At 43.3% G+C, this 106,962-nt stretch carries 102 protein-coding genes and 5 tRNA genes; 59 read left to right on the top strand and 48 right to left on the bottom strand.

Features of this window, described 5'->3' with window-relative positions:
- Positions 1-1,020 (bottom strand): hypothetical protein (locus tag EO130_RS08490; protein WP_206513140.1); only part of this gene is annotated, 1,020 nt, incomplete at its 3' end.
- Between the two features lie 214 nt (positions 1,021-1,234).
- On the opposite strand from EO130_RS08490, the gene EO130_RS08485 reads away from it, so the two are divergent.
- From EO130_RS08485 to EO130_RS08460, 6 genes are all read left to right on the top strand, one after another.
- The gene (locus EO130_RS08485) at positions 1,235-1,975 is read left to right on the top strand and encodes a carboxypeptidase-like regulatory domain-containing protein (protein ID WP_127141084.1); all 741 of its coding nucleotides are present in this window, start codon (positions 1,235-1,237) and stop codon (positions 1,973-1,975) included.
- A complete protein-coding gene (locus tag EO130_RS08480) occupies positions 1,972-2,781 on the top strand; it encodes a carboxypeptidase-like regulatory domain-containing protein (protein WP_127141083.1) in 810 nt (269 codons plus the stop codon). Before EO130_RS08485 ends, EO130_RS08480 begins: the two co-directional genes overlap by 4 nt.
- 199 nt (positions 2,782-2,980) lie before the next feature.
- On the top strand, positions 2,981-3,454 hold the full coding sequence (locus EO130_RS08475) for a DUF6702 family protein (RefSeq protein ID WP_241244325.1): 474 nt from the start codon (positions 2,981-2,983) through the stop codon (positions 3,452-3,454).
- Between the two features lie 60 nt (positions 3,455-3,514).
- Positions 3,515-5,830: a M1 family metallopeptidase gene (locus EO130_RS08470; protein ID WP_127141081.1), complete on the top strand. Its 2,316-nt coding sequence runs from the start codon at positions 3,515-3,517 to the stop codon at positions 5,828-5,830.
- A gap of 83 nt (positions 5,831-5,913) precedes the next feature.
- A complete protein-coding gene (locus EO130_RS08465; RefSeq protein ID WP_127141080.1) occupies positions 5,914-6,186 on the top strand; it encodes a Sec-independent protein translocase subunit TatA/TatB in 273 nt (90 codons plus the stop codon).
- Positions 6,187-6,192: 6 nt separating this feature from the next.
- On the top strand, positions 6,193-6,765 hold the full coding sequence (locus EO130_RS08460; protein ID WP_127141079.1) for a phosphatase PAP2 family protein: 573 nt from the start codon (positions 6,193-6,195) through the stop codon (positions 6,763-6,765).
- Here the strand turns inward: EO130_RS08460 and EO130_RS08455 are convergent.
- Entirely contained in the window at positions 6,731-7,372 is a 642-nt protein-coding gene (locus EO130_RS08455; protein WP_127141078.1) for an O-methyltransferase, read from the bottom strand. The genes EO130_RS08460 and EO130_RS08455 overlap by 35 nt on opposite strands.
- A gap of 65 nt (positions 7,373-7,437) precedes the next feature.
- On the opposite strand from EO130_RS08455, the gene EO130_RS08450 reads away from it, so the two are divergent.
- The 3 genes from EO130_RS08450 to EO130_RS08440 are packed head-to-tail and all read left to right on the top strand — an operon-like array spanning position 7,438 to position 10,416.
- A complete protein-coding gene (locus tag EO130_RS08450; protein ID WP_127141077.1) occupies positions 7,438-7,902 on the top strand; it encodes a GNAT family N-acetyltransferase in 465 nt (154 codons plus the stop codon).
- A gap of 57 nt (positions 7,903-7,959) precedes the next feature.
- Positions 7,960-9,228 carry a kynureninase gene (gene kynU, locus EO130_RS08445; protein ID WP_127141076.1) on the top strand — a complete coding sequence of 423 codons (1,269 nt, stop codon included), beginning with the start codon at positions 7,960-7,962 and terminating at the stop codon, positions 9,226-9,228.
- Between the two features lie 39 nt (positions 9,229-9,267).
- Entirely contained in the window at positions 9,268-10,416 is a 1,149-nt protein-coding gene (locus tag EO130_RS08440; RefSeq protein ID WP_127141075.1) for an MFS transporter, read from the top strand.
- Between the two features lie 33 nt (positions 10,417-10,449).
- Here the strand turns inward: EO130_RS08440 and EO130_RS08435 are convergent, their stop codons facing one another.
- The 3 genes from EO130_RS08435 to EO130_RS08425 all read right to left on the bottom strand — a co-directional run bounded on the left by EO130_RS08435 (position 10,450) and on the right by EO130_RS08425 (position 14,010).
- Positions 10,450-12,657: a S41 family peptidase gene (locus tag EO130_RS08435; RefSeq protein WP_127141074.1), complete on the bottom strand. Its 2,208-nt coding sequence runs from the start codon at positions 12,655-12,657 to the stop codon at positions 10,450-10,452.
- Positions 12,658-12,844: 187 nt separating this feature from the next.
- The gene (locus tag EO130_RS08430; protein ID WP_127141073.1) at positions 12,845-13,240 is read right to left on the bottom strand and encodes a VOC family protein; all 396 of its coding nucleotides are present in this window, start codon (positions 13,238-13,240) and stop codon (positions 12,845-12,847) included.
- 80 nt (positions 13,241-13,320) lie between these two features.
- Positions 13,321-14,010: a hypothetical protein gene (locus tag EO130_RS08425; RefSeq protein ID WP_127141072.1), complete on the bottom strand. Its 690-nt coding sequence runs from the start codon at positions 14,008-14,010 to the stop codon at positions 13,321-13,323.
- An 85-nt stretch (positions 14,011-14,095) separates the two neighbouring features.
- Between EO130_RS08425 and EO130_RS08420 the strand changes: the two genes are divergently transcribed.
- The 4 genes from EO130_RS08420 (at position 14,096) to EO130_RS08405 (ending at position 16,402) form a co-directional block, all read left to right on the top strand.
- Complete coding sequence (locus EO130_RS08420) at positions 14,096-14,725, top strand: RNA polymerase sigma factor (protein ID WP_241244324.1); 630 nt, start codon at positions 14,096-14,098, stop codon at positions 14,723-14,725.
- Entirely contained in the window at positions 14,726-14,914 is a 189-nt protein-coding gene (locus EO130_RS08415; RefSeq protein ID WP_127141070.1) for a hypothetical protein, read from the top strand.
- 35 nt (positions 14,915-14,949) lie between these two features.
- Positions 14,950-15,777: a mechanosensitive ion channel family protein gene (locus EO130_RS08410; protein ID WP_127141069.1), complete on the top strand. Its 828-nt coding sequence runs from the start codon at positions 14,950-14,952 to the stop codon at positions 15,775-15,777.
- A 76-nt stretch (positions 15,778-15,853) separates the two neighbouring features.
- Positions 15,854-16,402, top strand: a complete 549-nt coding sequence (locus EO130_RS08405; RefSeq protein WP_127141068.1) for a ClpP family protease — start codon at positions 15,854-15,856, stop codon at positions 16,400-16,402.
- A 140-nt stretch (positions 16,403-16,542) separates the two neighbouring features.
- Here the strand turns inward: EO130_RS08405 and EO130_RS08400 are convergent, their stop codons facing one another.
- Genes EO130_RS08400 through EO130_RS08390 form a run of 3 tightly spaced genes read right to left on the bottom strand, consistent with a single transcriptional unit; the run spans position 16,543 to position 19,522 of the window.
- Positions 16,543-18,075 carry a cryptochrome/photolyase family protein gene (locus EO130_RS08400; RefSeq protein WP_127141067.1) on the bottom strand — a complete coding sequence of 511 codons (1,533 nt, stop codon included), beginning with the start codon at positions 18,073-18,075 and terminating at the stop codon, positions 16,543-16,545.
- 3 nt (positions 18,076-18,078) lie between these two features.
- On the bottom strand, positions 18,079-19,377 hold the full coding sequence (locus tag EO130_RS08395) for a DASH family cryptochrome (protein ID WP_127141066.1): 1,299 nt from the start codon (positions 19,375-19,377) through the stop codon (positions 18,079-18,081).
- Positions 19,367-19,522, bottom strand: coding sequence for a DUF2256 domain-containing protein (locus tag EO130_RS08390; RefSeq protein WP_206513139.1), 156 nt, complete (start codon positions 19,520-19,522; stop codon positions 19,367-19,369). The genes EO130_RS08395 and EO130_RS08390 overlap by 11 nt, the downstream gene beginning before the upstream one ends.
- Positions 19,523-19,655: 133 nt before the next feature.
- Between EO130_RS08390 and EO130_RS08385 the strand changes: the two genes are divergently transcribed.
- Positions 19,656-21,002, top strand: coding sequence for an FAD-dependent oxidoreductase (locus tag EO130_RS08385; protein ID WP_127141064.1), 1,347 nt, complete (start codon positions 19,656-19,658; stop codon positions 21,000-21,002).
- 117 nt (positions 21,003-21,119) lie between these two features.
- Here the strand turns inward: EO130_RS08385 and EO130_RS08380 are convergent, their stop codons facing one another.
- On the bottom strand, positions 21,120-21,899 hold the full coding sequence (locus EO130_RS08380) for a zinc ribbon domain-containing protein (protein WP_127141063.1): 780 nt from the start codon (positions 21,897-21,899) through the stop codon (positions 21,120-21,122).
- A gap of 5 nt (positions 21,900-21,904) precedes the next feature.
- The gene (locus EO130_RS08375; RefSeq protein ID WP_127141062.1) at positions 21,905-22,999 is read right to left on the bottom strand and encodes a Nif3-like dinuclear metal center hexameric protein; all 1,095 of its coding nucleotides are present in this window, start codon (positions 22,997-22,999) and stop codon (positions 21,905-21,907) included.
- 48 nt (positions 23,000-23,047) lie between these two features.
- Between EO130_RS08375 and lpxK the strand changes: the two genes are divergently transcribed.
- Positions 23,048-24,046 carry a tetraacyldisaccharide 4'-kinase gene (gene lpxK / locus EO130_RS08370; RefSeq protein WP_127141061.1) on the top strand — a complete coding sequence of 333 codons (999 nt, stop codon included), beginning with the start codon at positions 23,048-23,050 and terminating at the stop codon, positions 24,044-24,046.
- On the opposite strand, the gene EO130_RS08365 is transcribed toward lpxK, so the two are convergent.
- The 9 genes from EO130_RS08365 to EO130_RS08325 all read right to left on the bottom strand — a co-directional run bounded on the left by EO130_RS08365 (position 24,043) and on the right by EO130_RS08325 (position 32,845).
- Complete coding sequence (locus tag EO130_RS08365; protein ID WP_127141060.1) at positions 24,043-26,265, bottom strand: tetratricopeptide repeat-containing hybrid sensor histidine kinase/response regulator; 2,223 nt, start codon at positions 26,263-26,265, stop codon at positions 24,043-24,045. The genes lpxK and EO130_RS08365 overlap by 4 nt on opposite strands.
- Entirely contained in the window at positions 26,262-27,272 is a 1,011-nt protein-coding gene (gap, locus tag EO130_RS08360; RefSeq protein ID WP_127141059.1) for a type I glyceraldehyde-3-phosphate dehydrogenase, read from the bottom strand. Before gap ends, EO130_RS08365 begins: the two co-directional genes overlap by 4 nt.
- A gap of 24 nt (positions 27,273-27,296) precedes the next feature.
- Positions 27,297-28,172 carry a lipoyl synthase gene (gene lipA / locus EO130_RS08355; RefSeq protein ID WP_127141058.1) on the bottom strand — a complete coding sequence of 292 codons (876 nt, stop codon included), beginning with the start codon at positions 28,170-28,172 and terminating at the stop codon, positions 27,297-27,299.
- A 62-nt stretch (positions 28,173-28,234) separates the two neighbouring features.
- A complete protein-coding gene (locus EO130_RS08350) occupies positions 28,235-28,795 on the bottom strand; it encodes an RNA polymerase sigma factor (RefSeq protein ID WP_127141057.1) in 561 nt (186 codons plus the stop codon).
- Positions 28,796-28,828: 33 nt separating this feature from the next.
- On the bottom strand, positions 28,829-29,038 hold the full coding sequence (locus EO130_RS08345; RefSeq protein WP_127141056.1) for a membrane or secreted protein: 210 nt from the start codon (positions 29,036-29,038) through the stop codon (positions 28,829-28,831).
- A 74-nt stretch (positions 29,039-29,112) separates the two neighbouring features.
- Complete coding sequence (locus EO130_RS08340) at positions 29,113-29,874, bottom strand: anti-sigma factor (RefSeq protein WP_127141055.1); 762 nt, start codon at positions 29,872-29,874, stop codon at positions 29,113-29,115.
- A complete protein-coding gene (locus EO130_RS08335) occupies positions 29,871-30,437 on the bottom strand; it encodes an RNA polymerase sigma factor (protein WP_127141054.1) in 567 nt (188 codons plus the stop codon). The genes EO130_RS08340 and EO130_RS08335 overlap by 4 nt, the downstream gene beginning before the upstream one ends.
- A gap of 201 nt (positions 30,438-30,638) precedes the next feature.
- Complete coding sequence (gene murB / locus EO130_RS08330) at positions 30,639-31,655, bottom strand: UDP-N-acetylmuramate dehydrogenase (RefSeq protein WP_127141053.1); 1,017 nt, start codon at positions 31,653-31,655, stop codon at positions 30,639-30,641.
- A complete protein-coding gene (locus tag EO130_RS08325) occupies positions 31,652-32,845 on the bottom strand; it encodes a pyridoxal phosphate-dependent aminotransferase (protein ID WP_127141052.1) in 1,194 nt (397 codons plus the stop codon). Before EO130_RS08325 ends, murB begins: the two co-directional genes overlap by 4 nt.
- 147 nt (positions 32,846-32,992) lie before the next feature.
- Here EO130_RS08325 and EO130_RS08320 point away from each other — a divergent pair, with 147 nt between their 5' ends.
- Positions 32,993-34,336, top strand: coding sequence for an aspartyl protease family protein (locus tag EO130_RS08320; protein WP_127141051.1), 1,344 nt, complete (start codon positions 32,993-32,995; stop codon positions 34,334-34,336).
- Between the two features lie 58 nt (positions 34,337-34,394).
- Here the strand turns inward: EO130_RS08320 and EO130_RS08315 are convergent, their stop codons facing one another.
- Positions 34,395-34,781 carry a DUF1573 domain-containing protein gene (locus EO130_RS08315; protein ID WP_127141050.1) on the bottom strand — a complete coding sequence of 129 codons (387 nt, stop codon included), beginning with the start codon at positions 34,779-34,781 and terminating at the stop codon, positions 34,395-34,397.
- Positions 34,782-34,979: 198 nt separating this feature from the next.
- On the opposite strand from EO130_RS08315, the gene EO130_RS08310 reads away from it, so the two are divergent.
- The 5 genes from EO130_RS08310 to EO130_RS08290 all read left to right on the top strand — a co-directional run bounded on the left by EO130_RS08310 (position 34,980) and on the right by EO130_RS08290 (position 42,316).
- Entirely contained in the window at positions 34,980-37,610 is a 2,631-nt protein-coding gene (locus tag EO130_RS08310) for a valine--tRNA ligase (protein WP_127141049.1), read from the top strand.
- A 100-nt stretch (positions 37,611-37,710) separates the two neighbouring features.
- On the top strand, positions 37,711-39,099 hold the full coding sequence (locus tag EO130_RS08305) for a Gfo/Idh/MocA family protein (protein ID WP_127141048.1): 1,389 nt from the start codon (positions 37,711-37,713) through the stop codon (positions 39,097-39,099).
- A 12-nt stretch (positions 39,100-39,111) separates the two neighbouring features.
- Positions 39,112-40,167 carry a GHMP family kinase ATP-binding protein gene (locus EO130_RS08300; RefSeq protein WP_127141047.1) on the top strand — a complete coding sequence of 352 codons (1,056 nt, stop codon included), beginning with the start codon at positions 39,112-39,114 and terminating at the stop codon, positions 40,165-40,167.
- Positions 40,168-40,995: a sugar phosphate nucleotidyltransferase gene (locus tag EO130_RS08295; RefSeq protein WP_127141046.1), complete on the top strand. Its 828-nt coding sequence runs from the start codon at positions 40,168-40,170 to the stop codon at positions 40,993-40,995.
- Positions 40,996-41,047: 52 nt separating this feature from the next.
- Positions 41,048-42,316, top strand: coding sequence for a sterol desaturase family protein (locus EO130_RS08290; RefSeq protein WP_127141045.1), 1,269 nt, complete (start codon positions 41,048-41,050; stop codon positions 42,314-42,316).
- On the opposite strand, the gene EO130_RS08285 is transcribed toward EO130_RS08290, so the two are convergent.
- From EO130_RS08285 to rsfS, 6 genes are all read right to left on the bottom strand, one after another.
- A complete protein-coding gene (locus EO130_RS08285) occupies positions 42,313-42,576 on the bottom strand; it encodes an acyl-CoA-binding protein (protein ID WP_127141044.1) in 264 nt (87 codons plus the stop codon). The two genes, EO130_RS08290 and EO130_RS08285, sit on opposite strands and share 4 nt — an antisense overlap.
- Complete coding sequence (locus tag EO130_RS08280; protein ID WP_127141043.1) at positions 42,569-43,234, bottom strand: phosphatidylserine decarboxylase family protein; 666 nt, start codon at positions 43,232-43,234, stop codon at positions 42,569-42,571. The genes EO130_RS08285 and EO130_RS08280 overlap by 8 nt, the downstream gene beginning before the upstream one ends.
- A complete protein-coding gene (locus tag EO130_RS08275) occupies positions 43,224-44,027 on the bottom strand; it encodes a phosphatidate cytidylyltransferase (protein ID WP_127141042.1) in 804 nt (267 codons plus the stop codon). The genes EO130_RS08280 and EO130_RS08275 overlap by 11 nt, the downstream gene beginning before the upstream one ends.
- A gap of 4 nt (positions 44,028-44,031) precedes the next feature.
- The gene (locus tag EO130_RS08270; protein WP_127141041.1) at positions 44,032-44,640 is read right to left on the bottom strand and encodes an LUD domain-containing protein; all 609 of its coding nucleotides are present in this window, start codon (positions 44,638-44,640) and stop codon (positions 44,032-44,034) included.
- Positions 44,641-44,705: 65 nt separating this feature from the next.
- Positions 44,706-46,655: an ATP-dependent zinc metalloprotease FtsH gene (gene ftsH, locus EO130_RS08265; RefSeq protein ID WP_127141040.1), complete on the bottom strand. Its 1,950-nt coding sequence runs from the start codon at positions 46,653-46,655 to the stop codon at positions 44,706-44,708.
- Positions 46,656-46,661: 6 nt separating this feature from the next.
- On the bottom strand, positions 46,662-47,039 hold the full coding sequence (gene rsfS, locus EO130_RS08260; protein ID WP_127141039.1) for a ribosome silencing factor: 378 nt from the start codon (positions 47,037-47,039) through the stop codon (positions 46,662-46,664).
- Positions 47,040-47,122: 83 nt separating this feature from the next.
- Here rsfS and EO130_RS08255 point away from each other — a divergent pair, with 83 nt between their 5' ends.
- Positions 47,123-47,866, top strand: coding sequence for a biotin--[acetyl-CoA-carboxylase] ligase (locus tag EO130_RS08255; RefSeq protein ID WP_127141038.1), 744 nt, complete (start codon positions 47,123-47,125; stop codon positions 47,864-47,866).
- Here the strand turns inward: EO130_RS08255 and EO130_RS08250 are convergent.
- On the bottom strand, positions 47,860-48,258 hold the full coding sequence (locus tag EO130_RS08250) for an SRPBCC family protein (protein WP_127141037.1): 399 nt from the start codon (positions 48,256-48,258) through the stop codon (positions 47,860-47,862). The two genes, EO130_RS08255 and EO130_RS08250, sit on opposite strands and share 7 nt — an antisense overlap.
- Before the next feature lie 7 nt (positions 48,259-48,265).
- Entirely contained in the window at positions 48,266-48,907 is a 642-nt protein-coding gene (pyrE, locus tag EO130_RS08245) for an orotate phosphoribosyltransferase (RefSeq protein ID WP_127141036.1), read from the bottom strand.
- A 7-nt stretch (positions 48,908-48,914) separates the two neighbouring features.
- Between pyrE and EO130_RS08240 the strand changes: the two genes are divergently transcribed.
- Positions 48,915-49,514, top strand: coding sequence for an NUDIX hydrolase (locus EO130_RS08240; RefSeq protein ID WP_127141035.1), 600 nt, complete (start codon positions 48,915-48,917; stop codon positions 49,512-49,514).
- Here EO130_RS08240 and EO130_RS08235 read toward each other — a convergent pair.
- The 5 genes from EO130_RS08235 to EO130_RS08215 form a co-directional block, all read right to left on the bottom strand.
- Entirely contained in the window at positions 49,480-51,279 is a 1,800-nt protein-coding gene (locus EO130_RS08235; protein WP_127141034.1) for a M14 family metallopeptidase, read from the bottom strand. The genes EO130_RS08240 and EO130_RS08235 overlap by 35 nt on opposite strands.
- Positions 51,280-51,348: 69 nt before the next feature.
- Positions 51,349-51,762 carry a response regulator gene (locus EO130_RS08230; RefSeq protein WP_127141033.1) on the bottom strand — a complete coding sequence of 138 codons (414 nt, stop codon included), beginning with the start codon at positions 51,760-51,762 and terminating at the stop codon, positions 51,349-51,351.
- The gene (locus tag EO130_RS08225; RefSeq protein WP_127141032.1) at positions 51,749-53,575 is read right to left on the bottom strand and encodes a PAS domain-containing sensor histidine kinase; all 1,827 of its coding nucleotides are present in this window, start codon (positions 53,573-53,575) and stop codon (positions 51,749-51,751) included. Before EO130_RS08225 ends, EO130_RS08230 begins: the two co-directional genes overlap by 14 nt.
- Before the next feature lie 193 nt (positions 53,576-53,768).
- Complete coding sequence (coaD, locus tag EO130_RS08220; RefSeq protein WP_127141031.1) at positions 53,769-54,227, bottom strand: pantetheine-phosphate adenylyltransferase; 459 nt, start codon at positions 54,225-54,227, stop codon at positions 53,769-53,771.
- A gap of 33 nt (positions 54,228-54,260) precedes the next feature.
- Positions 54,261-55,235, bottom strand: coding sequence for a D-alanine--D-alanine ligase (locus tag EO130_RS08215; protein ID WP_127141030.1), 975 nt, complete (start codon positions 55,233-55,235; stop codon positions 54,261-54,263).
- A 79-nt stretch (positions 55,236-55,314) separates the two neighbouring features.
- On the opposite strand from EO130_RS08215, the gene EO130_RS08210 reads away from it, so the two are divergent.
- The 5 genes from EO130_RS08210 to EO130_RS08190 all read left to right on the top strand — a co-directional run bounded on the left by EO130_RS08210 (position 55,315) and on the right by EO130_RS08190 (position 61,214).
- The gene (locus EO130_RS08210) at positions 55,315-55,902 is read left to right on the top strand and encodes a PASTA domain-containing protein (protein ID WP_127141029.1); all 588 of its coding nucleotides are present in this window, start codon (positions 55,315-55,317) and stop codon (positions 55,900-55,902) included.
- A gap of 2 nt (positions 55,903-55,904) precedes the next feature.
- Positions 55,905-56,936 (top strand): RluA family pseudouridine synthase, encoded by a 1,032-nt coding sequence (locus EO130_RS08205; RefSeq protein WP_127141028.1) that lies wholly within the window; start codon positions 55,905-55,907, stop codon positions 56,934-56,936.
- An 87-nt stretch (positions 56,937-57,023) separates the two neighbouring features.
- Positions 57,024-57,785: a peroxide stress protein YaaA gene (yaaA, locus tag EO130_RS08200; protein ID WP_127141027.1), complete on the top strand. Its 762-nt coding sequence runs from the start codon at positions 57,024-57,026 to the stop codon at positions 57,783-57,785.
- A 171-nt stretch (positions 57,786-57,956) separates the two neighbouring features.
- On the top strand, positions 57,957-60,503 hold the full coding sequence (locus EO130_RS08195) for a phosphoenolpyruvate carboxylase (RefSeq protein ID WP_127141026.1): 2,547 nt from the start codon (positions 57,957-57,959) through the stop codon (positions 60,501-60,503).
- 12 nt (positions 60,504-60,515) lie between these two features.
- Positions 60,516-61,214: a uracil-DNA glycosylase family protein gene (locus EO130_RS08190; protein WP_127141025.1), complete on the top strand. Its 699-nt coding sequence runs from the start codon at positions 60,516-60,518 to the stop codon at positions 61,212-61,214.
- Here EO130_RS08190 and EO130_RS08185 read toward each other — a convergent pair.
- The 13 genes from EO130_RS08185 to EO130_RS08125 all read right to left on the bottom strand — a co-directional run bounded on the left by EO130_RS08185 (position 61,211) and on the right by EO130_RS08125 (position 72,419).
- A complete protein-coding gene (locus EO130_RS08185; protein WP_127141024.1) occupies positions 61,211-62,707 on the bottom strand; it encodes a M20/M25/M40 family metallo-hydrolase in 1,497 nt (498 codons plus the stop codon). The genes EO130_RS08190 and EO130_RS08185 overlap by 4 nt on opposite strands.
- A 31-nt stretch (positions 62,708-62,738) precedes the next feature.
- Positions 62,739-63,500: a tryptophan synthase subunit alpha gene (gene trpA / locus EO130_RS08180; RefSeq protein WP_127141023.1), complete on the bottom strand. Its 762-nt coding sequence runs from the start codon at positions 63,498-63,500 to the stop codon at positions 62,739-62,741.
- A gap of 221 nt (positions 63,501-63,721) precedes the next feature.
- Positions 63,722-64,024, bottom strand: coding sequence for a GIY-YIG nuclease family protein (locus EO130_RS08175; protein ID WP_127141022.1), 303 nt, complete (start codon positions 64,022-64,024; stop codon positions 63,722-63,724).
- A gap of 163 nt (positions 64,025-64,187) precedes the next feature.
- A complete protein-coding gene (trpB, locus tag EO130_RS08170) occupies positions 64,188-65,372 on the bottom strand; it encodes a tryptophan synthase subunit beta (RefSeq protein WP_127141021.1) in 1,185 nt (394 codons plus the stop codon).
- Entirely contained in the window at positions 65,369-66,085 is a 717-nt protein-coding gene (locus tag EO130_RS08165; protein ID WP_127141020.1) for a phosphoribosylanthranilate isomerase, read from the bottom strand. Before EO130_RS08165 ends, trpB begins: the two co-directional genes overlap by 4 nt.
- A gap of 105 nt (positions 66,086-66,190) precedes the next feature.
- Entirely contained in the window at positions 66,191-66,976 is a 786-nt protein-coding gene (gene trpC, locus EO130_RS08160) for an indole-3-glycerol phosphate synthase TrpC (RefSeq protein ID WP_127141019.1), read from the bottom strand.
- 2 nt (positions 66,977-66,978) lie between these two features.
- Positions 66,979-67,389 carry a four helix bundle protein gene (locus EO130_RS08155; protein ID WP_206513138.1) on the bottom strand — a complete coding sequence of 137 codons (411 nt, stop codon included), beginning with the start codon at positions 67,387-67,389 and terminating at the stop codon, positions 66,979-66,981.
- 59 nt (positions 67,390-67,448) lie between these two features.
- On the bottom strand, positions 67,449-68,441 hold the full coding sequence (gene trpD, locus EO130_RS08150) for an anthranilate phosphoribosyltransferase (RefSeq protein ID WP_127141018.1): 993 nt from the start codon (positions 68,439-68,441) through the stop codon (positions 67,449-67,451).
- An 83-nt stretch (positions 68,442-68,524) separates the two neighbouring features.
- Positions 68,525-69,091 carry an anthranilate synthase component II gene (locus EO130_RS08145; RefSeq protein ID WP_127141017.1) on the bottom strand — a complete coding sequence of 189 codons (567 nt, stop codon included), beginning with the start codon at positions 69,089-69,091 and terminating at the stop codon, positions 68,525-68,527.
- A gap of 2 nt (positions 69,092-69,093) precedes the next feature.
- Positions 69,094-70,491, bottom strand: a complete 1,398-nt coding sequence (locus tag EO130_RS08140; protein WP_127141016.1) for an anthranilate synthase component I family protein — start codon at positions 70,489-70,491, stop codon at positions 69,094-69,096.
- 239 nt (positions 70,492-70,730) lie between these two features.
- On the bottom strand, positions 70,731-71,300 hold the full coding sequence (locus tag EO130_RS08135) for a YceI family protein (protein ID WP_127141015.1): 570 nt from the start codon (positions 71,298-71,300) through the stop codon (positions 70,731-70,733).
- A gap of 34 nt (positions 71,301-71,334) precedes the next feature.
- Positions 71,335-71,967 (bottom strand): NAD(P)H-dependent oxidoreductase, encoded by a 633-nt coding sequence (locus EO130_RS08130; protein ID WP_127141014.1) that lies wholly within the window; start codon positions 71,965-71,967, stop codon positions 71,335-71,337.
- Positions 71,968-71,972: 5 nt separating this feature from the next.
- Positions 71,973-72,419, bottom strand: coding sequence for a MarR family winged helix-turn-helix transcriptional regulator (locus EO130_RS08125; protein ID WP_127141013.1), 447 nt, complete (start codon positions 72,417-72,419; stop codon positions 71,973-71,975).
- Positions 72,420-72,552: 133 nt separating this feature from the next.
- Between EO130_RS08125 and EO130_RS08120 the strand changes: the two genes are divergently transcribed.
- From EO130_RS08120 to EO130_RS07990, 27 genes are all read left to right on the top strand, one after another.
- Positions 72,553-73,098, top strand: a complete 546-nt coding sequence (locus EO130_RS08120) for a TlpA disulfide reductase family protein (protein WP_127141012.1) — start codon at positions 72,553-72,555, stop codon at positions 73,096-73,098.
- Positions 73,099-73,104: 6 nt separating this feature from the next.
- Positions 73,105-73,737, top strand: a complete 633-nt coding sequence (locus EO130_RS08115) for a thioredoxin family protein (RefSeq protein ID WP_127141011.1) — start codon at positions 73,105-73,107, stop codon at positions 73,735-73,737.
- 82 nt (positions 73,738-73,819) lie between these two features.
- Entirely contained in the window at positions 73,820-74,131 is a 312-nt protein-coding gene (locus tag EO130_RS08110) for a rhodanese-like domain-containing protein (protein ID WP_127141010.1), read from the top strand.
- Between the two features lie 21 nt (positions 74,132-74,152).
- Complete coding sequence (locus EO130_RS08105) at positions 74,153-75,433, top strand: DUF2851 family protein (RefSeq protein ID WP_127141009.1); 1,281 nt, start codon at positions 74,153-74,155, stop codon at positions 75,431-75,433.
- An 8-nt stretch (positions 75,434-75,441) separates the two neighbouring features.
- Positions 75,442-75,669 carry a PspC domain-containing protein gene (locus EO130_RS08100; protein WP_127141008.1) on the top strand — a complete coding sequence of 76 codons (228 nt, stop codon included), beginning with the start codon at positions 75,442-75,444 and terminating at the stop codon, positions 75,667-75,669.
- 2 nt (positions 75,670-75,671) lie between these two features.
- Positions 75,672-76,679 carry a potassium channel family protein gene (locus EO130_RS08095; RefSeq protein ID WP_127141007.1) on the top strand — a complete coding sequence of 336 codons (1,008 nt, stop codon included), beginning with the start codon at positions 75,672-75,674 and terminating at the stop codon, positions 76,677-76,679.
- An 85-nt stretch (positions 76,680-76,764) separates the two neighbouring features.
- On the top strand, positions 76,765-78,828 hold the full coding sequence (locus EO130_RS08090; protein ID WP_127141006.1) for an amino acid carrier protein: 2,064 nt from the start codon (positions 76,765-76,767) through the stop codon (positions 78,826-78,828).
- A 21-nt stretch (positions 78,829-78,849) separates the two neighbouring features.
- Positions 78,850-79,704, top strand: a complete 855-nt coding sequence (locus EO130_RS08085) for a ComEA family DNA-binding protein (protein WP_127141005.1) — start codon at positions 78,850-78,852, stop codon at positions 79,702-79,704.
- A 10-nt stretch (positions 79,705-79,714) separates the two neighbouring features.
- Positions 79,715-80,884: an acyl-CoA dehydrogenase family protein gene (locus tag EO130_RS08080; protein ID WP_127141004.1), complete on the top strand. Its 1,170-nt coding sequence runs from the start codon at positions 79,715-79,717 to the stop codon at positions 80,882-80,884.
- Between the two features lie 93 nt (positions 80,885-80,977).
- Positions 80,978-81,172, top strand: a complete 195-nt coding sequence (gene rpsU, locus EO130_RS08075) for a 30S ribosomal protein S21 (protein WP_090299076.1) — start codon at positions 80,978-80,980, stop codon at positions 81,170-81,172.
- A 98-nt stretch (positions 81,173-81,270) separates the two neighbouring features.
- Positions 81,271-82,161: a tyrosine-type recombinase/integrase gene (locus EO130_RS08070; protein WP_127141003.1), complete on the top strand. Its 891-nt coding sequence runs from the start codon at positions 81,271-81,273 to the stop codon at positions 82,159-82,161.
- Between the two features lie 54 nt (positions 82,162-82,215).
- Complete coding sequence (gene hpf / locus EO130_RS08065; RefSeq protein WP_127141002.1) at positions 82,216-82,518, top strand: ribosome hibernation-promoting factor, HPF/YfiA family; 303 nt, start codon at positions 82,216-82,218, stop codon at positions 82,516-82,518.
- Positions 82,519-82,619: 101 nt separating this feature from the next.
- Positions 82,620-82,693, top strand: a tRNA-Thr gene (locus EO130_RS08060).
- A 22-nt stretch (positions 82,694-82,715) separates the two neighbouring features.
- Positions 82,716-82,798 (top strand) — tRNA-Tyr (locus EO130_RS08055).
- A gap of 80 nt (positions 82,799-82,878) precedes the next feature.
- A tRNA-Gly gene (locus tag EO130_RS08050) sits at positions 82,879-82,951 on the top strand.
- 90 nt (positions 82,952-83,041) lie between these two features.
- Positions 83,042-83,113 (top strand) — tRNA-Thr (locus tag EO130_RS08045).
- 48 nt (positions 83,114-83,161) lie between these two features.
- The gene (gene tuf / locus EO130_RS08040; protein ID WP_127141001.1) at positions 83,162-84,349 is read left to right on the top strand and encodes an elongation factor Tu; all 1,188 of its coding nucleotides are present in this window, start codon (positions 83,162-83,164) and stop codon (positions 84,347-84,349) included.
- 72 nt (positions 84,350-84,421) lie between these two features.
- A tRNA-Trp gene (locus EO130_RS08035) sits at positions 84,422-84,494 on the top strand.
- Between the two features lie 171 nt (positions 84,495-84,665).
- Complete coding sequence (secE, locus tag EO130_RS08030) at positions 84,666-84,854, top strand: preprotein translocase subunit SecE (RefSeq protein ID WP_127141000.1); 189 nt, start codon at positions 84,666-84,668, stop codon at positions 84,852-84,854.
- A 12-nt stretch (positions 84,855-84,866) separates the two neighbouring features.
- Complete coding sequence (gene nusG, locus EO130_RS08025) at positions 84,867-85,418, top strand: transcription termination/antitermination protein NusG (protein WP_127140999.1); 552 nt, start codon at positions 84,867-84,869, stop codon at positions 85,416-85,418.
- 67 nt (positions 85,419-85,485) lie between these two features.
- Positions 85,486-85,923 carry a 50S ribosomal protein L11 gene (gene rplK / locus EO130_RS08020; RefSeq protein WP_127140998.1) on the top strand — a complete coding sequence of 146 codons (438 nt, stop codon included), beginning with the start codon at positions 85,486-85,488 and terminating at the stop codon, positions 85,921-85,923.
- 20 nt (positions 85,924-85,943) lie between these two features.
- The gene (gene rplA / locus EO130_RS08015) at positions 85,944-86,636 is read left to right on the top strand and encodes a 50S ribosomal protein L1 (RefSeq protein ID WP_127140997.1); all 693 of its coding nucleotides are present in this window, start codon (positions 85,944-85,946) and stop codon (positions 86,634-86,636) included.
- Positions 86,637-86,660: 24 nt separating this feature from the next.
- Positions 86,661-87,179, top strand: coding sequence for a 50S ribosomal protein L10 (gene rplJ, locus EO130_RS08010; RefSeq protein ID WP_127140996.1), 519 nt, complete (start codon positions 86,661-86,663; stop codon positions 87,177-87,179).
- A 55-nt stretch (positions 87,180-87,234) separates the two neighbouring features.
- Complete coding sequence (gene rplL, locus EO130_RS08005) at positions 87,235-87,615, top strand: 50S ribosomal protein L7/L12 (protein WP_127140995.1); 381 nt, start codon at positions 87,235-87,237, stop codon at positions 87,613-87,615.
- A gap of 128 nt (positions 87,616-87,743) precedes the next feature.
- A complete protein-coding gene (gene rpoB / locus EO130_RS08000; RefSeq protein ID WP_127140994.1) occupies positions 87,744-91,553 on the top strand; it encodes a DNA-directed RNA polymerase subunit beta in 3,810 nt (1,269 codons plus the stop codon).
- Between the two features lie 40 nt (positions 91,554-91,593).
- Entirely contained in the window at positions 91,594-95,892 is a 4,299-nt protein-coding gene (rpoC, locus tag EO130_RS07995) for a DNA-directed RNA polymerase subunit beta' (RefSeq protein WP_127140993.1), read from the top strand.
- Positions 95,893-95,941: 49 nt separating this feature from the next.
- Positions 95,942-96,253 carry a DUF3467 domain-containing protein gene (locus EO130_RS07990; RefSeq protein ID WP_127140992.1) on the top strand — a complete coding sequence of 104 codons (312 nt, stop codon included), beginning with the start codon at positions 95,942-95,944 and terminating at the stop codon, positions 96,251-96,253.
- A 25-nt stretch (positions 96,254-96,278) separates the two neighbouring features.
- On the opposite strand, the gene EO130_RS07985 is transcribed toward EO130_RS07990, so the two are convergent.
- Positions 96,279-96,710 carry a hypothetical protein gene (locus tag EO130_RS07985; RefSeq protein WP_127140991.1) on the bottom strand — a complete coding sequence of 144 codons (432 nt, stop codon included), beginning with the start codon at positions 96,708-96,710 and terminating at the stop codon, positions 96,279-96,281.
- A 110-nt stretch (positions 96,711-96,820) separates the two neighbouring features.
- Positions 96,821-98,410 (bottom strand): peptide chain release factor 3, encoded by a 1,590-nt coding sequence (locus tag EO130_RS07980; protein ID WP_127140990.1) that lies wholly within the window; start codon positions 98,408-98,410, stop codon positions 96,821-96,823.
- 396 nt (positions 98,411-98,806) lie between these two features.
- On the opposite strand from EO130_RS07980, the gene EO130_RS07975 reads away from it, so the two are divergent.
- The 4 genes from EO130_RS07975 to EO130_RS07960 all read left to right on the top strand — a co-directional run.
- On the top strand, positions 98,807-102,598 hold the full coding sequence (locus EO130_RS07975; protein ID WP_127140989.1) for a T9SS type B sorting domain-containing protein: 3,792 nt from the start codon (positions 98,807-98,809) through the stop codon (positions 102,596-102,598).
- Between the two features lie 13 nt (positions 102,599-102,611).
- Complete coding sequence (locus EO130_RS07970) at positions 102,612-103,559, top strand: PorP/SprF family type IX secretion system membrane protein (RefSeq protein WP_127140988.1); 948 nt, start codon at positions 102,612-102,614, stop codon at positions 103,557-103,559.
- Between the two features lie 11 nt (positions 103,560-103,570).
- Positions 103,571-105,520, top strand: coding sequence for an OmpA family protein (locus EO130_RS15690; RefSeq protein WP_127140987.1), 1,950 nt, complete (start codon positions 103,571-103,573; stop codon positions 105,518-105,520).
- A 358-nt stretch (positions 105,521-105,878) separates the two neighbouring features.
- A partial coding sequence (locus EO130_RS07960; RefSeq protein ID WP_164732907.1) for a hypothetical protein occupies positions 105,879-106,962 on the top strand: 1,084 nt, incomplete at its 3' end.

The following is a 106,962-nucleotide window of genomic DNA, read 5'->3' as shown; positions in this document are numbered from 1 at the left end:
GGTTTCGGTCCCATCCGCGGCATTGTTTGTTATTTCGTTGTCCACATAAAACTTTGTAGCGGCATCTTGGACATCTGTAGGATTGCTGACATTAATAATCCTATTGTTACCTAAATCAACATCCGCAGCAGCCGGCCCAAATCCACTCAAAGGGATATTCGCTTTGTAAAGTTTGGCGTTGGTCACTGCGCCATTAAGGATTTTTGCGGTGGTCACCGCATCATCCGAAATATCTTCTGTCAGTAGGGTACCATCTAAAATTTCATCCGTGGTCACTGCATCGGTCGCAATCTCAAAAGCGGTGATTCCACCTTCGGCCACATCTAAAGTTAGTGGGTCTGCTTGACTTCCAGTACCATTTAAAAGAAGAGTGGCATCGGTAGGACCAACCACCTCATTCCCCACAATACTGTCCAGCTGTGTGTTCAGCAGGTCCGTACGGTTGACAAAGTTCCATGCGGTTCCATTGTACATCAACAGGTCCCCTGTGCTGGTGGCATCGGCCAAATTTCGTAGTCCTACAGACTTTTCGGCCAATTTGTTGTTGGTCACGGATTCGTTTTGCAGTTTGGTGGAACCATTAATGGAGGTGTCCACAATGTTTGCTCCTGTAATTCGGTTGACCTCAAAGTTGTAATTGGTGCTCCCGTCCGGGTTGATGGACTCCAAAATGGCAATGGTGTTGTCCCTTGCATTGGGATTTACCTGTTGCAAGGAATCTGCACGGGTGCTCACCGTAAATGAATTGTCCAATTCTTCACAAATATTGATCCATTCCGTTCCGTTGTAATAGTGCAAACACCCCTGGTCCGTATTGTAGACCACAGCACCGGGCAGCGGTGAAATACCGCTCATTTGGGCATCGGTAACCCGGGTAATGACCAAAACACGATTGGAGCTTTGAAGTTCTAGAATGGAAGCAGGGTCCAGGTTTTGCGGATTGTCACCGATTTTTACCTGCGCGTTCAGCGAATTGATCACCAATAGGCCAATGATCAAGTAGACAATTGAAGTTTTCACAGTGTTAGTTCTTTGAGGATTTTACCAAACGTAAAAAGCAAAACTAAACTTATGTTCGAATTTTGATGAGAAATACCGTCAAAACACGCAATTCACGGGTGAATGGAAAGTGCTTAACTATATTTGCCACCGTAGAATTAACAAAAGTTTAGAACCACTAAATTTTTTATATGGGTATCAAGGTTTTTCTTTAACTTGTAGTAAACACGTATACATGAAAAATACATTTTTGATATTGTTCTCTTTGCTGGTAAGCGGTTGGTCCTTGGCACAGGATTCCCGAACTATGCTAAGGGGAAAGGTGCTGTACCGGAGTTCCAATGTGCCCAATGAGAACGTTATCAATTCCACCAGCGGCCGTGCCACCATTACCAATGACAATGGTGAGTTCATGATTGAGGTGAAGGAAGGTGACCAGTTGGTATTTACCGCCATCAACTATCAGTTAAAAGTGGTGGATGTGACACCGGAAATATTGGCCAATAACCGTTTGGTGGTCGAAGTGGACGAAAAGGTGCAGGAACTGGATGAGGTCATCGTTACCCCCGAAAATCAGGAGCGTTTTCTAGAGGTCAAGAACGAAGATTTTAAACAATTTGAATATGAAATTGACCGTGGCACAGAGGTAGAGAATGTCGCCAATTCGAGGATTACCCGAGGGATGAGGGACGGTATCAATTTCGTGAACATTTTTAAGGCACTTTTCAAATCACAGGATGCCAGCGGACAGGAAAGGACGCCCTTAAAAGTAAGCGAGGTACTCCGCCAAGTGTACGACGATGAATTTTTTGTGGTAGACCTTCGACTTCCGCAGGATAAAATCAACGCCTTTTTGTTGTACTGCGACGATAAGGTACCATCGCAAACACTCCTTAAAAAGGAGAACGAATTTCAGTTGATCGATTTTCTAGTGACCCAGAGCAAAGAATATCTGGCAACCTTGAACGAAGAATGAGGAACTGCTTGCTTGCGGTATTGTTTTTTGGATTCCAATGGGTCTTGGCCCAATCTGGTGAAGAAAAGCTATTGCAGGGAAGAGTAGTCAGCGAAGATAAGGACGTGGTAGGGGTTGTGGTCCAAAATCTGGGCACCCAAAATGCCGTAATTACCGATTTGGACGGGAATTTTGCCATTGAGGTGCGGGTAAACGATACCTTGGTGTTCTCTGCCGTGCACTTTCTTAGGAAAATACTGCCCGTAACCGATGCCCTTTACAATTCCAACTTTGTGGAAGTTCCCATGCAGGAGTTTGTGAATCAATTGAAAGAAGTGGTGGTGACCCCTTATAATCTGACAGGCGACCTGACAAAGGACATAGACCGGGTCGTATTGGAAAAAGATGTGACTGCCGAAGCATTGAACCTGCCCAATGCCCATCGACGGATTCCAACCCAAAGCGAGCGGAAACTCCAAGAAGCATCGGCCATGAGCGTAACGGCCGGAGGCGGACTTGGCGGTGCTGGAGGCGCCATGAGCCTCAACCCGATTATCAATGCCATCACGGGGCGGACAAAAATGCTCAAAAATCGTGTAAAAATTGATAGGATTTACGCGCAGACCCAACAAGTACAAGGTTTTTATGGAGATTCCCTGTTTTTGACCACCTTGAAAATACCTATGGAACGTATTGATGATTTCATGTATTTCTGCGAGGTGGATGAAGCCTTTCAGGATGCGATTGCTTCTGAGGACAAACTACGAATTTTTGACATCATGATACGGAAAAGCAGAGCGTATCGAGAGAACAATGATTTGGATTGATACCTTAGGAGTTAGGAGTTAGGAGTTAGGAGTCAAATTTCTATTCTCTAGGATCTTAATTCTATATTCTATGATCTAAATGAATTTGGCAAGTAAATTGCGTTAGCTATCATAAAACCGTAACATTGTTATCCATTTTAAAGATCATAACGCGATGCGTACATTGAACAAAGCAAAAATATTTCTTTTACCCCTGACGATGCTCCTGTTGGTATCTTTTACAGTAGCACATAAATTCTACGTCAGCGTTACCAATATTAACTATTCCGAGGATGATGCCGCCTTTCAGATTACAAGCCGGATATTTATTGATGATTTGGACAGACTGCTCAATGAGCGCTATGGAATTGAAGCTAAATTGGCGACACCGAATGAATCCAAAATAGCAGATGAGTATATCGAGAAATATTTCAGGACAAAATTTCTGATCGAACTCGACGGGAAACCTGCCAATTATACTTTTCTAGGAAAACGCTACGACACCGATGTCGTAATCTGTTACTTGGAGATTCCTAAGGTAAACTTACCAGAAATCAAAACCATGTCCGTACAAAACGAAATTCTGACCGATCTTTTCGATGAGCAGAAGAACATTGTACATATCAAATGGAGGGACAACAAAAAAAGTTTTGTCCTCATCAGGGAAAACAATAAAGGAATGTTAAACTTATAACCTAGTCTTAACAATTGGTTAAAATTAGTTATTTTTCACCGTTATAAAATTAGATAGAAAATGAACAAATTTAAGTATTGCTTAGCTTCCGTGTTGTTCCTTTTTGGGGCCGTGGTCATGGCTCAGGAGGAGGGCGAAGTAAAACAGGAACGGGAGCCCGGTCACTACAACCAAAGTAAATTCAAACAATTGTACGAGGAGTTTTCCACTCCCAACACCTATCGGTCCGCCTCAGGGGCGCCAGGTCCCGATTACTATCAACAGCAGGCGGATTATGTAATGGATATCCAACTGGACGACAAGAACGCAAGGATCAGTGGAGAAGAGACCATTACCTATCATAACAATTCACCTGACGACCTAGAGTTTCTTTGGGTGCAATTGGACCAAAATGTACGGGCCAAGGATTCCAAATCGCCTATGCGCGACGGGAACGGCGTGAACATTGCCTACACAGCGGATAACTTTGCACAAACCTACATCAGCGAACCATTCGATGGAGGTTTTAACATTGAATCCGTAACCGATGCCAATGGAAGGCCGTTGTCGTACACCATCAACCAGACCATGATGCGTGTGAACATTCCGCAGGCTTTAAAAAGCGGAGAGAAGGTTTCATTTTCCATCAAATGGTGGTACAACATTCCCGACCATACCGTGAACAGGGCACGTTCGGGTTATGAGTATTTCCCAAAGGATGGCAACCGTGCGTATGTAATTGCCCAATTCTTCCCAAGAATGGCAGTTTATAACGATGTTGAAGGATGGCAGAACCACCAGTTCTGGGGTAGCGGCGAGTTCGCTTTGCCTTTCGGTAACTACGAGGTGAGTATCACTGTACCTGCAGACCACGTGTTGGATGCTACTGGTGAACTTCAGAACCGTGACGAAGTTTTCTCCAAAGAAATGATGAAGCGTTACAAGCAAGCTACAAAATCGTATGATAAACCTGTGATCATTGTAACTCAGGAAGAGGCTGAAGCTGCTGAAAAAGGCTTTTCTACCGATACCAAAACATGGAAATTTAAGGCGACCAATGTTAGGGACTACGCATTTGCAACCTCCAGAAAATTTATCTGGGACATGCAGGCTGTCAAAATAGGCAACAAAGATGTGATGGCAGTATCGCTTTATCCCAAGGAAGGAAATCCACTTTGGGAAGAGCAGTCCACCAAAGCAGTGGTACAGACCCTAAAAACATATTCAAAGCACACTTTTGATTATCCCTACCATAAAGCAATCTCCGTTCATGCGAAGAACCAAGGTATGGAATACCCAATGATTTGCTGGAACTATGGTCGTCCCAACGAAGATGGGACCTATTCCGATAGGGTAAAATATGGTATGATCAGTGTGATTATCCACGAAGTGGGACACAACTTCTTCCCGATGATCGTCAATTCCGATGAGCGTCAGTGGGGCTGGATGGATGAAGGATTGGATACTTTTATGCAGTATTTGACCGAGCAAGAGTTTGGTGAAAATCATCCAGATGTCATCGCTCCAAACGAGAAATATCCATCCCGTAGAGGAGAGCCCTCCAAGATTGTTCCTTACATGGCAGGAGACCAAAGCTATATTTCTCCCATCATGTCAAATCCAGAGAACGTGTACCAGCTTGGTCCAAATGCCTATGCTAAACCAGCCACGGCCCTTAACATTCTTAGGGAAACCGTAATGGGCAAGGAATTGTTTGACCATGCTTTTAAAACCTACGCACAGCGTTGGATGTTCAAGCACCCAACTCCAGAGGATTTCTTCCGCACCATGGAAGATGCATCAGCAGTGGATTTGGATTGGTTCTGGAGAGGATGGTTCTACACCACCGATTATGTGGACATAGGTGTGAAGGACGTTAAAAAATACTACGTATCCAACAAGCCTACCAAGGAAATGGAGAAATACATGGCCGACAGAAACCTAACGGAAGCCGATTTACCACCCTTGGTGTACTTGGCTGAAGAGGATAGCGAGGACTTCGCTCTCGAATTGAAAGGAAAGTCGCCCACAGAGACTTCCCAAAACCTGAAGTCGTTTATGATGGACAATATGACCGAAGCCGAAAGGTCTCAGGTGAAAGAGCCAAAGTATTTCTACGAAATTACTTTTGACAAGCCAGGAGGTATCCCAATGCCATTGATCGTGGAGTATACCTATGCAGATGGTACCACCGAGAGTGTTACCTACCCGCCAGAAATCTGGAGAAAGAACGATGCTGAGGTGAAAAGAGTAATGGCCACCCAAAAGGAATTGGTCGGAATCGTGGTAGACCCTAAATTGGAGACAGCCGATATCGATACCACCAACAATGCTTGGCCTAAGAAAGAAGAGAAGTCTGACTTTGATAAGTTCAAGGAGAACATCAAAGGAAAATAAGACACCAAAAAACTATGTTAAGAGCCCCGTGATTTCACGGGGCTTTTTTTATTTTGAACCTAAGATCTGATTATATTTGTGCCATGCAATTTTTATTCATCAGCGGAGCCGAGATATTTTTCATCCTATTTGTAGTGGTGATGGTGTTTGGTGCGGATAAAATCCCTGGAATAGCCAGGGGGCTCGGCAAAGGAATGCGCCAACTCAAGGATGCCACCGACGACATTAAGCGCGAAATCCAAAAGAGCGCCGACGTGGATACCGATTTTACCAAGAACATTAGGAAGGAAATTGACGATGTCAAGAAGAATGTGGACGAAGTTTCCGGTTCCATCAAACGAGATCTCAATAAATAAATATTCATGTGGGAAAGACTGCTCAAATGGGATAGGGACACCTTTGTTTATCTCAATGGGCTAGGTATAGAACAATATGATGTTTTCTGGTCCACGGTCACCCAGTTTACCACTTGGATTCCCCTTTTTCTATTGTTTATAGCGCTATTTTTTTTGAAGTTTCCCAAAAGGGAAGCACTTTATCGGTTCCTTACGGTTTTGGGCCTCGCCGTTTTTATTGCACTGATAACCCATATCACCAAAATTTCGGTCGCAAGGTTGCGACCAAACAATACGGAAGAGATCAATACCCTAATCCGAATACTAAAAACACCGACGGATTATAGTTTTTTCTCCGGCCACGCCTCCAGTTCCTTTTCGATTACCATGTTGGTGTTCCTCTTTCTGAGGCAGCGAGTAAAATGGGCGATTTTGTTTTTTATCTGGCCACTCCTCTTTGCGGTGAGTCGAATTTACGTTGGGGTACACTTTCCCATCGATATTTTAGTGGGAATGGTCGTGGGATTATTGTCCGGCTGGCTGTTTTACGCCTTATACGAACGTTTTATAGCACCCGGCTCAAGGTTAGTCCATCCCTAATGGGCAAAAGAACCGTCTCCACCCTTGTATCTTCTTTCAGTTTTTGGTTGTATGCCAGTAATGCTTCCGTGGCCTTGTCCGATTTTTGTAACGGTTCCACCACCTTGCCCGACCACAGGACGTTATCCGAAAGAATTATGCTCCCCGGTCTAGTTTTTTGAATGACCGCTTCAAAATAGGCATCATAGTTGACCTTTTGTGCATCAATGAAAACAAGGTCGAAGGTTTGGTGCAAGTTGGGCACAATGTCCAGCGCATCTCCGATATGTTGTTTGATTTGTGAACCAAATCCACTCTTATCAAAAAACCTGCGCTGCATGGGCTGGAGTTCCTCATTGACTTCAATAGTATGCAATTCCCCATCTTTTTGAAGGCCTTCCGCCAAACAAAGTGCCGAATAACCTGTGTAGGTCCCAATCTCCAAAATGTATTTCGGGTTGATGATTTTGGATAACATGCTCAATACCCTACCCTGAAAATGCCCTGTGATCATTCTGGGCTGGATTACCTTTAAATGGGTTTCACGGGTGAGTTCCTGCAACAATTCCGGTTCGTCCTCCGAATGGTTGGCAATATAGGTTTCCAATATGGGCGATAGGAAATGCATGTGATATTTTTCGCAAAAATAGGGAAAACAACTACATTGGTATACCTATTAAACAAAACAACTTCATGACATTACCAAAGGTAACGGTTCGGGCGGCGAGCTTGGACGATCTCCCCGTACTGCTCAATTTTGAACAGGAAATCATTAAGGCGGAACGCCCCTTTGATGTAACCATAAAAAGCGGAACCATAAGTTACTACGATATCGGTGATATGATTCAAGATACCGAATCCCATGTGGTGGTGGCCGAAGCTGAGGGGAAAATCATAGCATCGGGCTACGCCATACCTAAACAGGCTAGACACTATCTAAATCATGAATGGTATGCCTATTTGGGTTTTATGTATACCGATGTTGCCTATCGCGGCATGGGAATCAATGGCCAAATCGTGGAAGAGCTCAAACAATGGTCATATGCAAAAGGTTTTCAAGAGATACGTTTAACGGTTTATAATGACAATGTTTCGGCTATTCATGCCTACGAAAAGGTGGGTTTTAAAAAGCACATCATAGAAATGCGATTGGAATGACTTTCTTTTCATGACATTACCCCCACAAGTTGTATTTTTGGGACAAACCAAAAGAAAATGACGTTCCAAAATACGCTTGAATTCGCGAAACAATTAGATGCTTCCGATGCATTGGCCCCTTACAGAAATGAATTCCACTATCCCCAAGTCAATGGAAAGGATGTGATTTATTTTACAGGGAATTCCCTTGGACTGCAACCCAAGCGGACACAAAGATTTGTCGACGAAGTGATGAAGGATTGGCGGGAACTGGCAGTGGAAGGTCATTTTTATGCAGATAAGCCTTGGTGGGATTATCACGAGCGGCTTGCGGAAGGATTGGGCAAGGTGGTAGGTGCGCAGCCCAAGGAGATTTCGGTGATGAACACCCTTACGGTAAACCTTCATTTGTTGATGGTCTCCTTTTATCGGCCCACCGCAAAGCGATTCAAGATAATTTGCGAAGAGAAAGCCTTTCCTTCCGACCAATACATGCTTCAAAGTCAGGTGCGTTTTCATGGATTGGACCCAAAAGAAACCATAGTCGAGGTTAAAAAGCGGGAAGGAGAACATGCTTGGCGGACGGAGGATATCATCCAAAAAATCCAAGAGGTGGGCGATGAGCTGGCCTTGGTGTTGATGGGTGGTGTGAATTATTACAATGGCCAGGTATTGGATATGGAGGCAATCACCAAGGCAGGAAAGGATGTTGGCGCCTTTGTAGGCTGGGATTTGGCTCATGGTGTGGGAAATATCAAATTGCATTTGCATGATTGGGGTGCCGATTTTGCCGCATGGTGCAGCTACAAGTATATGAACAGCGGGCCTGGGAACGCATCAGGTATTTTTATTCATGAAAGACACCTGGGCAAGGAGGATATTCCCCGTTTTGAAGGCTGGTGGGGCAACAAAAAGGAAACCCGTTTTTTGATGAAGCCAGAGTTTGATCCCATTGAAAGTGCCGATGCCTGGCAGTTGAGCAATCCGCCGATACTCTCTGTAGCCCCATATTTGGCCTCTTTGGAACTTTTTGATGAGGTAGGGATGGATGCCCTTATCGAAAAGCAAAAGACCATTGTAGCCTATTTGGAGTTTGTGCTCCACGAAATCGATAAGGAAGTGGACAGCACCTTTGAGATCATTACGCCCCATGATAGGGGTTGTCAGCTTTCAGTGTTTTTGCATGGTGAGGGCAGGTCCCTTTTTGATTATTTGATGAAGAACGGTGTCATCACGGATTGGAGGGAGCCCAATGTGATTCGATTGGCACCTGCACCATTTTATTGCTCCTACGAAGATATGTACCGTTTTGGACAGATATTAAAAGCGGGCATACAGCATAAATAAGATGTAGCACTACATGAATCCAACCAACCAAGACCATTTATGAAGTCCTTAAAACTGATTTTGTCCAATCCAAGATATTTTGGAACGGCCTGGGTGTTTACCAGTATCAATATTTGGTTCGGTACATGGGCCATTTACATTCCCACTGTCAAAGAAAAACTGGGCATTGACAAGGCAGATTTGGGCATCGCCCTGTTTTGTTTGTCGCTTGGGGTTTTTACGATCATTCCCATGGCATCCAAGTTGATCAACCGTATCGGGGTTGGGCGGGCCTCGTGGATTGGTGTCATCTTTGTGTCCACCACCGCCATGCTGCCACTAATGGCCCCTAATTATTATCTTTTGATGGCGGCGTTGTACCTATTTGGGGCGGGCAACGGTTTTATTGATATTGCCATAAACACCCTTGTCACCGAAATCGAGAAAGAGGATAAGCAAAACTTCATGTCTGCGGCCCACGGCTTTTTTAGTTTGGGAGGTATTTTGGTAGGCTTGGGCAGTTTTTTGATTCCGGTGATAGGAAGTCCGGTGTTGCACATGGGTATTACGGTGGTATTGGTATTTATCATCAACCTATATTTTAGAAAGCATTACATCCACATTGTAGCGGCGCCAGTGGAAAAGGAACCGTTCAGCTTCAAACTTTTTAAACCTTTGTTGTTATTGGGGATTATTGGTTTTGTTTCCTTCGGAAGTGAAGGCGCTATTATTGATTGGAGTGGACTTTATCTCAAGGAAATGACTATGGCCCCAGAATTGCTTATTGGTGCGGGCTTTTTGGCTTTTTCCACTACCATGACGCTTGGTAGGTTTTTGGGTGATGGCATCAGTGCACGGATTGGCTCCATAAAGCTGGTGGGGTTGGGTGCCCTCATTGCGGCCTGTGGCTATTTTTTGGTGCTGACCCAACAAACCACATGGTCAATTATAGGTTTTGCCCTAAACGGATTGGGATTTTCGGTGATTGTACCCGAATTGTTCCGCATCGGAGGCAATGTAAAGGGTGTAGATTCCTCCCAAGGTGTGGCCTTTATCGCTGGTTTTGGGTATATCGGGTTTTTGTTGGGCCCTGTAATTCTTGGGTTTATAGCCGAAAGTGCCTCCTTAAACTATAGTTTTATTTTGCTATTGTGTATGGCCCTTATAGTTTTTGGGATTACGTTTTTCCTCAGGAGAAGGGGGAATTAACAATTCAATTAGTTCAACATTTATCAACTTTTTCTAGCGTTTGCTAATTATTTCAATCGCTTTTTCGAGCAATTCGTCTTTCCCTGCCCTTATTCCTTCAATAGTTGGATGCACCTCAATATCGGGGACAATGCCTACTCTTTGTGTCTCTTTTCCATCGGGGTAATATACGCCAATGCCCGAAATCATCGTTCTCATCCCACCAGGCAGATATATCATGGATACATTTCCGTCAGCGCCTGCTGTTGTACTGCCAATTATTGTCGTGTTGTCTCCTGCTCTAAATGCCATCGATGTATATTCGGCTTGACTTTGTGTAAGTTCATTCACCAACACCACTAATTTTCCTTCGTATGTGTATCCTTTACTGGGTATTTTTAGTTCTTCTCCAAACGTGAATTCACCAGGATTATTAATATTCCCATTAGTGAACTTTACAAAAGGTGTGAGGGAAGAGACAAAATAAGAACCCAAGGAGAATGGAACAAATGTTGAAGGGTAGTTCCTGATGTCAATAATTATACCTTTGGTGTCTTTGAACTGCTTTTTGATTTTGGATATATCCTCTTCCTTGATAGTTTGTAGTGTTACATAGCCAATGTTATTGTCCAATATTTTAAAGGACTTGAAATCCTCCCTTCTATACCAACTATAAATATCAAGACTATCTTTTGGATATAGTTTTAGTGACTTGGACCTTGGGATATTATCCTTCGAATCTACAACAATTTCGATTTCATTTAAATTCGATCGCAAGAGGTCGGGGGAAATATCCCTCAGCATGGTAGGCTGGTTTGAAGCTGGATAATACGGTGCTCTTTCTTTCACTATTTCAGCAACAGTCCTATCATTGATTTTGGTGATTATGTCTCCAATCTCTAGCCCGACCTTATCTATATGTTCTTCATTATAAAAGTCGGTTACCACCAATTTGTTTTCAATAAAACGAACATGTACAGGAGGATAATTTAATCCTTTCCATTCATTTATTTTGCCGGCACCTTCCCAGAGGTTGGCATGGGTATCCTGAATTTCGCCGATGAGCCGTATTGCGGCCAATTCATATTCCAATTCATCTTCAGCATTCAAGAAAACTGGGATGTATTCAGCTAGTACATCGTTCCAATCTTTTTCCGTTAAATGTTTGTAAGGAAAAAAATAATGAATCATGTTCCAAAATCGATATAGCGAAAGTAGTCTGTACCCATCATCGGGAAAAGGCATTAGGTAATACGCTTCTTCATTTTTGAAATTTGGGTTGCCGATGCCTGGTGCCATGCCAATGTAATAATGCTTTCCTTGAGAACGGTTATTATAGACATGTAGCAATTTTTCTTTAAGTCGGTCATCTTCATTCTCAATCCATCTATGGTCGGGGCGAATTACCGCATCTTCACGGGTGGGTTTGCAGTCGGAACATTTTTTTAAATCGCCCAAAGAAGCGATCCATTCAATCAAATGATTGTTTCTTTCCACATCACTTTTGGATTGCAGGTAATTTGGTAAAAATCTAAAGAGTTCATAATCCCAATTATAATTTCCTTTGGCTATTTCCGGATGATGGTATTTTAGAAACCCCCAAACCTTGCCCAACAATTTCAGGTTTTCAATGTCTTTAGCAGATATATTGGATAAATCCAACAATGACCCGGAATCGAATTCTTTATCCAATTCTGCCTTTGTTGGTTTCCTTTTGATCTCTTCAAGGGTTTGTATGTTTTTGTCATCGATTGTTACTGTAAAATCGTCATACCAAGCTTCACCGGTACCTACAAGTATACCTGCAACATAAATCATTTCCGCCCCTTCAGGATAGTTGAGGTTTATGGTATACTTTTTCCAGTCGTTGGTTCCTGTAATGTTTTTGTCTTGCATATTGTCAAACGCAAAGGAAGAACCATTGCCATCAACCCTCAATAACAACCCCGCAAAACCACCTTGCACGTTTTTAGTTTTCATGTACCCCTCGAGTTTGATGCTCTTGCCCTCATATTTAGCGGGTATTTTGTAAGCAATACTTCCAAATTCTCCATTTTCAAGGGATGTGATTTTTCCAGCCTTGGTCCCAGAGTAAGCTAGGGTGTCAATGGATAATTTATGGTCGCCCCATTGGAACCAACCATCCGATAGCTTGGTTTCTCCTTTATGATTTTCAAAATCTAGATTGAATTTTTTATCATTTTGGGCATTGCAACCTATAGTAGCCAGGAGGATTAAAACCAAAAGTAGTTGTTGTTTCATTACAGGCTTTTTAGTAAATGGATTAAGATAAAATTTATGTTTTCGGATGTTGTACGAGATTTTTTTTGGGGGGGGGAGAGCTACTTGATTTGTAGCTGACTAAAAATATAAAAACAGAAATAAGGTGATGGTAAGGTTATCAGTAATTTAAGGATGAACTAAGTTAGGAAGACTTCTTATGGTATTTTTATAGCTCTTGTACCAATTGAATGTAATTTCCACAAGTATCATTAAGAATGGCATATTTTACATTTCCCGCTACGGTTGGCTTAATTGTAAACTCTACCCCAAGCTTGGTCAATCGCTCATACTCGGTATCCACATTATGCACATCAAACTGGGTCCATGGGATGCCTGCTTCCTTAAGCGCCTCTTGGTATACTTTTGATGGCTCAAAATGATTGGGAGCTGGCTCTAATAAAAGTTCAGGTCCATCTTGCCAATCTTTGGAGACTAAGGTGAGCCATCGATTGCCACCTCCTAAAGGTTCATCTTTCTTTTTGATAAAGCCTAGTTTTTCTGAGTAAAACTTCAACGCTTTTTCTTGGTCCCGAACAGGGATGCTTATGAGTGTTACTTTCATCTTTTTGTCTTTTTGGACTGATTATGGTTGTTGGGGTTCCTCGAAAAAAATATAATTACCCATAAAAGAAATTTCCCGCCTTATTCCTTACTCACCAAAAACCCAGTAAAATAAAGGCTGGTACCTCCATCGGGTCGGTTGTGCTGTTGTGCCAACTGTAGGCCTTCCATCTCTACATAATCTTCCCAAGTGGATACCAAATTGGGCTCCTCTTGGTTGGATTTGCGATAGGCCCACTCCCGAAGGATGTAATCATCCTTAAAGTAGAAATCATATGCATCGCCAGGGGTGTAGCCACCTTCATTGGCATACACAATGGTAAGCTTTTGCATGGGTTCTTGGCTAATGGGAGCCGTAGCCTCCTCTGTATGTTCAAACGCGTAATTATTGGCGTCCCACATGAGGTTAAAGGGAGCCATGAGCCAGTACCGGTCATTAATGAAACCTCCATTCGTCTTTAGGGCTATACTGTCCATCGCATTCCGGTCGTACCGCAAGGTGTCCGTACCCGAAATGGCCGTTACCATATTGGTTTTGGGTTCCCAATCCCAGCTGCGCTCAAAGTGCATGGAATCCCTGTCCACATTAAAGGTAAAAGTGATTCTCTCCACATCTTTCCAATGCTCAAAACCATGGGCCTCGGCAATTCGTTCGGGAACGGTTTTCTCAGTTTCCGTGGTTTCAGCCGTAGGTTCGGTTTTGTTCGGTTCAGTTTTACAAGCGGTAAAAAATAAAAAGGAAAGCAGTCCGGCGATGTAATAGGTCTTCATGTCTGGTTTTTAACCAAATATACTAGGAAAATCCGTTAATTTGCGCCCCATTTTAAAAAGCTCGGTCAAATAAATCGTTTTTGGAGTGACTTTTTTAAAAAACCTGTTTCTCATACTTATAAGTAACCCCGACAAAACGTTTTTGGAAAAGGAAGACTTATACGTGCATCTTTCTGATGAGGAATTGGTGAAACAGATTGTTGCGGACAACGACCCTATGCTTTTTGGGAAGTTGTACGACCGCTATGTGAAAATGGTCTATAACAAATGTTACGGATTCGCAAAATCTGCGGATGAAGCGGAGGACCTGACCCAAGATGTCTTCCTCCAGCTATTTATCAAACTTCGAAGCTTCAAGGGCAAATCGAAGTTTTCTACTTGGCTCTACTCTTTTACCTATAATTTTTGTGTGAATTATGTCAACCGGAACAAACAACTGAAAATAAGGGATAAATCCGTTCAGGTGGAAACTTCCGAACATAAACTTACCGAAGAAGTACCCGATGAGAGCTTGTTTGAAATGAAGGCGGACAAACTCAAAAAAGCATTGGAGCTGATTGCAGCTGAGGACAAGTCGCTACTGCTGTTAAAATACCAAGATGGGGCTAGCATCAAAGATCTGGTCTCCTTACTGGAGATTGGGGAAAGCGCGGTGAAAATGCGCATTAAAAGAGCGAAGGAACGACTAGTGGAAATCTATAATACCTTGGAATAGATGGCAAAGAAACACAAAAACCCATTTAAGGAACTGGAGGCCTCCTTGCACGAGGCTCCTCCCGAAATGAAGCAAAGGGTCATGAACGACATTGCGGCCGCAAAGTTGATCATGGACATGGCTTCGCTCTTCTCCATCAATTTGGGGGGTGCTTTGCGCAAACTATTCAGAACCTTGGGAGATAATTGATCAACGTAACCGAACACTATAAATAAACATCAACTATGGAGACTATTAACGAATGGAAGAATTTGACCCTTGATTCACTATCCGGAATGGGCAAAGAGATGGCATTGGCCTTTCCCAAAATCTTGGGAGCCTTGGTCATTTTGTGCCTGGGTTGGATCGTCATCAAAATTGTATTGTTCCTTTTAAAGAAAATCCTAAAACTGGCCAAAGTTGATCTGCTCAACGATAGGATCAATGGAATGGATGTGGCCAGCAAGGGTGAATTTAATGTAGACGTTATAAAAATCATCTTGGGATTTGTACGATGGTTTCTGATCTTGGTCTTTTTGATCGTGGCTGCGGATATTTTGGACTGGAAGATCATTTCACAGGAAATAGGCAACCTTTTACACTACTTACCTCGTTTCTTTAGCGCACTGGCCTTGTTGATGCTCGGATTCTATATTGGAAACTTTGTGAAGAAGACCATAAAGCGATTGTTCGATTCACTCGAATTCGGGGGGTCCAACATCGTGAGCAACCTGTTTTTTTACGTGATTGTCATTTTTATGTCCATCACAGCATTGAACCAAGCAGGGGTCGACACTACCATCATCACCAATAACATTACCCTGATCATGGGTTCGTTCCTCTTGGCCTTTGCCTTAGGGGTAGGGCTGGGCTCCCGCGAGATTGTAGCCGATATCCTAAGGGCATTTTATACACGTAAGACGTATGTAGTGGGCGATAGGATCGTGATCAATGGGGACGAGGGGACCATCAAGGCCATTGAGAACAATAGCCTCACCTTGGAGACCAATACTGGAAAATTTATTATTCCGATCAAGGATGTGGTTTCCCAAAAAGTGGAGATAAAATCATAATCGGGGCATTGTGGCGAACAAGTGCCTCAACTTCCTTGGAATTTGATTATTTTTGAAGTCTTACAATAGCTATAAAATGAGTTCAAAAAAAGGAAAAGTTCAGGAATTGATCCAAGAAAAACTGTTAGAGGACCGCAAAGTGTTCCTTTGGGGCCAAGTAGATGACGACTCTGCCAAGCATGTCATAGATAGGTTGCTCTACTTGGATATGTTGAACCATAAGGAAATCCAATTGATCATCAACAGCCCAGGGGGGTATGTCACCTCTGGTTTTGCTATCTACGATACCATCAAGCAGATCAAAAGTCCGGTATCTACGGTATGCTCCGGTTTGGCGGCGTCCATGGGTTCCATACTCTTATCGGTAGGGGAAAAGGGGAGAAGGTTTATCCAACCCCATGCCCGTGTAATGATTCACCAACCCAGTGGTGGCGCAAGGGGACAAGCGTCCAATATCGAAATCCAAGCCAGGGAAATCATAAAAACCAAGGAATTGGGCGCCAAGATTCTTTCGGAAAACTGTGGCCAGCCCTTTGAAAAGGTGATGAGGGATTTTGATCGTGATTACTGGATGAGTGCCGAAGAGTCCGTTGAGTATGGCATTGTGGATGAAATCCTGAAATAGGTCAACGCGATAGTTCCAAAAAAGTGAAAAGTCCTTCGCAACTCGTTGTGAAGGACTTTTTATATATAGGCGCCGAAGCGGAATATTTTTAAAGATATACGGAAACGTAGCCGAAAGTGGATTTTAAAGGATCGTTAAAATCAAAAACTGTCTGGATTCGCTATCACTTCTTGCGCCCTTTCCCTTAGTTCCTTCAACTCGTCACTGCTCTTTTTGTCCAGCAAGCTCAACATCATCGACATGCGTTGGTTGTTTTTGAAAAATTCCTTTTTCTCATCCAAAAAATTCCAATACAGTGCATTGAACGGGCACGATTTTTCTCCTGTCTTTTTAGTATGGCTGTAGTGGCAATCCTTACAATAATTGCCCATTTTGTTGATATAGTTGGCACTGCTCACATAAGGCTTTGTCGCCACAATGCCTCCATCGGCAAATTGGCTCATACCCCTAGTATTGGTAATCTCCACCCATTCCAGGGCATCAATGTACACTCCCAAATACCAGGCATCTACTTGATCGGGGTGTATTTGGGTCAACAACGCATAATTGCCTATCACCATTAATCTTTGAATGTGATGGGCGTAGGCATCGTCCAAACTTTGCGAAATTGACTTTTGCAGGCAGTTCATTTTGGTCTTGCCCGTCCAGAAAAAATCCGGTAGTGGATTATGGTTATCCAATTCGTTCAATTGGGCATATTGGGGCATTTCTTTCCAGTATATCCCTCTCATATACTCGCGCCAGCCCAAAATCTGACGCACAAACCCTTCCACTTGCGATATATGGATATCACCTTGGTGTTCATGGTAATGGTCCACAACGGCATCCACTACCTCTTTTGGTGAGAGCATTTTGCTGTTCATGGCAAAGGATAATCGGGAATGGAACAAGTACTTTTGTTGGGTATGCAAGGCATCTTGATAGTCTCCGAAGTACGTCAGCAAATCAGAACAGAAAAAATCCAATAGCTTTTTACATTCTTGGTAGGTAGTAGGCCAGGGAAATTTTTTAGGGTCAATATTACCAAAGGTCACTACCTCGGCCTTTTTGATTTCCTCTACGATATCGCTTACATCCTTGTCAAAAGAAAGTTCTTTGGGTATACTGGGCGAACCATCCCATTTTTTGCGGTTGCTCTGGTCAAAATTCCATTTTCCGCCTTCGGGCTGGTCGTTTTCCATCAAAACATGGTGTTTTTTCCGCATCATACGATAAAAACTTTCCATGATCAATTGTTTTTTTCCTTTGAAGTGATTTTTTAGTTCATCCCGTGAGGTATAAAAATGTTCGGTGTCAAATGCTTCACTGGAAATGGAAATATGCTCACAAATATCCTTCAACTGCTCATCCAATCGATATTCATCCGGCAACTGGTACTCCAATTTTTCAATGTCCCGATCTTTGATTACTTGGTCGATGAGGTCGGGCAAGTTTTGGGGATTGTTTTTGTCGGCTATGGTAAAATAGATGACTTGGTGTCCCTCATTTTCCAGAGCACTGGCAAAATTGCGCATGGCACTAAAAAAACCGACCACTTTTTGGATATGGTGTTTTACGTAATCGGTTTCCTGACGCATTTCTGCCATCAGGTATAGGTTATCATTACTCGTTTCGTTGAACCAACTATGGGAAAGGTTGAGTTGATCGCCAAGGATCAGTCTAAGTTTTTTCATGGATCAAAATAAAGAGGGTTGTAGCCAGAGCCTTTGGAATTTTCCGTTGGGGTCGTACATTTCCGCCTGTCTTTTAGTGTTGAACGTTCGATTTCTAGGGTCGTTTCCCACACCACTGTTGTACATCCAGTTGCCCCAATTGCTGTGTACGTCATAATCGATGAGCATCGCTTCAAAATAGGAAGCACCAATGCGCCAGTCCTGCTGTAAGTGTTTGGACCAGTAGCTGGCCACGTTTTGACGGCCACGGTTGCTCATCCAACCCGTTTCCTTCAGTTCTATCATATTGGCGTTTACAAAATCATCATCCGTTTGCCCGTTGATCCAATCGTGTGTGGCCGCCTTGTTGTGGTGCCAATCGTATTCATCTCCGAGGATACCGTCAATTTTAAAGATCTGATTGCCATGTTTTAGGGAAACATATTTAAAGTAATCCCGCCAAATCAACTCAAAAATCAACCAATAGGTGTCTTGATTTTTTTTGACTTCTTTTTCAAAACGCTTGACTTCCCAATATATCGTCCGAGCGGAAATACTGCCATTGGCTAACCATGGGGAAAACTTGGAACTGTAATCGGTACCTACCAATCCATTTCTGGTCTTTTTATAATAGGCTAGCTTGTTGGTGTCCCAAAAATAATGCTGTAAGCGTTGAAGCGCCTCAGCTTCACCGCCTCCAAAAGGAAATGCAGACCTTGGGTCCATTTCAAAATCAGTGAAGCCCAGTTCCTCCAATGTTGGAAGTTGGGATGGATCATCGACCCTATTTTCAACTGGAAAGGATTGCGGAACTTCGAAACACGGCCTAACATCAACATGTTTTTCGCACTTTTTACGGAAAACCGTAAATACCTGCGGAATCTTGTCATAGGATTCAAAAGGAATATCCTCTGGCTGAAACAAAAATTGGTCAAAGGTTTCATGAAACTCGATATTTTCCGGAACCTTGCGCTTTACGTTTGCTAAGACAGTGGCTTCTTCCGACGTCCATTCCTTTTGCAGATAAATGGTATCGATTTGGAAACGTTCCACCAACTCTGGAATACCGTGCTCTGGTTTGTCTTGGTAAACGAGTAAAGTAATGTTTAGGTCTTCCAGTTTCTTTTGAAGCTGATTCACCGTTTCCAAAAGAAATTTTGCCCGAAACCGCTCCGTCTTTTTAAAACCAAATGGACCGATTTTATACTGTCTAGGGTCAAAAAAGTAGACCGCTATCAATCTATCGGCTTTTGATGCTAAACTAAGGGCTTCGTTGTCCGATACCCGTAAATTATTTCCAAACCAAATAAGGCTAGTTTTCATGCTTGTTTTTGTTTTTTCTGCAACGTTCGCTGCAGTACACCACTTGGTCCCAGTCTTTTTCCCATTTTTTTCTCCAAGTAAAGGGACGCCGGCAAACGGGACACGTTTTAGTGGGAAGGTGCTGTTTCTTATGTGCCAAAATCATTATTTGTTTAACAAAAATAATTAAAAATTAAACAAAACTAGATTCAAAGCGGGTGAAGGTTGAAATCGCCCGACTGTACCGACCAAAATGTTTATTTTTACACCTTTAATCAGAATTCGCCCCTTGGGCATTTATGGCACAGACTCCAAAAAATATAGCCATCATCGGTTCCGGATTGGTGGGTTCCCTATTGGCAATTTATCTACGAAGAATCGGTCACAAGGTAACCGTATTTGACAGAAGACCGGATATTAGAACCATCAAGTTCTCCGGCAGGTCCATAAACCTTGCCATGAGCAATAGGGGATGGCGTTCCTTGGATGAGGTTGGCATTGGTGAGCGCATCAAGGAAATAGCTATTCCTTTGGATAAAAGGGCGATGCACGTCAATGATAAACCTGTTTATTTTCAAAAATACGGAAAGGAGGGGGAAGCCATTTGGTCCATTTCCAGAGGGATATTAAACAAGCGGATGATCGACCTGGCAGAAGAGGCTGGTACCCTGTTCCGGTTTAATGAAAAAGTATGGGATGTTGATTTGCCCGAGGCCAAGATTTTTACCGGGGAATCCGAAAAAAGTGAATGGAAGGAGTACAGTTTTGACCTGATTTTTGGTTGTGACGGGGCCTTCTCCCGTGTACGTCATAAAATGCAACGTAGAAGCCGTTACAATTATTCCCAGGAATTTATTGATGTGGGCTACAAAGAGCTTACTATTCCTGCCAATGCCGACGGTACCCACAAATTGGACAAAAATTCTTTCCATATCTGGCCACGAGGCGAGTTTATGCTCATCGCTATGCCCAATATCGACGGAAGCTTTACCTGTACGCTTTTCTTACCATTTGAGGGCGATGTCTCGTTTGAAAGCCTGAAAACAGAAGATGAGGCCAAGGAATTCTTCAAGACCTATTTTCCCAATGTGCGAAAGGTCATAGAAGATTTGACCAAAGACTTTTTCAATAACCCTACCAGTGCCATGGTCACCATGAAGTGCTACCCATGGACCTATTGGGACAAAGTGGCCCTAGTAGGTGATTCTGCCCACGCCATTGTGCCGTTTTATGGGCAAGGTATGAATGCAGGGTTTGAGGATATTTATGTGCTCGACCAACTCATGCGGCAATATGGGGATGATTGGGAAACCATCTTCTCAACATATCAAGAGGAGCGAAAACCGAATGCCGATGCCATTGCAGAATTGAGTTATCGAAATTTTGTAGAAATGAGCAGCAAAACGGCGGACCCCAAATTTCTACTGCAAAAGAAAATCGAAAAACACTTTGCGGCAAAACATCCAGGTAAATGGATCCCGGTATATAGCCGCGTGACGTTTTCGGACAGGCCCTATGCTGAGGCTTTGGCCATTGGGGACCGACAGGAGGAAATTATGCAGCAGGTGATGCAAATGCCCGACATCGAGACCAAATGGGATTCCAAAGAGGTTGAAGACAAAATCTTGGCGCTTATCAAGGAATGATTATAAATGTCAACTTCACCAGATATAGGTTGCTACATCAACTATTTCTTCGAAATAATACGGTACAAAAAAACCACCCGATCGGGTGGTTTTTTTATTTTGTGGTTAAAAGCAAGTTTAGATTTTGGAAAAAAGCTTTTCCATTCGTTCTTGCTCTTCTTCAGCCAAGAGCGGGTCGACCAAAATTCGGCCACTGTGCTCATCGGTGATGATTTTTTTACGCGATGCAATCTCTACCTGAACCTGAGGGGGAATGGTAAAAAAGGAACCTCCTGAAGCCCCACGTTCCACAGGAACTACGGCCAAACCGTTTTTCACGTTCTGACGGATTCTTTTGTAGGCTTGTATCAAACGATCTTCGATTTTGTCCTCGAACTCCTCGGATTTCTTCAATAGCGCCTTTTCCTCTTTTTCAGTTTCAGCAAGAATGGCATCCAACTCACCTTTTTTGTGTTTTAGGTGGCCTTCGCGCTCCGATAATTTTTCCTTGGTGGCAGCGATGACTTCCTTTTTCTGCTCAATCTGTGCCTTGAATTCCTTAATGTTCTTCTCAGCTAGTTGAATCTCCAATTCCTGGAACTCCACCTCCTTGGTCAACGAATTGAATTCGCGGCTGTTCCTCACGTTCTTTTGCTGCTCGCTGTATTTTTTGATCAGTGCTTTGGACTCGTCAATCAGGTTTTTCTTGGCAGTGATTTCGTAGTTGATGGTCTCAACATCCGTTTTCAATTTGTCCATTCTGGTCTTTAGACCAAGAACTTCGTCTTCCAAGTCCTGTACTTCCAAAGGCAATTCGCCTCTAACGTTGCGGATTTCATCCACTCTGGAATCAATGAGCTGTAGGTCGTACAATGCTCTCAACTTGTCTTCCACAGTGCTTTCTTTCTTGTTCGCCATATATGTTATAAATACTTGATGGGATTCGTTATACTCTCCGATAAAGAGACTGCAAAATTAGGAATTTTTTTCGTAAGATAATCAACCAATAAATCTTTTGTAAACTGCTCAGTTTCAAAGTGCCCCATATCGGCAATTACCAATTGGTTTTCGGCTTGGTAAAAATCATGGTATTTCATGTCCGCCGAGATAAAAATATCCGCTCCAGCCTTCTTGGCCGCTCCAATGGCAAATGCTCCACTTCCTCCCAAAACGGCCACTTTGCGCACCTTTTTGCCCAACAGTTGGGAATGTCTTACCACCTTTGCGTTTAACCGCTCTTTGGCCTGGAGCAAAAAATCCCTTTCTTCCATTTCCGCATCCAAAGTGCCTATCATGCCCATCCCCAAATCTTGATTGGTATTCTCCAAAGTCACTATCTCATACGCCACTTCTTCGTACGGATGGGCTTCAAGAAGGGCTTTTAGGATGGATTTCTCCCGTTCAAAGGAATAAATGACATTGATTTGCGTCTCTTTTTCAAAATGGACTTCGCCCACTTTTCCAATCGTTGGGTTGGCTCCACTTTCTGCTTTGAAGCTGCCCGTGCCCTCCAAACTAAAACTGCAGTTGCTGTATTTGCCGATTTCTCCTGCACCTGCTGTGAAGAGTGCCATTTTGATGTTTTCTGCATCGGCAATAGGTGCGTACGTCGTTAATTTCTTGATACTCTTGGCTCTCGGAATCAAAATTTGTGGATTTTGAATGCCCAAAACTTCGCAGATTTTTGCATTTACCCCCATTTTACTATTATCTAGGGCCGTATGCATACTGTAAATCGCAATGTTGTTGGCAATAGCCTTCAATACTACACGCTCCACATAGCTGCTGCCCGTCAATTTTTTGAGCCCTTTAAAAATGATAGGATGGAAACTAATAATGAGGTTGCATTTTTTTGCAACGGCTTCATCGACCACATTTTCCAAGGTATCCAGGGTCACCAAAGCTCCTTTGACTTCCATATTTGGGTCTCCAACGAGAAGCCCTACGTTGTCAAAATCTTCGGCATGTGCCAGTGGGGCCAGTTCTTCGAGCACTTTTGCGATGTCGTTAACGGTCATTTTAAAATTGTTAAGTGGCCTAAAGATAAAATATTATATTTTCGTCCAATGCTTCAATTGCTTCGGAAAATAGCGTTCCCGATTTCGTTGGTATATGCCGCGGTGGTTTACCTGAGAAACTTTTTGTTCGATATGGGAATTTTATCCTCCAAGTCATACAGAACGCCAACGATTTGCGTAGGGAATTTGAGTGTGGGGGGTACGGGAAAAACGCCTATGACTGAATATGTATTGAGATTGCTGTCCAATCATCGTGTGGCCGTGCTCAGCCGGGGATATAAGCGAAAGTCAACAGGGTTTCATTTGGCTGGACCAAAAAGTACCGTCTTTGATCTTGGTGATGAGCCTTACCAAATCCATCAAAAATTTCCCGAAGTTGCCATAGCGGTCGATGCCGATAGGCGCAATGGCATTGAACAGTTGGAGAATTTGGTCCAACCCGAGATTATTGTGTTGGACGATGCGTTCCAACATCGCAAGGTTCAACCGACGTTCTCCATTTTGCTCACGACATACCAACAGCCTTATGTTGATGATTGGTATTTGCCCACCGGGAATCTAAGGGATGGCAAGAAAGAAGCGAAACGTGCCGATGTCATTGTGGTGACCAAATGTCCTGATGGTATGGCAAATAGTGATAAAAACCGGCTTATTGCAAAACTGAATCCGAAAGGGCATCAAAAAGTGTTATTTGCAACTTTTAAATATCGAGATTTTGTGTTCGATGTCCGGGAGGGTAGAATTCCATTGTCCAGACTAAAGAAAGAAAAGTTTGCTTTGGTTACAGGTATCGCCTCCCCAGGGCCTTTGGTTCAATTTTTGAAATCATTGGGATTGGATTTTGAGCACTTTGAATTTGGTGACCATCACCACTTTACCGACAAGGAGATTGAGCGCTTCAGTAATAGGGGTTTGATTTTGACCACGGAAAAGGATTTTGTGCGCCTGCAAGGAAAAGTCGAAAACCTATTTTACTTGGGGGTGGCCCATAGTTTTTCTGCCGAGGATGAAGCTTTTTTAACCGATGCAGTCCGCGCTTTGCTTTAAACGGAACCTTCCATCTTGCTTTTAAAGATATTCTCCCCGATTTTTTGATAGAACACTTCGGGCTTAAAGGGCTTGGTGACCACATCATTACATCCCGCCTCATAAAAGCTGTCCAAGCTATCGTCCAAGGAAATCGCGGTCAAGGCAATGATGGGGATGTTTTTATCGAACTTGCGTATTTGTCTGGTGGCCTCTTCACCACTAATGCCGGGCATGTGAATGTCCATCAGTATGGCATCGTAGGTATTGCTTTTGGCCAAATCGATGGCTTCGTTACCGTTGTTGGCGATATCGCAGGTAATTTCTTTTTTGGTCAACATTTTTTTGGTGATTACCTGATTGATCTTATTGTCTTCCACGACCAACACATGCAATCCCTTAAATTGGAACTCCTCTACATTCAATTCGAAAGGAATTTCCTCTCCTTCCTTAGTTTCGTAGTCCAAATCCAGTTCGAAATAGAAAGAGCTCCCATGGCCCAATTCACTTTCCAATTGGATGGTAGTTCCAAATAGTCCCAGCAGACTTTTAACAATGGTCAGTCCAAGACCAGTACCCCCATATTCCCTGTTGATCTGGATTGAGCCTTGTTCAAAACTTTCAAAGATATTTTTTTGCTGGTCTTCCGAAATACCAATTCCGTTATCGCGAACTTCAAAATATAATTTTACTTGGTCCTCATCTTTCTTCAACATTTTGGCAATGACCTCGACCTTACCGTTTTTGGTAAACTTCAAGGCGTTTCCAACGAGGTTCATGAAAATCTGTGAGAGCTTTATGGGGTCACCCATCAACTTTTTCGGAATGGTGGGATCATAATCCAAAATAAGCTCTGTCTTCTTTTCATTGGCGTTCTGTTGCAGCGATTCCACAACATCGTCAAGCACTTTGTGCAATTTGAACTCGATGTTTAGGGGCTCCAACTTCTCGGCATCAATTTTATTGATCTGCAAGATATCGTTGATGAAGTTCAAAAGATATTCACCGGAAAACTTAAGTGACTTCAAATGTTCTTTTTGATGTTCGGAGGGGTTTTCCTCCAATAAAAGATGCGTGAGCCCTGTTACTGCATAGAGTGGGGTTCTAAGTTCGTGCGTTACGGTGGACAAGAAGTTGGTCTTGGCTTCCATGGCCGAAACAGCGGCGTCCCTTGCCAACTCCAATTCCTTGTTTTTGGTGTAGAGCAAGTCGTTGGTTTTAAGCTTGATCTGGTTGTTTCGAAAAAGTGAAACGGCCAAAAGGGAAATTATGGTCAAGAAGGCAGAAGTCAGTATCGCGGTTATCTCGGACCTGTTCTTCGATTCGCTAAGCTCTTCGTTTTTGGCCTGTAGTTTATTGAGTTCGGTCATTTGGTGGTCGAACCGCACTTTATCGGCCGTATCGGCATCCAGTTTTGCCTTCTCAATATTGAATACGGAGTCCTTTAATTTCGCCAATGCCTTGGTATAGACCAGGGACTCTCCATAATTGCCCTTTTCTTCGTAAATGTTGGACAATTGTTCGTAGGCAACTTTGATTTCTTTGGAGTACCCGTGTTTTTGTGCAAGTTCCAAAGCAGCTTTGGAATGGATGATTCCTTCCTCCAAATCGTCCAGAACCACACTGATTTTGGCAAGTTCCAAGTTGGCCATAGTGGCCAAAAATGCGCGTTCTTCGTCATCGGAGTTTACGATAAGAGCGTGCAGGTTTTTTATGGCATCTTCATATTTTTCAATGTTGGAATAGATGCGTGCTTCCAATAATAAAATATTGTTGGTAAGGTTTCTGTTGTTGCTCAGCTTTCTGGATTTCTCCAATTGTTTTAAGGCTTGAAAATTGTTGCCTTCACCAAAGCGAAGTGCTGCGTCCAAATACAAATGAAAGGCCTCACCGTAGGAATAGGAGGTATCTTTTAGCAGAATGCTGGCCCTATCCCAATAAAAAATGGCTGTTTCTGCATCTCCCTCTTCCAAAAAAAGTCGGGCATATTGGTGGTAGGTGTCTAGCAACAACTTGGAGTCTTCGTTACTTTCGGCAATATTGGCAGCTTCGCTGAGGGTTTCCAGTGCTTTTTCTACATTGTTTTCGTGACGATACTTCATAAAATCGTCAAAAATGGTTTTTACACCGGATGCTGAGTTGCCTATGCTTTGGCCATAAAAGGTTTGCGTGCAAAGACAAATGCACAACAGTAGCAGCGAAGTAATGCCGTTCCTTTTGTTAGCCAAGGTTGAAATCAAACGTAGTTTTTCTTTATGAGTAAATCTATTAAATCAATAATTCTGGAACAATATCCAGTCTCGTTATCGTACCATCCAATGATCTTTACCATTTTACCGATCACTGAAGTCATCAAAGAATCAAACGTACAAGAGTGACAACTATTGTTTATATCGATAGAAACAATAGGGTCTTCGGTATAGTTGAGTATGCCTTTTAGGGTACTTTCCGCTTGCTCTTTAAAGGTAGCATTTATTTCTTCAATTGAGGTTTCTCGGACCACATTAAACGTGATATCGGTCAGGGAACCGTTCGGAACGGGAACCCTTATGCCGCATCCGCCTATCACATCTGACAGTTCGGGGAAAATGCTGGTAAGCGCTTTTGCGGCTCCTGTGGTGGTGGGAATTATGGATTGCGCTGCCGCCCTGGAACGTCTCAGGTCTCGGTGAGGGCTGTCGTGCAAACTTTGGTCCGATGTATAGGAATGGACTGTGGTAATGTATGCCTGTTCTATACCACATAGCTCATTGATGACCTTGATCATGGGTGCAGCATTGTTGGTAGTGCAAGAGGCGTTGGAAATGATGTCGTCGTTGGGGGCTATAATTTTTTCGTTTACGCCCAATACCACCATTTTAATGGCATCGTCCATTGGCGGCACAGAAAGAATCACTTTTTTGGCCCCATTATGCAGGTGTCCTTCGAGATCTTCACGCGTCTTGAATTTCCCAGTGGATTCCACCACAATGTCCACACCGTGTGTTTTCCAGTCGATTTCCTTTGGGTGAGAGTAGTTGAGTACAGGAATTTCCCGCCCATCTATCAAAATAGAGTTGTCTTTGTGCGTTACTGTGGTGTTGAGCATCCCATGGATGCTGTCATATTTGAGCAAATGTGCCAAGGTCTCGGCGTTCGCCAAGTCGTTAATGGCCACTACATGTATGTTTGGATGTTGCCGCAGGAGCCTAAACAGGGTTCTCCCTATGCGCCCAAAGCCATTTATTCCAACCGTAATGTTTTTCATAAGCGGGGGAGGGGGGTGATTGGGCTAGTGGATGTGCTTGTGCGCTTTGTAAGAGGATCGAACCAAGGCTCCACTCTCTACATGCCTAAAGCCCATTTCCAAGCCTATTTCCTCATATTTTTTGAACTGTTCCGGTAAAATAAACTGCTTAACGGGCAGGTGTTTTTTGGAAGGTTGCAGGTATTGTCCAATGGTCACAACATCTACATTGGCTTTCCGTAAATCTTCCAGGGTAGCGATTACTTCATGTTCTTCTTCGCCAAGCCCCAGCATAATTCCCGACTTGGTCCTGTTGGCACCATTTTTCTTTAGATAATCCAGTACCTCCAAGCTTCTTTCGTATTTCGCCTGAATCCTGACTTCGCGAGTCAATCTTTTAACAGTTTCCATATTGTGCGAAATCACTTCTGGGGCTACCGTTAAGATACGGTCCAAATGGGTGGATATCCCTTGAAAATCTGGGATAAGGGTTTCCATAGTGGTATCGGGATTCATTCGTCGTACCGCCTTTACTGTCTCCGCCCAGATAATGGAACCCATGTCCTTAAGGTCATCACGATCTACAGAGGTGAGCACGGCATGTTTGATTTGCATGATTTTTATGGAGCGGGCCACTTTTTCAGGTTCGGCCCAATCCACTGTTTCGGGACGACCCGTTTTTACGCCGCAAAAGCCGCAAGATCGGGTACAGATGTTGCCCAAAATCATAAAGGTGGCCGTTCCCTCTCCCCAACATTCTCCCATGTTTGGGCAGCTACCGGAGGTACAGATGGTGTGCAAATTGTACTTATCCACAAGGCCCCTAAGCTGGGTGTACTTTTTGCCCGTAGGCAATTTGACCCTAAGCCATTTTGGTTTTCCTTTGGGTGGATGAACGTTTTCTGCTACGCTTGTGCTCATACAACTAATTTTGGTTTACAAAGATACGAAACTGGAGAGGAAACTTTATGCTTGTGAGGGGGTCACTTTTTTTTGATGATTTCGGCCAATAGCTTTTTGGCCCGAAGGAGTTTTACTTTCACATTGTTCACTGGTTCATTGAGTTCTTTGGCAATATCGGCATAACTCATTTCATGAAAGTATCTAAGGTTAATGACCTCTTGATAGTGCGGTTTCAATTTTTTGATGTCCCTCAGCAGATTGGCCAAGTTCTGTTCGGTGATCAGTCGGTCTTCAACGGATGGAGTTTCGTCCAAGACTTTTTTAACTTCATCGCCACGGGATTCCATTTCATCCATCAAACTTCTCTTGCGTTTGCGGAGCAGGTCCACATGGAGGTTTTTGGAAATCGTGATGAGCCATGTCTTAAATTCAAAGTTCTCATCGTAGGTGTCGATCTTATCAAAAGCTCTGGAAAAGGTGCGGATGGTGATGTCCTCGGCATCGTTCTCATTTTTGGTTCGAAGAACTTGAAAACCGTATACATCGTTCCAAAAAGTATCTACCAGGGTGCTAAAGGCAATTTGGTTTCCTTCTTTTGCCTTTTGGATAATCTCCTGAATGGAATCGTCGGTTTTTTCCAAAAAATGAATCTTGTGTGTCTGTCAGGAATGGGATTATTGGGTCTGAGTCACGGTATCTTTCTTGCAGTCCTGCTCTTCAGGAAGTTTTCCGCAAAATCCACATGCTTCTCCGTCCTTGTTCAAAAAAGGACTCTGGCTTGCGCAGGTTCCGGCAAATTCTCCATTCTTTTTGCCCCAAATCTTAATGGCAATACCTGCAAATGCAAGTGCTAAAAGTCCAATGGTAACCAATACTAACTTCATAATCCAACTTTTGCACAAAGGTACAAAATAGCTAGTTAAGACAAGCGCATTTAGGGTTTCTTTAGACCTGTGGCTTAGTTGTATTTGATGTTGGCCACGATGTTGTCCACTGATGGGGTAGTGTTGCCACCTTCCGGCTCAATGGTGATGTAGCCTACCGCATTATCAGCGTAGGGTAGGGCGAGGAGCTTGTCCTTTTCATCAAAATTTTTGATTACTCCTAGGTTCACCAATTCTCCATTCACCTCTGCCCACATTTGGAAGCACTTGTTCTCTGGAAGCTCTGGAACGTTGCTCACGTTGATGTAGGATAGCTTTTTTACTGGATTGATGTACGCTATGGCCTTTAATTCCTTGGCCTCGCGCTCGCCTTTTACCGCATATTTTTTGGTAGCGGGATTGTTGAGGACTATAAATTGGTTCCTCATATCGGCCAATTGGTCCTTCATGTTGTTTTCCAAATACTTGATTTGATTGGTAACCATGGTGTTTTCCTCTTGCAAGCTCTTGTTCTGGTTCCAGAAGAAGATGGAGGACCCTGCTAAAATCATGATGGCGATACTTGCTGCCGCAGCATAGCGCCAGAACCTTTTACTGACCATGGTTTCTTTCCTGGCACTTGCCAGGATGATTTCCCTTAGGCCTTCCGGAGTTTTTCGCGCATACATGTTGGCAAAAGTTTCCAGGTTTTTCTGAAGCTCATCGTAGGTTTCCCTAACTTCAGGATACATGGCAATATAGCGTTCCGTCTTTTGGGTTTCTTCCTTGGTGGTGTCGCCCAAAAGGTATTTCTCCAAAGTGTCGGATTCCAAAAATAATTTTACTTTCTCCTTCATGACAATAGATTTGAGATAAAGAGCAAGGACATGGTGGTGCCGTAAATTTTTCCAAGTTCCCTAAGCCCGATTTTTAATCTGGACTTTATGGTACCGAGAGGGATATCCAATTCATCACTTGCCTCCTGCTGCGTCATTCCCTCAAAAAATAGGGCCTCTAAAACAATTCTGTACTTATCTTCAATTTTATCCAAGTTTTCTTGGATGTCCAGATGTTCGGGGTTAATGGCCTTCACTCCAACATTATATACGTCCGAAACGTCGATTTGGATTTCCTTGTCGGATTTATTGTTGACGCTTCGCAGTTTATCGATGGCCGTATTGCGAACAATGCGAAACAACCATGTAAAAAGCTTTGCTTTGGAGGCATCATAAGTATCTGCCTTTTTCCAAATTTTGATAAAACTTTCCTGAAGAACATCTTGGGCCAGATCCTCATCCTTTACCACTTTAAAGGCGACACCAAACAAGGTATTCCCATAATTTTCGTAAAGTAGGGAAATCGCCTTGTCGTCTTTCTCGGCAAGGAGCGAAACAATATGTCTCTCGATCAGTGTGCTCATTTATGGTGGTTTTGGCAATTTTTTTGAACGCCCAAAATCTAAAATAGGATTTATCTCGTATATAAGACAAAGCTACGACGGAAAAAGCGTTTTTTGTCTCGTAGGATTTTGGAAACACAAAGGGTAACAGCCCTTTTCGATATACATAAGTTTGGTTAGTTTGGTTTGGTATAACCCTCGTTATTGTCTTCAATGCGAGGGTTATTTTATGATATTGACCTCTGGTTGTATCTTTATTTTGAACTGCTTGTGTACTTCTTCCTGAATTTTTTTGCTCAGATCAAGAATTTCCTGTCCGGTAGCGTTACCATGGTTTACCAGCACTAACGCCTGTTTGTCGTGCACACCCGCATCGCCGAACCGTTTTCCCTTAAAACCACACTGTTCTACAAGCCAGCCAGCAGGTATCTTGAATTCTTTGTCATCGACCTCATAGAAAGGTGCTTCAGGATGTTTTTTGATGAATCGGTCAAAAGTTTTTTTTGAAATGACCGGGTTTTTAAAAAAGCTCCCGCTATTCCCAATTTCCTTAGGGTCGGGCAGTTTGCTCCTGCGGATGGCGATCACTGCTTCCGAAATATCCTGAATGGTCGGGTGAACAATGCCCTTTTCCTTTAACTCGTTCTCGATGGAGCCATATCCTGTATGGAGCACATGGTCTTTTTTGGTCAACTTTAGTACTACCGAGGTGATAATATATTTGTCCTTAGCCTCGTTTTTGAAAATAGAATCCCTGTATCCAAAGGCGCAGGCTTCGTTGTCAAAGCCTTCCAGTTCGCCTGTTTTCACGTCCATGGCAGCACAGCTCACAAATACATCCTTGAGTTCAACACCGTAGGCACCGATATTCTGAATGGGCGCTGTTCCTACATTACCGGGAATCAAGGAAAGGTTTTCCAATCCGCCATAACCCCTTTCCAGGCTCCATAGCACCAGTTCGTGCCAATTTTCGCCGGCCATCACTTTAACCTCTACGCTCTGTTCATCCTCCTCTACAACAGTGATCCCCTTGAGGCCAATATGCATGACCAAGGCATCGATATCCTTGGTGAGCAGCATATTGCTCCCACCACTAATGATGAATTTTTTGGGATAGGCCTTTAGCTCCAATACTTTTTGTAGCTGCACCAGACCCGTGATCTCAACAAAGAACCGAGCATTAACGTCAATACCAAAGGTATTGTAGCTTTTTAAGGATATGTTTTCCTGTATGTTCACTGTTTGTTATACTCAGTTAAGGCCTTGCCCAAAATTTGCACGGCCTTTACAAGTTGCTCTTTTTCGAGCACATAGGCAATTCTAATTTGGTTTTTTCCAAGGCCCGGTGTAGCATAAAAGCCTGCTGCAGGTGCCACCATAACGGTGTTTCCATTCACTTCAAAACTTTCCAGCAACCATTGGGCAAAGTGGTCGGCATCCTCAATAGGTAGTTCGGCCACACAGTAAAAGGCACCTTGGGGAGTGGCCACTTTTACCCCTTCCAATTTGTTGAGCTCGGTAATCAATAGATTTCTTCGGGAAACATACTCATCAATGACCTCCTCGAAATAGGATGGTGGTGTTTCCAATGCGGCCTCACTTGCAATCTGTGCAAAGGTTGGTGGGGATAAACGGGCCTGTGCAAATTTCATCGCTGTGTCGATTACCGCTTTGTTTTTCGAAATCAAACATCCGATTCGTGCCCCGCACATGCTGTATCTTTTGGAAACGGAGTCCACCACAATGGCATGTTGCTCTAGTCCCTCTACCTGGAGAATGGAGTAGTGTTCCCTTCCGTCATAGGTAAATTCGCGGTACACTTCATCAGCTACCAAAAAGAGGTCATGTTTTTTCACCAGTTCTGCCAGTTGATGAATTTCTTCCCTGCTGTATAGGTATCCCGTAGGATTCCCTGGATTACAGATAAGGATGGCCTTGGTTTTTGGGGTGATGAGCTCCTCGAACCTTGAAATAGGAGGAAGTGCAAAATTATTATCGATGGAAGAGGCTATCGGTCTAACATTTACCCCAGCTGCCGTTGCAAAACCGTTATAATTGGCATAAAAGGGTTCGGGGATGATGATTTCGTCATCATTGTCCATTATGGTACCCATGGCAAAGGACAAGGCTTCGGAACCCCCAGTGGTCACAATAATATCTTCGGAATCCACAAAAATGTCCTGTTTGGCATAGTAGCCTGCAATTTTTTTACGATAAGCCTCCGACCCCTGCGTCATGCTGTACTCAAGCACTTCAATCGTATGGTTTCTTACGGCATCGAGCGCCACTTTAGGTGTTTTGATATCGGGTTGTCCAATGTTGAGGTGAATAACATGGGTTCCCCTTTTTTTGGCAGCCTCGGCATAAGGCACCAATTTACGGATGGGCGATGCGGGCATTTGTGTCCCTTTGTTCGAAATACTAGGCATGTACTAAAGTTTTCGCAAAAATGAGAAAACCTAGTATCGAAAACAACAAGTTTGAAGATAAATTCCTTGCATACTAAAATGTTAAATTATAGCAAGTTATGAGGCTTTATTTGTATATTTCTTAAGGGAGATGCAAAGATGTTGCTTATGTGGAAGAGAATAGCCTTGATTTTTACGCTTCTTTTATTTGTGCCGAATATGATTTTGGCACAGGGGTTTACTTTGCCCAGCGACAAAAAGCATCAAAAAATCAGGTTTGAGCTTATCAATAACCTCATTATTATCCCGGTGGAGATCAACGGGGTCGAACTTACTTTCATTTTGGATTCAGGGGTCAGCAAGCCCATCCTCTTTAACCTGTCCCAATCCGATTCCGTTCCCATCAATAATGTATCGGAAGTGACCATACGAGGTCTTGGTGATGGCGAACCGATGAAGGCACTAAGTTCCAAAGGAAACTCCTTTACCTTAGGCGATGCCAAAAACTATTCACAGGATTTATATGTGGTGATGGATAGGGGTATCGATTTTTCTACTAGTTTGGGAATACCGGTGCACGGCATTATGGGATATGATCTTTTTAGGGACTTTATTGTTGAGGTTAATTACAATAGCAAGAAGCTAAAACTGCATAACCCTGAACTTTACACCTACAAGGAACGTCGCAACAGGCAAACCATACCTTTAACGGTAGAACGTCGAAAAGCCTATGTGGAAGGAACCGTCCTGATGAAGGACACGGCCAATATTCCAGTGAAATTATTGGTGGATACAGGAAGTAGTGATGCCTTATGGCTATTTCCTGAGCCTGAAAAAGGTTTGGAAATCCCCGAGAAAAACTATGAAGATCACTTGGGGAGGGGCCTTAGTGGCGATATTTATGGAAAACGAAGTAAAATCGATGGTGTTCAGATAGGTGACTTCAAGTTGGATGAAGCCAAGGTAGCCTTTCCATATCGTGAATCCTTTCAAGGACTGGATAGTCTGGGCGATCTTAACGGAAGTTTGGGCGGCGAAGTGCTCAAACGGTTCAATATGGTATTCGATTATGCCAGAGGTCTGGTCACCCTTAAAAAGAACGGAAACTTTAATGAACCTTTCCAGTATAATTTGGCTGGGATAGACTTACAGCATAATGGGCTTCGGTACATAGCAGAGCGTATTGCCGATGCCAATGGATTGGTAAAAGAAGATCAAGCCGATAGCTTCGGAAACGTCCAAATCCTGTTGGAAAACAAAACTAGACTGAGTTTGGTCCCCGAAATTGTGGTCTCTGGTATCCGTGCCGGAAGTCCCGCAGCAGAAGCCGGACTACGTGAAGGAGATGTGATACTGGCCGTAAATGGAAAGCGGGTGCATCAATATAAGCTTCAGGAAATCCTTAAAATGATCAATGAAAAGGAAGGGAAGCGTATAAAAGTTCTCATTGAGCGATACAATCAGGACTTGTTGTTCACCTTTGTCCTGAAAAAGATGTTCGACGATGATTAGAAACAAAAAGCCCCGAACTTAATGGTTCGGGACTTTTAATATATCATTTCTAGATTATTTACTTCGCTCCAGGGTTTTTTACATTCCCCTTGATCTTCAACACTTTTGTTGGAGTGTCGGCGTTGGAGGTCACAGTAATGGCCTTACGAATGGGCCCAACCCTATTGGTGTCATATTTTACCTCAATTTGACCAGTTTTTCCAGGCATAATGGGCTCTTCCGGCTTTTTGGGAATAGTACATCCACAGCTAGATCTAACATTGCTGATTACCAATGGGACATCACCAGTGTTGGTAAATTCAAAAACACGGACACCGTCACTACCTCTTTCGATTTCTCCGTAATCAATGGTCTCGCTCTTAAATTCGATTTTAGCAGTCTCTTGAGCATATACCCCTAAGGATAAGAGCCCTACAAACAGCATGAGTACAGTTTTTTTCATCATTTTTGGTTTTTGGGTGAACTTCAAATGTAGATGTTTTGATACCTGCATCCAAAATTCTTTTGTTATAGAATAACGTTACTTATTTTTGTTTCGTATTTCTGGATTGGCCCTCATCCGAAGAATAGCGTAAAATTAACATTTAGCTTTCCCTTCAAAAAAACCAATCACAGTCCAAATAAACAAAAACTATACCGAAACATGGAGATTCCATCAAAATATGACCCAAAACGGGTGGAAGAGCACTGGTATGCCTACTGGTCGGAGCACAAGTATTTTAGCTCCAAACCCGACGATAGGGAGCCTTACACCATCGTAATACCGCCGCCCAATGTGACTGGCGTGCTTCACATGGGGCATATGCTCAACAATACCATTCAAGATGTTTTGATCCGAAGGGCAAGACTCTTGGGAAAAAATGCCTGTTGGGTTCCGGGAATGGACCATGCGTCCATTGCCACAGAAGCCAAGGTGGTTGCCAAATTAAAGGCTGATGGTGTCGATAAGTCAAAATTGTCCCGCGATGAATTCCTGGAGCACGCTTGGGACTGGACCAACGAGTACGGAGGGGTCATTTTGCAACAGTTGAAAAAATTGGGCTGTTCCTGTGATTGGGATCGCACCAAATTCACTATGGATGACGATATGTCAGCCTCTGTCATCAAGGTTTTTGTTGATTTATATAATAAAGGTTTGATTTACAGGGGTTACCGAATGGTGAACTGGGATCCCGAAGCCAAGACTACCCTATCGGATGAGGAGGTCATTTATGAAGAACGACAAGGCAACCTGTATTATTTGTCCTATGCCATTGAAGGTTCCGATGAAAAAGTGACCATTGCCACCACCCGTCCGGAAACCATTTTGGGAGATACGGCCATCTGCATCAATCCCAATGATGAACGGTATCGCCATTTAAGGGGCAAAAAAGCCATTGTACCGATTTGCGACCGAGTCATACCTATCATTGAGGACGAATATGTGGACGTTGAGTTTGGGACCGGATGTCTCAAGGTTACTCCGGCGCATGACGAAAACGATAAAAATCTTGGAGACAAGCACAATTTAGAGGTTATCGACATCTTTAACGAAGATGCTACGCTAAATTCCTTTGGGCTTCATTATGAGGGTAAGGACCGTTTTGAGGTACGAAAGGAGATTGTGAAAGAGCTACAGGAAAAGGGATATTTGGTGAAGACTGAACAGCATACCAACAAAGTGGGTACTTCCGAACGGACCAAAGCTGTAATCGAGCCCCGATTGTCCGATCAGTGGTTCCTAAAGATGGAAAATTTGGCCAAACCTGCCTTGGAAGGTGTTTTGGAAACCAAGGATGTAAAACTATACCCATCAAAGTTCGATAATACCTATCGCCACTGGATGGAGAACATTCGGGATTGGAATATTTCACGACAGCTATGGTGGGGTCAGCAGATTCCTGCCTATTACTACGGTGATGGGAAAGAGGATTTTGTAGTGGCCGAAACCCCGGAAGAAGCACTTAAACTGGCACAGGAAAAAACTGCGGACCTTGGACTTCGAACTTCAGACTTGAGACAGGACCCCGATGTTTTGGATACCTGGTTCTCTTCTTGGTTGTGGCCCATCAGTGTGTTTGGCGGAATTTTGGAGCCTGACAATGACGAGGTAAATTATTATTATCCCACTAGTGACCTGGTTACCGGGCCCGACATTTTGTTCTTTTGGGTGGCCAGAATGATCATGGCTGGTTATGAATACAGAGGAAAGCGGCCTTTTGAAAATGTATACCTCACGGGATTGGTTCGCGATAAGCAACGTCGGAAAATGTCCAAATCCTTGGGCAATTCGCCCGATGCGCTCAAATTGATTGACGATTTTGGTGCCGATGGAGTCCGCGTGGGACTTTTATTGAGTTCCGCCGCAGGCAACGACCTGTTGTTCGATGAAGCCCTTTGTCAGCAAGGAGCCAACTTTGCCAATAAAATTTGGAACGCCTTTCGTTTGGTAAGAGGGTGGGAGACAGCCGATATTGCTCAGCCGGAAGCAGCAGCTAAAGGAATTGAATGGTACAAGGCCAAATTCAATCAGACCTTGGTCGAAATTGAAGATCATTTCTCTAAATACCGTATTTCTGATGCCTTGATGGCCATTTACAAATTGGTTTGGGACGATTTCTGCTCGTGGTTGTTGGAGATTGTGAAACCTGACTATAAAAAACCGATTGACCAGAAAACATACAATGAAGTATTGGGTCTTTTTGAGGAAAACCTAAAATTGTTGCACCCCTTTATGCCATTTTTGACCGAGGAGGTTTGGCAGCATATTGCCGAACGTAGCCCCGAGGAGGCACTTATTGTTTCCCAATGGCCCAAAGTACAAGAGGTGGATACTGCTCTGATAGCCGATTTCGATTTCGCATCAGAGGTCATTTCCGGTATTCGAACCATCAGGAAAGAGAAAAACATTCCGCAGAAAGATGCGTTGGAGCTTTTTATGTTGAATGCCGAAGGCATAAGTTCCCAAATGGATGCCATCATATTGAAATTGGGTAACCTCTCCAAAATGGAAACCATTGATTCCAGTTTGGATGGCGCTTTGACGTTTCGGGTGAAAAGTAACGAGTACTTTATTCCCATCAGCGGGGCCATCGATGTAGAGGCGGAAATTGCCAAGATTACGGAGGAGCTGAACTATACCAAAGGATTTTTGAAATCCGTTGAAAAAAAGTTGGGGAATGAGCGCTTCGTGAACAATGCTCCTGAGCAGGTGGTGGCTATGGAACGCAAAAAGGCGGCCGATGCCGAGGCCAAGATCGAGACCTTGGAAAAGAGCCTTGCCAGTTTAAAGTAAATTAGATTTTCATACCATGATATTGAAAAGGGAAGTGAGCTTCCCTTTTCTTTTTATTTTTCATACTTTGGACGAACAATAACCATCGTCTTTTGTTCGTATGAAAAACCTCGATAGACGAAGTTTTATCCAAAAAACTTCACTCTCTGCTGCTGCAGTAGCCATCGTTCCAACATATTTAAAGGCCAACCAGGAACGCCCCTTATCATCAACCTATATGGGCGGATTTGCTGCACCTCAATTGGAAAAGGTCCGTGCCGCTTTCATTGGTGTAGGTGCCAGAGGGGGAACCCATGCCAAGTTCTTTGCCGCTTTGGAAGGTACCGAAGTGGTTGCCATTTGTGATATATATGAGGATTTGGTAAAGGAAAAGACACTATGGGTAAAAGAGGCAGCTGGAGAGAATCGGCACAAAAACATTAAACAATACTGGGGCGACGAAGATGAATGGCGAACTATGCTCAAGGAAGTACAACCGGATATTGTCTTTATTGCAACCAACTGGGCCAACCATGCGCCTATGGCGATTGGTGCCATGGAACACGGGGCCCATGCCTTTGTAGAAGTACCTATCGCCACTACGATACAAGAAATGTGGGATATTGTGGATGCGAGCGAACGCACCCAAAAACACTGCATGATGTTGGAAAACGTCAATTACAGTCGGGATGAATTAATGTTCCTCAATATGTGCAGACAAGGAGTGATCGGTGAGATCTTACATGGGGAAGCGGCGTACATTCACGAATTGCGCTGGCAGATGGAAGAGCAGGAGCGAGGTACGGGCTCATGGCGGACCTACCACTATGCCAAACGAAATGGAAATCTATATCCGACCCATGGTCTGGGACCAGTGGCCCAATATATGAACCTGGCAAGACATGACGATACCTTTGGTAGTTTGGTTTCTTTTTCTACACCATCAAGGGGACGTGAATTATATGCCGAGAAAAATTATCCAGCCGACCATAAATGGAACCAACTCGATTTTAAAGGCGGGGATTTAAATACGTCCATTATTAAAACAGCCATGGGAAAAACCATCATGGTACAGTGGGACGAAACCAGCCCAAGACCTTATTCTCGATTGAACTTGGTGCAAGGAACAAAAGGAGTCCTGGCCGGCTTCCCGACCCGCGTCGCATTAGAAGGTGGAGTCGAGGGACTTACCGAAGATCATCACTCCTGGGTGCAAGGCGAGCAGCTGGAAAAATTATATGAGAAATATGATCACCCTTTATATAAAAGATTGAACGAAGCTGCCAAGGGAAGTGGGCATGGCGGTATGGACGGCATCATGGTATACCGAATCGTGGAGTGTCTCCAAAAAGGACTTCCTCTGGACCAAAATGTATACGAAGGCTGTTTGTGGAGTGCAGTTTCCCCATTGAGTGAACGCTCCGTGGCCAGCGGCGGTGCGCCACAGCCCTTTCCCGATTTTACCAGAGGCAATTGGAAAGAAACCGCTCCTTTAGAAATTATTAGTTAATAGAGCAGATTGATGATTGACATAAAAGTTCCGGCCCGAATCTGTTTTTACGGCGACCATCAAGATTATTTGGGCCTGCCCGTTATTGCGGGAACCATCGACCGTTACATCCATATAAAAGGAGTGCCCAATTCCTCCAAAGCGTATCGTTTCAAGTTGCTTGATCTAAATCAGGAGGTATCTGTTTCCTTACTAGATGATTTAAAACAGGTCACATCGGGAGATTACTTTAGATCGGTGATGGCCATTCTAAAAGAGAAGGGCTTCTCTTTTGCGCAAGGTTACGATATAGAAATTACCGGAAATGTACCGCTGAACGCCGGTTTATCAAGCTCTTCAGCTTTAGTGGTAGCATGGATACGTTTTTTGCTAGAGGCAGAAGGTAAAGGTGATGAGGTCAGTGATCATCAAATTGGGAGATGGGCCTATGAGGCCGAGGTGCTGTTCTTTGATCAGCCTGGGGGACTCATGGACCAGTACACCATTGCTCAAAAAGGACTTATCTATATCGATACCGAAACAGGCGAAAGTACGAGATTGAAGGCCGATTTAGGAAAACTGCTTGTGGCGGAATCCGGGGTGCCCAAAAAGACATTGGAGGTACTTAAAAATGCCCGTGTGTATGCTCAAAAGACGGTAGATACCGTTATAAAGGTTCATCCAGCGTTTGAATTGGAATATGCCACCTTGGAGGATTATGAAAAATATGTGGATTTGGTACCTGGGGAACTTCAAGGATATTGGTATGCTACCATACACAACTATCACATTACACTGGAAGCAAAAAAGGAGCTGCTCAAACCAAATCCAAATGTCCCATTTTTGGGAGATTTGATGAACCGGCATCAGCGCATCCTTCAAGATGAAATCAAAAACACCCCTTTGGCAATGGCACAAATGATGGAGGCTGCGCGTGAAGCGGGTGCTATTGGGGCCAAAACCATTGGCTCGGGAGGTGGGGGCTGTATGGTAGCCATGGTAACGGACGATGTGGAGGAAAATGTTAAACAGGCATTTTTGGACAAAGGTGCCAAAGCGGTCTATGCTGTAAAACTAACACATGGATAAATGGAGCACACGAGTTTGATCATCATGGTAGGAGGTGCATCCTCACGTATGAAACGAAGTTTGCAAGCAAGGGAAGAAGATATCATGGATCAAATTCCACACAAGAGTCTTATTCCAGTCGGTAAGCAAGGACGTCCATTTTTGTATTACTTGGTTAAAAATGCGGTAGAAGCTGGGTATACGAAACTGTATCTTATCACAAGCCCTGAAAACGTGGCTTTTCAACAATTAAAGGACCAAGGTATGTTTCCGGAAGATTTGGAGGTCCATTTGGCTGTACAACAGGTTCCCGAAGAACGCGAGAAGCCCTTGGGTACGGCGGATGCACTTCAACAGTGTTTGGACCAATACCCTGAATTACAGCGAACCACTTTTACCGTCTGTAATGGCGATAACCTCTATTCCGTTGGTGCCCTCAAAGATTTGAGGGAGGAGCGAACGGTTCCCCATGCCCTCATTAGTTATGGTAGTTCCGGTTTCGATTATACCGAGGAGCGCATCGCGAAGTTTGCCGTTATGGATATTTCTTCGGATGGATTCTTACAGCAAATCATTGAAAAGCCAAAGGCGGAGGAGGTACCACAATATAAAGATGCTGCTGGGGAGCTGCGGGTAAGCATGAACATTTTTAGTTTTTTTGGAGCCGGTATCTATCCGTATTTAAAAAATTGTCCCATTGACCCGGTTCGAGATGAAAAGGAACTCCCCAAAGCCGTTGCAATGTTGGTGGCCGAACAACCAGAAAGTGTACTATGTATCCCCCGTTCCGAACATATTCCCGATCTCACCGACGCGAACGATATTCAATTATTTAAAAATTTGGATTAACTTAAGGGCAGCAAATCCCATGCTTGCATCGGGTAACGTTTAAATTTTTCAAATGGAATCGTATGCAAAGGCATTGTTATATGCCACGCCATTTTTCATCGGTCTTGTACTTATCGAAATTTTGTATGGCCGATTTGTAAAGGATCAAAAGCACAACCTCATGGATACCGTGAGCAGTCTTAGCTCAGGTTTAACCAATGTGGTAAAGGATTCATTGGGCCTTGTGCTCATTTTGGTGAGTTATCCTTTTATATTGGAGCATTTGGCGCTCATTGAGATCAAAGCTACATGGTTGGTTTGGGTAGTTGCTTTTATCGCCTTGGATTTTGCCGGCTATTGGAACCATAGGTTAAGCCATCACATCAATTTGTTCTGGAACCAGCATGTGATACACCACAGCAGTGAGGAGTTTAATTTGGCCTGTGCACTGCGCCAGCCCATTTCCAATTTATTGGGGTACTATGCTCTTTTGTTGATTCCCGCTGCCCTGTTGGGCGTTCCCAATCAGGTGATTGCCATATTGGCCCCAATACATCTGTTTGCACAGTTTTGGTACCATACCCAGCACATTGGTAAAATGGGGATTTTGGAGTATGTAATCGTTACGCCATCCCAACACCGGGTACACCATGCCATCAATCCGGAGTATATCGATAAAAACCTAGGACAAATTTTCTGTGTCTGGGACCGTATGTTTGGCACTTTTCAAGAGGAGTTGGATGACGTGCCTCCGCAATATGGGGTCCTTAAACCGGCGAACACTTGGAATCCCATCATTATCAATTTTCAACATTTGTGGCGATTGATACAGGACGCATGGCGCACCCGGAGTTATTGGGATAAACTTCGAATATGGTTCATGCCCACGGGCTGGCGTCCACAGGACGTGAAGGAAAAATACCCCGTAGAGGTGATTCACGATGTGTACAATTTTAGGAAATACAGTCCGGAAGCTTCCTATTGGCTCAAGGGATACGCACTTTTTCAGTTGATCATAACCACAGGGCTAATGCTTTTTATGTTCTACAGCTATTCGGAAATCGGTTTTGATGGTTTGCTACTGTTTGGAGCGTTCATTTTTGTTGGGATATATGGCTATACCACCTTGATGGACCGAAAATCGTATGCTGTTTGGATTGAGGTAGCTCGTGGGATTGCTGGACTGGCGCTCATTTATTTTTCGAACGATTGGTTCGGCATCGATGCGTATTTATCCATCGGAAGCTATTTGGTCGCCCTCTATTTTTTGATTACCATTTTCGGCGGTGTGTACTTTACTTATGTGGAGAAGTCCTTTGCGGCCGCAGACTTGGCTTCCTAAAGATTTTTTAGCTCTTTATCCACTAGTTCCACATACTTTTCCATGGCTTCTTCCACACTGATGCTCTTGGCCTGAAAGAGTGCATTCGCCTTAAAGGCATTGATTAGTGGGGTCCGGCTTCCTGGATTTTCAAAGTTTTTGTTGGCAATCTTAAAGTAGGCATAGAGTTTTAATAAGAGGTCCGCGGGAAGCGGGTCCGTATAGTCGTTAACAAAGTTAACGGCATCCTCAAATCGTTTATGTAGCTCCTTGTTAGTCATCCAATGGTCTTACGGATGCAATGCAGGTGCGTGCCCCAACTACTTTTTGATTCAGTTTTACGGTGATGTCGCAGTCAAGCGGCAACAGCAGATCTACCCGTGAGCCAAACTTGATAAAACCAGCATCTTCTCCCTGTGTTACCTGCTCACCCTCTTCGGCATAGTTCACGATTCTCCGCGCCATGGCGCCTGCAATCTGTCGATATCCGATTTCTCCAAATTTTGGGGTATGAAGTATAATGGTAGTACGTTCGTTGTCGGTACTTGATTTTGGGTGCCAGGCCACTAAGTATTTCCCAGGGTGGTATTTGGAGTACGTTACCGTGCCGCTAGCTGGATATCGCGTTACGTGCACATTGGTCGGGGACATGAAAATGGAGACCTGCTTTCGTTTTCCCTTGAAATACTCTGGTTCGTCGACTTCTTCAATCACCACAACCTTCCCATCCACTGGGGACAATATTTCATCAAAGTTAGGGGTCACCAATCTTTTTGGATTCCTGAAAAATTGCAAAATGGCCACCAAAAGTAACAATGCCGCAATCTGGACCGTCATCCGGGCCCATTCCAAATCCATAGTGTATTGGGCGGCCAATATGATGGCCACCACTATAAAAAAAGTGAATATGATTATTTTTTGACCCTCTTTATGAAACATAGGAGAAAATATTTAAAATCAAATATGCAAAAGGTGCGGCAAACACCAAACTGTCCAGTCGGTCCCAAATTCCACCATGTCCCGGGAGGATAGCGCCGCTGTCCTTTACTCCGGCCATACGTTTAAACTTCGATTCCAATAGGTCGCCCAAACTTCCTGCCACTACGATCAAGCATGCCATTGCCATCCACTCGACTATCGAAAGCCTTGTTTCGTACCACGATAAAAAATAGGCGGCAACAAGTGCAAAAATAAGACCTCCGACAGAACCTTCAATAGTTTTTTTTGGGGAAACTGCAGGAAAAAGTTTGGTACGTCCCAAAGTTCGTCCCACTAGATAGGCAAAAGTATCGTTGACCCATATCAAAATGAAGATGCCCATGATCAAAAATTGGGCAAACTCATCGATTTTATAGGGTATCATCGTCAAAAAAATACATCCTCCTCCTATGTAAAGGAGCCCGATCAAAAATTTCTGGAAATCATTGAAATGTTTCGGTTTTTTGGAGAACAGGAACATTAATAGGGCAATGTCCACAGCAATGGTACAAAGCATCAGGAGATTTATGGCCATGGTATCATTGGTTAGGTAAATAAAAACCCACCACAGGGCCAAATAGGCCATAAACACATAGTAGCCCTTTAGCTTTACAATTCGTTTATACTCATAAAGACATCCAAGTCCAAAGGCCATAAAAAGAAAGTCGAAGGCGTCCGAACTTAAAAAAACTGCGCCCAACAGAAGTACTACATAAATTACCCCGGTTATGGAGCGTCTTAAAATTTCTCTCATCTACTCAGAAATCTTCTAGGAGTAAAAGATATACATTTTTGGAGGCACTCCCATAGGAAAGAAAGTCATCTTTGTTTTCGGGCGTTTGTTGGAAGTGTTTTAAGGTGGTAATATTATTGGGAATGTTCTTCTGGTAACGTTCCTTGATTATTTTGAGAGCTTCGCTGATGGAATCGACCAATTGGCTTGTGGTGGCAAAGACAATGAGGTTGGAAGGCAGTTCGTCCAGTTTCTTCTCTTTGATTTGATGGGAACACACCAAAATGGATCCATTATGGGCGACAAGATGCTCGCAGGTAGTAAAGAAGATATCACTTTCGTTACGATTATCGGTAAACTGGAGCTTCTCGGAAGCAAACTTGGTTTCTATCCTGGGATCTAGTGAATAAAACAGATGGTTTTGCCAATCATTTTCCGAAACAATATTTTTGAGTGCCTCGGAAACCTCTGCAAAATCTTCACAGTAGATGAACTTTCCGCCATTTTTTTTGAAGTAGATGGTAAACTTTTCGTCTACAGGAATTTTTAGGTCGGGCATGTGTTCTCCACGGGTTTCCGCAGTTTCTTTGGAAACCTTTTTTCCTCCTCCGAAAAGTTTTTTAAAAACTCCCATTAATGGTCTTGTCTTCTGGCTACTAAATCAATTTAAATCTTTTGAATGAATTGTATCTTTAGCTCTTATTTTGCTGGCTCTAATTTTTCTTCTTCCTTTTCAAAAGGACGTTGTCCAAAGATTTTTTCCAAATCGTCCTTGAAAATGACCTCTTTGTCCAAAAGACGTTCGGCAAGTTCCGTGAGTTTGTCCTTATTGTCTTCCAACAGTTTGATGGCCCGCTGATATTGCGCCTCGATCATTTTGGATATTTCCTGATCTATTTTTTGTGCGGTTTCCTCGCTGTAAGGCTTGGTGAACCCATATTCATTCTGCCCGGAAGAATCGTAATAGGTGATGTTGCCTAGCTCTTCGTTAAGGCCATAAATGGTGACCATGGCCCTTGCTTGTTTGGTCACTTTTTCCAAATCGCTCAATGCACCTGTGGAAATTTTTCCAAACATTACTTTCTCTGCTGCTCTACCGCCCATGGTGGCACACATCTCGTCCAACATTTGTTCTGGTCGAACGATGAGGCGCTCTTCGGGCAAATACCATGCAGCTCCAAGTGACTGTCCTCTGGGTACAATGGTAACCTTCACCAAGGGAGCGGCGTGCTCCAACATCCAGCTTACCGTAGCGTGACCAGCTTCGTGAAAAGCAATGGTCTTCTTCTCGTCTGGGGTAATAATTTTGTTCTTCTTCTCCAGACCACCCACAATTCTATCCACAGCGTCCAAGAAATCTTGTTTGGTGACCGCTTTTTTCTCCTTACGGGCTGCGATCAATGCTGCTTCGTTACAAACGTTGGCAATATCTGCACCTGAGAATCCTGGGGTCTGTTTGGCCAAAAAGTCCAAATCCAAGGTCTCGGCGGTTTTGATAGGACGAAGGTGCACTTCGAATATTTCTTTTCTTTCGTTCAGGTCGGGTAGGTCCACATAAATCTGACGGTCGAAACGTCCCGCACGCATCAAGGCTTTGTCCAGTACATCGGCACGGTTAGTGGCTGCCAATACAATTACGTTGGTGTTGGTGCCAAAACCATCCATTTCGGTCAATAACTGGTTTAGGGTATTCTCACGCTCGTCATTGGAACCTGTAAAGTTGTTTTTTCCTCTAGCGCGTCCAATGGCGTCGATTTCATCGATAAATATGATAGCGGGTGATTTATCCTTTGCTTGTTTGAAAAGGTCACGCACCCTAGATGCTCCTACACCCACGAACATCTCCACAAAATCCGAACCGGAAAGTGAAAAGAACGGTACTTTGGCTTCACCGGCAACGGCTTTTGCCAAAAGGGTTTTACCTGTACCGGGAGGTCCTACCAGCAATGCCCCTTTGGGAATTTTACCTCCCAAGGAAGTATATTTGTCAGGATTTTTAAGGAACTCCACAATTTCTTGAACCTCTTCCTTAGCTCCTTCCAAACCGGCAACATCCTTGAAAGATGTACGGGTGTCGGTTTTCTCGTCGAAGAGTTTGGCCTTGGACTTTCCTATATTGAAAATTTGTCCACCAGCACCGCCTCCGGCACCGCCTGACATTCTACGCATCAAATAAATCCAAATACCTATAATCAGGGCAAATGGTAACAGCGTAAGGAATATTTCGCCGAGGACATTGGATTCCGTGTCAAACTCGACAATGGTGTCCAAGTTGTTTTCTTTCTTTATCTCAGTGATTTCGTTCTGGAAAATCTGAAGGTCCCCATAATCCAACACGTACTGGGGAACCAGATTTGTGGATGGAAAAAGCGGTTTTTCGGCCACTCCTTTGTGAACGTCTTTCTTCATGGCCTCCTCGGTGAGGTACACCTTGGCCTGTCTTGTATTGGTTATGATGACAATCTTGGAGATGTCACCATTGCGCAAAAACTCCTGTAACTCGGAGGTTGTCGTTTTTTCCGTACTTGAAAAATTGCTTCCACCAAAAAATTGGAAGCCGATGATCAATGCGATGACTACGCCGTAAATCCACCACGAACTAAAGCGCGGCTTTTTTGGAGTATTATTTGGGTTGTTTTCTTTTGCCATTTTTTCTTAAGAATTGTAACTGCTTTCCACCATAGTGACTTTGGCATCTCCCCAAAGTCCCTCAATATCATAGAATTCCCTATTGTGTTTTTGAAATACATGCACGACAACGTTGACATAGTCCATGAGCACCCATTCGGCATTTTCTGAGCCTTCAACATGCCATGGTTTGTCCTGCAGGGCCTTGCTGACCTTTTTCTGCACGGAAGATACAATTGCGTTCACATGTGTGTTGGAAGTACCGTTACAGATGATGAAGTAGTCGCAAACTGTATTTTCGATTTCCCTCAGGTCCAGTAGATTTATGTCAACTCCTTTAACGTCTTCTATTCCTTCCAGGATCAAGGCAATCAATTCATCTGCGCTAGCTTTCTTTTTCTGCATTCAAAAAGTTTAGTTTTTTACAAAGTTATGTTTTTTTTGTTTTCTTAGCCCTAGTTTTTAACAAATCGTAAAGGCTTATTACATTGGGAAAACAATTTCAGATACTCAAACTTGATGCCACGGATTCCACAAATTTCTTTTTAAAGGATTTGTTGCGATCGGAAAATCCTATGGATTATACGGTGGTGGTTACCAAAAGCCAACTCAAGGGCAGGGGTCAAATGAATACGGTTTGGGCTTCTGAAGGGGGTAAAAACTTAACATTCAGTGTTTTAAAAAAGTTTGATGCCATGAGCGTACGACATCAATTTGCGCTCAACATCGCAGTATCCTTGGCCATGTATGAAGCCTTGGGCAAGCTATCTATACCCGATGTACAGATCAAATGGCCTAACGACATTATGTCAGGTTCCAGCAAAATCTGTGGTATTTTGATAGAAAATATGCTGAGGGGCAACAAAATTGGCGAAGCCGTCATTGGCATAGGCCTTAATGTGAACCAAACGGATTTTGGTGAATTGGGTAAAGCATCTTCCTTGAAATTGGTCACTGGAAGGAATTTCGATCTTGACGAACTTCTCCATACCATTTTGGACAGTATTCAATTCCAATTGGACACGGTCGAAGCAAAAACGGTAGCACAGTTACTGCCTGCTTACGAGAGGTTGTTGTTCCGAAAGGATAAGCCCTCGACATTTACCAATGCAAAAGGGGAGCGGTTTATGGGCTACATCCGAAGGGTGTCCGCTTCAGGAAAGTTGGTCATCGAGCTGGAGGACCAAATTATAAAGGAATTTGATTTTAAGGAGGTAACCTTACTTTATTGACCGATTTTGTCCATATTGTTGGACAGGGTTCCCATAAAATTAGTGATGGGTCCTTTGATCATCATGGCCATCATGGCATTGAATTCTCCTTCAAAACTTAGACCTACCTCACTTTGGCTATCATCGATAGCTTTGATATCTGCCGTGAGCGTAAACGGTAATTTGTCGCTGGCCGCACCCAAAACTACCTTTTCGTTTGGATGTTCTTCCTTGAGCCGTAGTACGATTTCCGGCATGCCCTTTAAGGCAAACTTAAAGGTATTCTCGTCCAATACTTCGAACTTTTCGATGTTCTCGGGCATCAAGGTTTTAAAGTTTTTGATATCCGTAAGGAATTCAAATATTTCCTTATCACTTTTGGATACGATTTTTTTTGAGGTTTCAATGTGCATGGTAAACTTATGATTTCCATTCTTGTGGATTTGACCTCCACTCCAATAGGGTCTGTAATTGATCTTGTTTAATGTAATGGGTGTCGGAAGCTTGCTCTATCAAATTCTCGTAGTCGGAGAGGGTATGCAACTCCACGCCTTCCTTTTCAAAGTTTTCGGTTGAAATGGGGAAGCCGTACGTAAAAATGGCAATCATGCCCTTGATATCGGCCTTTTGCTCTTTCAAGGCCTGAACGGCGTTTAGGCTACTGTTGCCCGTGCTGATCAAATCTTCGATGACAACCACGCTTTGGCCGGCTTCAAAATACCCTTCAATTTGATTTTGTCGGCCGTGCTCCTTAGGTTTTGGCCTTACGTAAACAAAGGGGAGCCCCAATGCTTCGGCAACCAAAATGCCAATTCCGATTGCGCCGGTGGCCACACCTGCAATCACATCGGGCTTTCCGTAAAGGTTTTCAACCTGTTTGGCAATTTCTTCTCGAACAAAGTTTCTTACCTTGGGATAAGAAAGCATAATTCTATTATCGCAATAAATAGGAGATTTCCAACCTGAGGCCCACGTAAAAGGATTTTCAGGTTCCAACTTAATTGCATTAATTTGTAATAACAGCTCGGCTGTTTTTTTTGCGATTCCCTTATCTAAAACCATTGCGCAAATGTATGAAGTTTTTGTGAATGAGGCTCCACTGATTTTGACAAACGAGCGCCCTCCAGACTCCAATGGTAATTTGTTTTCTCTGGATGGTGATTCCATTGTCGAGGCAATCCACCTATTGTCCAAAAAGAAGCTAAAGAGGGCTTATTTATATCATCCAGATGACAAAAAGATTTTAAAACTGTTCATGCACAAGATTCCAGTGGTGGTTGCTGGTGGTGGTTTTGTCATCAATAAAAAAGGGAAGGTGCTTTTTATTTACAGAAATGGCAAATGGGACCTGCCCAAAGGTAAGGTGGACAAGGGGGAGTCCATAGAAAGTGCAGCGTTGCGGGAAGTGGAAGAGGAAACGGGGGCGAAAAATTTGGTCATCGAACGGTTCCTGCATACTACCTACCATATTTTTAAACGCAATGGCGAGTACCGATTGAAGCAGACGCACTGGTTCATCATGTCCACCGATTATACAGGTAAATTGGTGGCTGAAAAATCGGAGGGTATCAAAAAGGTAAAATGGAAGGGTGCCCGAAAGACCAAAAAGGCCTTAAAAAACTCATACCATAATATTAAGGTCTTGTTCCAGGATTGGCCCTTTGATTAGGGAACAGTCCAGCAGCCTCACTATTTTTGGCCACCCTGTAAATGGGATAGGTCAAAAAGGCTTCTTCAAAATGTACGGATCGTTCAAAAATCCAATTGAGCTGAGCATACCAATTATTGGAAAAGTTGAGGTCTTCCTCTTTTTTTGCTTCAAACTCCTGCAACAATAGTGTATCCTTTTGTAGCATATCCAAAGCAACATCTTCAAACACATAAGGGGAAAAGCCTTCCTTGCGCTGTAGCATGGTATCAAAAAAGTTCCAGTTGAAGAAGGAATCCACGCCTTGTGGCTCCAAGGTTTCCATGAGGTAGCGAATACCGGGTTGATGGGTTGGTACCCAGAGATCACCTTCCCTAAAATGGATGTCCTTCACTGTTGTGGTCACCTTTGTTTCGGAGTGGAGATAGTGTCCTTCGTAGGGTGAATTTCTAGTGTCGTATGATTCAATATGATAGACTTCGACAGAAAGTGTGGTGTCCTTTTTTATGGGCATGTATTGTATCTTGTTCGCATCCAAGCGTTCGATTACCTTCATCCAACTCCGCTTTACTATGTAGGCATCGGGGACACTGACCGTATCCTTTGGGTAAAAATAATCTTGATAAACCGTCTCCTTCGTAAAGGGCTTTTCCCGATTGTATTTTAAACGTGGTAGGCCTGTGACTTCGCTGGTAAAGCGTTCTGCCTCGAAGCCCTTAAAGTTCAGGGTGCTGCTTTGGGTTGTATCTACCTGCCAATTAAAGTAATACTCGGAAAGGTCCAAGTTGCTCTCCAAAGTCTTCTTACGGAGTGTTTTTATGGTATTGTGCTCCTTTTCCACCACGTCGATCAAGCTTTCCATCAAAGCATAGGTGCCTTCCACACGTTGTTGGTAGGGTTTTAGCATATGCGTCTCGACCATAAGCCCCAAAGTGCTCCAAAGAGTGGTGTACCCTGTGGAGTATCGCGGATGGTCCATAAATTGGCTAAAACCTACCTCTGGCGGAACATTGAACACATTTACATAAGGTGTGATGTCCCACTCCTTTTCGATCAAGGATTGTTCAAGTCCTGGCATAAAGGTATCATGGAGGTATTCGCCCATTTCACCACCCAATTTGTTGTGCTGTGTGAACAAATGGGTCAAGGTGTATTGGTAATCGGCACCGTTGCTTACATGGTTGTCCACAAAAACATCTGGCTTTACCATATGGAATATTTGGGCAAATGTCTTGGCGTTTTGGGTATCCATTTTAATGAAGTCGCGGTTTAGGTCGTAATTTCGGGCGTTGCCCCTAAACCCATAGGCTTCAGGTCCGTTTTGGTTGGCTCGGGTAGTCGAGTTCCGGTTGAGTGCCCCTCCAACATTATAAATCGGAATCGTGACCAATACGGTGTTCTTTGGAGCTTTCAATTCACCTGTGGCCAAGTCACGGTAAAGCATCATGGTGGCATCGATTCCATCACTTTCCCCGGGATGTATCCCATTATTGATAAGGATGATGGTCTTTTCCTTGCGGATATTTTCAAAATTAAAGTCCGCATCAGGGTTAAAGGTAACGGTATGCAGGGGGTAGCCGCTGTCCGTTTTGCCAATGGTCTGAATGTTGATTTCCGGAAATTCGCGAGCCAAGGCCATATAATAATCAATGGTCTGCTGATAGGTTGCGGTTTCCTTGCCCTCGGAAAGTTCGTAATGGGTAGGGTACGAGGACTTTTCGTCCTGCGTTTCGGATTTACAGGACATCAGGAACACTACGGCCGAAAAAAGAATAATCTGCTTCAAAATGCTTTGGGAACTTTAGGTTGCACAAAATGTGTACTTGCAAGTGCCAAAAATACAGAATATTATGATCTATGAAGCAATCTCCATGCAACCAAGGTCGTTTGATTCGATTTTAAAAATGGGTTTGTTCTTAAAATGGAGAGGATAGGGGCAACGGTCCTTAAATTCTGCCCATTTTTTATGATCCAAGGGGTCTATGGAAGACGTGATCATATTGATCACAATCTGTTCTTTGATGTCCAGTTCAATCATTGCGTCCAAAAACTCCCAGCCGTCCATAATGGGCATGTTGATGTCCAAAAAGATAACCTCGGGAATGGTCCCTCCGGTATTGTTCCTTTCCTTCAGTGCTTCATGGGCCTCGTGGCCATTTTGAAAAATTTGGATGTCATCGCATTCCGCTACCGACTTCAACATTTTTTTGATGCCAAATACAGTTATGGGGTCATCGTCCACAATAAAAATACAACTAACTTTCTTCATTAAAACTTACATTGAATGTAGTGCCTTTGTCTACTTCACTCTGCACTGTTATACTTCCGCCCATGGCTTCGATCTGGTTCTTTACCAAATAAAGTCCAAAGCCTTTGGCATCTTCTCTGTTGTGGAACGTTTTGTACATTCCAAATATTTTATTTCCGTATTTGTTTAGATCAATTCCCAGTCCATTATCGGAGATGCTCAGGTCAATACCTTTTTGGGATTCGAAGGCATCGATGGTAATCTGGAGTTTTCGGTCGGGACTTTTGTATTTGACCGCGTTTGATATTAAATTTAATAATATGCTATCCAGATACGCGGGCACACAGTGGATTTGTAAGTGCTCGGGAACATGGTTCACCACCTGTGCACGGTTGTGCTCCAAAAGCCCAGACTGATCTTGAAGTACCTTTACCACGGCGTGGCGTAAGTGCACGGGTTTTTTGATGACCAGGGTGTTTGAGTTCACATCTACCACTTGGTTGAGGTTGCCTAAGGTTTCCAATAGATTATCGGAAGCTTGGCGCAGCATCTTTATCAATCGAAGCCTTTCTGTTGGATCCTTTTCAGCATCAAGAAATCCCAACAACATGGAAAAGTTGGCGGAATGGGATCTAAGGTTGTGCGAAACAATATGTGCAAAGCTGATGAGTTTTTGGTTCTGCATGACCGCAGTTGTATTGAGGCTTCGCAGTTGTTCCTCCTTCTTTTTCATATGGGTAATGTCCAAACTCATCCCAATAAGACCACATACTTTGCCATCCAAATCAAAATAGGGGATTTTGGATGTAAGATGGTGGGTGACCTTACCGTTAAGGATACTTTGGGTCTCCTTTCCAATAATTGGGGTCAAGTTTTTCATGACTTGGATGTCTTCCTCACGTGACATTTGGGCAACTTCCTTTTCAAAAAGATCAAAATCCGTTTTTCCAATCAGTTCTTCGGCAGACTTCTCGAAATAATTGCACTCACTCTTGTTGACCAAAATCTTTCTGGATTCCAGGTCCTTCACATATACGTTGAGCGGAAGACTGTCCACCAAAGTGCGCAATAATTGTTGGTTTTCCTTTATACGGGTTTCGGCCATGACCTCTTCATGCACATCTTTGATGGTCCCAAAAACTTTAACGGTCTTTCCATTTTCCACAATGGGTTTTCCTGTAATTCGTACCCAGCGTTCTTGGCCCATATAGGTAACCAGCAACAAATTGATGTCGTAGGATTGATGATTGGAGTTCAACCGATGGAACAGCATGGAAACTTTGTTTCTGCTATAACCGGATTTGAAGAAATTAATGCCTTCCTGAGCGGTGGGTTGATAGCTATCAGGTACCTGATGTATCCTCTTGGTTTCCCTGCACCAAAAAAGCTCCTCGGTATTTACATCGTATTCCCACCAGCCCGTTTTGGAAACCTCTACCTTGGTTTCCAGTATGTTTTTGAGCCAGTCTATTTCTTCCTGTTTTTTTATTTCAGAAGTAATATCGTCCGTTTGAATGATGGTTCCGATTACATTTTCCTTTTCATCGAACCAAGGGGCAAAATAGCTTTTTAAGTGTTGGGTAATATAATTTGCTGTAATGGTATGCTCTAGGGTAAAGGATTTGTTTTCCTTGAGCTTCCTTCTCAGTTCGATATCCTCTGGGAACAAGGTGAATATTTCGGGACCCTTACCCTCAGTAAGGGAAGGAATTCCAAACATTTCCAGCCAAGAGCAAGAAGCATCCAAAAGAGCGCCTTCTTGGGAAATAAGCGCCGTTGCCTTGAGCAACTGTTTCAAAACATAAAATGGGTCAACTCTCTCAACTGCTTTCAAAACTAGGGGGATGTTTAAAAAACGTTCTACCTTCTAAGAAATTTCTGACCAAAGTAGAGTTATTTGTCCGAATTACAGTTTTTATTGTTGTGAAAGTAACGCACGGTGTTGTATTTGTTAGTTTAAACCTAGTCTGTTGTTTTAGAAAAAGAAAGAAAAAACCTACAAAAACTAAATTTAGTAAAATAGGTCACTAGGATTTGACCACGACCGTTTCCGGAACCAAGCCCGAGTAGTCCCCGCCATTTCGGATAACGTCCCTAACTATGGAAGAGCTGATGTAAGATTTGCCCGAAGAGGTCAACAGGAAGACCGTTTCGATTTCAGAAAGCTTTCGGTTGGTGTGGGCTATGGCCTTTTCAAACTCAAAATCCGCAGGATTGCGTAATCCCCTTAGAATAAAATTGGCACCGATTTTTTTGCAAAAATCCACTGTGAGCCCCTGATAGGTGGTCACTTTAATCTTGGGTTCGTCCTTGAAGGCCTCTTCAATAAACCTAATACGTTCTTCCAGGGAAAACATGTAGGTTTTATCGGCATTGATTCCTATGGCTATGACCAGTTCATCAAAAAGGGTAATCCCTCTTTTAATGATATCGTAGTGGCCTAATGTCAATGGGTCAAAGGAACCGGGGAAGAGTGCGCGTCTCATGTTGTAATTTAAAGTTTTTTAAAAATACGGTTTCTAGCGCAAAGCTTCAACAATCGCACTGTCAAAAAGGTCTTCTAGGGAAATTCCAGCCGTTTTGGCTTGCTGTGGTAGCAGACTTTCTTCTGTCAGTCCAGGAGTTGTGTTTATTTCCAACAGATGAGGTACATCCCCAATAAAAATGAACTCACTTCGGGTATACCCCTTCAATCCCAATGTTTTATAAATGAACTCGGCCAATTTCCGGACATTGGATTCCTGCTTTTCTGATATTCTTGCCGGGGTGATTTCCTTGGACTTGCCCAAATATTTGGCCTCGAAATCAAAAAAGTCGTTTTCCGAAATAATTTCCGTTGCGGGTAGCACGGTTACCTTATTATTATAAGTGATGACACCGACAGAGACTTCGGTACCATCCAAAAAAGATTCTATGATAATCTGTGTGTCTTCCTTAAATGCGTTTTCTATGGCCTGGTCCAATTCCTCTTTTTGGTATACCTTCGAAACCCCATAACTACTGCCCGCTCGATTCGCTTTTACAAAGCAGGGCAACCCTACTTTTTCCACTATGGCATCGGCATCCACATCTTGGCCCTTGTTCAAAAAGTAAGAGATGGCACAGGGTACCCCATAAGGTTTCAAAGTGCTTAATACATCTCTTTTGTTAAAGGTAAGTGCGGCTTCATAGTGATTGCATGAGGTATGCGGAATACCCAAAAGTTCAAAATAGGCCTGCATCAATCCATCTTCTCCCGGTGTACCATGTATGGCGTTGAAAACACAGTCAAATGTAATCTTGTTGCTATCGACGATAAGGCTGAAATCAGCTTTTTCCACAGTATAATCCTGATTGTTATCATCCATATAAAACCACCTTTCGCGAGTGATGACTATTCGGTAAGGATTGTATTTGTCCCTGTCCAAATACTTGTACACCACATTTCCGCTTTTGATAGAAATCGCGTATTCACTGGAATAGCCGCCCATGATGATGGCAATGTTCTTTTTCATTGGCTTAAAAAATATCGCACGACCAAAGTAAAGAAAAAAGGGTTGGCTTTCCTATCTTTGTTGCGTTAAGGTGAACTACATGAAAAATTTTTTCAACTTTTTAAAAAGTAGGACTTTTTTGATTCAATTGGGGTTGGCGGCAGTGGCCGTAATCGTCTTGGTGTTCGTTACGCTGCAATGGCTCAAGGGCACTACCAATCACGGTGAGTTTGTAGAAGTTCCTGATTTTTCGAAGATGTCGGTTATGGAGATGCGAAAGGCGGCGGAAGAAGTGGGACTTAGATACCAAGTATTGGATTCATCCGATTTTAATCCAGAGTATCCTCGATTTTCCATATTGGACCAGAATCCTCCAGCGGGTAACAAGGTGAAGGCCAATCGCAAGATTTATTTTACCGTAAACCCATCAGGATATAAAAAAGTGACCGTACCCGATATTATCCAAGTAACCCAACGAAATGCGGCTTCCATGTTGCGTGCGGTAGGGCTTGAGGTGGAACGTGTAACCTATATCGACGAACTCGGAAAGGACATGGTGTACCGAATGAAGCATAAAGGGAAATACATTAGTCCGGGCGACCGATTACCTAAAACTTCCAAAGTGGAACTTGTTTGCGGAAATGGAACCATTCCTGGTAGCGCACGCGTACAGGCAGATTCACAATAACTATGGATATTTCCGATAATCAGGACGAGCTTTCCCAAGATGATCTTTACGAACATCACGGTTTTGTGGCATCCAAGGGTCAGGAACCTCTTCGTGTGGACAAATTCCTAATGAACTTTATTGAGAACGCTACGCGAAACAAAATCCAACAGGCTGCCAAAAGGGGGCATATTTGGGTAAATGGAGCCATCGTCAAACAAAATTATAAGGTAAAGGCAGGGGATGAGGTCAAAGTGATGTTTGAGCACCCGCCTTACGAGTTTTTGCTGACACCCGAAAACATTCCCTTGGACATTGTTTACGAGGACGATGTGCTTCTTGTTGTGAACAAGCCCGCAGGAATGGTAGTGCATCCCGGACATGGAAATTACTCAGGGACCTTGATCAATGCCTTGGTCTACCATTTTGAAAACTTGCCCAACAACAGTTCGGACCGCCCCGGATTGGTTCATCGAATCGATAAGGATACCTCTGGGTTGCTGGTCATTGCCAAAACGGAGTCCGCCATGACTCATTTGGCCCAGCAGTTCTTCGAAAAGAGCAGCGAGCGGGAATACGTGGCCTTGGTCTGGGGCAATGTGGAAGAAGATGAGGGTACTGTGGAGGGGCATATCGCCCGTAATCCCAAAAACAGGCTTCAAATGATGGTATTCCCAGATGGGAGCGATGGCAAGGAAGCGGTAACCCATTACAAAGTCTTGGAACGTTTTGGCTATGTTACCATGGTATCTTGCCGCTTGGAAACCGGTAGAACCCATCAAATTCGGGTCCACATGAAATATATAGGCCACACGCTGTTCAATGATGAGCGCTATGGTGGCGATAAGATTTTGAAGGGAACCACTTTTACCAAATACAAACAGTTCGTGGAAAACGCCTTTAAGGTGTTGCCACGCCAGGCCCTGCATGCCAAGACCCTTGGCTTTGAACACCCTGTCACCGGTGAGTTTATGCGTTTTGATTCCGAATTGCCAGAGGACATGGTAAACGGTATTGAAAAATGGCGTGGCTATGCCAAGCATCACGAATCATAGGTTTCCTCAATCCAAAGATTGAAAACACCTTTGGATTCCCCTTCCAAAAAACGAAAAACCTCGTTATTTTTACCAAAAAGGAATACCATGAAAATTGTAATATCTCCGGCAAAGTCACTTGATTATGAGACGGCTTTGCCTACATCAAAATACAGTCAGCCCCAATTTTTGGAACAAGCGGAACAATTGAATGCCGTTTTGAAGAAGAAAAAACCAAAGGCACTTTCGGAGCTCATGTCCATTTCTGACAAGCTTGCAGATTTGAACTGGGAACGCAACCAGCAGTTTGAGCTACCCTTTACAAAGGATAATGCCAGACCAGCGGTTTACGCTTTTAATGGAGATGTGTACCAAGGTTTGGATGCATACACCATTCCGGAAGAGAAATTGGACAATTTACAGGATACGCTTCGGATTTTATCCGGATTATATGGCGTTTTAAAGCCCCTGGACCTTATTCAGCCCTACCGATTGGAGATGGGCACCCAACTTAAGGTGGGCCGTAAAAGGAACCTCGACGAATTTTGGAAAGACCAAATCACGGCGTCTTTGAACGAAGAACTTAAAGAGGATGAATTATTTGTAAACCTGGCCAGTAACGAATACTTCGGTGCCATAGATGAAAAAAAGCTAAAGGTTCCCGTGATAGCCCCCGTTTTTAAGGATTGGAAAAACGACAAACTGAAAGTGATCAGTTTCTACGCCAAAAAAGCCCGAGGTTCCATGGTGCGTTATATTTTGGACAAAGGTGCCGAAACTGTGGAAGACATCAAGAATTTTGACTACGATGGCTACATGTATAGCGAGGAGCACACGGTGAAGAAGAACGAGCCTGTTTTTGTTCGATAAAAAACTTTGGTAAAATCCGAAGTAATCTTTAAGTTATCCCTTCAGCTGGAGTGTTACGTTTAAAGAGCCCTTGTCTTAAATTGTGATACGCCTAAATTTAACCCAGAGGTTATACTTTATTCACGACCTTTGAGTGAATGTCCATTGATAACACTAACATAAACGAAATCCATGCAGCAGACTAAACGGTTAGAAGAATTCAAAAAATCGGTAACCAATAAGTTCAATATTTACAACAGCCTTTTTTTAAGCTTGCCCTACAAAAACGTGGAAAATGTGGGGAATTTGGTTCCGCTTTTACTTGATCAATGCGAAAAGGGACTTAAGGAAGGTAAAGATCCACAGGAAATCTTGGAAGTGTTCTTTTCCAACTTTGTCAACATTCAGGATGAACGGGAGCGATTGGATTTTATGTTTCGGATGATTCAATATGTGGAGCGCCAGGTAGTATTGTATGATAGTGTTGAGGATTCCGCATTTCCCAAGCTGCAGAAATACAGCAGCTCACTCACCATAAAGGATTATTTTGAGCTGGTTAACCGCACCAAGAATTGGGACAAAGTATCCAAGAAGCTGTCCACCTTTAGTGCACGAATTGTTTTAACGGCCCACCCAACCCAGTTTTACACCCCAGCTATTTTAGATATTATCGCCGAACTGCGATCGCTCATTGATCAAGATAGAATCTACGATATTGATGTGACCTTGCAGCAGTTGGGGCTAACATCTTTGATCAATGCCAAAAAGCCAACGCCTTTGGACGAAGCAAAAAACATCATCTACATTCTTAGGCATACGTATTATGATGCGGTTGGGGAACTGTATCAGTATGTAAAGAGCAATATTCGGGATGACAAGTTTGAGAACTACAACCTAATGAAGCTTGGATTTTGGCCCGGAGGTGACCGTGACGGAAACCCTTACGTAACCGCTGAAATCACCAAGCAGGTAGCCGATGAACTTAGGCTTACCTTGATGAAATGCTACTACAACGAATTGAAGGGACTTCGTAAAAAACTCACCTTTAAAGGGATGCAGGAGGATCTGAACGAACTGAGTTCAAAATTGTACAATGCCATGTTCGACTTGAACGCTCCCATTTCCTATCAAGACATTGTTGCGTACTTGACGGCAATCAAGGAAAAGTTGGAGGCCGATTACCATGAGCTTTATTTGGACGAATTGAATCAATTGATTGATAAGGTTCACATATTTAAAACCCACTTTGCAACGCTGGATATCCGCCAAGATCACAGTAAGCATCTCTTGGTGGTGGAGAGTGTTCTCAAGAAAGAGGGTATCATCAAAGAAAGTGTTGACGAGCTCAAGGAAAATGAATTGGTGAAACTGTTATTGGAGAAAAAATTTGAACTCAATCCAAAGGATTTTGAGGATGATATCGTAAAGGATACCATTGTCAATATCAAAAATCTTAAGTCGATTCAGGAAAAGAACGGCGAAGATGGATGCAACCGTTACATCATCAGTAACTCAGAGGATATTTTTTCAGTGCTGTTCGTGTTTGGGTTGTTCAGATGGTGTGGATGGAACGAGAAGGAAATCACTTTTGACATTGTTCCATTGTTCGAGACCATGAAAGGTATGGACGCTTCCGAAGAGGTGATGCAAACCTTGTTCGATATTCCACAATATCGTCAGCATTTGGAACGAAGGAGGGACATTCATACCATAATGTTGGGCTTTTCGGATGGGACCAAGGATGGAGGGTACTTAAAGGCCAATTGGTCCATACTCAAGACCAAGGAGACATTGAGCAAGGTCTGCAAGAAAAACGGCGTGGCCGCTATTTTCTTTGATGGTAGGGGAGGACCACCAGCAAGGGGCGGAGGTAAAACACACAGGTTCTACGCTGCGCAGACCAAGGATGTGGCCAATCACGAGATCCAACTTACCATTCAAGGACAGACCATTACAAGTACCTATGGTACCAAAGAGCAGTTTATCCACAACTCGGAACAGTTGCTCACAGCAGGATTGAGCAACAACCTATTCGGTAAGGAACTCACCATTTCGGCTGCCCAGCGTAAATTGATTGAAGAACTCTCAGAGTTAAGTTTTGATAAGTACGATGCGTTAAAACAGCATGAGAAATTTATGCCATACTTGGAACATCGCAGTACCTTAAAATATTACACCAAGGCAAACATTGGCAGTAGACCAGGAAAGCGTGGCAATAAAAAACAATTGACTTTGTCCGACCTAAGGGCGATATCCTTTGTAGGTTCCTGGAGCCAGCTGAAGCAGAATGTGCCAGGATACTTTGGTTTGGGAACGGCCATAAGTGCCCTGAAAGAACAAGGAAGACTGTCCGAAGTGAAAAAGTTGTACAAAGAAGTCCCATTTTTTAGGGCACTGATGCACAACAGTATGATGTCTTTGGCCAAATCCAATTTCAATCTGACCGGTTACATGAAGGAGGATCCAGAGTTTGGGGATTTCTGGAATATTTTGCACGACGAATTCCAACTGTCCAAAAAAATGCTCCTACAGATTTCAGGGGATAAGATGTTGATGGAGGACGAAGCTGTTTCTCGGGAGTCGGTAAAAATCAGGGAAAAGATCGTATTGCCCCTTTTGGTGATACAGCAGAATGCCCTGTACCATATCACACAAAATTCGGAGTACAAGGAATTGTATGAAAAGATCGTGACTCGATCGTTGTATGGAAACATCAACGCGAGTCGAAACTCAGCTTAGACCCGTATAGGATTGGCGAACAAAGTTTTTAAGCACATACATCCCTATGACCCTTTTCTTTTGGAAAAGGCCACAAAACTTATCGTAGGTACTCTACCACCGCCCCGCTTCACCACGGGAGAGTTAAAACCACAGGATGTCGATTTTTGCTACGGAAGTTGCAACGGACAGCTGTGGCCCATATTGGATATCATCTTTGATCTTGGTCTAAAGTACGAGACGACCCAAGAAGCCGTGGAGCAACGGAAACAATTTTTGATCAAAAACAGAATCGGTGTCTGCGATATTGTGGAAAGCGCCGAACGTGAAAAAATCGATGCCTCCGATCTGGGTATGCAAAACGTGGTGCTTCGTGATTTGGTCGGTTACTTAAAAGAATACCCCAACATCAAGACACTTTTGTTTACGGGAGGAAATAGTAAAAATGGTCCGGAATATTTCTTTCGTAGACAGTTGAAGGAACGTGGCCTTAAACTAAAAGTGGTATCCAACGAGGTGCCTAGAATCCATCATTTGGAATTACCTCTTGATTCAAGTTCTATATCAGTTCGAGCCCGATCGAGAACCATAAAAACAGTTTCTTTGACCGCACCTTCGGGAGCTGCCAACCGCGCCGTTGGTAGTTTACAAGCTTACAAGGACCTAAAAAACAAAAACCCTGAATTCAATACGCTTGATTTCAGGGTGATGCAGTATAGGGAGTTTTTTTAATTCGGTTTTGAAGAAAGAATCCCATAAAATGCCTTGATTCCGTATGCCAATTGCCCAATTTTAACATTCTCGTTGGGACTGTGCTGGTTATTGTCCGGGTTCACCACGGGGACAATAAAGGCTGGGATTTTCAATTCATTGACAAACGGTGAGATAGGTACGGTGCCACCCATAGTGCGTATTTGAATCACCTCTTCCCCAAAAGTTTGGTGTAATGTCTTCACAATGAAATCACCATAAGGGTTGTCCAGCTCAGTGCGGAAAGCGTCCGTAACACTGCCCTCTTCCACGGTCACGATTTTATCAAATTGCATCCGCTCCTCTTTTGAAGGAACGTGGTCCAATACTTTGTATCCTTGTTTGCCGATATGGTCTTTTACCAATTTTTTGAGACGGTCGCCATCGCTTTCCACCACCAATCTCAAATCCAGTTCGGCAGTAGCACTCTCAGGAACAATGGTCCTGGCTTTATCGCCGACCCAACCTGAGCCCAGTCCACGAATGTTCAAGGATGGGTATTGCAAGGCTTCTTGATAAAAACCACCAACCTTTTCGGCTGTTTTAAATTGTAGTTTTTCTGCTATGGCCTCTTCACGATCGGGAACGCTTTTTAAAATGGAATCCGTTGTTTTATCGATTGAAATACCATCATAATAACCGTTAATGGTCACTCTGCCCTCATCATCTTTCATGGTGGCCAACAATTTTGCCAATTGAAACCCTGGGTTTGGGGCATAGTTGCCATAATGCCCGCTATGTTGTGGCTTGATGGGCCCATAGGTGGTCAGTGTTAAGGTAGTAATGCCGCGACAACCATAAACTACAGTGGGCTTTTCCGAAGCATGGACCGGACCGTCCACGATCATCAAAAAGTCGGATTCCAACAATTCACGGTATTGCTTTACGGCTGCCGGAAGGGGCTTGCTGCTCTTTTCCTCTTCGCCGTCCAAAATAACCTTGATGTTGAAGGGTATTTCCCTGCCATCCTTCTTCAACAGGTCCATGGCGTTCAATAGCATTACTATAGGCGATTTGTCATCAGAGGTGGACCGTCCGAACAGACGCCAATCGTAATTGATATCATCATCCAATTCGTCGAATGACACCGTTTCGAAGCCTCCATCCTTTGGAGCTTTCAATACAACCTGATATGGATTCGGCTGATCCCATTTCGAGGGGTCTACGGATTGTCCATCAAAATGCATATAGATGAGGACTGTTGGCTTTTCTCCGCTTACGGGGGTTGCTGCAAAAAACAAGGGAAGTCCTTCAGTTTCCAAAACCGCCGTATTGAACCCTCTGTCACCGAACTTTCGCTTGAGCCACATGATGTTTCGGTCAATGTCCGCGGCATCGAGCGCGTCGTTGGGAATGGCTATAAATTCCCGAATTTCATTGATGGCATGGGCCACTTGCGATTTGATGGCCACATCGTCCTGGGCAAAAAGTGAAAAACCAAGCAATGAGCAGATAAGGAACAGCGTTTTTTTCATGTTACCGTTGAATAATTATTAGAGGTGAAATTTAACGAATTTGCTTCACAAAGTCACCAATACGATCCACCCCATTTTCGGTCAAGTATTTAATGAAGGCCGAACCAATGATGGCCCCCTTGGCTTTTTGGGTAGCTTGCTTAAAGGTCTCGGCATTGCTGATACCGAATCCAACGATTTGTGGGTTGTTCAAGCCCATCTTGGCGATACGGTCAAAATAGTCCGATTGCTCACTGCCGAAACCTTGTTTGGCTCCAGTGGTGCTGGCAGAACTCACCATATAAATGAAGCCTTCGGACGCATCATCTATAGCTTTGATGCGTTCATCACTGGTTTGCGGGGTAATCAGAAAGACATTGATCAATCCATGTTTTTTGAAAATGGTTTCATATTCTTCTTTATAAACATCCAACGGCAAATCGGGTAGGATAAGTCCGTCAATACCTATTTTTTCACATTGGGCACAAAACGCTTCGACTCCATATTGGAGCACTGGATTAAAATATCCCATAATGATCAACGGAATGGACACTGTTTTTCGGATATCCTTCAATTGCTCAAAGAGCAAGGCGGTGTGCATCCCATTTTTAAGGGCTGCCGTGGAACTTTCCTGAATGGTAGGGCCATCAGCCAACGGATCGCTGAATGGAAGTCCAATTTCGATAAGATCGACCCCATTTTTTTCCAAATCTTGGATGATTTTAACGGTGTCGTCCAAATTGGGGTATCCTGCTGAAAAATATATTGAAAGGATCTTTTTGTCCTCTTGCAATTTTTGTTTGATTCTGTTCATTTCTATTTTGTTTTTGTCATCCCACACTTGATGCGGGATTCATTTCCATCCTGCCTTGAATTCCTGCGTTCGCAGGAATGACATTTAACCTTTTTATAATTTCATTCCTGATTCGATGCTGTATTCCGTTTTGCTCATCCTGTCATCCCGCACTTGATGGGGGACCCACTTCATATCCTGTTTTTGGATTCCTGCTTTCGCAGGAATGACAGTTCCACCCATTACAAATCCCATTCATTGGATAAATCAAGCCAAAAAGGATTATCCTTTTCAATCATTTCAATCTTCCATTCCCTTTTCCACTTTTTGATTCTTTTTTCCCTCAAAATGGCATCGTTAACACTTTGATGAGTTTCAAAATAAACTAACATATGAAGACCATATTTCTTGGTAAATCCTTTGATTATTCCTTGCTTGTGTTCCAAAATTCTTCGTTCAATATTATTGGTCATCCCGGTATACAAAGTTCCGTTGCGCTTATTGCTTAAGATGTAAACATAGTATTGATGAAAGTTTTTAATCATGGATTTTTGATTCCTGCTTCCGCAGGAATGACATTTATGCTTTTACTATAATTTCATTCCTGATTCGATACTTGGTTCTATTTTGTTTTTGTCATCCCGCACTTGATGCGGGATTCATTTCCATCCTACCTTGAATTCCTGCGTTCGCAGGAATGATATCAGGTTACAACTTAAAATAATCGATATAGTTCTGAAGGTCCTTATCACCCCGTCCTGACAGGTTAACCACTACAACATCGTCTGGATTGAATTTCCGTTCCTCAAAAATGGCCAGCGCATGCGAGGTTTCGATAGCGGGAATGATACCTTCCAATTTAGATAGCTCCAACCCAGCTTGCATCGCATCCTCATCCGTAATGGAAATAAACTCACCACGGCCCGAAGCGTACAAATGGGCATGCATGGGACCTACACCCGGGTAATCCAATCCTGCTGATATGGAATAGGGCTCGGTAATCTGTCCGTCTTGGGTCTGCATCAACAGCGTTTTACTGCCATGGATAATGCCCACTTTTCCGAGAGCAGATGTCGCGGCACTTTCACCGGAATCAATTCCTTTTCCTGCAGCTTCAACGGCAATAATACCTACTTCAGGAACATCCAAATAGTGATAAAAAATTCCAGCTGCATTGCTTCCTCCACCCACACAGGCCACCACATAATCAGGGTTTTCCCTGCCCTCTATTGCTTTGAGTTGCTGTTTGATTTCTTCCGAGATTACGGATTGAAAACGGGCCACCATATCGGGATAGGGGTGAGGCCCTACCACCGAACCGATGATGTAATGGGTGTCCACGGGATTATTGATCCAATCACGTATGGCTTCGTTGGTGGCATCCTTTAAGGTTTTACTGCCCGATGTGGCCGGTCGTACCTCGGCCCCCAACATTTTCATTCTTGCTACGTTCGGGGCTTGGCGTGCAATATCGATTTCTCCCATGTACACCACACATTGGATGCCCATCAAAGCGCATACGGTGGCCGTGGCCACCCCGTGTTGACCTGCTCCTGTTTCCGCAATGATTCTATTTTTGCCCAATTTTTTGGCCATCAATATCTGGCCAATGGTATTATTGACCTTGTGGGCTCCGGTATGGCACAAATCTTCCCGTTTCAGATAGATTTTGGTATGGTACTTTTCGGATAACCGCTTGGCGAGATAGAGAGGCGTAGGTCTACCCACATAATCCTTCAGCAATTGATGGAACTCTTCCTGAAACGATGGTTCCGCCATGATGTTGAGGTAGTTTTGCCGCAACTCTTCGCAATTGGGATACAGCATTTCCGGAATAAAGGCTCCACCGAACTCGCCATAATATCCGCGTTCGTCAGCATGATAACTTTTCATAGGTTCTTTTTTTTGTTGTCACCGCTTTTGAGCGATTCGATAAATTGGTTTAACTCGTCAATATTTTTTAGACCGGGAGCCTTCTCAAATTTACTGTTCACATCGATGGCAAAACAATATTTTGAGGCGGGACTCTCCAAAAAGGCCTGTAATTTTTCCACGGAATCCAATCCAATGCCACCGCTCAAAAAGTAGGGTTTATTGGATGGATACCTTTCCAAAACGGACCAATCAAAGGTATAGCCATTCCCTCCGGGGAGTTTTCCTTTGGTGTCAAAAAGGAAATAATCACATACTCCTTCGTAATCCTTCAATACATCAAAATCGAAATCATCCTTAATGGAGAATACTTTGATGATTTCCGTATCCGTGAGGTCGAGCGGAGTCGAGACCCCATTTTCGTCCAATTTTTTCTGATTTCTCGACTGCGCGCGAATTGACAGAAAGTAATCTTTCAGTTCCACGCAATATTCAGCACTTTCCTGTCCATGTAGCTGAACGGCATCCAATTGGTATTGCGCCACTTTTTCCAAAACTTCTTCCAAAGGTGTGTCCACAAAAACTCCAACTTTTTTGATGGAATTGGGCAGGACCGGCATCTCTCCCGAAAAATATCGGGAGGAAGGTTCCCAGAAGATAAAACCCAAATAATCGGGTTTCAGCGTTGCCACCTCTTCAGGGTTATGGTTCATGCCGCAGATTTTTAATTTCATGGTATAAATTTAGTCGGGTCGAGTATTTTGAAATTTGTAGCAAAAAGTATCGAGACCTCTTTTTCCCGATACGATTTACCTTCGGTAAATCACCCGAAATGACGTTTATGAGATGATTTTGGTTATAAATTCTTCCGCACTTTTACCGGGATTATCTGTTTTCATAAAATTTTCCCCAATCAAAAATCCTTGGTAATCAAATTCCTTGAGTTCGCGTATCGCTTTCACCGAGCTAATGCCACTCTCTGAGACCTTTACAAAATCTTCCGGAATTTTTTTGGATAAGGTTTTGCTGATGTCCAAGTCCACCTCGAATGATTTCAGGTTTCTATTGTTCACACCCAGCATATCCAAACTGGGCATCAAGGATTTTTCCAGTTCTTCTTCATTATGCACTTCGAGCAACACATCCAGTCCAAGTCCTTTGGCCAATTCGGAAAAGGTCTTGATTTCTTCTCTAGATAGGATGGCAGCAATCAACAGTATAACATCTGCACCATAGGCTTTGGCCTCTATAATCTGATATTCATCTATGATGAACTCTTTTCGTAAAAGGGGAATGTTGGTTGAAGCTCTGGCCAGAACCAGATCATCCAAGGAACCTCCAAAATATTTTCCGTCGGTGAGTATGGAAATGCCACAAACACCTGCATCGGTGTAGCCCTGGGCCACATCTTGGACGCTTAAGTTATGGTTGATTACGGATTTGGATGGGGAACGGCGCTTGTGCTCAGCTATGATGCCGGAGTTACTTTTGCTTAGCATTTCGGCTAAAGAGACAGAGGTTCGCTCCATCATTACCGACGCCTCCAATTGGGGTACGGTGATGAGTGATTTTTTCAAATCGACCTCTTTGCGCTTATCGGCTACTATTTTTTCTAGAATGTTCATATTTAAATGGAAGCCCGAAGTCGGTAGTCCGAAGTCCGAAGCTTTTTATAATTATTTAATATTTTTTCTAAAAGCGACCAACATGTTCTTAAATTGAAGGCTTCATTATAAAGCTCATCAAAAGTTTCGTTTGGAATATAGTTTCTTCTATTCGCTTTATGTAGGCAGGTAACCACTTCGCTCAAAGATCTAATGGCATAACCTACGAATTTCTTAAACTCAGGATTTGTCTGTCCGGTAGCTCCTTCTGAAATATTCAATGCAATTGAATCAGCTGCTCGTCTTATTTGTGAGCTGAGATTATAGACCTCGTTTTTTGGAAAGAGTTTTGTTATGTCATTTATGGCTTCTCCAAAATCCATGGCTCTTTGCCAGACAATTATCTTTTCAAACTTGAATTTTGACACTATCATGCTCTTGATTTATTTCTCGTCTCCCTATACTTCGGACTTCGGACTCCTGACTACCGACTTTATTTAGATAAAGATTGCAATTTTTTCAAAGCTCGTAATCCCTTACCCCTCAATAATGATTCCTTGGCCATTTCAAAGCCTTCTTTCGGGGTGATGCCTTTTACCGTAGCAATGGCGACTCCTGCATTGGCACAAACCACATTGTTCTGGGCATCGGTTCCTTTGCCCTGCAGAATGTTCATGAATATTTGTGCCGATTCGGCCACGTCTTCCCCTCCGGTAATTTCTTCTTGCGAAACTTTTTTTACACCGAAATCAGTGGGCGTCAACATGGCTTCGGTACTGTTGGAAATGGTCTTGGTGTCTCCCGTTAACGAGATTTCATCATACCCGTCCAAGGCATTTAGAATGGTGAATTTTTTATCCGTATTCTGGTATAGGTACCCGTACATTCGGGCCAGTTCCAAATTGAATACTCCTACCATTTGGTTTTTAGGGAATGCTGGGTTCACCATGGGTCCCAGCATATTGAAAAATGTTTTTACGGCCAACTCCCTGCGGATGGGGGCTACATTCTTCATGGCGGGATGGAACAGGGGTGCATGTAGCACGCAAATTCCTGCTTCCTCAATGGTTTTCTTTAGAAAATCGATATCATTACTGAACTTGATTCCTAAAAACTCCATCACATTGCTACTTCCACATTTTGAGGAAACCCCATAGTTGCCATGTTTGGTCACATGGATTCCTGAGCCTGCTGTGACGAAGGATGCTAATGTGGAAATATTAAAAGTATCCTTGCCATCACCGCCCGTTCCACAAAGGTCTATAGGGTCATACTCGGCAAGATCAACGGCCAAGCAAAGCTCCAAAAGAGCATCGCGGAACCCCTCTAATTCCTCAATGGTGATGCTTCGCATCATGTAAACGGTCAAGAATGCTGCGATTTGCGAGGTATTGTATTCCCCATTGGCAATGTTCACCAAAATCTGTTTGGCTTCTTCCTTGGGGAGAATTTCATGATTGATGAGTTTGTTTAAGGTCTCTTTCATTGTTCTTTTCTGTCATTCCTGCGAAGGCAGGAATCTATTTTGTTATTGTTTTTGGATTCCTGCCTTCGCAGGAATGACATTTTCTAGCTTTCCAACCAATTTTTCAACATTTGTTTTCCTTCAGGCGTTAAAACCGATTCGGGATGAAATTGTACAGCGGTCACATCATAGTTTTTGTGCCGAAGTGACATCACTTGTCCGTTTTCATCTACTGCCGTGATTTCCAGAACATCGGGCAGATTGGGATCTACGACCCAAGAATGGTACCGGCCTACCTGAAGGGTTTTGGGCATATCCTTATAAATAGGGTCGTTCTTGGTCACGGTTATGGTAGTGTCCACGCCATGATATACTTGGTCCAGATTGATCAATGTCCCTCCAAATACCTCGCCGATGGCCTGCAATCCTAAGCAAACCCCAAAGATTCGTTTGGTGTGCGCGTAGGTTTTGATAATGTCTTTCAATAGCCCGGCTTCATCGGGAATCCCAGGTCCGGGTGAAAGCACGATGTATGCAAAAGGCTCTACGTCCTTCAATGTGAGCTGATCGTTCCGTTTCACCGTGACCTCACAATCCAAATCTTCCAGATAGTGCACCAAATTGTAGGTGAAGCTATCGTAGTTGTCTATCATTAAAATCTTTCGTCCCATCTTTAGATTGTTTCGGCGATTTCTAGCGCCTTGGTCAGTGCGCCCAATTTATTGTAGGTTTCCTGTAATTCGTCATCTGGGTTGGAGGCGGCTACCAATCCAGCTCCTGCTTGGTAATACAACTCATGGTTCTTGCTCAAGAAGGTGCGTATCATAATGGCGTGGTTAAAGTTGCCTTTAAAATCCATGAATCCAATAGCGCCACCGTAATAGGAGCGGCTGGTTTTTTCATATTTTTCTATGAGCTGCATGGCCATATGTTTTGGAGCTCCGCTCAAGGTGCCCGCGGGGAAGGTGTCGGCCACCACTTTCATGGTTGTGCTGTCCTCTTTCTTTTGTCCGGTTACTTTGGATACCAAATGGATCACATGGGAGAAATATTGCACCTCCCGATAGGTTTCCACATTTACGGTATTGCCATTGCGGCTCAAATCGTTTCTTGCAAGATCCACAAGCATTACGTGCTCACTATTCTCTTTTTCGTCCTCTGCTAATTTTTTGGCCAATTCAGCATCTTTTTCATCATTCCCGGTACGTTTGTAGGTTCCCGCTATCGGATGGATTTCGGCTTTGCCATCTTTTACGATCAATTGCGCTTCCGGGGAGCTTCCAAATATTTTAAAATCACCATAGTCAAAATAGAATAGGTAAGGGGAGGGGTTTATGGAACGAAGCGCCCGATACACATTGAACTCGTCTCCCTTAAATTTTTGTTTGAACCTTCTTGACAAGACCAATTGGAACACATCGCCACGCTGGCAATGTTTTTTGGCCAGGGCAACTTGTTCTTTATAGTCTTCGTCCTGAAGATTGGATTCAGGTTTTCCTTGTTTGGTAAAATTATAGGAGGCAAAAGTTCTTACGCTGAAAAGTTGCTCCATTTCTTCCACGTTACTTTCGGTATTGTAGCAGTGGGCGAACAGATAGGCCTCGTTTTTAAAATGGTTGATGGCGATAATGTTCTGGTAAACGGCATAATAAATATCGGGGATATTGGCCGAGTCTTCCTTTTTGGAGATTTGTACATCTTCAAAATAGCGAACCGCATCGTAGGCCATGTAGCCAAAAAGCCCGTTGTAAATAAACTTGAATCCGTTTTGGGTAGTTTTGAATTGTTGGCTGAAGTTATGGATAACTTGGGTCACATCCGTTTCGGGGGTAATTGCCATTTCTTTCTTTGTGCCATCGGGAAAACGTTGTGTAATGGTTTCGTTCGCCACTTTGATGGAAGCAATGGGATTGCAGCAGATATAGGAAAAGCTGTTGTCGTTCGCATGGTAGTCGCTACTTTCCAAAAGAATGCTGTTGGGGAATTTGTCCCGGATTTTAAGGTAAACGCTTACGGGGGTAATGGTATCCGCAAGAATTTTTTTGTAATGGGTCTCTAAAGTATACTTCATATTAGTCCTAAAAAAGAAAAAGGCTTGTCGTGATGACAAGCCTCTTATATGGTTATAATGGGGACTTAGCTCACGACGTTTGACGTAAGTTTATCCACCACCAGTTATTTGTTGTTCTATAAATCATGTTGTCAAATATAGGGAGGAATTTTTAACGGAACAACATTGTTTTGTTTAAATTAAAAAATCCCGTCCAAGAATGGCTCGGACGGGATTTCCACACACTAAATAGGAGTTGATTACATCTGTAGATCAACTACCAAATCAAACTCATCATAGATCAATTTATCCTTGGCAGTACCAATAATTCCTGATCCATATTTTACGTCGTATTTGGTTCTGTCCACTTTTAAGGAAGCAGTTGCTTTGTCACCGTAAACGGAAACCTCAAAAGTCACAGGCTCCGTAGTACCTTTAATGGTAAGGTCGCCAGTAACATCGTAAGAGTTTTTTCCGGTTGATGTCACTTTAGTGAACACCAATTTGGCGGTTGGGTGATTGGCAGTGCCAAAAAAGTCATCAGATTTCAAGTGACCGTCCAATTTGTCCTTGTACTCACCTTCCAAGTCGGTAGTGTTGATACTTGCCATATTCACAACGAACTCTCCACCTACCAATTTTTCTCCATCAAATTCCAAGGCACCAGATTGAAGGCTGATGGTTCCTGTGTGGGAACCTCCTACTTTGTAGCCTTTCCAAGTAACGGTACTTTCAGTTGTTTTTACTTCTTTGGTTTCTTTAATAGGGTTTGCGATAGCGGATGATCCCACTAGGGTGACCAATGTTAAGCTTAAAATTGTCTTTTTCATGATTGTTTTAATTTCTGTTTTAATTGTTAATGATTTATATAAGTGTAAATAATTCTTCTTTTGATTTTCTCACCTTGGCCAAATGTTGGGTTTCGTCTCGTTCAGAACGGTAACCAACGGCCAAAACAACGGCTGCATTAAGGTTTTTGTCGTTAAGCCCCAAAATCTCATTGTACGTTTCGGTTTCAAAACCTTCCATGGGACAGGTGTCTATTTTGAGCTCTGCAGCGGCCTGCATCAAATTTCCAAAGGCGATATAGGCCTGTCTTGCAGTCCAATTGCTTTTCATATCCTTTGGCAGGTCCATCAATTTGGACTTCATAAACTCTGAATACCCTTTTAGATTATCAGTTGGGATTCCTCTGGTTTCGCTCACGTTGGCTAAATAATCATCCACCAATTCTTCCCCAAAATCAGTTGCATTGGCAAAAACGATCAAATGGGATGCATCCGTAATCTGTGACTGTCCCCAAGAAGCCGGCTTCAATTTTTCTTTTAGGTCCTGGTCTGTAATCACAAATACATGATAAGGTTGCAGGCCATAAGAAGATGCACTTAAACGAGTCGCCTCCAACAAGATTTGAAGGTCGTCCTCCGACACCTTTTTGGTAGGGTCGAATTTTTTGGTGGCGTAGCGCCAAGTTCTATGCTCTAAAACGTTGCTCATTATTTTTAAAATTTATCTAATAGTTGATTTAATTGTTCAAGTTCTTTTTTGGTGAAGTTTACCAAGATAGTATCATGGGCTTTATCCAAGGCTTCGTCCATTTGGGTGAGTGCATCAAGACCGGAGTCGGTGATAAGAATCTCCACCTTACGGCGATTGGATGGGCACACACATCGGTTCACAAAACCCTTGGCAATAAGTTTGTCCACCAAGCGCGTAGTGTTGCTCATTTTGGTCACCATTCGTTCATTTATCGTGGAGAGGTTGGCAGGCTTGCCTTGTTGTCCCCTTAAAATACGAAGTACATTGAATTGTTGTATAGAAACCTCAAAGGGCTTTAGCGTGGCGGTCATCATCTCACTGATTTTATTGTGAACCAATTCCATATGTATGATCGTCCTGGGCTCCAAGGGAATTTTTTTTGAGGTTTTTATGACTTCTTCAACATTCATGTACAAACAATAATTGTATATACAAATATAAGATGATTTTGACGGATACACCAAATTTCAGGTCGATAAATTTTTGTTAAAGAATGGAATGGCAGTTTTTCCCTATGTATTTTAGAAGGGCAAATATCAGGTAATGAATAGATTGATTGTTTTGGTCCTTGTCATTTTGGTTGGGGCTTGCGCTGAAAAGAAGAAAGAGTCCCAAGAAGCTGATGGAGAGGTCAATGAAGTGTCCACAGAAAAAACCGCCAATGCCGATGTCAAGTTCCCCGTGTATGATTTTGAGTCCTTCGAACCTCTGCTGCACAAAGATGATGGTGCCACCTATGTCATTAACTTTTGGGCTACTTGGTGCAAGCCCTGTATTGAAGAAATGCCCCATTTTGAGCGAATAAATGCCGAGCAAAAAGAGAACAATGTAAAAGTTATTCTGGTCAGCTTGGATATGCCCAATATGTGGAAGTCACGTTTGGAGCCTTATGTGGAGAACAAGGACATTCAATCCGAAGTGGTGATACTGGACGACCCTAAACAAAACGATTGGATTCCCAAAGTATCCGAAGAATGGGGCGGAGGTATTCCGGCTACCTTAATATATAATAAGGAAAAACGAACTTTTTACGAACGTGGTTTTACGTACGAAGAACTTAATGAAGCGTTACATCAATTTATCAAATAGGATATCATGAAAAGAACACGAATTTTAGGATGGTCAGCTATACTGGTCATTTTTGTGGCGGCATTTGCCATGGGTTTTAAAGTGGCCAACGAACATAGTTTGGATAAGGGTTACGAAGTGGGTGACATGGCCACCGATTTTTCGTTGAAAAACGTTGACGATACAATGGTCTCACTTTCCGATTTTGAGGAGGCCAAGGGATTTATCGTAATTTTTACCTGCAACACCTGTCCATACGCACAAGCTTATGAGGATAGGATCATGGATTTGGACGCCAAATACAAATCCCAAGGCGTTCCGGTAATCGCCATCAATCCAAATGACCCCGCCGCCAAACCTGGCGATAGTTTTGCCAAAATGAAGGAACGTGCCGCGGAAAAGGGCTTTACCTTTCCGTATTTGTTCGATGAGGGCCAAAAGGTGTATCCTGCTTACGGTGCCACACGGACTCCCCATGTTTTCATTTTGGAAAAAACAGCTTCGGGCAACGAGGTGAAGTATATAGGTGCGATTGATGACAACTATCAGGATGCCTCACAGGTGGAGGAGAAATTTGTGGAGAACGCCGTGGATGCAATGTTGGCGGGGAAAGAGATCAACCCAAAAACAACCAAGGCCATTGGGTGCGGCATCAAATAGGCTGCAATCAAAATAAAATGAATTGAAATCCGGAGGAACGCTTCGGATTTTTATTTTTGTAGGAATCAAAATTGAAAAAACAATGTCAGATCTATCACAAGAAGAATGGGCGGAACAATTGCAAAACGATGACAACGCCTTCATTTTGGATGTGCGCACCCCCGAAGAGGTGGAGGAAGGCTACATTCCTGGAGCCACTAATATCGATATTTATTTGGGGCAAGAGTTTATGGACGAACTCGAAAAGCTGGATAAATCCAAAAACTATTATGTGTACTGTCGTTCGGGAAACCGCAGCGGTCAAGCTTGCGCCCTTATGAACAGTATCGGAATTGCAAATGCCTATAATCTGGAAGGCGGCTTTATGAACTGGGAAGGTGAAGTAGCCGAGTAGACCTCCGTTTATCCCAAATCAATGCGAGAAGACCTACTTTATTTTATTTGGAGGCACAACAAGCTTCCCAAAATCGGCTTGCGTACCAGTAGCGGAACTGATGTGGCCATTAAGGGGACCGGAATTCGGAACCATTTGGCAGGCCCTGACTTTTTCGACGCAAGGGTCGAAATCGATGGCCAGCTTTGGGCCGGTAATGTGGAGATGCATCTCAAATCTTCCGATTGGTATGTTCACCATCACGAATCCGATGATAATTACAGCAATGTCATTCTCCACGTAGTCTGGGAGGATGATATTGCTGTTTTTAGGAAAGATGGTTCCCAAATCCCAACCTTAGAGGTAAGGCATTATGTCTCGAACTTACTTTTGGACGGTTATCGTGATTTGGTTGAAAATGCAAAGCCTACTTTTATCAATTGTGAAAAGGATTTGAAGACTGTTGATGCCTTTTTGGTGGAGAATTGGCTTCACCGCCTGTACATAGAACGGTTGGAGCATAAATCCCAATTGATTGCTGAGTTGTTGGAGGCTTCCAAAAATGATTGGGAAGCAGTATTGTTCACACTGTTGGCCAAAGGTTTTGGGTCAACCGTCAATGGAACCCATTTTTTGGAAAGGGCACAACGGTTGGATTTTTCTGTGATTCGAAGGGTTAGTAATGAACCCTTTCAATTGGAAGCTTTGCTTTTTGGTCACTTTGGACTATTGGGCGAAGCTGATTGTTCTGACACCTACTACCTCCAGCTTCAAAAGGAATTCCGTTATTTGGCCCATAAATTTGATTTGGACGAACATCCTCCAAAAGCGGCCTTTTTTGGTCTTCGGCCACCAAACTTCCCAACTATCCGGGTTTCGCAATTGGTGCAACTGTATTCGGGCAGGCACAATTTGTTCTCCGAACTTATGGCGCTAGAAACCAAGGAAGATGTTTACTCGGTTTTGCAAATTACAGCAGGGGACTACTGGGAAGACCATTATACGTTTGGGAAGCTTTCCAAAAAAAGGACCAAGCGACTTTCCAAAGGTTTTATGGACCTCATTATCATAAACACCCTATTGCCCTTAAAGTTCTGTTATGCCAAATACACCGGCCATGATATAAACGAGGTCCTGATTGCGTTGATATCCCAATTGGATGCAGAAGACAACTCCATCATTAAAAACTATGGGCACATCGGCTCAAAAACGGAAAACGCCTTGGAGAGTCAGGCAAAATTGCAGCTTTACAGCAATTATTGTACAAAAAATAAATGCATGCAATGCGCCATCGGCACCCAATTATTGAACAGAAATACATAATTTTAACCATGACTTTGTTTTACGATATCCTTTATTATTTCCAAAAGCGGGGTTTTGAGGTATGCAGACGAATCGCGGAACGTTTGGGCATTCGTGCCCGCGTGGTGCGCACCAGTTTTATCTACCTGACCTTTGTGACCCTGGGTTTTGGTTTCGCCCTTTACCTCTTTATTGCATTTTGGCTACGTATCAAAGACTTGATTTATACCAAAAGAACCTCTGTATTTGACCTTTAAATATGATTAGACTGATGCGCTCCAAAATAGTATTGGCCCTTTCCTTGATGGTAGTGGTGCTCGTCTTCGGGGTTGTTGGTTATAAAATGTTATCCGATTTTACGTGGGTTGAGGCCATTTATATGACCATCATAACAGTAACCACCGTTGGGTTTTCGGAAGTGCGACCGTTGGATGCCAACGCAAAGATTTTTACCGTATTTTTAATCGTAACCAGTGTTTTTATCTTTGGTTTTGCCATTTCCGTGGTCACGGAGTACATATTGGGAAGAAACTCTCTCGAACTACTAAAAAAGAAAAAAGTGAAGAAACAGATAGATAGTCTTTCAAACCATGTGGTGGTCTGCGGTTTTGGTAGGAACGGTATGCAGGCAGCGGAAAAATTAATAGCCTATAAAAAGCCTTTTGTTGTCATAGAAAAGGATAGGGAAATTATTGAGCGATATGAAGAAACGGTATTGTTTGTGGAAGGGGACGCCAACGAGGATGATGTGCTCATCCAAGCGGGTATCGAACGTGCGCAGTATCTGATTACCGCAGTGCCCGATGATGCGGCCAACCTGTTTATCGTACTCTCGGCCAGGCAGCTTAATACGAATCTTTTTATCATCAGTAGGGCGTCTCAAATCACATCCGTAAAAAAATTGGAATTTGCAGGAGCCAACAAGGTCATTATGCCGGATAAAATAGGAGGGGACCATATGGCCTCTTTGGTGGTAATGCCGGATTTGATAACCTTTTTGGACCAACTTTCCATTGAAGGGGAACATACGACCAATTTGGAAGAGGTCAGTATTGAGGATTTTACCGATCAGATGGATTGCAACTCCTTGCGTGATCTGGATCTAAGAAGAAAAACAGGTTGTACCATTATTGGCTACATCGACCCTGAGGGTAACTATATCATCAATCCAGAGGCAGACCTTATTTTACAGCCCAAAAGCAAGGTGATCGTACTTGGGCGACCCGAGCAAATACGGAAATTAAATCAAATGTTTAAGATCGGTTAGTTAAAAAAACATAAAATTTGATAGCGTTGATTTTTTTTTGGATATTGCTGCCTTTACCATACCGAAAACTAACTAATTCCAATATATGAAGTATTTTCTTTTTCTATTGTCTTTTTTTGCATTGACCACTGGTTTTGCACAGGAATTGACCGTAGTTGGCAAAACCTATAATGTTTCCGATAATATCAATGACGGGGCTATTGAGCTTGAAGTGGATGGAGGGGTTGAGCCTTACACCTATAAATGGAGCGATCAAGAAACTCCACTGACCTCAAAGTCTGCCCGAGGCCTCGTAGAAGGGGTGCCCTACAGTGTGGTAGTTACCGATGCAGCCGGTAATTCGGTAACCAAGGAGTTTACCGTGGAAACCCAATCCATTACAGAAGTTTTTAATGGAACCATGACCCCCGCCGTAAGTGGTTTGGGGTCCGTTTTGTTTTGGGACCCTTTTGCTGCGATAGGGATTTATGACCCCGTGGCCTACGCCGATGTAAAATTGATCGGTATCCCGGATTGGAGCAATGAGACGCAGGATAAGTTTATATTAAAAGAATGGCTCAAGGAAAATAAGGCGAGCGTTGTAGAAGGGGAAGACATTGCCATTATTTCCAGTGATAAAAGAGGTGATATTACCATAAAGGCCAACGCTAAAGGAAAGTTGGTGCAAAAGGTAAAGCAAGGAAACGTAATCTACAATTCCGAAAACCAAGAGCACGTTATCGAACAGGGTGCCCATTATTTTGCCGAAATCGAGTACGACGAACCAATTGCCATGCTTCACCCCAACGGAGATCCTATTATTAAAGGTATTCCCTTTATAGTAATCTGGTTGGTATTCGGTGCTTTGTTCTTTACCCTACGAATGGGCTTCATCAATATTCGAGGATTTAAGCACTCGATTGACCTTGCCAAAGGCAAATACGACGATCCAGATGCCCCTGGGCAGGTTACGCATTTTCAGGCGTTGGCCACTGCTGTTTCCGGTACTGTAGGACTAGGTAATATTGCAGGTGTTGCCGTAGCGGTATCCTTGGGAGGGGCCGGAGCTACTTTTTGGATGATCGTTTGTGGTCTTTTGGGGATGTCCTCCAAATTTGTGGAGTGTACCTTAGGTGTAAAATATCGTGATATCCTTCCCGATGGAAGAGTGTTTGGTGGTCCTATGAACTACCTTCGTTATGGTCTCGAAAAAAGAAATTTAAAAGGTTTTGGTAAAGTATTGGCAGGAGTTTTTGCCCTGCTTGCGGTGGGTGCCTCTTTTGGAGGAGGAAACATGTTCCAGGCAAACCAATCCTTTGAACAATTGGCAGGACAATTCCCTGTTCTCGCTGGCAATGGTTTTTGGTTTGGTGTGGTAACCGCCATTTTGGTCGGTGTGGTAATCATCGGTGGAATTAGCAGTATTGCCAAAGTAACCGGTAAGATCGTACCTATTATGGCTTCCATTTATATCGTAGCAGCGTTGGCCGTGATCATCATGAACATTCAAAATATTGGACCGGCTTTTTCTGCGATTTTTGATGGTGCATTTAGCCCTTCAGCCTTAAAAGGTGGAATCCTTGGTGTATTGGTCATCGGGTTCCAGCGTGCTGCCTTTTCCAATGAGGCCGGTGTAGGTTCGGCAGCCATAGCGCACAGTGCGGCAAAAACAAACCATCCGCCATCCGAAGGATTTGTGGCTTTATTGGAGCCATTTATCGACACCGTTGTGGTGTGTACCCTTACGGCTTTGGTGCTCATCTTTACGGGAATGCACGAAGTGGAAGGAATGGCGGGCGCCCAGTTAACTTCCGATGCTTTTGGTAGCCAAATCTCTTGGTTCCCCTATGTGTTGGCGTTGGCCGTATTCCTGTTTGCATTTTCTACCATGATTTCATGGTCATATTACGGAATGAGGGCTTGGACTTATCTTTTTGGAAAGAGCAAGCGTTCGGAAATGATCTACAAAATGCTTTTCTTGGTATTTGTGGTCGTTGGAGCTTCAGTTAGTTTGGGTGCCGTATTGGACTTTTCGGATATGATGATTTTAGCCATGTCGTTCCCGAACATCATCGGATTGTATATCATGTCCGGTGAGGTGCGCAAAGACCTCGACGGCTATCTCACGAAATTAAAGGCTGGTCAGCTGTTTAAAAAGTTGAAAAGCTAGGCTATACCGTATCAACGTATAATGAGAAAGCAATCCCACTTCAGGTTCAATAAACAGGAACGAAGTGGGATTTTCTTTTTATTGCTGATTGTCATTTTGCTTCAATTCGGGTATTTCCTTGTGAAAGCAAACCCAGCACCTCTTGAAAATAATTTTGTACTGAATAGCTCGGAGCAGTCCAAGTTGGATAGTCTAAAAAACCAACAGTTTGAAGCCTCCCAAAAGATTTTCCCCTTTAATCCAAATTATATCACCGATTACAAAGGGTACACCTTGGGTTTGTCACCATCAGAATTGGATAGGTTATCCGCATTTAGAAGTGAAGGCAACTTTGTCAATACGGCCAAGGAATTTCAGGCCGTTACCCAAGTCTCGGATTCCCTGTTGCATCAAATTGCCCCCTATTTTAAATTTCCAGAATGGGCTGGGAAAGCAAAAACAAAGTCAAAGTGGGTTTCGGAACAGCCTGTTGTGGCCCAGGTCAAAGACATTAACAAGGCCACGGCCGAGGAATTGGAAGCTGTATATGGTATTGGAGCCACTTTGTCCAAAAGAATCATAAAATTTAGGGATAGGCTAGGCGGCTTTTTGGTGAATGAGCAATTGTATGATGTGTATGGATTACAACCCGAGGTTGTGGAAAGGACTTTGAAGCAATTTCAGATAAAGGAGTTCCCCTCCGTGGAGAAAATCAATATCAACAAGGCCAGCTCGGAGGAACTGTCAAAGTTGGTTTATATTAGTCGGACACTGGCAGTGAAAATTGTTCTGCACAGGGATAAAAATGGTTTATTTACATCGTTTGGGGATTTAAGTGAGGTTGATGGATTTCCAACAGAAAAACTAGATAGAATAGCGTTATATTTGTCTTTATAAAATAGTTGCTATGAACGATATGTACTTCACGGAAGAGCATAATTTATTCCGCGAAAGTTTAAAGGATTTTTTACAGAAAGAAGTAGTTCCCCACGTTGAACAATGGGAAGAAACCGGAAAGATAGATAGGGCTATTTGGAGCAAGTTTGGCGAAATGGGGTATTTTGGATTGATGACCCCAGAGGCATATTCCGGTCTTGACCTTGACCTTTTCTACACGGTAATTTTCCTGGAAGAATTACAAAAAATAAATTCAGGCGGTTTTGCCGCCGCCATGTGGGCGCATCAGTATTTGGCGATGACGTACTTGAACAAATTGGCCAACGATGACCAAAAGAAAGCCTATTTGGAGCCTAGCGTATTGGGCGAGAAGATTGGTTGTTTGGGGGTTTCGGAGCCTTTTGGAGGCAGTGATGTTGCTGCTATGCGAACCACAGCAGAAAAAAAAGGCGATGTGTACATTGTGAACGGTTCCAAAACCTTTATTACCAATGGGGTTTATGGCGACTATATTGTACTTGCTGCCAAAACGGATAAGGATGCAGGCCATAAAGGCATCAGTATGTTCATTATGGATAGGAACGCCAAGGGCGTATCTGCCAACAAGCTGAACAAGTTGGGCTGGCGTGCTTCTGATACGGCAGAACTGGCTTTTGACAATGTAGAGGTGCCAGCCGCCAATCTTTTGGGCGAGGAGAACGAGGGTTTTGCCTACATCATGGAGGCCTTTGCCTTGGAGCGTTTGGTGATGGGTGTAAATGCACATGCGAGGGCAGAATTCGCGTTGGACTATGCATTGCAGTACATGTCCGAGCGAGAGGCTTTTGGCAGGACGATTGACCAATTTCAGGCATTGCGCCATCGATTGGTAGACCTGTATTCCGATATGTTGCTCTGTAAACAGTTCAATTATGCTACTGTGGCCCAAATGGGAAAGGGTGCTTATGTAGTAAAGGAGGCCACTATTTCCAAACTGAAATCCACCAAAATGGCCGATGAGGTCATTTATAACTGCCTTCAGTTTTTGGGCGGTTATGGTTACATTGAAGATTATCCGATGGCACGCTTGAGCCGAGATAGCAGGTTGGGCCCGATTGGGGGCGGTACCTCGGAAATTTTACGGGAAATCTTGGCCAAAATCATTGTCGATAAAAAAGAATACAAAAAGCGGATGGCATAAGGGGTAATCAAAAAAATAAAATATTTCTTTACCCATTGAATTTCATTTGTATATTTGCAGACCAAAAATTTTAAAGAAAGGAGGTTGTAGCCCATGTTAATTATACCAGTAAAAGAAGGAGAAAACATCGACAGAGCTTTAAAGCGTTTTAAACGCAAGTTCGACAGAACAGGTACCATGCGTCAGTTAAGATCAAGACAGCAATTCACCAAGCCTTCTGTAGAGCGTAGAGCGCAAATTCAAAAAGCGCAGTACATTCAAGGTCTTAGGGACCAAGAAGAAGTATAGGCGTACAGCTTCATTAAAAATATATACATCCCGTTCCAATATTGGAACGGGATTTTTCGTTTTATACCTATGCAACTTTGAATCGTTACCTTTGGTATATGTCCCTATCGGCTTTCATATCTTATTTGAAGTTGGAGAAGAATTACTCCCAGCATACCATTAAGGCATACGAGAGGGATTTGGTGACTTTTTCGGACTTCTGCAGGGAGCAACATGATGAACAGGATATGGTAACCGTTGCTTACCCCTTGATAAGGAATTGGATTGTTCATTTATCCGAGCAAGGAGTATCCAATAGGAGCATCAACAGGAAAATATCCTCGCTGCAGGCCTATTATAAATTTTTGTTGAAGGTGGGAGACATTACCGTTTCACCTTTGATAAAACACAGGGCTCTCAAGACCAGTAAAAAAGTAGAGGTTCCCTTTTCCGAAATGGAGATGGAGACCATCCTGTCCGAAATTCCTTTTGGCGATGATTTTGAAGGCTGCCGCGATAAGCTCATCATAGAGCTGCTGTATGCCACAGGAATGCGCAGGGCAGAACTGGTAAATTTAAAGGTGTCCGATGTTGACCTTTCCTCTGGTTTGCTCAAGGTACTGGGCAAACGAAATAAAGAGCGGATAATTCCCTTTTTGCCTTCTACTGCCCAGCAGATAAAAACCTATTTGGACAAGCGCACAAGGCTTGAAAAGATATCCGATTCGCATCATCTTATTTTAACAAAAGAAGGTCTTAAAATTTATGAAACGCTTGTTTATCGAACTATAAATAAGTATTTTAGTTTGGTGTCTCCCAAGGTAAAAAAGAGTCCGCATATACTCAGGCACACCTTTGCAACGCACTTGCTGAACAGGGGGGCAGATTTAAATTCCGTAAAGGAACTATTGGGTCATTCAAGTTTGGCATCTACGCAAGTGTACACGCACAACAGTATTGCCGAACTCAAAAAAGTACACCAGAAGGCCCATCCAAGAAACAAGAAGTAGCATTCTTGTATTGTTTAACTTCACTGTCCTGGACAGTACTAAAAACTTCGTCTTATGAAAGTAAACACACAATCGGTAAATTTTTCAGCTGATGTTAAACTCATTGACTTTATCCAAAAACGAATGGATAAGATGGAATTGTTCTATGACAAGGTCATTGAATCGGATGTGTATCTCAAAGTGGAAAACACAAGTGCAAAAGAGAATAAGATTGTGGAAATCATGGTATTCATCCCCCGGGATAAAATCATGGTCAAAAAACAATGCAAGTCGTTTGAAGAGGCCGTGGATTCGGCCTGTAGTTCCTTGGAAAGACAATTGGTGAAAAAGAAGGAGAAGATGAGGGCAAATGCCTAACGAAAATTTTTCAAAATTTATTTTGAATTAAAATATAAATATATACATTTGCAGTCCGTTAGAAATAGCGGGCTTTTTTAGTGAATAAAAAGCGGTGAAATGCCGATATAGCTCAGCTGGCTAGAGCAGCTGATTTGTAATCAGCAGGTCGTGGGTTCGAGTCCCTCTATCGGCTCGTAAATTACTGAAAATAAGGCGGGGGGATACTCAAGCGGCCAACGAGGACAGACTGTAAATCTGTTGGTTTTTACCTTCGCAGGTTCGAATCCTGCTCCCCCCACAAGAATTGTTCAGCGGAACAATTGGGAAAGAAGGTTTTTTGAAATACTGAAGTGTTTGGGTTTTAGGCCCAAAAAAAATGCGGGAGTAGCTCAGTTGGTAGAGCGTCAGCCTTCCAAGCTGAATGTCGCCGGTTCGAACCCGGTCTCCCGCTCTAAAGTTGAAACTGCGGTTTCAATACGAAGGTTGAAGTTTTAACGAGCTAGACTTGTAACTTTTAAACTCTAAACCTGATAACCCATAGGCCGGTGTAGCTCAGGGGTAGAGCGTTTCCTTGGTAAGGAAGAGGTCAGGGGTTCAAATCCCCTCATTGGCTCAAAACGATTTGTACACTAATATAAACTAAGATTAAAATTATTTTAAAATGGCAAAGGAAACTTTTGATCGTTCCAAACCCCACTTAAATATTGGTACCATTGGACACGTGGATCACGGTAAAACAACATTGACTGCTGCTATTACCACTGTATTGGCAAACGCTGGTTTGTCTGAGCTAAGAAGCTTTGACTCCATCGATAACGCGCCAGAAGAAAAAGAAAGAGGTATTACTATCAACACTTCGCATGTTGAGTACCAAACTGCTAACCGTCACTACGCTCACGTTGACTGTCCTGGTCACGCGGATTACGTAAAGAACATGGTTACAGGTGCTGCCCAGATGGACGGTGCTATTTTGGTGGTTGCTGCAACAGATGGTCCAATGCCACAAACTCGTGAGCACATCCTTTTGGGTCGTCAGGTAGGTATTCCACGTATCGTTGTTTTCTTGAACAAAGTTGACATGGTGGATGATGAGGAGCTATTGGAGCTTGTTGAAATGGAAGTAAGAGAATTGCTTTCTTTCTACGAGTACGATGGTGACAATGGTCCCGTAATCGCTGGTTCTGCACTTGGTGCATTGAACGGTGAGCAAAAATGGGTTGATACCGTAATGCAGTTGATGGATGCTGTTGATTCTTGGATTGAAGAGCCAACACGTGAGGTTGACAAGCCTTTCCTAATGCCTATCGAAGATGTATTCACCATTACTGGTCGTGGTACCGTTGCTACCGGTCGTATCGAAACTGGTGTTGCCAACACAGGTGACCCTGTAGATATCATTGGTATGGGTGCTGAGAAATTGTCTTCTACCATTACAGGTGTTGAGATGTTCCGTAAGATTTTGGATAGAGGAGAAGCTGGAGATAACGTAGGTCTTCTTTTGAGAGGTATCGAAAAATCCGATATCAAAAGAGGTATGGTTATCTGTAAGCCAGGTTCTGTAAAGCCACACGCTAAATTTAAAGCTGAGGTGTATATCTTGAAAAAAGAAGAAGGTGGACGTCACACTCCATTCCACAACAACTACCGTCCTCAGTTCTACGTTCGTACAACTGACGTAACAGGTAACATTAACTTGCCTGACGGTGTTGAAATGGTAATGCCTGGAGATAACTTGACAATCACTGTGGATTTGATCCAACCTATCGCATTGAGCGTTGGTCTACGTTTCGCTATCCGTGAAGGTGGTAGAACAGTAGGTGCTGGTCAGGTTACTGAGATTCTAGATTAAGATTCGATTACTATAAAATTGCACTCAAAGGGTGTCCCGATTTCGTCGGGATACCTTTCAGTGTAATTATAAACGGGTGTAGCTCAGTTGGTAGAGCACTGGTCTCCAAAACCAGGTGTCGGGAGTTCGAGTCTCTCCTCCCGTGCAAAATGAATATCGTGGCATAGTGAAGTGAGGCGAGAGGTTAATCTCGAGCTAAGTCGAGGGAAGTCTCTCCTCCTGTGCAAAAATAAAGGACATAAGCATGATGGGATGGTAACATCCCGGCAGTCTGTGCCTAGCGCAGTTAAAGCATGCAAGCAAAATACATAAGATCATGGTCACTTACATAAAGGAATCATTAGAAGAACTAAAAAACAATGTTACTTGGTTGGAAAGGGGCAAGGCCTCTAACCTAATGGTAATTGTAGCTGTGTTTTCCATCTTGTTTGCCTTGGCGACATGGGGTGTGGATTCCTTGTTCAGTAAGTTGATCACATTGTATTTTGAAAAACTAATAGGGTAAAGATCGTTCGATATGTCTGAGGTTCTGGAGAAAAAATGGTATGTAGTAAGAGCGGTCAGTGGTCAAGAGAACAAGATCAAGGGCTATATTGAAAGCGAGGTAGAACGTGCAGGTTTTGGCGACTACCTTGATGAAGTTCTGGTGCCTACCGAAAAAGTTGTTCAGATCAGAAATGGAAAGAAAATCAACAAAGAACGTGTTTACTTTCCAGGATATATCATGATTAAAGCCAATCTTGGTGGTGAAATGGTTCACATTATTCGCTCCATAACCAATGTTATCGGTTTTTTGGGCGAAGTCAAAGGAGGTGACCCCATTCCGCTAAGAAAGTCAGAAGTGAACCGTATGCTCGGAAAAGTGGATGAATTGGCAGTTAATACAGATAACGTTGCCATTCCATTTGTGTTGGGCGAAACGGTAAAGGTAATCGATGGGCCTTTCAACGGGTTCAATGGAACTGTTGAAAAAATCAACGAAGAAAAGCGTAAGCTAGAGGTAATGGTAAAGATTTTCGGAAGAAAGACACCATTGGAGCTCAGCTATATGCAAGTAGAAAAAGTATAACAAGAGCTGTTACATATATAAAGCTGTGTTGCTTCCAATTGACACACTTTAAATTTAATTAGAAACAATGGCAAAAGAAGTAGATAAGGTAGTTAAATTACAAGTTAGGGGAGGTGCTGCGAACCCATCGCCACCGGTTGGACCCGCCTTAGGTGCTGCTGGTGTTAACATCATGGAGTTCTGTAAGCAGTTTAATGCGCGTACACAGGACAAACAAGGTAAAGTTTTACCTGTTGTTATCACCGTTTACAAAGACAAATCTTTCGAGTTTGTTGTAAAAACACCACCTGCGGCAGTTCAATTGATGGAAGCAGCCAAGATTAAAAAAGGATCGGGAGAACCTAACAGGGTTAAGAATGGTTCAGTAACCTGGGATCAAGTAAAGGCAATCGCTGAAGACAAAATGGCGGATTTAAATGCCTTTACCGTAGAATCTGCAATGAGTATGGTTGCAGGTACTGCAAGATCTATGGGTCTGAAAATAGCCGGAACAAGACCTTTTTAAAATCTGAAAGCAATTAAGAAATGGCAAAATTGACTAAAAAGCAGAAAGAGGCCCATGCCAAGATAGACAAGAATAAGCTCTATACTTTGGAAGAGGCATCAGCTTTAGTAAAAGAAATAACCAATGTAAAATTTGACGCTTCCATTGATTTGGCGGTTCGCTTGGGTGTAGATCCCAGAAAAGCCAACCAAATGGTGCGTGGTGTTGTTACCCTTCCTCATGGAACAGGTAAAGACGTAAAGGTTTTGGCATTGGTGACTCCAGACAAAGAAGCAGAGGCCAAAGAGGCTGGGGCTGACTTTGTAGGGTTGGACGAATATTTGGAGAAAATCAAAAACGGTTGGACCGATGTTGATGTTATCATCACCATGCCAAGCGTTATGGGTAAATTGGGACCACTAGGTAGAATTTTGGGACCAAGGGGCTTAATGCCCAATCCAAAGACCGGTACAGTAACTATGGATGTTGCCAAGGCAGTATCTGATGTAAAGGCCGGTAAGATAGACTTTAAGGTAGATAAGACAGGTATTGTACACGCTGCAATCGGAAAGGCTTCATTCTCCGCGGACAAAATCGCTGGAAATGCAAGGGAGTTGATAGATACCCTTATCAAAATGAAACCTTCTGCTGCAAAAGGTGTGTACATGAAAAGTATTTACTTGTCCAGTACCATGAGTCCTAGTGTTCAATTAGATCCAAAAGCGGTTCAATAAACTGGTAGTTCAATTTTTTTAACTATGACAAGAGAAGAAAAAGCAACAGTAATAAAAGACTTGACTGCACAGTTGGCCGATAATCCGAACATTTACTTGGCGGATATATCAGGATTGAATGCCGTGGACACTTCCAACTTAAGAAGGGCGTGTTTCAAGGCGAACATTAAGCTTGCGGTCGTAAAGAACACCTTGCTTGCAAAAGCAATGGAAGCTTCTGATAAGGAATTTGGTGAACTTCCCGAAGTGTTGAAAGGCAATACATCTCTGATGTTGTCCGAAACAGGGAACGCACCTGCGAAACTTATCAAGAACTTTAGAAAAAAATCAGATAAGCCCTTGTTGAAAGGTGCCTTTATTGAAGAGGCTATCTACATTGGGGACAATTACCTTGACGCACTTGTTGAAATCAAGTCCAAAGAGGAAGTTATCGGGGATATCATCGGATTGTTGCAATCTCCCGCCAAAAACGTTATTTCTGGTCTTAAGTCCGGAGGTGGTAAATTGGCAGGTATCCTTAAAACCCTATCTGAGAAAGAATAATTCGCGCACAATAAACTAAGTATATTTTTAAACATTTTTATTAAACGATAGAAAAATGGCAGATTTAAAAGATTTTGCAGAACAGTTGGTAAACCTTACAGTAAAAGAGGTAAATGAGTTGGCCGACATTTTAAAAGAAGAATATGGTATCGAGCCCGCTGCTGCTGCAGTAGCCGTTGCTGGTGGTGCTGCCGCTGGTGGAGGTGAAGAAGCTGCTGAGGAAAAAACCGAATTTGATGTAATCCTTACCGCTGCTGGTGGATCTAAATTGGCAGTTGTAAAATTGGTTAAGGAATTGACCGGTCTTGGTTTGAAAGAAGCTAAGGACATCGTAGACAGCGCACCTAAAGCTGTTAAGGAAGGTATTTCCAAAGACGAAGCAGAAGGTATCAAAAAATCATTGGAAGAAGCAGGAGCAGAAGTTGAGCTTAAATAATCGCTTTTCCCAGTAGAACTTGGTTAAGGTCTTTCCATTTTTTGGTTAGACCTTAGCCTATTTATATAAGGAGTGTATAAAGCCATACACGAACCCACATAGTATTCACGATCAAAATTTGTCCATAGATGTTCACAAACACTATTGAAAGAGTTAATTTCGCATCCGCTAAGAACATACCGGAATACCCGGATTTCTTGGACATTCAGATAAAATCGTTCCAAGACTTTTTCCAGCTTGAAACTAAATCTGACGAAAGAGGAAACGAAGGTCTCTACAACACCTTCATGGAGAATTTTCCAATCACAGATACCAGAAACCAGTTTGTACTTGAGTTTTTGGACTACTTCATTGATCCGCCAAGATACTCCATCCAAGAATGTATCGAGCGTGGACTCACTTACAGCGTTCCTCTCAAGGCACGTCTAAAATTGTACTGTACCGATCCAGAGCACGAAGATTTCGAGACCATCGTACAGGATGTGTACTTGGGTACCATCCCTTACATGACCCCAAGTGGAACCTTTGTGATCAATGGTGCAGAACGTGTTGTAGTGTCCCAGTTGCACAGATCGCCAGGGGTTTTCTTTGGACAATCTTTCCACGCAAATGGAACAAAACTATATTCGGCCAGGGTTATCCCGTTCAAAGGGTCTTGGATCGAATTTGCCACCGATATCAACTCGGTAATGTATGCCTACATCGATAGGAAGAAAAAGTTGCCCGTAACCACATTGTTCCGAGCCATAGGCTTTGAAAGGGACAAGGATATTTTGGAAATCTTCGACCTTTCGGAAGAAGTAAAAGTTTCCAAGAGCGGGCTTAAAAAAGTATTGGGCCGTAAATTGGCCGCTAGGGTGTTGAACACTTGGCATGAAGATTTCGTGGACGAGGATACTGGAGAAGTGGTTTCCATCGAAAGAAACGAAATTGTATTGGATCGTGATACCATTTTGGAAAAAGAGCATATCGATGAGATCATTGATGCCGATGTGAAGACCATTTTGCTTCACAAGGAGAACAATGCACAATCCGATTACGCCATTATCCACAATACCTTGCAAAAGGATCCTACCAACTCCGAAAAGGAAGCGGTAGAACATATCTACAGACAATTGCGTAATGCCGAGCCGCCAGATGAAGAGACCGCTCGTGGTATTATCGATAAATTGTTCTTCTCCGACCAACGTTACAACTTAGGTGAAGTAGGTCGTTACAGAATGAACAAAAAATTGGGATTGGATATCGGAATGGACAAACAAGTGTTGACCAAAGAGGATATCATCACCATCATTAAATATTTGATCGAGTTGATCAACTCCAAAGCGGAGATTGATGATATCGATCACTTGTCCAACCGTCGTGTAAGGACTGTTGGGGAGCAATTGTCCCAGCAGTTTGGCGTAGGTTTGGCCCGTATGGCGCGTACCATTCGTGAGCGTATGAACGTACGTGACAATGAGGTGTTTACCCCGATTGATTTGATCAATGCGAAGACCCTGTCATCCGTGATCAACTCTTTCTTCGGTACCAACCAGTTGTCCCAGTTCATGGACCAGACCAACCCGTTGGCCGAGATTACACACAAAAGAAGATTGTCCGCACTAGGGCCAGGAGGTCTTTCCCGAGAAAGAGCCGGTTTCGAGGTGCGTGACGTTCACTATACACACTACGGAAGATTGTGTCCGATCGAGACACCTGAAGGACCGAACATTGGTTTGATTTCTTCCTTGTCCGTATTTGCCAAGGTGAACAATATGGGCTTCTTGGAAACTCCCTACCGCAAAGTGGAAGATGGAAAAGTGGATACGAAAAACCATATCTATCTCAGTGCAGAGGAAGAAGAGGGAATGAAGATTGCCCAAGCCAACATTCCATTGGCGGACGATGGAACCATTGAAAGAGAAAAGGTAATTGCCCGTGAAGAAGGCGATTTCCCAGTGGTGGACCCAACAGAGGTGAAGTACACCGATGTTGCCCCCAACCAGATAGCATCCATTTCGGCATCCTTGATTCCATTCTTGGAGCACGATGATGCGAACAGGGCCTTGATGGGATCTAACATGATGCGCCAAGCTGTACCTTTGTTGAGACCAGAATCACCAATCGTAGGTACAGGTCTAGAAAGACAAGTAGCTACCGATTCAAGGGTGCTGATCAATGCCGAAGGAGACGGGGTGGTGGAATATGTGGATTCACAGAAGATTACCATAAAATATGATAGGACCGAGGAAGAGCGCTTGGTAAGTTTTGACGAAGACTCGAAAACCTACCAATTGGTGAAGTTTAGAAAAACCAACCAAGGGACCAGCATCAACTTGAAGCCCATCGTGAAGAAAGGTGACAAGGTGAAAAAAGGTCAGGTGCTTTGTGAAGGATACGCTACCGAAAAAGGTGAATTGGCCTTGGGTAGAAATATGAAGGTTGCCTTTATGCCTTGGAAAGGATACAACTTTGAGGATGCGATCGTGATTTCCGAAAAAGTGGTACGCGAGGATATCTTTACCTCTATCCATATCGATGAATATTCCTTGGAAGTAAGGGATACCAAGTTGGGTGCAGAGGAATTGACAAATGATATTCCGAACGTTTCCGAAGAGGCTACCAAAGATTTGGACGAGTACGGTATGATCCGTATCGGTGCCGAAGTGAAGCCTGGTGACATTTTAATCGGTAAGATCACTCCAAAAGGAGAGTCCGATCCAACACCGGAAGAAAAACTATTGCGTGCCATCTTTGGTGACAAGGCGGGCGACGTAAAAGATGCTTCATTGAAAGCTTCACCATCTTTAAGAGGTGTGGTAATCGACAAGAAATTGTTCTCACGTTCCATTAAGGACAAGAGAAAGCGTTCTGAAGACAAAGAAGCCATCGCAAGATTGGAGATGGACTACGAAGTGAAGTTCCAACAACTGAAAGATGTATTGATCGAGAAGTTGTTTGGATTGATCAGCGGAAAAACATCACAAGGTGTTATCAACGATTTGGGTGAGGAAGTACTTCCAAAAGGAAAGAAATACACCATCAAAATGTTGAATGCTGTTGATGATTTCGCTCACTTGGTAGGAGGTAGCTGGACAACGGACGACAAAACCAATGCATTGGTTGCCGATCTATTGCACAACTACAAAATCAAATTGAACGATATTCAAGGTAACCTAAGAAGAGACAAGTTTACCATCTCCGTAGGGGATGAGCTTCCTGCAGGTATCATGAAGTTGGCTAAGGTATACATCGCCAAAAAGCGTAAGCTGAAAGTAGGTGATAAAATGGCGGGTCGTCACGGTAACAAAGGTATTGTTGCCCGCATCGTACGTCAAGAGGATATGCCGTTCTTGGAAGATGGAACCCCAGTGGACATTGTATTGAACCCACTAGGTGTACCTTCAAGGATGAACATTGGTCAGATCTACGAAACCGTATTGGGTTGGGCCGGATTGAAGTTGGGTCAGAAATATGCGACCCCAATTTTCGACGGTGCCTCCTTGGACGAGATCAACAAGCTTACCGATGAAGCCGGTGTTCCAAGATTTGGACATACCTATCTGTACGACGGTGGAACAGGTCAGCGTTTTGATCAACGTGCAACTGTTGGTGTGATCTATATGCTGAAATTGGGCCACATGGTGGACGATAAGATGCACGCAAGATCGATTGGACCCTACTCCTTGATCACACAGCAACCATTGGGTGGTAAGGCACAGTTCGGTGGTCAGCGTTTTGGAGAGATGGAAGTTTGGGCATTGGAAGCCTACGGAGCATCATCTACCCTAAGGGAGATATTGACCGTTAAGTCGGATGATGTGATCGGAAGGGCCAAGACCTACGAAACCATCGTAAAGGGCGAGACCATGCCAGAACCTGGGTTGCCAGAATCTTTCAACGTATTGATGCACGAACTTAAAGGTTTGGGCTTGGATATTCGTTTGGAAGAGTAGAATACTATCATTACATTAATTATATCATCACCATATTGTTATGGCTAGAATAAAAGATAATAACGCACAAAAAAGGTTCAACAAAATTTCCATAGGATTGGCCTCTCCAGAGTCGATTCTGGCCGAGTCCCGTGGGGAAGTGTTGAAACCCGAAACCATTAACTACAGAACGCACAAACCAGAGCGTGATGGATTGTTCTGCGAGCGTATCTTCGGTCCCGTAAAGGATTATGAGTGTGCTTGTGGTAAATACAAGAGAATCCGTTATCGTGGTATCGTTTGTGACCGTTGTGGTGTTGAAGTGACGGAGAAAAAGGTACGTAGAGATCGCGTGGGCCACATTAACCTTGTGGTTCCCGTAGCGCACATCTGGTACTTCCGTTCGCTGCCAAACAAAATTGGTTACCTTTTGGGACTGCCATCCAAAAAGTTGGATATGATCATCTACTACGAAAGGTATGTGGTCATCCAGCCAGGTATTGCCAAAGGACCTGAAGGTGACGAAATCCACAAAATGGATTTCTTGACCGAAGAGGAATATTTGAACATTTTGGAAACGCTTCCTACCGAGAATCAATACTTGGAGGATACCGACCCCAATAAGTTCATCGCCAAAATGGGTGCTGAATGTTTGATCGACTTATTGTCCAGAATCGATTTGGAACAATTGTCCTATGAACTTCGTCACAAGGCAAACACAGAAACATCAAAGCAGCGTAAAACTGAAGCCCTGAAGCGTCTTCAAGTGGTAGAGGCTTTGCGTGAGTCGCAAGGAAATAGGGAAAACAACCCAGAGTGGATGATCATGAAGGTGATTCCTGTGATTCCACCAGAATTGCGTCCGTTGGTTCCGTTGGATGGTGGTCGTTTTGCCACTTCCGATTTGAACGACCTGTACCGTAGGGTAATTATCCGTAACAACCGTTTGAAGCGTTTGATGGAAATCAAGGCACCAGAGGTAATCTTGAGGAACGAAAAACGTATGCTTCAAGAAGCAGTGGATTCCCTTTTCGACAACACAAGAAAAGCTTCTGCGGTAAAAACAGAATCAAATAGACCACTAAAATCCCTTTCTGATTCCTTGAAAGGAAAACAAGGTCGTTTCCGTCAAAACCTTTTGGGTAAGCGTGTGGATTACTCTGCCCGTTCCGTAATCGTCGTTGGGCCGGAATTGAAATTGTACGAGTGTGGTCTTCCAAAAGATATGGCAGCCGAACTTTACAAGCCGTTCATCATCCGTAAGTTGATTGAGCGAGGCATTGTAAAGACCGTTAAATCTGCCAAAAAGATTATCGACAAGAAAGAGCCTGTAGTATGGGACATTCTTGAAAACGTCCTAAAAGGACATCCTGTACTATTGAACCGTGCCCCCACATTGCACAGATTGGGTATCCAAGCGTTCCAGCCAAAACTTATTGAAGGTAAGGCGATTCGTTTGCACCCCTTGGCGTGTACAGCATTTAACGCGGATTTTGATGGGGACCAGATGGCAGTTCACTTGCCATTGGGGCCAGAGGCCATTTTGGAAGCGCAACTATTGATGTTGGCTTCGCAGAACATCCTTAACCCTGCCAACGGTTCTCCGATTACCGTACCATCCCAAGATATGGTTTTGGGACTGTACTATATGACCAAAGAGAAAAAGTCCACCGAAGAGGAGCCTGTAGCAGGTGAAGGTTTGACCTTCTATTCTTCCGAGGAAGTGGAAATTGCCTTTAATGAGAAAAAAGTATCGCTTAACGCGGGCATTAAGGTAAGGGCCAAGGACTTTAATGAAGAAGGTGAGTTGGTTTACAAAATCATTGAGACCACTGTGGGTCGTGTATTGTTCAACACCGTGGTGCCAGAACAAGCAGGATTCATCAACCAAGTGTTGAACAAGAAAGCCCTTAGGAACATCATTGGGGACATTCTTGCGGTGACCGATGTGCCTACCACTGCCGACTTCTTGGATAAAATCAAGGCCATGGGATACGATTTCGCCTTTAAAGGGGGGCTATCCTTTAGTTTGGGAGATATCATCATTCCAGCAGAAAAGCAGGAGATGATCGCCGATGCCAACGAGCAAGTCGATGGCATTATGATGAACTATAACATGGGGCTTATCACCAACAACGAACGTTACAACCAGGTAATCGACGTTTGGACCTCTACCAATGCCATGTTGACCGAATTGGCCATGAAGCGAATTCGTGAGGACAAGCAAGGATTCAACTCGGTGTACATGATGTTGGATTCTGGTGCGAGGGGTTCCAAAGAACAGATTCGCCAGTTGACCGGTATGCGTGGATTGATGGCCAAGCCGAAAAAATCTACCGCAGGTGGTGGTGAAATTATCGAAAACCCGATTCTTTCCAACTTTAAGGAAGGATTGTCCATTTTGGAATACTTTATCTCTACCCACGGTGCGCGTAAAGGTCTTGCGGATACCGCTTTGAAAACAGCGGATGCGGGTTACTTGACCAGACGTTTGGTGGATGTTTCACAAGACGTAATCGTGAATAGTGAAGATTGTGGAACCTTGAGAGGTATCGAGGTAGAACCATTGAAGAAGAATGAAGAGATTGTTGAAACCCTTGGGGAAAGAATCTTGGGCAGGGTTGCGTTGCACGATGTGTACAACCCATTGACCGAGGAGTTGATCCTAAGAGCAGGCCAAGAAATTAACGAGGTCGACGTGAAAAGGGTAGAGGCAGCTCCAATCGAAAAGATAGAAGTGCGCTCACCATTGACTTGCGAGGCTCCTCAGGGAATCTGCGCCAAGTGTTACGGAAGAAACCTTGCTACCAATAAAATGGTACAACGAGGAGAAGCCGTTGGTGTGGTTGCAGCACAATCCATCGGAGAGCCTGGTACACAGTTGACCTTGCGTACCTTCCACGTAGGTGGTATTGCAGGTAACATTTCCGAGGACAACAAGTTGGAATCCAAATTCGACGGTATCGCCGAAATTGAAGACTTGCGAGTTGTAGAAGGTCAGGCTAGCGATGGAAGCAAAACCAATATCGTGATTTCACGAACTTCAGAAGTGAAGATTGTAGATCCAAAAACAGGAATTACCCTAAGTACCAATAACATTCCTTACGGTTCTCAGCTGTACATTAAAAATGGAGAGAAGATTACCAAAGGAACTGTTATTTGTGAATGGGATCCTTATAACGGCGTCATTGTTTCCGAGTTCTCTGGTGAAATCGCCTACGAGAATATAGAGCAAGGGGTTACTTACCAAGTTGAAATCGACGAACAGACCGGTTTCCAAGAAAAGGTAATTTCTGAGACCAGAAACAAAAAGTTGATTCCAACCTTGTTGATCAAGGATGGTAAGGGTGAAACCTTACGTTCCTACAACTTGCCTGTTGGTTCCCACTTGATGATCGATGATGGTGAGAAGGTTAAAGAAGGTAAGATTTTGGTGAAAATCCCACGTAAATCTGCCAAGGCAGGGGATATTACTGGAGGTCTTCCAAGGGTAACTGAGCTTTTCGAAGCCCGTAACCCATCCAACCCAGCCGTTGTATCCGAAATTGATGGTGTAGTATCCTTCGGTAAGATTAAGCGTGGTAACCGCGAAATCATTATCGAGTCCAAGACTGGCGATATCAAGAAGTACTTGGTGAAATTGTCCAACCAAATTTTGGTTCAGGAGAATGACTACGTACGTGCAGGTATGCCATTGTCCGATGGTTCAATTACACCAGAAGATATCTTGGCCATTAAAGGACCATCTGCGGTACAGCAATACTTGGTGAACGAAGTACAGGAAGTATACCGTTTGCAAGGTGTGAAAATCAACGATAAGCACTTTGAGGTTGTTGTAAGACAAATGATGAGAAAGGTGAAAATCGAAGATCCAGGAGATACTATTTTCTTGGAGAATCAATTGGTGCACAAAGACGACTTTATCAACGAGAATGATGAGATTTTCGGTAAGAAAGTTGTTGAGGATGCTGGTGATTCCGAACGATTGAAGCCTGGACAGATTTTGACTGTACGTGAACTAAGGGATGAAAACTCTATTTTGAGAAGAGAGGACAAAACCTTGGTATCGGCAAGAGATGCCGTTGCAGCTACAGCAACACCTATCTTACAAGGTATTACCAGAGCGTCGTTGCAGACTAAGTCATTCATCTCTGCTGCATCGTTCCAGGAAACCACTAAAGTATTGAACGAAGCCGCTGTAAGCGGTAAAGTCGATAGTTTGGAAGGATTGAAGGAGAATGTGATCGTAGGACATAAGATTCCTGCCGGTACCGGTATGAGGGATTATGATAGCATCATTGTAGGTTCCAAAGAGGAATACGATGAAATCATGGCCCGAAAAGAGGAATTCAAATTCTAAATATCAACAAACCCTGGCCAGTTGGCCGGGGTTTTTCTTTTGAAATATTATGGCTGAAGACAATAAGAAACAAAAGCAGATCAATATTGAGTTGGATGAGAAAACGGCAGAAGGAACCTATTCCAATCTAGCTATCATCAACCATTCCGTATCGGAGTTCGTGGTAGATTTTATCAGCTTGATGCCAGGCGCTCCTAAGGCGAAGGTAAAGAGCAGGATTATCTTGACGCCCCAACATGCAAAAAAACTGCTGAAGGCACTCAATGACAATGTGAGCCGTTTTGAAAAGACACACGGCACCATACAGGATTATGATCAACCGGCAATTCCATTAAATTTTGGACCTACCGGTGAAGCATAAAAAAGCCCCAATTTTGGGGCTTTTCTTATTTTAACCAGCCTTTCTCTATTCCCTTTTTAGCAAAGAAAATAAAGAAGATACCGACAAGGATGACCACTACGGGCATGCCATAGGTGGACGGTCCAAACGCTTCTACAGCATTGGAAATAAATAGCCAGTGGATAAATTGTGCCACCGCTGCTATTAAGGAGATGATAAACAGCGGATGAGCCCATTTCTTACGTAATAAAAGACCAATGGATGCCAGTGTTCCCGAGAAGACGGCAATGGCAAAGGCGGCAGTGGCCCAAGCAGGAATTCCTTCAAATGCCTCACGTTGCGCTTGGTCCATGGTTTCCAAAAGGGCAACTTGATTAAAAGCTTGATTGAGATAGTTCATCACCCCGAACAAGTTCCATAGAAGTGCAATAACACTTACCACCCAAAACCAAACAGGCGGTTTTACCGATGTATTCATAATTGGACTATTTATTGGTTACTCAAATCAAGGTACGAAAAAAAGCAGTACGGTAAGCGCAACCAATTAGTCTACAGTGGTGTACGGGTTTATGTGCAACACTTGCAATGCTATTCGAACTCCGAGGTGTAGTGCAATTTTACGGAGGGGTATTTTTGCTGGGTCATTTGCAAGGAAAACGGAGAATCTGCCAAAAATACCAACTGCCCTTTTTTGTCGGTGGCCAAAAACTTCTGTTTTACCCGCTTGAATTCTTGGAACTCTTCACTTTTCTCATCTTCGGGCTCTACCCAACAGGCTTTGTGTACTGGAAAGTTTTCATAAGTGCATTTGGCGCCATATTCGTGTTCCAAACGATATTGTATGACCTCATACTGTAATGCTCCCACAGTACCAATGACTTTTCTTCCGTTCATTTCCAACGTAAACAATTGGGCTACCCCTTCGTCCATTAACTGGTCGATGCCCTTGTACAGTTGCTTGGCTTTCATGGGGTCAGCATTGTTGATGTACCTAAAGTGTTCGGGCGAAAAGCTTGGGATACCCTTATAGTGCAATTCTTCACCGCTGGTCAAGGTGTCACCGATCTTAAAATTGCCCGTATCGTGCAGTCCAACAATATCCCCAGGATAGGAAACATCCACAATTTCCTTTTTCTCTGCAAAAAAGGCGTTTGGACTCGAAAATTTTAGTTTTTTACCTTGTCTAACGTGCAAATAGGGAGTGTTTCTTTCAAAAGTTCCCGAAACAATTTTCACAAATGCCAATCGGTCCCGGTGCTTAGGGTCCATGTTAGCGTGGATTTTAAAGACAAAGCCCGAAAATTCTTTTTCGTTGGCTTTCACCAAACGCTCTTCAGCCTTTTTGGGACGTGGCGATGGAGCAATGTTTACAAAACAATCCAACAGTTCCCTTACTCCAAAATTGTTCAATGCGGAGCCAAAAAATACGGGTTGTAGTTCGCTCTTTAAATAAGCTTCCTTTTCAAATTCAGGATATACTCCTTCAACCAGCTCTAAATTATTTCGAAGCTCCTCCGCGGCTTTGGTACCTATGATTTTTTCCAGTTCCGGGTTGTTGAGGTCATCAAAAGCGATGGTTTCCTCAATATTCTTTTTGCTGTTCCCGCTGAATAGGTTGATGTTTTTCTCGTAGATGTTATAAATACCTTTAAAATCGTAGCCCATGCCAATGGGAAAACTCAAAGGCGTAACCGTTAGTCCAAGCTTTTGTTCAACCTCATCCAAAAGGTCGAATGCATCTTTTCCCTCACGATCTAGTTTGTTGATGAATACGATCATGGGAATATTGCGCATCCGGCAAACCTCCACGAGTTTTTCGGTTTGCTCCTCTACCCCTTTGGCCACATCAATTACGACGATCACGCTGTCCACTGCGGTAAGGGTACGGAAAGTGTCCTCGGCAAAGTCCTTGTGTCCAGGTGTATCGAGAATATTTATTTTTTTGTCTTTGTAGATAAAGGCCAAAACAGAAGTAGCCACCGAAATACCTCTCTGTCGCTCAATCTCCATAAAGTCGCTTGTGGCCGACTTTTTGATTTTATTGCTTTTTACCGCTCCAGCCTCTTGGATGGCACCACCAAACAAGAGGAGTTTTTCGGTCAAAGTGGTTTTACCCGCATCGGGGTGGGATATAATTCCAAAAGTTCTTCGCTTTGCTATTTCCTTTTCAAATTCCATCAACAAAAATTTCGGCAAAAATAGTGGATTTATATGGTTTCCCGGTCATTTTTGGGATGATTCGGAATTGTTGATAGAATTGGAAAAAAATTAAGGATTTACAATAGCCATCAACAAAAAGAGAAGTATTTTTCCGCCGTTTTTATATCACTGGCCATGGATGTTGTACTTATGCGTTTGTAAAACATACAGATGCGGTAACTAATGATGATGAATTCGCCTTTTATCGATTAAAATAGGTGATAAAATGCAAATAAGTTAATTATGTGACTTGTTAGTGCCGATAGGTGTCGAAAAGGACCAGAGAATAAAAACAATTAAGAAAACCCCAATTTTCTTACCACATACGAGAACCACTTGTTGCCATGGTGATTAGTTGACCAAAACTTATCATTTATGGAGAACATTACTTTCTTTAATCTTAAGAAGAGCATACTTGGTTTGCTACTTCTTGTTTTAGGATTTACCATATACCTCAGTCTCGTTTCTGCGAATACTCCCAATATAAAGAACTTGGAAATGCATCCCGTTAGCGGCACCACCGATTCCGATGGTGATGGGGTCCCTGATAATGTGGATTTGGATTCGGACAATGATGGGATACTGGATAGAGTGGAAGATGCCAATTTGGACGGAGATGACAATCCTGAGACCAATCCTACGGACACAGATGGAGATGGAATTGCCAACTATTTGGATATAGATTCTGACGGTGATGGGTTATTGGATAACTACGAAGCCCAAAACTTTGCAAATGTTCAATTGCCTTCTGGTGAGGACACGGACGGGAACGGGTTGGACGATGTGTATGAAACTGTTCCTGGTGCAGGAACTGGACTTACTCCCATTGATACTGATAGCGACGGAGTTCCGGATTATCTGGACATGGACTCAGATAATGATGGCATTTTAGATCAAAATGAATCCAGTATTATCAGTACAGACTTGGATTGTACTACCGTTCCAAAATTGAATTTTGGAAGCGAACCCATATTAGAGTCGGGCGAGGCACTTGCAGAAGGAGCTGTTTATCGTTATCCCAATGTTGCAAATGGACTAGATGCCTTGGTGCTGATTGAGGAAGTGGTGAATGGTGAGATTTTGTTTCTTGACCAAAACCAAACGGACCCAGAATTTTTTAAGCCTGAGATTTTTTTCACCACAACATCGGAACAACGAAGACCTTATGTAGATTTTAGGATTTCCTTCGTGGAAAATGGAAATACTACACCTGTGGTGCTCGAGGAGTTGAGTGCCAACTTCATCGATGTGGATGGTAACGGTGATTATCAAGAATACAATCGATTCAATACTCCTGCAAGCTACACCCTTGATGCTGATAATGAGATTACGGTTCAGAATACCACTGGTGGCTTCTTGGTAAATGGTGGAAGCCGGGAATATGATGGTATTTCAAATCAAGTGCCATCGGTCAACGTAGCTGTAGAGTTTGTTTCCATAGATTCCTTTGTATTTCGGTTTGGAATTCAGGCTGATATAGATGATAACTTTAAAACAAACGTAGCTAGGCAAGCGGGTATACAATTCGGTTGTTTGGACAACTTTAAGGATCCACAAACAGTAAATTTTAGTGAAGATGTGGACAATGACAACGACGGATACCCCGATAGGCTCGATATTGATAGCGATGACGACGGCATCCCGGACAATGTGGAGGCACAGCCCACAGAAGGGTACATTCCTCCCTCCGGAGAGGATGCCAACCAAAACGGTGTAGACGATGCTTATGAAGCTGGGGAGACCATTGGACTATCACTTGAGGATACAGATAGTGATGGTACACCTGACTATTTGGACGATGACAGTGAAAACGATTTGGTACCCGATAATAACGAAGGAAACGATTTTAATTTTGATGGAGTTCCAGATTGGACCTATACCGGTGTAGATACCGATGGGGACGGACTTGATGACGGCTACGAAGGAAGCGACGTCAACGATGGTTTTGATGTAAACGATGAGATTGATGATCCAGCAACCGACATACCTGATCGTGATGGCGAAGGGGATGTAAATTATCGTGATTTTGACGATGACGGGGATTCCATCGATACCCCTGATGAAGATGCCAATGGCAATAATGACCCTACTGATGATGATACCGATGGGGATGGTACTCCTGATTATTTGGATCCGAACGACGACACGGATACCGATGGAGACGGTGTAACCGATGAAGATGAAGAGGAGGACGGAACAGACCCTACGGACCCTTGCGATTTCGTGGAAGAACATATTACCCAACCGCAAACTGGAGACTATTTAAATGCAGATTGCGATGGCGATGGCGTGACCAACGGAGATGAAAAAGAGGACGGAACAGACCCATTTGACCCATGTGATTATAATCCTGATAGCATCACCTTGCCACAGACTGGCGATTACTTAACAGCTGATTGCGATGGTGATGGTGTCACCAATGGTGATGAGGAAGAAGATGGTACTGACCCCCAGGATGCATGCGATTTTGTACTCGACAGTCAGACTGTAGACCCCTCATCCGCTTGGAACGATTCAGATTGCGATGGCGACGGCGTAACCAACGAGGATGAAAAGAACGACGGAACGGACCCCCTTGATCCATGTAGCTATAATCCCGATAGCATTACCTTGCCACAGTCGGCAGATTGGGAAGCATTGGATTGTGATGGCGATGGGAACCCCAACGGAAACGATCCTGACCCACTGACAGCGACAGCGAACGATGACTTTGGGACAACACCAGCTTTAACTGAGGTAGCCATCAATATTCTTGAAAACGATGACTTCCTTCCCAATGCAGATGAAATCAATGTAGGTGTTACAAGTTTATCACGAATTGGAGGCAACGCAACAGGAACTGTAACTTTTGATGCAGAGAGTGGTTTTGTAAACTATCTGCCCACATTGGCAGAGTCCAATTCAACCATAACAATAGTGTATCAGGTTTGTAATGTATTGCCAGACCCAAACGTATGTGCCACTGCCACTATTTATATTGAAGTCGGGTCTAACGCAATTGATGCCTTGGATGATGTGTATTCAACAACCACAGACCAAGAGGGGGTAATCCCCGATAGCAATGTGTTGTTCAACGACACCTTGAACGGAGGTCCATTGACCCTTGCGGATGTCATTTTGACCTCGACGCCCACTGCCGAACTTACAGTAAATGAGGATGGAACGGTAAGTGTTAATCCTGGAACCATGGCCGGAACCTACACCATCACCTATACCATTTGTGATGTGTTGAACGTGGATAATTGCGATACAGCTACTGTAACGGTTCAGGTAATGCAAGGAAGCGCAAACATGATCGATGCCGTAGATGATGCCTATAATACAACTTCTGAAGAAGGAGGAGTCATTTCAGGAAGCAATGTACTGTCCAATGATACGGTCAATGAATCCATTGCTACCCTTGCAGATGTGATTTTGACCTCAACCCCAACCGAAGAGCTCGTGGTAAACGAGGATGGAAGCGTAAGCGTTGTTCAGGGTACCAGTCCTGGCACCTATACCATTAGCTATACCATATGTGATGTGTTGGATGTGGATAATTGTGATACGGCTACGGTAACCGTGGAAGTGATGCAAGGCGAGGATAACGTAATTGATGCGGTGGACGACAGTTATAACGCAGGAATCGGAGGAGGACTGATTCCCGATAGTAACGTGTTGTTGAATGATACTCTCAACGATACCACCGTGTCCTTGAGCGACGTTATTTTGACTTCCACACCTACCAATCAATTGACCGTGAATGAAGATGGCACTATAACGGTAAGCCCTGGAACGCAGCCTGGCACCTATACCATCGAATACACCATTTGCGAAGTCGGTAATCCAGATAATTGTGATACGGCAACGGTCCAGGTGGTCGTGGAAGCCATAGAAGTGAACCAAATGTTGACACCAAACGGCGATTTGAAAAACGACTTCTTGTTCATACGAGGTACGGAATATATCAAATCAAGTACCATCAAAATCTTTAACCGTTGGGGAACCTTGGTGTTTGAAGGGAACAACTACGATAATATCAACAATGTTTTCGATGGACGCGTCCGCGGAAAATCAGCATTAAGCGTTAATGATTACCTTCCGGCAGGCATCTATTTCTACATTTTCAATTATGAAACTGAGCAAGGAAGCTTCACGGACTCCGAATACATTTATTTGAGCAGATAACCTTATGGATAGCATGACAAAAAAATATTTCATTGCCACTTTATTATTTGTTGGAATCGTGGCTACAGGGGTAAAGGCCCAACAAGATGCCCAGTATACACAATATATGTACAATACGTTGAGTGTGAATCCAGCCTATGCAGGGTCAAGGGGGCAACTCAGTTTTGCCGGTCTGTACCGTTCGCAATGGGTAGGTCTGGACGGTGCGCCCGAAACTTTTACCATTAATTTACATTCCCCCATTCGCAATAGTCGATTGGGTTATGGAGTCTCCATAGTAAATGACAATATTGGTGATGGCGTTGTGCAGGAGACTTATTTGGATGCAGTTGTCTCTTATACTATAGATGTGTCAATGGACGCCAAATTATCATTTGGATTAAAGGCAGGAGGAAATATGTTGAGTCTCGACTTTAATGGACTCCGCAACTTTGATCAAGAAGTGGTGAATCAGAATAATATCGACAATAGATTTACACCAAACTTTGGTCTTGGTGTTTATTATCACACGGATAAATTCTATGCAGGACTATCAGCGCCCAATGTACTCGAATCCGAATATTTTGACAATGACAACTCGGGGGATGGAGTAAACTTTTTGTCCGCCGAACGAATGAACATTTATTTGATTACAGGATATGTGTTTGATATTGGTGCAGACCTTCAGTTTAAACCGGCCCTGTTGACCAAAGCGGTTTCCGGTGCACCCCTACAAGTGGATTTATCCGCCAGCTTCCTATTTGCGAACAAATTTAGTTTCGGTGCCGCGTACAGATGGGATGCAGCAGTAAGTGGTTTGGTTGGTTTTCAGGTTACCGACCAAATCATGTTGGGATTGGCATACGATCGCGAAACTACCGAATTGGGAGGAACACAGTTTAACGATGGCTCGTTTGAAATATTTCTCCGCTTGGAATTGTTGAAATCGTTCCAAAGGACCATATCACCACGATTCTTTTAATATAGTACAGCATGCTGAAAAGAATACTCATAGTATCGATAATCATTTACGGATGCTTTCAAAAGGCAATTGCACAACAGGACAGTATTCCAGATAAGCAAATTGAACGAATCATGGAAAGGGCCGATGAGCGGTATCAACAATATTCCTTCAGTCCGGCCATCGATATCTACAAAAAAGTGTTGGACAAGGGCTATTCGTCCCCCGACCTTCTAAAAAAATTGGGTAATTCGTACTATTTCAATGCCAAATATGACGAAGCAGCCGAAACCTACGGAAAGTTGGAAAAAAACTATCCAAGCGAAATGTCAGTGGAGGATATCTTCCGCTATGCGCAAAGTTTAAAATCTATTGGAAACTATGACGAAGCGGACAGGGTGATGGACAACTTTAAGGAACTGACCGCTGCCATGGTCGATTTTGATGTGGATTACATGACCAAAATTGAAGAAAATTCAGGTAGATATGATATAAAGCCATTTCTATATAACAGTGCATACTCCGATTTTGCAGCCGCCTATTACGAAAAGGGGCTCATTTTTGCCTCGGACAGGGACACGGGCAACTTTGCAAGATATAGGCATACCTGGAATGCAAGTGACTTCTTGGACTTATACAAAGTGGATGCAGATAGCGTTTCCCAAGGAAAAGTCGTGAAATTGGAAGGTGATGTAAACACCCGTTTGCATGAATCTACCTCTGTGGTAACCAAAGATGGTACTACCATGTATTTTACACGGAACAATTTTTTTGATGGTAGGAGGAAAAAAGATGAAGAAGGAATCATAAGGCTAAAAATCTATAGTGCAGAGAAGGTTAACGGAGAATGGACAAATATCGTAGAGCTCCCTTTCAACAGTGATTCCTATTCTGTAGCGCACCCTATGCTCAGTCCGGATGAAAAAAAGCTTTATTTTGTTTCAGATATGACGGGCAGCCTGGGGGCATCCGATATATTCGTTACCGAAATCATAGGCGACGGAACCTATGGTCCCATCCAAAACCTCGGAAGTAACATCAATACCATTGGAAGGGAAACGTTTCCATTTATCACAGCAGATGGGGTACTTTATTTTGCTTCGGACGGTCATCAGGGCCTAGGGGGATTGGATGTCTTTGCCACCAAAATAGCCTATAACGATTATTCACAACCCGTAGTAAATGTGGGAAGACCTGTAAACTCCCCCAACGATGACTTTTCGTTTATTTACCGTACATCCAACAAAACAGGTTACTTCGCATCCAATAGGGAAGGAGGCATGGGCGGAGACGATATTTACGAATTCGTGGAGACCCAGCCGCTTGTTTTGGACTGTATTCAGGAAGTGACAGGAACTGTAAGGGACCGTATTTCCAATGAAGTGTTGGCAGGGGCCACGGTCAAGATTATTGATGAAGAAAACAATGAGATTTCATCGACCATTACCGATTCTGATGGAAACTACATACTGATGCTCGATTGTTCCAAAGGTAATTTTGTCAGGGCATCTCGAGACGGGTATGTACCGGCCGAAGAATATTTGCCCATTTCAGATGGAAAACCCAGAATTGTGGATTTTTATCTAGAACGTGATATTGTGACCGGTGGTTTTGGGGACGACCTAGCTAAATTATTGCAGTTGAGCACGATATATTTTGACCTGAACAAGTATAACATCCGACCCGATGCAGAGATTGAGATTCAAAAAGTGATCGTGGCCATGGAAAAATATCCAAGTTTGAAAATCAAGGTGAACTCACATACCGATAGTCGTGGAGTCGATGCCTACAATCTTTGGTTGTCCCAAAAGCGGGCAGAATCTACGGTAAACTATATGATTTCGAAAGGTATTTCTCCCACTAGGTTGGAAGGTGAAGGATTTGGAGAGACCCGATTGGTAAATGATTGTGTAAATGGAGTACAATGTTCAGAAGAACAGCATCAATTAAATCGTAGATCAGAATTTATCATATTTGAATAAATCAAAGCAAACTTCTTGCTATGGAACGACTCCTTTTTGGGGTCGTTTTTTTTTTTGCTCAAAATTTTGAAAATCCCGTTATGAAAGTAAAAAGACATGTGCGAATTATCGCATAATTACTGGGTTTCATCGACAAAGTGCATTAAGGAAAACCTAATTGACGCTGGGGATAACCTCAAAAATGGGATGCTATACAATGGGATTCAATAGGTTCACAACAATTATTTTCTACGGCTAAAACTCAGGGTAATTTTGTATGCAGTTGAAATTTAGGCGAATTGAATTGCCATAAAATTAATCAACAGAACAATTGAAAATCAACAAAAGGTTTACATCATCCTCAACTAATTATAACCTCATGAAGAAGAGCATTCTAGCCCTATTATTTCTTTTTTCAACAGGAATAGCTTTTTCGCAAACCACGGTTACGCTACAGGACCAATGCAACTGCGAAGTCTTAAAAGGTACTGACGTCTCGAGCTCTGGAGCAACAAGCCCCACAGGGGCTGACCTCGGTGATATATACGTAAACACCACTACGGGGACTATCTATTTTTGGGACGGGGATACCTGGGAATTGACCGCTTCGGACAATCAGCAGTTGACCGGGTTTACTTTTAATGATGCTACCAATACCCTATCGCTAACCTTGGAAAATGGCGGAAGTGTAAATGTGGATTTGAGTAGTTTGAGCGATACGCTAATGGATTCAAATACCACCGTAACATCTTTTGGGATAGATGGGACGAATACGAATTTGGTGATAACGGATTCCGATTTGAACACCTTTTCCGTCGCATTGGCAGATTTGGCCGCATTGATTGATACAGATACTACCCTGTCCGATGCCCAAGTGGCCACGGCGGTGAACAATGAGTTCCCGAACTTGGATACAGACAGCACGGATGATTTCTCTGGGGACTTTAACGATTTGACCAATGTTCCAGCAAATTTGGACACGGACAGCACAGACGACTTTTCAGGCGACTTTGGAGATTTGACCAACGTCCCTGCCAATCTGGATTTGGATTCCACCGATGATTTCGATGGACAGTGGAGCAGCTTGACCGGGATTCCAGCAGGTTTTGCCGACAATATTGACAACGATACCCAATTGACCGATGCCCAAGTGGCCACTGCGGTGAACAACGAGTTCCCGAACTTGGATACTGACAGCACGGATGACTTTTCTGGAGACTTTGGCGATTTGACCAACGTGCCTTCAAACTTGGATCTGGATGCCACCGACGATTTCGACGGTCAGTGGAGCAGCTTGACAGGAGTTCCTGCAGATTTCGCGGATAATGTGGATAACGTAGACGATGCGGACAACGACCCGGCTAACGAATTACAGGCCATCACTTCCACCGACGGAACGGTAACGGTGACCCCTAACGGCAACGATTTTGACCTATCCGGTTTCAGTGGTGATTTTGGTGACC

It is taken from the genome of Flagellimonas marinaquae (assembly GCF_003992675.1).
Classification (GTDB): Bacteria; Bacteroidota; Bacteroidia; order Flavobacteriales; family Flavobacteriaceae; genus Flagellimonas; species Flagellimonas marinaquae.
The sequence above is the reverse complement of the archived record's forward strand: the minus strand, read 5'-3'. Positions and strand labels throughout refer to the sequence as shown.

Excerpts from the sequence above, each read along its gene's own strand:
- EO130_RS08485 (WP_127141084.1), top strand. The coding sequence starts at position 1,235 with ATGAAAAATACATTTTTGATATTGTTCTCTTTGCTGGTAAGCGGTTGG.
- EO130_RS08480 (WP_127141083.1), top strand. The coding sequence starts at position 1,972 with ATGAGGAACTGCTTGCTTGCGGTATTGTTTTTTGGATTCCAATGGGTC.
- EO130_RS08475 (WP_241244325.1), top strand. The coding sequence starts at position 2,981 with ATGCTCCTGTTGGTATCTTTTACAGTAGCACATAAATTCTACGTCAGC.
- EO130_RS08470 (WP_127141081.1), top strand. The coding sequence starts at position 3,515 with ATGAACAAATTTAAGTATTGCTTAGCTTCCGTGTTGTTCCTTTTTGGG.
- EO130_RS08465 (WP_127141080.1), top strand. The coding sequence starts at position 5,914 with ATGCAATTTTTATTCATCAGCGGAGCCGAGATATTTTTCATCCTATTT.
- EO130_RS08460 (WP_127141079.1), top strand. The coding sequence starts at position 6,193 with ATGTGGGAAAGACTGCTCAAATGGGATAGGGACACCTTTGTTTATCTC.
- EO130_RS08455 (WP_127141078.1), bottom strand. The coding sequence starts at position 7,372 with ATGCATTTCCTATCGCCCATATTGGAAACCTATATTGCCAACCATTCG.
- EO130_RS08450 (WP_127141077.1), top strand. The coding sequence starts at position 7,438 with ATGACATTACCAAAGGTAACGGTTCGGGCGGCGAGCTTGGACGATCTC.
- kynU (WP_127141076.1), top strand. The coding sequence starts at position 7,960 with ATGACGTTCCAAAATACGCTTGAATTCGCGAAACAATTAGATGCTTCC.
- EO130_RS08440 (WP_127141075.1), top strand. The coding sequence starts at position 9,268 with ATGAAGTCCTTAAAACTGATTTTGTCCAATCCAAGATATTTTGGAACG.
- EO130_RS08435 (WP_127141074.1), bottom strand. The coding sequence starts at position 12,657 with ATGAAACAACAACTACTTTTGGTTTTAATCCTCCTGGCTACTATAGGT.
- EO130_RS08430 (WP_127141073.1), bottom strand. The coding sequence starts at position 13,240 with ATGAAAGTAACACTCATAAGCATCCCTGTTCGGGACCAAGAAAAAGCG.
- EO130_RS08425 (WP_127141072.1), bottom strand. The coding sequence starts at position 14,010 with ATGAAGACCTATTACATCGCCGGACTGCTTTCCTTTTTATTTTTTACC.
- EO130_RS08415 (WP_127141070.1), top strand. The coding sequence starts at position 14,726 with ATGGCAAAGAAACACAAAAACCCATTTAAGGAACTGGAGGCCTCCTTG.
- EO130_RS08410 (WP_127141069.1), top strand. The coding sequence starts at position 14,950 with ATGGAGACTATTAACGAATGGAAGAATTTGACCCTTGATTCACTATCC.
- EO130_RS08405 (WP_127141068.1), top strand. The coding sequence starts at position 15,854 with ATGAGTTCAAAAAAAGGAAAAGTTCAGGAATTGATCCAAGAAAAACTG.
- EO130_RS08400 (WP_127141067.1), bottom strand. The coding sequence starts at position 18,075 with ATGAAAAAACTTAGACTGATCCTTGGCGATCAACTCAACCTTTCCCAT.
- EO130_RS08395 (WP_127141066.1), bottom strand. The coding sequence starts at position 19,377 with ATGAAAACTAGCCTTATTTGGTTTGGAAATAATTTACGGGTATCGGAC.
- EO130_RS08390 (WP_206513139.1), bottom strand. The coding sequence starts at position 19,522 with ATGATTTTGGCACATAAGAAACAGCACCTTCCCACTAAAACGTGTCCC.
- EO130_RS08385 (WP_127141064.1), top strand. The coding sequence starts at position 19,656 with ATGGCACAGACTCCAAAAAATATAGCCATCATCGGTTCCGGATTGGTG.
- EO130_RS08380 (WP_127141063.1), bottom strand. The coding sequence starts at position 21,899 with ATGGCGAACAAGAAAGAAAGCACTGTGGAAGACAAGTTGAGAGCATTG.
- EO130_RS08375 (WP_127141062.1), bottom strand. The coding sequence starts at position 22,999 with ATGACCGTTAACGACATCGCAAAAGTGCTCGAAGAACTGGCCCCACTG.
- lpxK (WP_127141061.1), top strand. The coding sequence starts at position 23,048 with ATGCTTCAATTGCTTCGGAAAATAGCGTTCCCGATTTCGTTGGTATAT.
- gap (WP_127141059.1), bottom strand. The coding sequence starts at position 27,272 with ATGAAAAACATTACGGTTGGAATAAATGGCTTTGGGCGCATAGGGAGA.
- lipA (WP_127141058.1), bottom strand. The coding sequence starts at position 28,172 with ATGAGCACAAGCGTAGCAGAAAACGTTCATCCACCCAAAGGAAAACCA.
- EO130_RS08345 (WP_127141056.1), bottom strand. The coding sequence starts at position 29,038 with ATGAAGTTAGTATTGGTTACCATTGGACTTTTAGCACTTGCATTTGCA.
- EO130_RS08340 (WP_127141055.1), bottom strand. The coding sequence starts at position 29,874 with ATGAAGGAGAAAGTAAAATTATTTTTGGAATCCGACACTTTGGAGAAA.
- EO130_RS08335 (WP_127141054.1), bottom strand. The coding sequence starts at position 30,437 with ATGAGCACACTGATCGAGAGACATATTGTTTCGCTCCTTGCCGAGAAA.
- EO130_RS08325 (WP_127141052.1), bottom strand. The coding sequence starts at position 32,845 with ATGCCTAGTATTTCGAACAAAGGGACACAAATGCCCGCATCGCCCATC.
- EO130_RS08320 (WP_127141051.1), top strand. The coding sequence starts at position 32,993 with ATGTGGAAGAGAATAGCCTTGATTTTTACGCTTCTTTTATTTGTGCCG.
- EO130_RS08315 (WP_127141050.1), bottom strand. The coding sequence starts at position 34,781 with ATGATGAAAAAAACTGTACTCATGCTGTTTGTAGGGCTCTTATCCTTA.
- EO130_RS08310 (WP_127141049.1), top strand. The coding sequence starts at position 34,980 with ATGGAGATTCCATCAAAATATGACCCAAAACGGGTGGAAGAGCACTGG.
- EO130_RS08305 (WP_127141048.1), top strand. The coding sequence starts at position 37,711 with ATGAAAAACCTCGATAGACGAAGTTTTATCCAAAAAACTTCACTCTCT.
- EO130_RS08300 (WP_127141047.1), top strand. The coding sequence starts at position 39,112 with ATGATTGACATAAAAGTTCCGGCCCGAATCTGTTTTTACGGCGACCAT.
- EO130_RS08295 (WP_127141046.1), top strand. The coding sequence starts at position 40,168 with ATGGAGCACACGAGTTTGATCATCATGGTAGGAGGTGCATCCTCACGT.
- EO130_RS08290 (WP_127141045.1), top strand. The coding sequence starts at position 41,048 with ATGGAATCGTATGCAAAGGCATTGTTATATGCCACGCCATTTTTCATC.
- EO130_RS08285 (WP_127141044.1), bottom strand. The coding sequence starts at position 42,576 with ATGACTAACAAGGAGCTACATAAACGATTTGAGGATGCCGTTAACTTT.
- EO130_RS08280 (WP_127141043.1), bottom strand. The coding sequence starts at position 43,234 with ATGTTTCATAAAGAGGGTCAAAAAATAATCATATTCACTTTTTTTATA.
- EO130_RS08275 (WP_127141042.1), bottom strand. The coding sequence starts at position 44,027 with ATGAGAGAAATTTTAAGACGCTCCATAACCGGGGTAATTTATGTAGTA.
- EO130_RS08270 (WP_127141041.1), bottom strand. The coding sequence starts at position 44,640 with ATGGGAGTTTTTAAAAAACTTTTCGGAGGAGGAAAAAAGGTTTCCAAA.
- ftsH (WP_127141040.1), bottom strand. The coding sequence starts at position 46,655 with ATGGCAAAAGAAAACAACCCAAATAATACTCCAAAAAAGCCGCGCTTT.
- rsfS (WP_127141039.1), bottom strand. The coding sequence starts at position 47,039 with ATGCAGAAAAAGAAAGCTAGCGCAGATGAATTGATTGCCTTGATCCTG.
- EO130_RS08250 (WP_127141037.1), bottom strand. The coding sequence starts at position 48,258 with ATGCACATTGAAACCTCAAAAAAAATCGTATCCAAAAGTGATAAGGAA.
- pyrE (WP_127141036.1), bottom strand. The coding sequence starts at position 48,907 with ATGGTTTTAGATAAGGGAATCGCAAAAAAAACAGCCGAGCTGTTATTA.
- EO130_RS08240 (WP_127141035.1), top strand. The coding sequence starts at position 48,915 with ATGTATGAAGTTTTTGTGAATGAGGCTCCACTGATTTTGACAAACGAG.
- EO130_RS08230 (WP_127141033.1), bottom strand. The coding sequence starts at position 51,762 with ATGAAGAAAGTTAGTTGTATTTTTATTGTGGACGATGACCCCATAACT.
- coaD (WP_127141031.1), bottom strand. The coding sequence starts at position 54,227 with ATGAGACGCGCACTCTTCCCCGGTTCCTTTGACCCATTGACATTAGGC.
- EO130_RS08215 (WP_127141030.1), bottom strand. The coding sequence starts at position 55,235 with ATGAAAAAGAACATTGCCATCATCATGGGCGGCTATTCCAGTGAATAC.
- EO130_RS08210 (WP_127141029.1), top strand. The coding sequence starts at position 55,315 with ATGAAAAATTTTTTCAACTTTTTAAAAAGTAGGACTTTTTTGATTCAA.
- EO130_RS08205 (WP_127141028.1), top strand. The coding sequence starts at position 55,905 with ATGGATATTTCCGATAATCAGGACGAGCTTTCCCAAGATGATCTTTAC.
- yaaA (WP_127141027.1), top strand. The coding sequence starts at position 57,024 with ATGAAAATTGTAATATCTCCGGCAAAGTCACTTGATTATGAGACGGCT.
- EO130_RS08195 (WP_127141026.1), top strand. The coding sequence starts at position 57,957 with ATGCAGCAGACTAAACGGTTAGAAGAATTCAAAAAATCGGTAACCAAT.
- EO130_RS08185 (WP_127141024.1), bottom strand. The coding sequence starts at position 62,707 with ATGAAAAAAACGCTGTTCCTTATCTGCTCATTGCTTGGTTTTTCACTT.
- trpA (WP_127141023.1), bottom strand. The coding sequence starts at position 63,500 with ATGAACAGAATCAAACAAAAATTGCAAGAGGACAAAAAGATCCTTTCA.
- EO130_RS08175 (WP_127141022.1), bottom strand. The coding sequence starts at position 64,024 with ATGATTAAAAACTTTCATCAATACTATGTTTACATCTTAAGCAATAAG.
- trpB (WP_127141021.1), bottom strand. The coding sequence starts at position 65,372 with ATGAAAAGTTATCATGCTGACGAACGCGGATATTATGGCGAGTTCGGT.
- EO130_RS08165 (WP_127141020.1), bottom strand. The coding sequence starts at position 66,085 with ATGAAATTAAAAATCTGCGGCATGAACCATAACCCTGAAGAGGTGGCA.
- trpC (WP_127141019.1), bottom strand. The coding sequence starts at position 66,976 with ATGAACATTCTAGAAAAAATAGTAGCCGATAAGCGCAAAGAGGTCGAT.
- EO130_RS08155 (WP_206513138.1), bottom strand. The coding sequence starts at position 67,389 with ATGATAGTGTCAAAATTCAAGTTTGAAAAGATAATTGTCTGGCAAAGA.
- trpD (WP_127141018.1), bottom strand. The coding sequence starts at position 68,441 with ATGAAAGAGACCTTAAACAAACTCATCAATCATGAAATTCTCCCCAAG.
- EO130_RS08145 (WP_127141017.1), bottom strand. The coding sequence starts at position 69,091 with ATGGGACGAAAGATTTTAATGATAGACAACTACGATAGCTTCACCTAC.
- EO130_RS08140 (WP_127141016.1), bottom strand. The coding sequence starts at position 70,491 with ATGAAGTATACTTTAGAGACCCATTACAAAAAAATTCTTGCGGATACC.
- EO130_RS08135 (WP_127141015.1), bottom strand. The coding sequence starts at position 71,300 with ATGAAAAAGACAATTTTAAGCTTAACATTGGTCACCCTAGTGGGATCA.
- EO130_RS08130 (WP_127141014.1), bottom strand. The coding sequence starts at position 71,967 with ATGAGCAACGTTTTAGAGCATAGAACTTGGCGCTACGCCACCAAAAAA.
- EO130_RS08125 (WP_127141013.1), bottom strand. The coding sequence starts at position 72,419 with ATGAATGTTGAAGAAGTCATAAAAACCTCAAAAAAAATTCCCTTGGAG.
- EO130_RS08120 (WP_127141012.1), top strand. The coding sequence starts at position 72,553 with ATGAATAGATTGATTGTTTTGGTCCTTGTCATTTTGGTTGGGGCTTGC.
- EO130_RS08115 (WP_127141011.1), top strand. The coding sequence starts at position 73,105 with ATGAAAAGAACACGAATTTTAGGATGGTCAGCTATACTGGTCATTTTT.
- EO130_RS08110 (WP_127141010.1), top strand. The coding sequence starts at position 73,820 with ATGTCAGATCTATCACAAGAAGAATGGGCGGAACAATTGCAAAACGAT.
- EO130_RS08105 (WP_127141009.1), top strand. The coding sequence starts at position 74,153 with ATGCGAGAAGACCTACTTTATTTTATTTGGAGGCACAACAAGCTTCCC.
- EO130_RS08100 (WP_127141008.1), top strand. The coding sequence starts at position 75,442 with ATGACTTTGTTTTACGATATCCTTTATTATTTCCAAAAGCGGGGTTTT.
- EO130_RS08095 (WP_127141007.1), top strand. The coding sequence starts at position 75,672 with ATGATTAGACTGATGCGCTCCAAAATAGTATTGGCCCTTTCCTTGATG.
- EO130_RS08090 (WP_127141006.1), top strand. The coding sequence starts at position 76,765 with ATGAAGTATTTTCTTTTTCTATTGTCTTTTTTTGCATTGACCACTGGT.
- EO130_RS08085 (WP_127141005.1), top strand. The coding sequence starts at position 78,850 with ATGAGAAAGCAATCCCACTTCAGGTTCAATAAACAGGAACGAAGTGGG.
- EO130_RS08080 (WP_127141004.1), top strand. The coding sequence starts at position 79,715 with ATGAACGATATGTACTTCACGGAAGAGCATAATTTATTCCGCGAAAGT.
- rpsU (WP_090299076.1), top strand. The coding sequence starts at position 80,978 with ATGTTAATTATACCAGTAAAAGAAGGAGAAAACATCGACAGAGCTTTA.
- EO130_RS08070 (WP_127141003.1), top strand. The coding sequence starts at position 81,271 with ATGTCCCTATCGGCTTTCATATCTTATTTGAAGTTGGAGAAGAATTAC.
- hpf (WP_127141002.1), top strand. The coding sequence starts at position 82,216 with ATGAAAGTAAACACACAATCGGTAAATTTTTCAGCTGATGTTAAACTC.
- tuf (WP_127141001.1), top strand. The coding sequence starts at position 83,162 with ATGGCAAAGGAAACTTTTGATCGTTCCAAACCCCACTTAAATATTGGT.
- secE (WP_127141000.1), top strand. The coding sequence starts at position 84,666 with ATGGTCACTTACATAAAGGAATCATTAGAAGAACTAAAAAACAATGTT.
- nusG (WP_127140999.1), top strand. The coding sequence starts at position 84,867 with ATGTCTGAGGTTCTGGAGAAAAAATGGTATGTAGTAAGAGCGGTCAGT.
- rplK (WP_127140998.1), top strand. The coding sequence starts at position 85,486 with ATGGCAAAAGAAGTAGATAAGGTAGTTAAATTACAAGTTAGGGGAGGT.
- rplA (WP_127140997.1), top strand. The coding sequence starts at position 85,944 with ATGGCAAAATTGACTAAAAAGCAGAAAGAGGCCCATGCCAAGATAGAC.
- rplJ (WP_127140996.1), top strand. The coding sequence starts at position 86,661 with ATGACAAGAGAAGAAAAAGCAACAGTAATAAAAGACTTGACTGCACAG.
- rplL (WP_127140995.1), top strand. The coding sequence starts at position 87,235 with ATGGCAGATTTAAAAGATTTTGCAGAACAGTTGGTAAACCTTACAGTA.
- rpoB (WP_127140994.1), top strand. The coding sequence starts at position 87,744 with ATGTTCACAAACACTATTGAAAGAGTTAATTTCGCATCCGCTAAGAAC.
- rpoC (WP_127140993.1), top strand. The coding sequence starts at position 91,594 with ATGGCTAGAATAAAAGATAATAACGCACAAAAAAGGTTCAACAAAATT.
- EO130_RS07990 (WP_127140992.1), top strand. The coding sequence starts at position 95,942 with ATGGCTGAAGACAATAAGAAACAAAAGCAGATCAATATTGAGTTGGAT.
- EO130_RS07985 (WP_127140991.1), bottom strand. The coding sequence starts at position 96,710 with ATGAATACATCGGTAAAACCGCCTGTTTGGTTTTGGGTGGTAAGTGTT.
- EO130_RS07980 (WP_127140990.1), bottom strand. The coding sequence starts at position 98,410 with ATGGAATTTGAAAAGGAAATAGCAAAGCGAAGAACTTTTGGAATTATA.
- EO130_RS07975 (WP_127140989.1), top strand. The coding sequence starts at position 98,807 with ATGGAGAACATTACTTTCTTTAATCTTAAGAAGAGCATACTTGGTTTG.
- EO130_RS07970 (WP_127140988.1), top strand. The coding sequence starts at position 102,612 with ATGACAAAAAAATATTTCATTGCCACTTTATTATTTGTTGGAATCGTG.
- EO130_RS15690 (WP_127140987.1), top strand. The coding sequence starts at position 103,571 with ATGCTGAAAAGAATACTCATAGTATCGATAATCATTTACGGATGCTTT.